General features: G+C 39.0%; 82 protein-coding genes. 47 read left to right on the top strand and 35 right to left on the bottom strand.

Going from position 1 to position 102,608, the window contains the following annotated elements:
- Positions 1-2,934, bottom strand: a 2,934-nt coding sequence (rne, locus tag AC0UA9_RS10300; protein WP_475659767.1) for a ribonuclease E, incomplete at its 3' end; no start/stop codon positions are given.
- Positions 2,935-3,722: 788 nt separating this feature from the next.
- Between rne and rluC the strand changes: the two genes are divergently transcribed.
- Together rluC and AC0UA9_RS10290 are read left to right on the top strand one after the other, a co-directional pair.
- Positions 3,723-4,676 (top strand): 23S rRNA pseudouridine(955/2504/2580) synthase RluC, encoded by a 954-nt coding sequence (gene rluC / locus AC0UA9_RS10295; RefSeq protein WP_475659890.1) that lies wholly within the window; start codon positions 3,723-3,725, stop codon positions 4,674-4,676.
- Between the two features lie 24 nt (positions 4,677-4,700).
- The gene (locus AC0UA9_RS10290; protein ID WP_475659765.1) at positions 4,701-5,348 is read left to right on the top strand and encodes an HAD-IA family hydrolase; all 648 of its coding nucleotides are present in this window, start codon (positions 4,701-4,703) and stop codon (positions 5,346-5,348) included.
- A 9-nt stretch (positions 5,349-5,357) separates the two neighbouring features.
- Here AC0UA9_RS10290 and AC0UA9_RS10285 read toward each other — a convergent pair whose 3' ends face one another.
- From AC0UA9_RS10285 to AC0UA9_RS10275, 3 genes are all read right to left on the bottom strand, one after another.
- Positions 5,358-5,810 carry a DUF1499 domain-containing protein gene (locus tag AC0UA9_RS10285; RefSeq protein ID WP_475659763.1) on the bottom strand — a complete coding sequence of 151 codons (453 nt, stop codon included), beginning with the start codon at positions 5,808-5,810 and terminating at the stop codon, positions 5,358-5,360.
- 39 nt (positions 5,811-5,849) lie between these two features.
- Positions 5,850-6,221 (bottom strand): hypothetical protein, encoded by a 372-nt coding sequence (locus tag AC0UA9_RS10280; RefSeq protein WP_475659760.1) that lies wholly within the window; start codon positions 6,219-6,221, stop codon positions 5,850-5,852.
- A 65-nt stretch (positions 6,222-6,286) separates the two neighbouring features.
- Positions 6,287-6,886: a Maf family protein gene (locus tag AC0UA9_RS10275; RefSeq protein WP_475659756.1), complete on the bottom strand. Its 600-nt coding sequence runs from the start codon at positions 6,884-6,886 to the stop codon at positions 6,287-6,289.
- Between the two features lie 156 nt (positions 6,887-7,042).
- Here AC0UA9_RS10275 and yceD point away from each other — a divergent pair, with 156 nt between their 5' ends.
- The 17 genes from yceD (at position 7,043) to AC0UA9_RS10190 (ending at position 20,644) form a co-directional block, all read left to right on the top strand.
- Positions 7,043-7,555 carry a 23S rRNA accumulation protein YceD gene (gene yceD / locus AC0UA9_RS10270; protein WP_475659755.1) on the top strand — a complete coding sequence of 171 codons (513 nt, stop codon included), beginning with the start codon at positions 7,043-7,045 and terminating at the stop codon, positions 7,553-7,555.
- A gap of 49 nt (positions 7,556-7,604) precedes the next feature.
- Positions 7,605-7,775: a 50S ribosomal protein L32 gene (gene rpmF / locus AC0UA9_RS10265; protein ID WP_475659753.1), complete on the top strand. Its 171-nt coding sequence runs from the start codon at positions 7,605-7,607 to the stop codon at positions 7,773-7,775.
- Positions 7,776-7,858: 83 nt separating this feature from the next.
- Complete coding sequence (gene plsX, locus AC0UA9_RS10260) at positions 7,859-8,869, top strand: phosphate acyltransferase PlsX (RefSeq protein WP_475659888.1); 1,011 nt, start codon at positions 7,859-7,861, stop codon at positions 8,867-8,869.
- A 50-nt stretch (positions 8,870-8,919) separates the two neighbouring features.
- Positions 8,920-9,888: an ACP S-malonyltransferase gene (gene fabD, locus AC0UA9_RS10255; RefSeq protein ID WP_475659751.1), complete on the top strand. Its 969-nt coding sequence runs from the start codon at positions 8,920-8,922 to the stop codon at positions 9,886-9,888.
- 78 nt (positions 9,889-9,966) lie between these two features.
- On the top strand, positions 9,967-10,701 hold the full coding sequence (fabG, locus tag AC0UA9_RS10250) for a 3-oxoacyl-ACP reductase FabG (RefSeq protein ID WP_475659749.1): 735 nt from the start codon (positions 9,967-9,969) through the stop codon (positions 10,699-10,701).
- Positions 10,702-10,864: 163 nt separating this feature from the next.
- Positions 10,865-11,098 (top strand): acyl carrier protein, encoded by a 234-nt coding sequence (gene acpP, locus AC0UA9_RS10245; RefSeq protein WP_159820781.1) that lies wholly within the window; start codon positions 10,865-10,867, stop codon positions 11,096-11,098.
- Positions 11,099-11,231: 133 nt separating this feature from the next.
- Positions 11,232-12,467, top strand: coding sequence for a beta-ketoacyl-ACP synthase II (gene fabF, locus AC0UA9_RS10240; protein WP_475659746.1), 1,236 nt, complete (start codon positions 11,232-11,234; stop codon positions 12,465-12,467).
- A 144-nt stretch (positions 12,468-12,611) separates the two neighbouring features.
- Complete coding sequence (gene pabC, locus AC0UA9_RS10235; RefSeq protein WP_475659744.1) at positions 12,612-13,406, top strand: aminodeoxychorismate lyase; 795 nt, start codon at positions 12,612-12,614, stop codon at positions 13,404-13,406.
- A 26-nt stretch (positions 13,407-13,432) separates the two neighbouring features.
- A complete protein-coding gene (mltG, locus tag AC0UA9_RS10230) occupies positions 13,433-14,437 on the top strand; it encodes an endolytic transglycosylase MltG (protein WP_475659743.1) in 1,005 nt (334 codons plus the stop codon).
- 115 nt (positions 14,438-14,552) lie between these two features.
- Positions 14,553-15,200, top strand: coding sequence for a dTMP kinase (gene tmk / locus AC0UA9_RS10225; RefSeq protein ID WP_475659742.1), 648 nt, complete (start codon positions 14,553-14,555; stop codon positions 15,198-15,200).
- 1 nt (position 15,201) lies between these two features.
- Complete coding sequence (locus AC0UA9_RS10220) at positions 15,202-16,191, top strand: DNA polymerase III subunit delta' (RefSeq protein ID WP_475659739.1); 990 nt, start codon at positions 15,202-15,204, stop codon at positions 16,189-16,191.
- Between the two features lie 10 nt (positions 16,192-16,201).
- The gene (locus AC0UA9_RS10215) at positions 16,202-16,528 is read left to right on the top strand and encodes a PilZ domain-containing protein (protein WP_475659738.1); all 327 of its coding nucleotides are present in this window, start codon (positions 16,202-16,204) and stop codon (positions 16,526-16,528) included.
- A 195-nt stretch (positions 16,529-16,723) separates the two neighbouring features.
- Entirely contained in the window at positions 16,724-17,491 is a 768-nt protein-coding gene (locus AC0UA9_RS10210; RefSeq protein WP_475659737.1) for a TatD family hydrolase, read from the top strand.
- A 258-nt stretch (positions 17,492-17,749) separates the two neighbouring features.
- Positions 17,750-18,265, top strand: a complete 516-nt coding sequence (locus AC0UA9_RS10205; protein WP_475659735.1) for a hypothetical protein — start codon at positions 17,750-17,752, stop codon at positions 18,263-18,265.
- Complete coding sequence (locus AC0UA9_RS10200; RefSeq protein WP_475659732.1) at positions 18,266-19,009, top strand: EAL domain-containing protein; 744 nt, start codon at positions 18,266-18,268, stop codon at positions 19,007-19,009.
- 10 nt (positions 19,010-19,019) lie between these two features.
- Positions 19,020-20,204, top strand: coding sequence for a methyl-accepting chemotaxis protein (locus tag AC0UA9_RS10195; protein WP_475659728.1), 1,185 nt, complete (start codon positions 19,020-19,022; stop codon positions 20,202-20,204).
- A gap of 11 nt (positions 20,205-20,215) precedes the next feature.
- Entirely contained in the window at positions 20,216-20,644 is a 429-nt protein-coding gene (locus tag AC0UA9_RS10190; protein ID WP_475659726.1) for an Rrf2 family transcriptional regulator, read from the top strand.
- A gap of 34 nt (positions 20,645-20,678) precedes the next feature.
- On the opposite strand, the gene AC0UA9_RS10185 is transcribed toward AC0UA9_RS10190, so the two are convergent.
- Entirely contained in the window at positions 20,679-22,523 is a 1,845-nt protein-coding gene (locus tag AC0UA9_RS10185) for a sensor histidine kinase (RefSeq protein WP_475659724.1), read from the bottom strand.
- Between the two features lie 353 nt (positions 22,524-22,876).
- On the opposite strand from AC0UA9_RS10185, the gene AC0UA9_RS10180 reads away from it, so the two are divergent.
- Positions 22,877-23,863, top strand: a complete 987-nt coding sequence (locus AC0UA9_RS10180) for a diaminopimelate dehydrogenase (protein ID WP_475659723.1) — start codon at positions 22,877-22,879, stop codon at positions 23,861-23,863.
- Between the two features lie 116 nt (positions 23,864-23,979).
- Here the strand turns inward: AC0UA9_RS10180 and ubiT are convergent, their stop codons facing one another.
- The gene (gene ubiT, locus AC0UA9_RS10175) at positions 23,980-24,561 is read right to left on the bottom strand and encodes a ubiquinone anaerobic biosynthesis accessory factor UbiT (protein ID WP_475659722.1); all 582 of its coding nucleotides are present in this window, start codon (positions 24,559-24,561) and stop codon (positions 23,980-23,982) included.
- 178 nt (positions 24,562-24,739) lie between these two features.
- Between ubiT and ubiU the strand changes: the two genes are divergently transcribed.
- From ubiU to AC0UA9_RS10150, 5 genes are all read left to right on the top strand, one after another.
- Positions 24,740-25,735, top strand: coding sequence for a ubiquinone anaerobic biosynthesis protein UbiU (gene ubiU / locus AC0UA9_RS10170; RefSeq protein ID WP_475659721.1), 996 nt, complete (start codon positions 24,740-24,742; stop codon positions 25,733-25,735).
- A 126-nt stretch (positions 25,736-25,861) separates the two neighbouring features.
- On the top strand, positions 25,862-26,743 hold the full coding sequence (locus tag AC0UA9_RS10165; RefSeq protein ID WP_475659720.1) for a U32 family peptidase: 882 nt from the start codon (positions 25,862-25,864) through the stop codon (positions 26,741-26,743).
- Positions 26,744-26,853: 110 nt separating this feature from the next.
- On the top strand, positions 26,854-28,002 hold the full coding sequence (locus AC0UA9_RS10160; RefSeq protein WP_475659718.1) for a ribosomal protein uL16 3-hydroxylase: 1,149 nt from the start codon (positions 26,854-26,856) through the stop codon (positions 28,000-28,002).
- 88 nt (positions 28,003-28,090) lie between these two features.
- Positions 28,091-28,882 (top strand): pseudouridine synthase, encoded by a 792-nt coding sequence (locus AC0UA9_RS10155; RefSeq protein WP_475659715.1) that lies wholly within the window; start codon positions 28,091-28,093, stop codon positions 28,880-28,882.
- A 428-nt stretch (positions 28,883-29,310) separates the two neighbouring features.
- Positions 29,311-31,551, top strand: a complete 2,241-nt coding sequence (locus AC0UA9_RS10150; RefSeq protein WP_475659713.1) for a heparinase II/III domain-containing protein — start codon at positions 29,311-29,313, stop codon at positions 31,549-31,551.
- Positions 31,552-31,707: 156 nt separating this feature from the next.
- Here AC0UA9_RS10150 and AC0UA9_RS10145 read toward each other — a convergent pair whose 3' ends face one another.
- The 4 genes from AC0UA9_RS10145 to mfd all read right to left on the bottom strand — a co-directional run bounded on the left by AC0UA9_RS10145 (position 31,708) and on the right by mfd (position 41,024).
- Complete coding sequence (locus AC0UA9_RS10145) at positions 31,708-35,322, bottom strand: bifunctional diguanylate cyclase/phosphodiesterase (protein ID WP_475659708.1); 3,615 nt, start codon at positions 35,320-35,322, stop codon at positions 31,708-31,710.
- A gap of 164 nt (positions 35,323-35,486) precedes the next feature.
- Positions 35,487-35,768, bottom strand: coding sequence for a DUF1244 domain-containing protein (locus AC0UA9_RS10140; RefSeq protein ID WP_475659705.1), 282 nt, complete (start codon positions 35,766-35,768; stop codon positions 35,487-35,489).
- Between the two features lie 67 nt (positions 35,769-35,835).
- A complete protein-coding gene (locus tag AC0UA9_RS10135) occupies positions 35,836-37,278 on the bottom strand; it encodes a CsiV family protein (RefSeq protein WP_475659703.1) in 1,443 nt (480 codons plus the stop codon).
- Between the two features lie 104 nt (positions 37,279-37,382).
- Positions 37,383-41,024, bottom strand: a complete 3,642-nt coding sequence (gene mfd / locus AC0UA9_RS10130) for a transcription-repair coupling factor (protein ID WP_475659700.1) — start codon at positions 41,022-41,024, stop codon at positions 37,383-37,385.
- Positions 41,025-41,195: 171 nt separating this feature from the next.
- Between mfd and AC0UA9_RS10125 the strand changes: the two genes are divergently transcribed.
- From AC0UA9_RS10125 to galE, 7 genes are all read left to right on the top strand, one after another.
- Positions 41,196-41,504 (top strand): ComEA family DNA-binding protein, encoded by a 309-nt coding sequence (locus tag AC0UA9_RS10125; protein WP_475659697.1) that lies wholly within the window; start codon positions 41,196-41,198, stop codon positions 41,502-41,504.
- A gap of 175 nt (positions 41,505-41,679) precedes the next feature.
- Positions 41,680-42,579, top strand: a complete 900-nt coding sequence (gene cysD, locus AC0UA9_RS10120) for a sulfate adenylyltransferase subunit CysD (protein WP_475659886.1) — start codon at positions 41,680-41,682, stop codon at positions 42,577-42,579.
- A gap of 59 nt (positions 42,580-42,638) precedes the next feature.
- Positions 42,639-44,039, top strand: coding sequence for a sulfate adenylyltransferase subunit CysN (gene cysN, locus AC0UA9_RS10115; protein ID WP_475659694.1), 1,401 nt, complete (start codon positions 42,639-42,641; stop codon positions 44,037-44,039).
- A 91-nt stretch (positions 44,040-44,130) separates the two neighbouring features.
- On the top strand, positions 44,131-45,858 hold the full coding sequence (locus AC0UA9_RS10110; protein ID WP_475659690.1) for an SLC13 family permease: 1,728 nt from the start codon (positions 44,131-44,133) through the stop codon (positions 45,856-45,858).
- 24 nt (positions 45,859-45,882) lie between these two features.
- Complete coding sequence (gene cysC / locus AC0UA9_RS10105; protein WP_475659686.1) at positions 45,883-46,515, top strand: adenylyl-sulfate kinase; 633 nt, start codon at positions 45,883-45,885, stop codon at positions 46,513-46,515.
- Between the two features lie 11 nt (positions 46,516-46,526).
- Positions 46,527-47,516 (top strand): DHH family phosphoesterase, encoded by a 990-nt coding sequence (locus AC0UA9_RS10100; protein WP_475659684.1) that lies wholly within the window; start codon positions 46,527-46,529, stop codon positions 47,514-47,516.
- Positions 47,517-47,560: 44 nt separating this feature from the next.
- Complete coding sequence (gene galE, locus AC0UA9_RS10095; RefSeq protein ID WP_475659683.1) at positions 47,561-48,583, top strand: UDP-glucose 4-epimerase GalE; 1,023 nt, start codon at positions 47,561-47,563, stop codon at positions 48,581-48,583.
- A gap of 158 nt (positions 48,584-48,741) precedes the next feature.
- Here galE and AC0UA9_RS10090 read toward each other — a convergent pair whose 3' ends face one another.
- Positions 48,742-49,962, bottom strand: coding sequence for an EAL and HDOD domain-containing protein (locus tag AC0UA9_RS10090; protein WP_475659681.1), 1,221 nt, complete (start codon positions 49,960-49,962; stop codon positions 48,742-48,744).
- Positions 49,963-50,186: 224 nt separating this feature from the next.
- Between AC0UA9_RS10090 and putP the strand changes: the two genes are divergently transcribed.
- Positions 50,187-51,674, top strand: a complete 1,488-nt coding sequence (gene putP / locus AC0UA9_RS10085; protein ID WP_475659680.1) for a sodium/proline symporter PutP — start codon at positions 50,187-50,189, stop codon at positions 51,672-51,674.
- Positions 51,675-51,886: 212 nt separating this feature from the next.
- Positions 51,887-53,554 carry a protein adenylyltransferase SelO gene (locus AC0UA9_RS10080; RefSeq protein ID WP_475659679.1) on the top strand — a complete coding sequence of 556 codons (1,668 nt, stop codon included), beginning with the start codon at positions 51,887-51,889 and terminating at the stop codon, positions 53,552-53,554.
- A 49-nt stretch (positions 53,555-53,603) separates the two neighbouring features.
- On the opposite strand, the gene AC0UA9_RS10075 is transcribed toward AC0UA9_RS10080, so the two are convergent.
- The 8 genes from AC0UA9_RS10075 to AC0UA9_RS10040 are packed head-to-tail and all read right to left on the bottom strand — an operon-like array spanning position 53,604 to position 62,348.
- Complete coding sequence (locus AC0UA9_RS10075) at positions 53,604-54,320, bottom strand: DUF3379 family protein (RefSeq protein ID WP_475659677.1); 717 nt, start codon at positions 54,318-54,320, stop codon at positions 53,604-53,606.
- A 19-nt stretch (positions 54,321-54,339) separates the two neighbouring features.
- A complete protein-coding gene (locus tag AC0UA9_RS10070; RefSeq protein ID WP_475659675.1) occupies positions 54,340-54,858 on the bottom strand; it encodes a sigma-70 family RNA polymerase sigma factor in 519 nt (172 codons plus the stop codon).
- Positions 54,859-54,915: 57 nt separating this feature from the next.
- Positions 54,916-56,655 carry a BatD family protein gene (locus tag AC0UA9_RS10065; protein ID WP_475659674.1) on the bottom strand — a complete coding sequence of 580 codons (1,740 nt, stop codon included), beginning with the start codon at positions 56,653-56,655 and terminating at the stop codon, positions 54,916-54,918.
- The gene (locus AC0UA9_RS10060; RefSeq protein WP_475659673.1) at positions 56,649-58,673 is read right to left on the bottom strand and encodes a vWA domain-containing protein; all 2,025 of its coding nucleotides are present in this window, start codon (positions 58,671-58,673) and stop codon (positions 56,649-56,651) included. Before AC0UA9_RS10060 ends, AC0UA9_RS10065 begins: the two co-directional genes overlap by 7 nt.
- A 33-nt stretch (positions 58,674-58,706) precedes the next feature.
- Positions 58,707-59,696, bottom strand: coding sequence for a vWA domain-containing protein (locus AC0UA9_RS10055; protein WP_475659672.1), 990 nt, complete (start codon positions 59,694-59,696; stop codon positions 58,707-58,709).
- Positions 59,693-60,274, bottom strand: a complete 582-nt coding sequence (locus AC0UA9_RS10050) for a DUF4381 domain-containing protein (protein WP_475659670.1) — start codon at positions 60,272-60,274, stop codon at positions 59,693-59,695. The genes AC0UA9_RS10055 and AC0UA9_RS10050 overlap by 4 nt, the downstream gene beginning before the upstream one ends.
- Positions 60,262-61,341, bottom strand: coding sequence for a DUF58 domain-containing protein (locus AC0UA9_RS10045; RefSeq protein WP_475659668.1), 1,080 nt, complete (start codon positions 61,339-61,341; stop codon positions 60,262-60,264). The genes AC0UA9_RS10050 and AC0UA9_RS10045 overlap by 13 nt, the downstream gene beginning before the upstream one ends.
- 41 nt (positions 61,342-61,382) lie before the next feature.
- Positions 61,383-62,348 carry an AAA family ATPase gene (locus tag AC0UA9_RS10040; RefSeq protein WP_475659667.1) on the bottom strand — a complete coding sequence of 322 codons (966 nt, stop codon included), beginning with the start codon at positions 62,346-62,348 and terminating at the stop codon, positions 61,383-61,385.
- Between the two features lie 414 nt (positions 62,349-62,762).
- Between AC0UA9_RS10040 and fadI the strand changes: the two genes are divergently transcribed.
- Together fadI and fadJ are read left to right on the top strand one after the other, a co-directional pair.
- Positions 62,763-64,067 carry an acetyl-CoA C-acyltransferase FadI gene (gene fadI / locus AC0UA9_RS10035; protein ID WP_475659666.1) on the top strand — a complete coding sequence of 435 codons (1,305 nt, stop codon included), beginning with the start codon at positions 62,763-62,765 and terminating at the stop codon, positions 64,065-64,067.
- Positions 64,067-66,286, top strand: a complete 2,220-nt coding sequence (gene fadJ / locus AC0UA9_RS10030) for a fatty acid oxidation complex subunit alpha FadJ (protein WP_475659664.1) — start codon at positions 64,067-64,069, stop codon at positions 66,284-66,286. The genes fadI and fadJ overlap by 1 nt, the downstream gene beginning before the upstream one ends.
- Before the next feature lie 154 nt (positions 66,287-66,440).
- On the opposite strand, the gene AC0UA9_RS10025 is transcribed toward fadJ, so the two are convergent.
- Positions 66,441-67,226 carry an AraC family transcriptional regulator gene (locus AC0UA9_RS10025; protein ID WP_475659663.1) on the bottom strand — a complete coding sequence of 262 codons (786 nt, stop codon included), beginning with the start codon at positions 67,224-67,226 and terminating at the stop codon, positions 66,441-66,443.
- Positions 67,227-67,358: 132 nt separating this feature from the next.
- Here AC0UA9_RS10025 and AC0UA9_RS10020 point away from each other — a divergent pair, with 132 nt between their 5' ends.
- Positions 67,359-68,552 carry an MFS transporter gene (locus AC0UA9_RS10020; protein WP_475659661.1) on the top strand — a complete coding sequence of 398 codons (1,194 nt, stop codon included), beginning with the start codon at positions 67,359-67,361 and terminating at the stop codon, positions 68,550-68,552.
- 109 nt (positions 68,553-68,661) lie between these two features.
- Complete coding sequence (locus tag AC0UA9_RS10015) at positions 68,662-69,696, top strand: hypothetical protein (protein WP_475659659.1); 1,035 nt, start codon at positions 68,662-68,664, stop codon at positions 69,694-69,696.
- A 584-nt stretch (positions 69,697-70,280) separates the two neighbouring features.
- Here the strand turns inward: AC0UA9_RS10015 and AC0UA9_RS10010 are convergent.
- Complete coding sequence (locus tag AC0UA9_RS10010) at positions 70,281-73,115, bottom strand: insulinase family protein (RefSeq protein WP_475659657.1); 2,835 nt, start codon at positions 73,113-73,115, stop codon at positions 70,281-70,283.
- A 152-nt stretch (positions 73,116-73,267) separates the two neighbouring features.
- On the opposite strand from AC0UA9_RS10010, the gene sixA reads away from it, so the two are divergent.
- Complete coding sequence (sixA, locus tag AC0UA9_RS10005) at positions 73,268-73,765, top strand: phosphohistidine phosphatase SixA (RefSeq protein ID WP_475659656.1); 498 nt, start codon at positions 73,268-73,270, stop codon at positions 73,763-73,765.
- 25 nt (positions 73,766-73,790) lie between these two features.
- On the opposite strand, the gene smrB is transcribed toward sixA, so the two are convergent.
- Positions 73,791-74,360 carry an endonuclease SmrB gene (gene smrB, locus AC0UA9_RS10000; protein ID WP_475659654.1) on the bottom strand — a complete coding sequence of 190 codons (570 nt, stop codon included), beginning with the start codon at positions 74,358-74,360 and terminating at the stop codon, positions 73,791-73,793.
- Between the two features lie 156 nt (positions 74,361-74,516).
- On the opposite strand from smrB, the gene prmB reads away from it, so the two are divergent.
- Entirely contained in the window at positions 74,517-75,446 is a 930-nt protein-coding gene (gene prmB, locus AC0UA9_RS09995) for a 50S ribosomal protein L3 N(5)-glutamine methyltransferase (RefSeq protein WP_475659653.1), read from the top strand.
- Positions 75,447-75,538: 92 nt separating this feature from the next.
- Positions 75,539-76,669, top strand: coding sequence for a chorismate synthase (aroC, locus tag AC0UA9_RS09990; protein ID WP_475659652.1), 1,131 nt, complete (start codon positions 75,539-75,541; stop codon positions 76,667-76,669).
- A 127-nt stretch (positions 76,670-76,796) separates the two neighbouring features.
- On the opposite strand, the gene AC0UA9_RS09985 is transcribed toward aroC, so the two are convergent.
- Both AC0UA9_RS09985 and tpx read right to left on the bottom strand, forming a co-directional pair.
- On the bottom strand, positions 76,797-77,258 hold the full coding sequence (locus AC0UA9_RS09985; RefSeq protein WP_475659651.1) for an Hsp20 family protein: 462 nt from the start codon (positions 77,256-77,258) through the stop codon (positions 76,797-76,799).
- 231 nt (positions 77,259-77,489) lie between these two features.
- Positions 77,490-78,155 carry a thiol peroxidase gene (tpx, locus tag AC0UA9_RS09980; RefSeq protein ID WP_475659649.1) on the bottom strand — a complete coding sequence of 222 codons (666 nt, stop codon included), beginning with the start codon at positions 78,153-78,155 and terminating at the stop codon, positions 77,490-77,492.
- A 236-nt stretch (positions 78,156-78,391) separates the two neighbouring features.
- On the opposite strand from tpx, the gene AC0UA9_RS09975 reads away from it, so the two are divergent.
- The gene (locus AC0UA9_RS09975) at positions 78,392-79,519 is read left to right on the top strand and encodes a response regulator (protein ID WP_475659646.1); all 1,128 of its coding nucleotides are present in this window, start codon (positions 78,392-78,394) and stop codon (positions 79,517-79,519) included.
- A 56-nt stretch (positions 79,520-79,575) separates the two neighbouring features.
- Positions 79,576-80,544, top strand: a complete 969-nt coding sequence (locus tag AC0UA9_RS09970; RefSeq protein ID WP_475659644.1) for a sensor domain-containing diguanylate cyclase — start codon at positions 79,576-79,578, stop codon at positions 80,542-80,544.
- 9 nt (positions 80,545-80,553) lie between these two features.
- Here the strand turns inward: AC0UA9_RS09970 and lnt are convergent, their stop codons facing one another.
- The 5 genes from lnt to miaB form a co-directional block, all read right to left on the bottom strand.
- Entirely contained in the window at positions 80,554-82,149 is a 1,596-nt protein-coding gene (lnt, locus tag AC0UA9_RS09965; protein ID WP_475659643.1) for an apolipoprotein N-acyltransferase, read from the bottom strand.
- Complete coding sequence (locus AC0UA9_RS09960; protein WP_475659641.1) at positions 82,142-83,035, bottom strand: HlyC/CorC family transporter; 894 nt, start codon at positions 83,033-83,035, stop codon at positions 82,142-82,144. Before AC0UA9_RS09960 ends, lnt begins: the two co-directional genes overlap by 8 nt.
- Positions 83,036-83,071: 36 nt before the next feature.
- Positions 83,072-83,527 carry an rRNA maturation RNase YbeY gene (gene ybeY / locus AC0UA9_RS09955; protein WP_475659639.1) on the bottom strand — a complete coding sequence of 152 codons (456 nt, stop codon included), beginning with the start codon at positions 83,525-83,527 and terminating at the stop codon, positions 83,072-83,074.
- The gene (locus AC0UA9_RS09950; RefSeq protein WP_475659885.1) at positions 83,527-84,519 is read right to left on the bottom strand and encodes a PhoH family protein; all 993 of its coding nucleotides are present in this window, start codon (positions 84,517-84,519) and stop codon (positions 83,527-83,529) included. The genes ybeY and AC0UA9_RS09950 overlap by 1 nt, the downstream gene beginning before the upstream one ends.
- 144 nt (positions 84,520-84,663) lie before the next feature.
- Positions 84,664-86,115: a tRNA (N6-isopentenyl adenosine(37)-C2)-methylthiotransferase MiaB gene (miaB, locus tag AC0UA9_RS09945; protein ID WP_475659638.1), complete on the bottom strand. Its 1,452-nt coding sequence runs from the start codon at positions 86,113-86,115 to the stop codon at positions 84,664-84,666.
- A 236-nt stretch (positions 86,116-86,351) separates the two neighbouring features.
- Between miaB and AC0UA9_RS09940 the strand changes: the two genes are divergently transcribed.
- The gene (locus AC0UA9_RS09940) at positions 86,352-87,575 is read left to right on the top strand and encodes an FAD-dependent monooxygenase (RefSeq protein WP_475659636.1); all 1,224 of its coding nucleotides are present in this window, start codon (positions 86,352-86,354) and stop codon (positions 87,573-87,575) included.
- A 226-nt stretch (positions 87,576-87,801) separates the two neighbouring features.
- On the opposite strand, the gene purB is transcribed toward AC0UA9_RS09940, so the two are convergent.
- From purB to AC0UA9_RS09920, 4 genes are all read right to left on the bottom strand, one after another.
- Entirely contained in the window at positions 87,802-89,172 is a 1,371-nt protein-coding gene (purB, locus tag AC0UA9_RS09935) for an adenylosuccinate lyase (protein WP_475659634.1), read from the bottom strand.
- A gap of 122 nt (positions 89,173-89,294) precedes the next feature.
- Positions 89,295-89,936, bottom strand: coding sequence for a high frequency lysogenization protein HflD (gene hflD / locus AC0UA9_RS09930; protein WP_475659633.1), 642 nt, complete (start codon positions 89,934-89,936; stop codon positions 89,295-89,297).
- Between the two features lie 59 nt (positions 89,937-89,995).
- Positions 89,996-91,087 (bottom strand): tRNA 2-thiouridine(34) synthase MnmA, encoded by a 1,092-nt coding sequence (gene mnmA / locus AC0UA9_RS09925; RefSeq protein ID WP_475659882.1) that lies wholly within the window; start codon positions 91,085-91,087, stop codon positions 89,996-89,998.
- Positions 91,088-91,307: 220 nt separating this feature from the next.
- Positions 91,308-91,928: a pseudouridine synthase gene (locus AC0UA9_RS09920; protein WP_475659632.1), complete on the bottom strand. Its 621-nt coding sequence runs from the start codon at positions 91,926-91,928 to the stop codon at positions 91,308-91,310.
- A 162-nt stretch (positions 91,929-92,090) separates the two neighbouring features.
- Here AC0UA9_RS09920 and AC0UA9_RS09915 point away from each other — a divergent pair, with 162 nt between their 5' ends.
- A complete protein-coding gene (locus tag AC0UA9_RS09915) occupies positions 92,091-94,322 on the top strand; it encodes an NADP-dependent isocitrate dehydrogenase (RefSeq protein ID WP_475659631.1) in 2,232 nt (743 codons plus the stop codon).
- 197 nt (positions 94,323-94,519) lie between these two features.
- Positions 94,520-95,821 carry a DEAD/DEAH box helicase gene (locus AC0UA9_RS09910; protein WP_475659630.1) on the top strand — a complete coding sequence of 434 codons (1,302 nt, stop codon included), beginning with the start codon at positions 94,520-94,522 and terminating at the stop codon, positions 95,819-95,821.
- Positions 95,822-95,899: 78 nt separating this feature from the next.
- On the opposite strand, the gene AC0UA9_RS09905 is transcribed toward AC0UA9_RS09910, so the two are convergent.
- On the bottom strand, positions 95,900-96,790 hold the full coding sequence (locus tag AC0UA9_RS09905) for a GGDEF domain-containing protein (RefSeq protein ID WP_475659629.1): 891 nt from the start codon (positions 96,788-96,790) through the stop codon (positions 95,900-95,902).
- 269 nt (positions 96,791-97,059) lie between these two features.
- Between AC0UA9_RS09905 and AC0UA9_RS09900 the strand changes: the two genes are divergently transcribed.
- Positions 97,060-99,033: a monovalent cation:proton antiporter family protein gene (locus tag AC0UA9_RS09900; protein ID WP_475659628.1), complete on the top strand. Its 1,974-nt coding sequence runs from the start codon at positions 97,060-97,062 to the stop codon at positions 99,031-99,033.
- A 1,233-nt stretch (positions 99,034-100,266) separates the two neighbouring features.
- Here the strand turns inward: AC0UA9_RS09900 and AC0UA9_RS09895 are convergent.
- Entirely contained in the window at positions 100,267-102,180 is a 1,914-nt protein-coding gene (locus AC0UA9_RS09895; protein WP_475659626.1) for a methyl-accepting chemotaxis protein, read from the bottom strand.
- Positions 102,181-102,608: the final 428 nt, after the last annotated feature.

Here is a 102,608-nt window from a genome sequence, read left to right as displayed (position 1 = left end):
TTCAGATGCAGCCTCATCTTGCGCGACAGCTTCTGTTGCTGATGCTTCAGATGCAGTCTCATCTTGCGCGACAGCTTCTGTTGCTGATGCTTCAGATGCAGTCTCATCTTGCGCGACAGCTTCTGTTACTGATGCTTCAGATGCAGTCTCATCTTGCGCGACAGCTTCTGTTGCTGATGCTTCAGCTGCAGTCTCATCTTGCGCGACAGCTTTAGTTGCAGGTGTTTTAGATGCAGTCTCACCTTGCGCGATAACTTCAGCTGCTGGTGCTTCAGCGGCAGTCTCATCTTGCACGACAGCTTCAGCTGCAATGGTTTCAGAAGTGGTTTCTTCTTGTGCTACTGTTTCAGGAGCAGTGTTTACTGGTGAAACGGTTTCAGACGATTGTGTATCATTTTCTTTTGCTTTAACCGTCTTGGCACTTGGCGTTTGCGTGGCGAGTGATTTTTCAGCCGCTTTCTCAATGGAATTTGGGGTAAGTGTTGAGTCCACTGTGCTTTCAGATTTAGGATAACGAGCTTCAATAGCCTCATTTGTTTTTTCATCTGCACTGTTAGCCTCTGCAGTTAAAGCAGCCGTTTGTGCTACATCAGTTTCTGGCTTTTTCTCACGACGCTTACGCTGACCATTAGAACGTAAATGTCTAGGAGAGCGTCTATTGCGTGAACGCTCTTCATTATTTGCCTTTTTCTCAGGTGCAACAGTTGCATTTTGTTCTGTGTTACTCACAACTTGCTCAGGCGAAGTATCGTTAGTACGAGCGGTATCTTTAATGGTTACCTTGGTATCTACAGTGCTTGTATTTGCTACTTCAGTTTTTGTGTTTTTAGCTGCATCTTGTGCGGCATCTACTTTGTTAACACGTACTTTTTTGCGGTTAGTTCTGCGTTGACGGCGCTCAGTAATAACCTCATCTTTTACAGGTTTATTTTTAGAGTGATCTGCTTTTTTACCTTGCCCTTTAGCTTTGCTCTTAGCAGAATTTGCCTTATTATTATCATCGCGTTCAGGGCGTGTATTACGGTTTTTATCAGTTGCTCTAACGGGCTTGTTTGGCTTGCTTTCGTTGCTGCTTTGTTCATCATTACGGTTATTACCACGGCCATTACGGGTATTACTACGACGTTGCCCTTGACGGCCGCGTTGCTGGTTTCTGTTCTCTTGAGGTTTAGGTGTGGTTTTTGGTTTATCCTCTTCTACGATGACTTCCTCACCGGCAAACAAACGTTTCAACCAAGCAAAAAAGCCGGTTGGTTTGGCATTTTTATCCGCTGACTTTTGTGATTGTAAGGCGTTATCTGCCTCAGTGTTAGCTGCCGTTTTAGGCGCTGACATCCCTTGCCCCATTGCTTGAATTACAGGTTCATCTGGTTTAGTAGCACCTTGGTTAAACTTAGGCATTTTGGCTTCTTCAAGCTCTGCTTGTTTAACTGAAATCTCATAACTTGCCTCAGAAATAGTTTCATCTTTCTTAACACGTAATACTTCGTATTGTGGTGTGTCCATATGAGGGTTAGGGATTATTAAGACACGAACGCTATGGTGTTTTTCTATATGCATTACCGAGCGACGTTTTTCATTCAATAAGTAAGTTGCTACAGGCACAGGTACTTGAGCCTGTACGTATTGCGTATTATCTTTAATTGCTTCTTCTTCCATTAAACGAAGAATAGACAAAGCTAAAGACTCCACGCCGCGGACTTGCCCAGTACCACTACAACGTGGACACACACCTTGGCTAGTTTCACCAATAGATGGGCGTAGTCGTTGGCGTGACATTTCTAATATACCAAAGCGAGAAATTCGACCTAATTGAATACGGGCTCTGTCTTGACGGACAGAATCACGCATACGGTTTTCTACTTCACGTTGATGTCTAACGGGGGTCATATCAATGAAGTCAATAACGACTAGACCGCCTAAATCACGTAAGCGTAATTGACGAGAAATTTCTTCTGCTGCTTCAAGGTTAGTGTTAAAAGCAGTTTCCTCTATATCACCGCCCTTAGTAGCTCGTGCAGAGTTTATATCAATAGAGGTCATCGCTTCTGTTGGATCAATAACAATTGAACCACCAGAGGGTAAACGTACTTCGCGCTGAAACGCTGTTTCAATTTGAGATTCAATTTGATAATGCGTAAATAAAGGTACATCACTGTTGTAAAGTTTTATTTTACTTAAGAAATCAGGACGAACGACTTCAATGTGTTTTTTTACACTTTCAAAGGTTTTAGGGCGGTCAATCAATACCTCGCCAATATCACGGCGTAAATAATCGCGAATAGCGCGTAAAATCAGGTTTGTTTCTTGATGGATTAAAAACGGGGCTTTACGGCTTTCTGCAGCATCGCTGATGGCTTTCCAGTGGTGTAATAATACACTTAAATCCCATTCTAGCTCTTCATAGGCTTTACCCACACCCGCGGTACGAACAATAAGCCCCATGCCTTTGGGTAAGTCAAGCTTGCTTAAAGAAGCTTTTAATTCAGTTCTTTCATCACCTTCAATGCGGCGTGAAATGCCACCTGCACGTGGATTGTTTGGCATTAATACTAAATAACTGCCAGCTAGGCTGATAAAAGTCGTTAATGCAGCGCCTTTTTGGCCTCGTTCTTCTTTATCTATTTGAACAATAACTTCTTGGCCTTCGTGCAATACATCTTTAATGCTAGGGCGACCTTGAAATGAATAACCTTTAGGGAAATACTCGCGCGCAATTTCCTTCATTGGTAAGAAACCATGGCGATCCGCACCATAGTCAACAAAGGCAGCCTCTAAGGAAGGCTCAATACGGGTAATTTTAGCTTTATAAATATTTGACTTTTTTTGCTCATGACCAGGACTTTCGATATCTAAATCGTAAAGTTTTTGTCCATCAACAAGTGCTACACGCAATTCTTCTGATTGGGTAGCGTTTATTAACATACGTTTCATAGTTTGTGTGACTCATTTTTAGTCACAGCACACTAGTGCTTAGTACACAAAGTAGTGCAATCTGTAGTGATGTAACAGCTTTTTGTCAACCTCACGGGTGTCAACGCTAGCGTGTCATTTAACCACGGTAGGCTGTTATAAATATTGATTGTTTCTAATTAGTTATGACCTGCCGTATGCAAAAATCATAACGTTATTGTTTCTTTATGTGCTCAGCAAATGTGCTGCGAGCACTTATTTTGCAATTAAATAATAAAAATTTTGCCTAGTGATGTTTTACACTTTCTTGTGGCGCATTTAACTATTAGATGGAGATTTTTTTGCAAAATAAGTTAATTTAAATAAATTGCTTTATGGAGCAGGGCTAGTATCGAGTATTGATAAAAACTGTTTATGTCGTTCCTAACAAGCTACACGCGTTAGTTGTACAATAGGCCGTACTATTAGTGTGTCAATTACCTACATCGGTTATGCATACTAATGTGGCCGCAGTTTGCCTCTTACGTCTCTCTTTAAAACTTCTACATTTTAATACTTCTTTATTGATTGTTACGCTTTAGCTTTTTACTAGAAGCTTAGTCCGCAAATAATTTTTATTAAGTATTAACGCTGCTATTATCCCTTATAAAATATGATAAGCCAATAAAAAAACAGATTAAATGTCAAAATGCACGAAATAAAGTATGGTAAACTGCTCACCATGTAGAATTTAGGTTAAATAAACGCACGCCATGTCACAAAAACCACCACTAAAAAAAACAGTAGATACCAACCCAAACGCTGAAAATATGTCAGCGGTTAATAAACCTCAAGTACGATTTATCACCATAGACAGTGAAGATGCGGGTCAGCGTATTGATAATTTTTTATTAAGAACACTTAAAGGCGTACCTAAGAGTCACTTATATCGGTTATTACGCAAAGGTGAAATACGGGTTAATAAAAAACGTATTAAACCCGTATATAAATTGGCACTTGACGATGTTTTGCGTATTGCACCTATACGTATCTCAGAAAAAACTGATACGGTATCCGCAGGCTTGCATATTGTGGCGAATCTTGAAAAGCAGATTTTATTTGAAGATGACAGGTTAATTGTGATTAATAAGCCGTCAGGTATGGCTGTGCATGGTGGCAGCGGTTTAAGCTTTGGTCTAATAGAGGCGCTTAGGTCACTGCGCCCTGACGCGCGTATGTTGGAATTGGTTCATCGGCTTGATAGAGATACTTCAGGTTGTTTAGTGGTTGCCAAAAAACGTTCAGCATTGCGCCATCTACATGAGCAATTGCGTAACAAAACGGTCCAAAAGTTTTACCATGCCTTAGTGAAAGGTCACTGGCCAACTAAATTAACACGTGTGACTGAGGGATTACGAAAGAATGATCTTAAATCAGGAGAACGAGTCGTTATAACTGACAATATTAACGGTAAAGAGTCTGAAACACGCTATAAAGTGTTAGAGCGTTATCGGGGGGCTACGTTAGTGCGCGCCTTTCCTGTGACAGGAAGAACACACCAAATACGCGTGCACTGTCAGGTAAGTGGTCATTCTATTGCAATGGATGCAAAGTATGGCCATGAAGAGTTTGATGCGCAAATGAAGAGCCAAGGGTTAAAGCGTTTGTTTTTACATGCTGCGAGCATTGAGTTTACCCACCCTAAAACACTAGAGCGCTTAACGATAGAAGCACCACTTGAACCAAGTTTAGAAAGGTTACTGACAACTTTAGTCAGAGAATAATGATTCAAAATTAAAAGGTTGATAATGAAAAATTATAAATTAGTTATTTTTGACTGGGATGGCACCTTAATGGATTCGGTCGATCGTATTGTCTCTTCAATGCAATCCGCAGCCAGGATTACGGGATTAGCAATACCAACAACAGCAGAAATAAAAAGTATTATTGGCTTAAGTTTGCCTATCGCCTTTAAACAACTATTTGTCGATATTACAACTGAACAAGCTGAAGCCATGAGGCTAGAATATAAATACCAATACATGGAAGGTGATGATACCCCCACGCCTTTATTTAATCATGCGTTGACATTACTTGATGCGCTAAAGCAACAAAATAAATTATTAGCAGTTGCTACCGGTAAGGGAAGAGATGGGCTGGACCGTGTTTTAGCCATGAGTAACACGGCTGATTTTTTCGTTACAACGCGTTGTGCAGATGAGATGCCATCGAAACCTGATCCCACCATGCTACAAAGTATTCTATCTGAATTAAATATTGAACCACATGAAGCAATCATGATTGGTGATACCAGCCATGATTTAAAAATGGCTCAGAATGCGGGTATTAGCAGTATAGGTGTTACCTTTGGTGTTCATGCTAGCGACACCTTGAGTCAATACCAACCGAAAGTTATCGTGGATTCTTTAATAGACCTGCAAGCATTACTCGTTTAATACCTGCTTTTATTTAAAATACAGTGCTTTAAACAACTCAGTGCGCGCTTTGTTTACACCTCTGTCGCTATACCCGACTCTAGATGCAGAGCGAATATGTATTCTTTTTTGATTGGGGTCTATTCTTATTTCAAAATCATCAATAAAGCTAAAAAATGATGAGGTAAAGGTTGCTGCGATGTAATTATTTTCTTTGGTGAGAATATGGCCTCCCATTTCTTGAATAATGACGGCAACTTTTTCTATGTTAGCTAGTGTACTAGGTACACTAGCTATGGAAGCAATATAGTGTTCGTTGTCATCAGGGTATTCACTACACACGCAGTTGGGTTTGTCAGCGCACGGTAGTAATTTCCCGTTAGTTAACCCAAGAGTAGGTGCTGTTTTTGATTTTTCGCCCAGTATAAAGAAAGCAATAATGATGGCGATACCCAGGATTGCGATGCCTAATGCTATTTTCATGTTTTGATACTCATTATGTTTGTAAGGTGCATAAGTACTTTACTTTTTTACCTGCTTATTGTGCCACAGCAGACAGGCCAATAAGGCTAACACCCCACTGAGGTAGGTGGCAATAATGGGAATAATGGTTAGTTGATATGCATGCACATGATCTTCTGGGTAATAAGAGTCACCGGATAAAAACCAAGCGGTAATAGCACCAACAATTAGCCAGATAAATGACGCTAGGCGCTTATGGCTGGGTGAGGTAATATAACCAGTGACCACTACACAGAAGGCGGCAACTGAACCAATAACTGGTTTTTTCCAAATACCGAGACTATCAGCCACTATGCCAGCGGCAAATGCAGCAATAACAAATAAAGTGATGACAATAATAATGGAGACAATAAAACCTGAAAAATGCTTCATGGAAATCCTGTGCTTCTTATCTGTTATTTACTGTTAATATTTAATGATAAACGTTATATATTCAGTTACTTTGCCGGTTTTTGTTCAGCTAAAGTGTCTACCCCGTGCTCTTTTAATAGCCCAACTAACTTAATTAATGGTAAACCTATTAGCGTGTTAGGATCATCACCTTCGAGTTTTTTAAATAAGCATATACCTAAACCTTCACTTTTAAAACTACCGGCACAATTGTATGGCTGTTCAGCGTTTAAATAATTCACTATGTCTGTTGGTGACAACTGATTAAAATGTACAATAAAAGGTTCAACTACTGATTTAACCGTATCATTAGCACTATTATAAACAGATAAACCAGTATAGAAGGTAACACACTTATTACTAAATTTTGTTAGTTGTTTTACACCGTTGTCAAAATTATGTGGCTTGCCTAAAATTTCACCGTCACAAACGGCTACCTGGTCAGAGCCGATGATGAGGGCGTCTGGGAATTGGTCGGCTACTGCTCTGGCTTTTGCAATAGCTAAACGTTCAACCAGTGCTTGCGGTGTTTCATTAGCTAAAGCAGTTTCATCAATATTTGGCTTAGCACAAGTAAAATGAAGGTTTAGTTTTTCTAAAATACTTTTACGAAAAGGGGAAGTAGAGCCTAAAACGAGCGTTTTCATGAAGATCCTTATAAATAGGTAAATATGTCATTTTGGTGAACAATTAAACAATAATTAGCATTTTTTTGTTATAATCAGCTCAATCTATCGTTTTTAAAAGAAATATGCTAATTTTCTTTTGACACTTGCCTTCAGGAGCTTTAATATGCGCGACTTATGCAGAATCTTAAGCTTCCGATTACAATTAGTCCATCCCGAAGTGCGCAGCGCAGGCTTGTGTGTGAAGGTGTTTTTAACGTCTCGGAAATGACTAGGCTGCTTGCCGTGAGTGAAATGCGCAGCGAGCATGCTCAAGTTAGTGTTAAGTTTTATGTGGATGAACGTGGTTTGACTGTTATGTCAGGCACTGCGTCGGCATTAGTTGCATTAACTTGTCAGCGCTGTAACGAACTGTTTGATACTGAATTAAAAATAGATTTCATTTTTAGTCCAGCAAAAAATGAAGAGGCAGCGCTAAATATTCCATCATATTATGATGTAGTAGAATTAAATGCAGAAGGTGAAGTAAACTTGCTAGAACTGGTGGAAGAAGAGTTGTTGCTCACGCTACCATTAATTCCAAGGCACAATATCGAAGATTGCTCAGCAGACGCTGACAGTGTTTGGGGAGAGTTGCCGGAAGAGCTTGAAAAACCTAATCCATTTGACGTATTAAAACAATTAAAGTAGTTAAAAAAGTACTTTTAACTTAACGAATAAACCTATTTAGGAGTAACTCATGGCAGTTCAAAAAAGCAAAAAGTCTCGTTCAAGACGTGGCATGCGTCGTTCACATGATGCTATAACAGCAGAGAACTTATCAGTAGATCCAGTATCAGGTGAAACGCATCGTCGTCACCATGTAACAGCTGATGGCTTTTACAAAGGCGTTAAAGTAATCGCTAACTAAGCGACTTTACTTTAGCACCCTATTTATAGCTAATTAATTTACGCTTGAATAGTCAAAATATTCTAACTTTAGCGTTAGATGTTATGGGGGGCGATAAAGGCCCCTCTGTAACAATTCCCTCAGCAATATTGGCAATTAATCATATGCCTAATTTGCACCTTATTCTTTGTGGTGATGAAAACATCATTATAAAAGAACTTGCACAGTTAAATATTTGTAGAAAAACACTAAACCAACATAAGCAACTCTCTATTTTTCCCACTTCTGAAGTTGTTGAAATGGACGAAAAGCCAGCATTTGCACTGCGAACTAAAAAAGACTCATCGATGCGTAAAGCACTCGACCTTGTAAGTGAAGGCAAGGCTCAAGCGTGTGTAAGTGCAGGCAATACAGGCGCTTTATTCTCTATGGCACATTTTGTTCTAAAAACATTATCAGGCGTTGAGCGCCCAGCGCTAATTTCATCATTACCTACGCACGATGATAATAAGCATGTTTTTATGCTTGATTTAGGAGCTAATGTTTTTTGTGACTCTCATGTACTTTATCAATTTGGCGTTATGGGATCTGTTATGGCGCAACAAGTGGATGGTATTAGTACCCCCCGTATTGCTTTACTTAATATGGGTGAAGAGTCAATGAAGGGGAGTGACCATATTAAACAGGCGGCACTCGAGCTATCAGAAAACAAAGCTATTAACTATATAGGTTTTATTGAAGGGAGTGATATTTTCTCTAATAAAGCTGACGTTATTGTCTGTGATGGTTTCGTGGGTAATGTGGCATTAAAAACGTGTGAAGGTGTCGCTCGTTTAGTGTTTGAAAAGTTAAAAATACTGTTTGAAAAAAATCGTTTAGTTAAAATGTTAACCTTTATTTTTAAACCGAGCTTGAAAAAGCTGTTTAAATCAATGAACCCCGACCAGTATAACGGCGCAAGTTTGATAGGATTGCGCGGTATCGTTGTAAAGAGCCATGGTAATGCCAATTCAGGCGCTTTTTACTCGGCTATTATGGAAGCGGTTAAAGAAGTTGAACGACAAGTACCTGAAAAAATTAAACGTTCTTTAGAGCAAGGTTTGTCAGCTCAATAATATTTCATTATATTGTCTTCATTGTTTATAAATATAAGAGTAATTAATAAATGCAAAATGTAACCCTTCAAGGTGAATTAGCCTTCGTATTTCCAGGCCAAGGCTCGCAGTCTGTTGCTATGTTAAGCGACTTTAGTGACAATAGTATTGTTCAAGATACTTTTAAAGAGGCCTCAACGGCGCTTGGCTATGATCTATGGCAATTAGTAGCACAAGGCCCTGCAGAGCAATTAAATCAAACTAATTTCACTCAGCCTGCATTATTAACCGCCAGCGTAGCATTGTGGCGTGTTTGGCAGGCAGAGTCTGCTGTTACACCAAGTATTTTAGCGGGTCACAGCCTAGGTGAATACTCTGCGCTTGTTTGTGCAGGTGTTATCTCGTTAACTGACGCTGTTAAGTTAGTAGAAAAACGTGGCGAATATATGCAAACATGTGTGCCTGCTGGGGTAGGAGCAATGGCTGCGGTTATTGGCTTAGACGATCAAGCTATTATTGATGCTTGCGCACAAGCACAACAGGATGAAGTCGTTGCGGCAGTTAACTTTAACTCCCCAGGTCAAGTTGTTATTGCAGGCCATAAAGCTGCAGTAGAACGTGCCGGTGAACTGTGTAAAAGCGCAGGAGCTAAACGCGTACTACCTCTGCCAGTCAGTGTCCCATCGCATTGTGCGCTGATGGAAGAAGCCGGTGTTAAATTAGCAGCTGATCTAGAAAATATTACCTTTAACCCCCCAGTCATTAATGTGATCAACAATGTTGATGTTGCCGTTGAAACAAGTAGTGAAGCTATTAAAACAGCATTAGTAAAGCAATTATATAGCCCAGTACGTTGGAGTGAAACTATTAGCCAAATGGGCGAGTTGGGTATTACACAAATGGTTGAGGTAGGCCCTGGTAAAGTATTACAAGGGTTAGCGAAACGTATTAACAAAACTATTCGTTGTGTTTCTTTTAACACAACAGATTCACTCGCTAACGCCAAAGAGTTAACGCACGCAGCCGAAGATAAAAGCTAACGGAAAAAAGCGAGTGTAAAAATTAGCAAAAAAATACACTTTATATAAGTAATAACAAGAAATAAACAGGAAAAATCTATGTTTTCATTAACCGGAAAAGTGGCCCTTGTTACAGGCGCTAGCCGTGGTATTGGTAAAGCAATAGCGACACAATTACAGAGCTTAGGTGCTACTGTCGTAGGCACTGCAACTTCAGAAAATGGCGCATTGAAAATAGCAGAGTACTTAGGTGAGGGCAATGGCCTTGTATTAAACGTGACCAGTGACGATTCTATTGCGCAATTGTTTTCAACGATTAAAGACGTACACGGTAGCGTTGATATTTTAGTAAATAATGCGGGTATAACGCGCGATAACCTATTTATGCGAATGAAAGATGACGAGTGGCAAGATATTCTTGATACGAATTTAACATCAATTTATAAGGTAAGCAAAGCCGCAATTCGCCCTATGATGAAAAAACGCAGTGGTCGCATTATTAATATAGGCTCTGTGGTTGGTTCAATGGGCAATGCAGGGCAAGTTAATTACGCGACTGCTAAAGCGGGCTTATTAGGCTTTACCAAGTCGCTAGCACGTGAAATCGCTTCACGGGGCATTACAGTGAATACTGTTGCTCCAGGTTTTATTGACACCGACATGACACAAACCTTGACTGAAGAGCAAAAAGAAGGGATATTCTCACAAGTTCCAGCGAACCGTTTAGGAAAACCAGAAGAAATTGCCAGCACTGTGGCCTTTTTAGCGTCAGATACTGCTGCATATATCACTGGAGAAACCATCCATGTTAACGGTGGTATGTACATGGTGTAACCCTTTAATATAAAGGGCTACATTGTTTTGTCTCATTTTTTTATTATAATAAACAGGTTAGACCACGTAAAAAAATGAAGTTATAGGCTTGCATGGCAAGCTTTTGGCGAATACACTACACGCAATTTGCAAAATTACACTTTCAGTAAGTAAAGGAAAAAAAATGAGTACTATCGAAGAACGCGTAAAAAAAATCACTATTGAGCAACTAGGTGTTAGTGAAGCAGAAGTTAAAACTGATTCATCTTTCGTTGATGACTTAGGTGCTGATTCATTAGATACAGTAGAATTAGTTATGGCGTTAGAAGAAGAATTTGATACTGAAATTCCTGACGAAGAAGCTGAGAAAATTACAACAGTTCAAGCAGCAATTGATTACGTTAACGCTAATCAGTAATTACTGACTAGTGAATACTAGTTATGTTGTAAAAATGTAATTGTAAAAAGGCGGTATACTTAACATTTAAGTGACCGCTTTTTTTGTATCTCCTGTTTAATAGTTAATGATAATAGTTAAGAGGTAGAACACAATGAGACGCGTTGTTGTTACCGGTCTTGGTATGCTTAGTCCATTAGGCAATACCCCTGAAAAAACGTGGGAAAACTTATTACTGGGTAAAAGCGGTATTCGTAATATCGAACATTTCGATACAACAGAATACTCCACCAAATTTGCCGGTTTAGTGAATGATTTTGATGCACAGAACTATATGGAACGAAAAGAAGCCAAAAAAATGGATCTTTTTATTCAGTATGGTGTCGCTGCAGGTGTGCAAGCAATTCAAGATGCGGGTATAGAAGTTAATGAAGATAATGCACCCCGTATTGGCGTTGCCATTGGTTCTGGCATAGGTGGCTTAGGCTTAATAGAACAAAACCATGAAAAAATGATTAAAATGGCGAGCCCTAAAAAGCTTTCACCATTTTTTGTGCCTTCAACAATCATTAACATGATTTCAGGGCATTTATCGATTATGTTTGGTTTGCAAGGCCCTAATATTTCAATCACTACCGCCTGTACAAGTGGTGTACATAACATTGGTCATGCTGCCCGTATCATTGCTTATGGCGACGCGGATGTAATGGTTGCTGGTGGTGCTGAAAAAGCATCTACTACCTTAGGTATGGGCGGCTTTGGTGCAGCACGTGCTTTGTCTAAACGCAATGATGACCCACAAGCCGCTTCTCGGCCTTGGGATAAAGACAGAGACGGTTTTGTTTTAGGTGATGGTGCTGGCGTTGTTGTGGTTGAAGAATACGAACACGCCAAAGCACGTGGCGCAAAAATTTATGCTGAATTAGTAGGTTTTGGTATGAGCGGTGATGCATACCATATGACATCGCCACCTGCTGATGGTGCTGGTGCAGCACGTGCAATGCAAAACGCCTTAAATGACGCTGGGATCAATGCTAACCAAATTGGTTATATTAATGCCCATGGTACTTCAACACCGGCTGGTGATATTGCTGAAACGAATGCGGTAAAATCAATTTTTGGTGCGGATGCTTACAATGTTTTAATGGGCTCAACTAAATCAATGACCGGGCATCTGTTAGGCGCAGCTGGTGCGGTTGAAAGTATATTTAGTATTCAAGCCATCGCAAATTCAGCAGTACCCCCGACAATTAATTTAGATAACCCTGACGAAGGTTGTGATTTAGACTATATTAGCGGCTCAGCTCGTGATATTAATTTAGACTATGTTTTATGTAATTCATTTGGTTTTGGTGGCACAAACGGGTCATTAATTTTCAAAAAAATATAAACTCATGCTAGCGCTTGAAATAACAACATTAAGCCTGAACACTTAACCATAAGAATCAGGCTTTTTTACAAGCTATTTTTATCACCTTTATAAAACTTAGTGGCTATAATATAGCCTAATTAAAAAAACTCTTGCGAACTGTTTATGAAGTTGTGTTTAGTCAATGGCGTACAGCAACCCCATATAGATATTGAAAACCGTGGTTTAGCTTACGGTGATGGGCTATTTACTACGGCAAAAATAATAAAGGGCAAGGTCGAGTACCTTACAGAGCACGTTGCACGTTTAACGTTTGGTTGTAGTAAGCTAGGTATAACGGCGCCTTGTCGTGATGAATTAACATTACAATTAGTTGCTATCGCACAAAGTTATGACTTAGCAGTGTTGAAAATAATTATTACAGCGAGCAGCGGCGGCAGAGGCTATGCTCGCTCGGCAAGCAATAAGCATGACTTGATTATAATGGTGTTTGATTACCCGATGCATTATCAGCAGCAAACGCGAACTGGTATCAGGTTAGGGTTGAGTAAGCAAAAAATTGGTATTAACCCCATGTTAGGGGGGTTAAAGCACTTAAATCGCCTTGAGCAAGTACTGCTAAGGCAAGAGTTATCTACAACTGATGTAGATGATTTACTGGTCACTAATATTCATGATGAGGTTATCGAGGCGACGAGTGCTAATCTGTTTTTTTTCATGAATGGGCAATTATATACCCCTGATGTTAGCCAAAGTGGTGTTAATGGCATTATGCGGCAAGCAATATTAGCGCACAAGCCCGACACTATTGTTAAAAGGATTTCTTTAGATGAAGTAGCGCAAGCACAAGCAATATTTATTTGTAATTGTGTTATGGGGATTATGCCTGTAGCACAATATAATGGTCGTGCATTATCGTTAACACAACCATTAGAGGTACAAGACGGTTTTATCTTGTAAACAATAAGCGATTAAATAGGCCGTTAATGAAAAAAGCACTTTATGTTTGTATCGTTAGCACAGTTGTCTTTGTGTTGGGTTTTCTGTTTTTATTAGAAAAAGAAATGAATCAAGCCTTACCGATAAAAGTGCCACAACTTATTAGCATTAAACAAGGCGCTTCTGTTGCCTCATTTGCAAAAAATATCGTCGATAAAGGTTGGCTAGAAAGCCACTTTTGGCTGCGTGTTTATTCTCGCTTATACCCTGAAAAAACCATTATAAAAGCAGGAACTTATCAAGTTTTACCGCATACTAGCTTACAAAGCTTACTTGCGCTTGTTACCAGCGCAAAAGAACACCAGTTTACGTTAACGATTATTGAAGGAACAACCTTTAAAGAGCTTCTTACGCTCCTAGCTAACCAACCTCAATTAACGCATACATTAAACGCTTTAACTGTAGAGCAAATATCAACACGTATTAATATTGCTCAAGATAACCCAGAAGGCTGGTTTTTTCCTGAAACTTATGCTTTTACGCAAGGCACAGAAGATGTGCAAATATTAAAACGTGCGCACCAAAAAATGCAAAGCACGTTAACATCACTTTGGCAGGAAAGAGCAGCAGGTTTGCCTTATGAAACACCTTATCAAGCATTAATTATGGCATCCATTATTGAAAAGGAAACTAGCCACCTACCTGAGCAACCGTTAATTGCCTCAGTGTTTATGAATCGCTTAGCAAAGAAAATGCGCTTGCAAACTGATCCAACCGTAATTTATGGTTTGGGCGAACGTTATAAAGGCGACATAACTCGTGCACATTTAAGGGAAAAAACAGCCTATAATACTTATAGAATAAATGGTTTACCCCCTAGCCCAATAGCAATGCCGGGGTTGTCTGCTATTAAAGCAGCGCTAAACCCAGCAACAAGTGATTATTATTATTTTGTTAGTAAAGGCAATGGCCAACATGTTTTTAGCCAAACATTAGCAGAGCATAACAGTGCTGTGAGAGATTACTTGAAAAAACTTAGAGAAAAAAAGTAACACCCTTATAACGGGTTAGTGTTTCGAACATGGTATGATTTAGGCAATAAACTTTCATCAAACTGTTGGCTGTTTAGCAAAAGAACGTGTGAAAATATAATGGTAAGAGAATGATATGAAAAAAGGGTTTATGGTGGTGTTTGATGGCAGCAATGGTGCTGGAAAAACAACGGTTATTAACAGCATTGAAAAATTCCTTGTAGCAAAAGGTGTGGATGTTTTGCTTACTAGAGAGCCAGGTGGAACGCCCATTGGCGAAAAAATTAGAGAAGTTATTTTAGATCCCACAACGCCTGAAATGTCTTTTATGACAGAATTAATGCTCTTTGGTGCAGCGCGTGCGCAACATATTCAAGAGAAAATTTTACCTGCATTATCCGCGGGTAAAGTGGTTATCTCTGATCGCTTTGATGCTGCAACTTTTAGTTTTCAACACTTTGCTAGAGGGATCGATATTAATACCATAAGCCAAATTAATGACTTAGCCTTAAATGGCTTTAGCCCGGACATGAACATTATTTTAGATTTAAACCCAGCTGAAGGTTTAAAAAGAGTGCAAAGCCGAGGCGAGGGGCTTGATCGTTTAGAAGATGAAAAAGCAGACTTTTTAGTGCGTGCTCGTAATGGTTATTTAACGCAAGCCGCACAAGCGCCTGAAAAGTTTGAAGTGATTGATGCTGCGCAATCAAAAGAAAAAGTATTAGCAGCAGTGATAAGTATTATTGATAATTTATTAGACCAGCACCAAGAAAAGCACCTTTAGTATGAAACCTTGGCTACTTTCACACCAGCAAATATTTAGTCATCAGTTTAGCTGTAATAGTTTACCGCATGCCATTTTAGTTAATGGTGTGACTGGTGCAGGTAAGCTTGAATTTGCCCAATGGTTATTATATTTATTAAGCTGCAAACAGCCACAGCAATCAGCGCACGGTGGTGATAGCCAAGCCCCCATACTAAGCAGTTGCGGCCAGTGTAAATCTTGTTTGTTATTAAAGAGTAACACCTACCCCGATCACCTTAACATAGTGGCAGAAAAAAATAGCTTAGGCGTAGATGAAATTCGTCACGCCAATAGCTTTTTACAAAAAACGGCACATTTAGGTAAATTTAAAACTGTGCTAATTGAACACGCACAAACCATGACACAAGCCGCAGCGAATGCATTATTAAAAACCCTAGAAGAGCCAAGCAATCATAGTGTTATTGTATTGTTAACTAATGACATTGAAATGCTACTGCCTACTCTTATTAGTCGGTGCAGAGTGCTTAATATTAGGCCAAAAGTAGGCCAAGCTTTATTGCAGAGTATTTCAACGCATGAACTGACAAGTGAAGTAGGTATTGAACCAAACGGTGAGCTAAACAATAATTTTGTTAACTTAACACAACTACCAGAGCTCACCAATGCCGAAACGAATACGGTATTTCAACAATTTAAAACCTGTTATACTCGTTACCTTTACGGTCAGCAGGTAGAAACGCAATTATTAACACTGTTGTCTAATAATGAACACAGCCTGCGTTGGTTAGCGCAAATAACAGTGAACTTGTACCGTGAACAGTGCATGGGGGTTGCAACACCTTCAAATAATTCAACCTTAGACCCTGAACTTTTACATAAGCTCTATAAAGTTATCATTAATGGGTGTAAAGTAATAAAATCATACACTCAAGCAAATAAGCAATTTGTTTATGAACAGCTTATTATGAAGATAAGCGATGTGCTTGAGCAAACAAAAGTGAATGACTAGGAGAGACACCTTGCTGCCAATTGAAATTGAATTTTGGTCAGATCATGACTTATATGTTGCTTATATGCCATTTTTAAAAGAAGGAGGCTTATTTGTTCGTACCGTAAGGTCTTATGAGTTAGGTAGCGAAGTTGAATTAAACGTTTTACTACCAGACTCACTAGAGCCAACATTAGTAACAGGAGAAGTCTGCTGGCTAACCCCTAGGGGAGCGCAAAATGGTACACCTGCAGGGATAGGCGTCAGTTTCACTAAAGATCCAGACAATATTCGTCATCAAATTGAAAAAGCTATCGCCCGCCAATTAAACTCGTCAGAGCCAACCTTAACTATGTAACCTTAACTCGATTTAAGCGGTTGTTAATGTTAATTATCATAAATAATGAATAACACTGCTTTGTCATCTGCTGAGTGTTAATATTTAAGTGCATTGACTACGGGGTGCGTTAAGTTATCAAGTTAATCACATTAATGAAGTTTTACCTAAGCCCTTTAGATTCTTTAGGGCTTTTTGTTTTTATTGGAGTTTCCGTTGTTTATAGATTCACATTGTCATTTAGACCGCCTAGATTTATCACTTCATGGGGGGAGTTTAGCAAACGTAGTTCAAGCTGCAAAAGATGTAAAAGTAGATAAACTTTTATGTGTGAGTATTTCTTTAAAAGACTTTCCGGCCATGGCTGAAAAAACGAAAGATTTTAACAATATAATGTTGTCATGTGGTATGCACCCACTTTACCAAGACGATGAAGTTAGTATCGATTTATTACGCACACTAGCTGACGACCCCAATGTTATTGCCATTGGTGAAACTGGACTCGACTATCACTACGCACCTGAAACAAAAGCATTACAGCGAGATTCATTTAGAAAACATATACAGGTGGCAAAAGAGTTGAAAAAGCCTTTGATCATTCATACCCGTGCTGCCCAAGATGATACATTAGCTATATTACGTGCTGAAGATGCCAGCGACGTAGGTGGAATACTACACTGTTTTACCGAGTCATGGGACATGGCAAAACAAGCGATAGCGTTAGGTTTTTATATTTCATTTTCAGGTATTGTCACCTTCAAAAGTGCAGCAGAGCTAAGGGAGGTCGCTAAACTGGTACCCGATGATAAATTCTTGATTGAAACTGATGCACCGTACCTTGCACCTGTGCCATACCGTGGTAAAGAAAATCAGCCGGCCTATGTGGTGGAAGTGGCCAAACACTTAGCTAGTATTCGTGGGCAATCGGTGGAAACGATTGCTAAATTATCAACAGATAATTTCAATCGCCTTTTTAAATTGTAGTTTAGGCTGTGCCGTATAAAACAGAGAGTGTTTTTATACGGCTTTATATTATTCCCATTAAGCCAAAGTATAGGTAGCTGAGTTCAATGGGGTAATTACTTCCCATCCCTTCATCGTTATCGATAGCAACAAGACATAAAAAAGTTAACGTAGCACCGTTAATAAGTATGACATAATACTTGTATTCAAAAGGCAACTTATATAATATGCATTTAAAATACATGTTATATAAAGTTGAATTGTTTAGGATTACTTATAGTGACCAATATTGCTCCCTTTTTACACAGAGAAGTTAGTCAAAGAACTGATTATTCTGCTCACCAGAATCAACAATATGAACAGACTAATGACGTTTTTTCTAAATGGTTAGCAACGTTAATGGCACAACACAATGCGCTAGATAGTGAAATAATGATGATTAACTCACTGTTAACCACTGAGCAGTGTAAATTAATTCAACTCGACATCAGGTTAAAAAAATTGACCAAAGCAGTTTTAACGCATTTAGCGCTCGAAGCACAATTCTTAGTACCTATTTTAATGACAAAAAAGTCACAGTCGCGACAAACTAATTACCTTAATGAAGGGTTTGACGCTTTATTTGATATCTGCAAAGCGACAACAGGTTATGTTCACTCACTCAAATTGTCATTGGGCAATGGTTTAGTAACAGAAGATCAAAGCACACGCATCCTATTTTTTCTTGATGAGATAAAAAATAGACTAGACAATGAAGATTTGATTTACACACAAATGACAGAAGAGGAAACCTAGATGGAGTTTATTTATCTTGGGCAAAAAGCTTATTTAACTTGGTATGCTCAAAACTTAATAACCACCTCACTTGATACAGTTTATGGCCGTGAAGTACTTTGTCGAGGTTTTTTATCATGTGACGACTCCGCTATTCCAATGGCTGTACTTATTCCGTTTCTCTATAAAAACCATGCTTTATTATTAGCAATGACATGCCGACAAATTAAACAAGTTGCTCAGCTTAATGTAAACAGCGGTGATCAAAACAGCACCTACTGGGTCAATATTGCTGGGCCTTTAATAGCAGATCAACATTTATTTACTCAGCTATGTCAAAATGCGTTAGCTCCTTTAACGTCAGAGCAACGAACTAGGTTAGTACTAGAAGTATGCGAGAATGATATTCAAAACGATATTGTGATAGACCGTGTGCGTAAACTTAAGCAAATGAACTTTTTTATTGCCATGGATGATTTTGGCTCTGGTTATTCAAATTTATCGCGCTTAAGTAAAACTCCCTTTGATATTATTAAATTAGACACCAAGCTAATAGCGCTTGTGCCTACAGATATTTGGGCGACTAGTTTTTATCGTGAAATTGTGAATTTATGCTCGTCTACCGGTTGTATTATTGTTGCTGAAGGTATTGAAACGTCAATACAGTCTGATTTTGTTCGTTGGTCTGGAGTTGATTTAATACAAGGGTTTTTGTATTCCTTACCCCAACCGCTATTACCTGTGCTTACCCCTAATACTATTTAAAGGACACCTTATGCGATCATTATTTTTAAGAATGAGATCTATTCATTGGTTAGGAGCAATTCTACTCTTTATTAGCGCATTTTATTTAACCGAACAACTTTATGCGCAGGTAATACAGTACGTGGTGCTAGTATTGTTAATTATTCATGATGTAGACGAAAAATATTGGGGGGTTGATTCACTTAATAAGATAACGCAGTATTTAACAACGTTTGAAAACAAAGACTTGTCTAAAGAATGTACTGTTAATAGCAATTTTAATAGTGAAATGACTAAGGTATTAGACGTTATCGACTCTTTTAGGCTCAATGTTAAAAATGCTTTACTTGATATTCAGTCTCAAGCCAACACCTCAGATGAAATAGCGACCACCTTAACGTCGAAAACGAACAATATTGCTGAGCGTATTCAGCAGCAAGACTTACGCGTAGATAATATAGCCTTACAATTTGAAATGCTTGACGAAAAGTCTTTTGCTTTACAAAATAAAGCTGAACAAACGCAAGTGCAAGTAGGAAAAACGAGGCAAGACCTACAACTGTCAAATGAAGCAATGAGCGGTATGGCTAACATCATAGCAACCTATGTAGACAGCAGTGCAAATTTGCGTCATAAATTTGAATTGTTATCAGAGCAAGCTGGCGCTATTGGTAATGTAGTTTCAGTGATTAATACCCTAGCAGATCAAACTAACTTGTTGGCCTTAAATGCTGCAATTGAAGCTGCAAGGGCAGGTGAGCATGGGAGGGGGTTTGCTGTTGTCGCTGATGAAGTAAGGCAGCTGGCAATGTCAACTCAAAACAGTTTAGAGAAAATAAACCAAATCATTGCGGGTATTTCTACTGCGGTTAAGCAAGCAGGCGACCAAATGGCGCTACAATCAAAAAATTTGAATAACCTGTCATTGCATTCAACCAAGAGCCAAGCAGAGATTAATAACGCGTGTGAAAATATTGACGAAATATTGAATTTAATTGGGCAAAACCAACAATCAAATGCGGACCACAACAATGACAGTGTCGACATTAGTCAAATTCATCAATTGGTTGTGGACGTTTCACAAGAAATACAAACATTAAAAAAACTGTCTAACTCGAATGCTAATGATTGCCATGAACTTGACAGACAAGGCAAGCGCCTTAATGCAGTGTCAGACAATATTGTTGAGCAATTAGCAGCATTTAAAACCCAATAAGGAAAGAGATAATGAGGTTAACAGCATTTACTGATATAGGCTTACGTACCCTGATGTACCTTTCTAGCTTACCACCCGAAGAGTTAAGTAGTGTTGCTCAAATATCGACAGTATATAATATTTCAAAAAACCATGTGGTCAAAATAGTGGTGCAGCTAAGTAAACATGGCTATATCACCACCATTAGAGGAAGAAATGGTGGAATTTGCTTAGCGATGGCAGAAGAGAAAATTAATATAGGCAGTGTTATTAGACATTTAGAGCATCATTTAGATGGGGTAGATTGCCAAACATCGGCTTGCAAGCTAGTTGGCTCTTGTGAATTAAAAAAAGCGTTATCAAAAGCAATAGCGGCTTTCTTAAACACAATGGACAATTATACTCTAGCCGATTTAGTTACCAACAAACAAGCCTTTAAAACCCTATTAACTTTAGAGTAGCCAACGGCAAAAACCAGTTGAACTACAGGCAAGGTTAAAGTTGTTCAGTGGTAGAACCACTAAGGTTATTTTGCTTAGGTGAAATCTCGCTTTCTAGTGGCAAGGTCAGGGTAAAAATACTCCCTTTATTAATTTCGCTGGTGACAGTAACACTGCCCTTATGTGCCAACGCAATGTGCTTAACAATAGATAACCCTAAGCCAGTACCACCTAGTTGCCTGCTACGGGCTTTATCAACACGGTAGAAACGTTCAAACAGGCGTGACAAGTGCTTTTCTGGTATACCACTCCCTTGGTCTTCAACTGATATTTTAATGTCGTCAACTTCTTTTTTGACTGTAATGTGCACTTCGCTATTGCCATTACTGTACTTTATCGCATTATTTAACAAGTTGATAATGGCCTGTTCTATTAACGACGAATTATGCTTAAAGACAATATCTTCGGCATTGTTTAAAATAATGCGTATATTTCTTTTTAATGCCTTGTCTTTACATAGAAAAATAGCATTACTAAGTGCTAATGTAACAGAGTCATTGACAAAGTCTATCTCGTCGACCTCCGTTTCTTTTTCAATTTTAGATAAGGTCAGTAAGTTTTCAATGATGCCTTCTAAACGAATAGAATGCGTGTGTATTACCTCGATAAAGTGTGATCTTTTTTCTTGAGCTAGATCTGGAAATTCAATTAAAGTTTCTGAAAGCCCTTGAATGGCGGTTAACGGTGTTCTGAGTTCGTGAGAAACATTGGCAACAAAACCTTTTCTTTGCAATTCAAACTCTTTTAGTTTGGTAATATCATTAAAAACAACCAAAGTGCCTGACTTTTGCTTGTTGGTATCCAGTAAAGGAACTGATTGAGCAAATAATACTTGTTCATATTCATCTTCACTTTCAATAATAATTTCTTGTCCGGCGGGTTGATCTTGTTGGGCAGCAGAAACAATAAGCTGGAGTAACTTAGCGTTTTTAATCACACTTTGGACTTGTAAGCCTTCTATATTTTCTTCGTTAATGTGTAAAATATTATAAGCTGCTTGATTAATGTTGATAATATTATCACTGCTGTCTACAGCGATAACACCTTCAGCCATACTCGAGAACATAGCTTCTTGTTCATTTTTTTGTTTTAGGATAATTTCTATACGTTTATTTAGCTCTATGGCTATATCGTTAAAAGCCTCGCCTAATTGTGCTGACTCCAGCGAATCATTTGCGCTTAACTGTACACGACTTGAAAAATCACCTTTCGCTAGCCTTTGCGCTTCTACTTTTATCATTTCAAGAGGTCTTACTAAAGATTTAGACATCCACCAACTTGCCAACACGGTAATAATAGTCAGAATAATAAAGCCTAAAGCGACTTGGTAATAAATTTCCCACAAAGCATGCTGTAGTGTATCAAGTGGTGTTGACGTTCTGATAAAGCCTATAATTTCACCTTGTGCGATAATAGGCATAGCAAAGTTCATGGCATCAGTTGTTATTGTATCGCTATACCTTATAGCTAAGCCCTTTCCTTTGGTTATTGCTTGCTGTATTTCTGGGCGGCTTATATGGTTGTCCATTATTTTTGGCGCTTCTTTGTTATCCCCCAATATTTTGCCAGAAGGCAAAGCTATAGTCAGTCGTGTTGAGGCATGGTCTCCCAGTGTTTGCGCTTTTTCTTGTATTTCTTGGTATTTTTTTGCTTGCAGTAGCCTTGAAAATTCAGGCGTTAAAATTTTCGCCCTAATTTCTAAATCATCGGCGCGCTCTTGGTAATAAAATGACTTAAACGACCATAGGGCGATCATGACAATGGTCAGTAATGAGATAAATGAAATAATTAAAAAAGAAGGGTACAACTTCCAAAAAAGTGTTCTGCGTTTAATTGTCATTGGTATTCGTCAGTATTAGTAAAAAATGTTATAGCGCTTACGTTCATGTGATAAAGCTAAACTCTCGCACTGGTATAACCGAGTGAAAAAATCGAATGCGACATGTTAGCATTTTCAGGTGGAGTGGGGATAGTGTTCCTGAAAAATTATAGTTGGCGGCTATTTGTTGTGCCATTAGCGCTCGGTTGATGTGTAAAAAATTAATTTTCTGAGTTAAAGGTATCGTACATTACAGCGTACGATCTTTACTACTGTGTATTAACTTTTTGTCTATTAAAATATATAAATTCACGCGTAAGTGTTTTATTATAACAATAGAAACTATTTTTTTTAACAGTTATAAGGAAGACCAAATGTCGAATCAAATCAGAGTGGCAATTGCCGGTTATGGTAATTTAGGGCGAGGCGTTGAGTTTTCATTAACACAAAACCCAGATATGCGTTTAGTTGGTGTATTTAGTCGCCGTGAGCCATCAAGTGTAACCTTATTGGACAAGAATGTCCCTGTCTATGCAATGGCTGATATTGAACAATACCAAGACGATGTGGATGTAATGATACTGTGCGGTGGTTCTAAATCTGACTTGCCAGAGCAAGGCCCGCATTTAGCAAAATTTTTTAACATTGTCGACAGTTTTGATACCCACGCTAAAATTCCTGAGTACTATGACGCACTAGATCAAGCTGCGCGTGAGTCAAATCGTGTTGCTTTGTTATCAGTTGGTTGGGATCCAGGTTTATTTTCATTGAATCGCTTATTTGGTGAGGCGCTTTTACCAGAAGGTGAAACCTATACTTTTTGGGGGAAAGGTTTAAGCCAAGGCCACTCAGATGCAGTACGCCGTATACCTGGTGTTAAGTCGGCGGTGCAGTATACGCTACCATCAGAAGATGCTATTGCAAGAGTGCGCAATGGTGAGTGTCCAGAGCTAACCACACGTGAAAAACATAAACGAGATTGTTATGTAGTGCTAAGTGACAATAACCAAGCAGATGCAGTGCGCGAAAGCATTGTTACCATGGTTGACTACTTTGCTGATTATGACACTAGCGTAAACTTTATTGATCAAGCGACCTTTGACAAAGAACATACCGCTATGCCTCATGGCGGCTTTGTTATTCGCAGCGGTAATACAGGTAAGGATAGTAAGCAAACAATTGAGTACTCATTGGCACTAGACAGTAATCCAGAATTCACATCCAGTGTAATGGTGGCTTATGCCCGAGCTGTTCATCGCCTTGCTAGTTTAGGGGATACAGGCGCAAAAACTGTTTTTGATATTGCCCCTGGTTTATTATCGCCTAAAAGCCCAGCACAATTGCGTAAAGAGTTACTGTAATTCAACTCATTAATCTATCCGCAGGTAGCTTAATAGTGCAACATTATTTCTAGTAAAAATATCATTGCCACGCCTTTTTTGTTAGCTAATGAGAGATAAAAAATAAGGTGTGGCAGTTACTTTTTACTAGCATGTAATTCATCGTGTGTTTGTTGTAAAACATTCGCACTAAAATCAACTAGTGAATGAATCGAAGTTGGGAGCTGGTCAATATCAATAGCGTCAATTAAGTTTTTTACCTCCAAACCTAGTTCAGTATCTCCTTCAATTTTTAAACGTCGCTGAAAAAACAAGGTGTCAGGATCTTGTTTACGCCCAGCAATTAATAGCAAGTCATCACCTGTTGCACTAAAGCTAACATCATCATTGGTGCTATTCGCTAACATTGCTTCTTTTGACGCCATAATGAGTTGATTGCCGTCAAAGCTTAACCACCAGTTTAACCCCAAGTCAGTAATGCCGATTTTTAGCCACTTGTTTTGTAAAAACAAAAAGTCACCCTCTGCGAGTGCTTCGCTAAAGACCGAAGATAAAGCAGGTAATAACAAGGCTTTTTGTGCTGAAAAAGGCAGTAACCGTAAACTTGGACGTAATATTTTGGGCATTACCGCTATGATATGAGCACGTAAGGCTAATGGCAGTTGTGGTAATGCCTTAGTGTTAACAGCGCGATGGGGTAGTGAGGATAAATTAAACACTTTGTTGGTTTGGCTCTAGTACTTATCAGGACTAAAAGTGTAACAGCCTACAAAGAAACTTAGCTGTACTAGATCAAGTTTTCTTTAATTCATATCAATATATCTAACGTAATAAAGCCATAGACTGTTGACCACGTTTTTACTTAACTTTTCTATATATATTTACTTGGAGTTTTTTGTGGAGCTACTATGTCCAGCAGGTAACTTTCCTGCAGTGAAAACCGCGATAGACAATGGCGCCGATGCCGTCTATATCGGTTTAAAAGATGATACCAATGCCCGGCATTTTGCTGGCCTTAACTTTACTGATAATAAACTAGCCAAAGCCGCAGACTATGTTCACCAACGGGGTAAAAAACTTCATGTAGCTATTAATACTTTTGCCCATGCTAATGGTGAGGCACGTTGGAAAAAAGCGGTAGATAATGCTGTTGCTATGGGAGCAGACGCATTAATTATTGCCGACCTAGGAGTGCTTGACTATGCAGCAAACAAGTATCCAAATATTGAGCGTCATGTTTCAGTGCAGGCCTCGACAACAAACTTGGAAGCCATAAAGTTTTTTAACAATAACTTTGCTGTTAATCGTGTTGTATTACCGCGTGTGTTATCGATTCAACAAGTGCGTCAATTAGCAAAAAACAGCCCTGTACCGCTTGAGGTTTTTGCTTTTGGCAGTTTATGCATTATGGCAGAAGGGCGCTGTTATTTATCATCTTATATGACGGGAGAGTCCCCGAATACGGTGGGTGCTTGCTCGCCTGCAAAATACGTACGCTGGCAAGAAACTGAGCAAGGACTCGAGTCCCGGCTAAACAATGTACTGATTGACCGATATCAAGAAAATGAAAATGCAGGTTATCCAACTTTGTGTAAGGGCCGTTTTGATGTTGACGGGGATGTTTATCATGCACTAGAAGAGCCAACCAGTTTAAATACCTTGGCGCTTATTCCTGATTTAATGGCGATGGGGATAGTATCAGTTAAAATTGAAGGGCGTCAGCGTAGCCCTGCTTATGTTGAGCAAGTGGCTAAAACTTGGCGTATGGCCATTGATAAATATCAGCAAAGCCCTGACAGCTTCCAAGTTGAAAATAACTGGATGCAAACACTGGCTAACCTTTCAGAAGGCTCGCAAACAACATTGGGCGCATATCACCGTAAATGGCAGTAATGCTTATTTAGTGATGTATTGCCCAACAACTTTACCACCAGCACTGAGGTATTTAGGACAAATAAGTTGCAAAACCAAAGGTGGCCTCAGGCTGTTGACTTAGTCGATTAACATTTAGGAAAAACTATGAAATTCTCTCTTGGCCCAGCACAATTTTTTTGGCCAAAAAGCGACGTTGAGCGCTTTTACCAGCAAGCAAAAACATCAAATGCAGATATTATTTATTTAGGTGAAACGGTATGCTCTAAGCGACGTGAGCTTAGAGCAAAAGACTGGCTGGGCTTAGGGCGCGAATTAGCGCAAGAAACAAATAAACAAATTGTGATCTCAACCATGACTTTGTTAGAATCACCGGCAGAAATTGTTACCTTAAAAAAACTGTGTGCAAACGGCGATTTATTGGTTGAAGCAAATGACTTAAGTGCTATACAGGTTATGCATGATTTAAATATGCCTTTTGTTGCCGGGCCTGCGATTAACTGTTACAACCTTTCAACCTTAAAAGTATTACTCAAGCAGGGCATGATCCGTTGGTTAATGCCGGTAGAGCTTTCGGGTGACTGGTTAAAAACAATGTTAATGCAAGCACATGATGAGAATATTCGCGATAACTTTGAATGTGAGGTGTTTTCATGGGGGTACTTACCTTTGGCCTATTCAGCTCGTTGTTTCACTGCACGTTCAGAAAATAGGCCCAAAGATGACTGTCAATACTGCTGCATTAAATACTCACAAGGGCGAAAAATGAACTCGCGTGAAGGGGAGCAAGTTTTTGTGCTTAATGGCATTCAAACAATGTCTGCTTACCAGTATAATCTGATCAATGAAGTCAGCCAGCTCAATGAAATTGGAGTCGATATTGCGCGTATAAGTAGTGATAACGAACAAGCGTTTACGCAAGTTGATAAATTTAAACAACAGTTATCAAACCCAGTAAAACATGTGTTGGACGAAACGAATGAATGTAATGGGTTTTGGCATAAAATTGCCGGAATGTCAGTTGCCTAAATCAGTTGGCTATATTATTAAGTTAAGTCCATTAACACAAAGCCAATAGCATTAGTTTGGTCGCCTTAATAACCAATTAAAACAAAGTTGTTAACACTTAAGAGAGAACTATGTACACCTTAGATTTAAATCAAATGAGCCACAATGAGTTTTTAACGACTTACTGGCAGAAAAAACCTGTGGTGATCCGTCAAGGCTTTAAAAACTTTGTTGATCCAATTATGCCAGATGAGTTTGCTGGCATAGCGATGGAAGAAAACGTACAGTCACGTTTAATTGCTAAAATAAATGGCCAATGGCAGGCAGAGTCGGGCCCATTTGAAAGCTATGAACATTTAGGTGAGCGAGATTGGTCTTTAGTCATTCAAGCACTTGATAACTTTTCAGAAGAGGCTGCAGAGCTCATTGAGCCGTTTCGGTTTATACCTCACTGGCGTTTAGACGACATTATGGCAAGTTTTGCAACAACAGGCGGTAGTGTTGGGCCACATATTGATAACTATGATACTTTTATTTGTCAGGGGTCAGGCCGCCGACATTGGCGCGTAGGTGATAGCGGGCAACATACTGAAGTTATTCCACACAAGGCTTTATTACACGTAGCACCTTTTGAGGCGATAATTGATGTAGAACTTGAAGCCGGCGACATACTCTATATTCCACCGGGGTTTCCGCATGAAGGTATAGCCTTAGAGCCGTCTATGAGTTTTTCTGTAGGTTTTCGCGCTAACTCCGCCATTAGTTTATTAAGTGGCTTTGCTGACTATATTATTGATCATGACTTAGGTGGTCAATTACTAGAAGACCCTAACAGAAAAGCAAGTAAGCACAGTGGTCAAATTTCTAATGACGATTACGCAAGTATTAAACAGCAATTACAAAACTTACTTGATAACGATAAGTTATTTAAAAGCTTTGCCGGTACATTTTTAACAAGCGCTAAGCATGAGCTTGACTTAATGCCCAGCGATGAACCTTTTGAACCAGATGAGGTAAGCGAACTGCTTGGTATTCACGGTATCAAGCGCTTAGGCGGTTTAAGAGCTTTTTATTTTGAAGATACTGTTGAGCATGGTGTTTGTTATATTAACGGAGAACAACTAGACTTCGCCCCTGAAATAGCGCCTGTGGTTAAACTGTTATGTGATCAAGTCACCATAATGCCTAATGCCTTAGCCCCGTGGCGTGAAAACGAACATTTTATTGACTTAATGGTAAGTTTACTTGACCAAGGTTATTGGTTTTGGACGCAAGCATAAGCCTTTAGCTATATGAACAACAAATAAGTTAACAGTAGTAAAGTGTTCACGTTATTACAACGAGAATAGCTTACACAACAGGAAAAAAATGCGTTTAGATAAGTTTATTTGTAAAAGTACCGAGCTAACCCGCAATGAAGCAAAAAAGCTACTTAAAAGTGGTGAAGTTCGCGTTAATGGTAAAGTAGAAAAAAGTGCGGCGTTGCAAGTGCATGAAAATAATACGATTACGTTAGATGGGCAACGCCTAACCGCCCGTACTTCGCGTTATTTTATGCTGCATAAAATGGCTGACTCCATTTGCTCTAATGTTGATGAAGTTTACCCGTCAGTATTAAATTTTATTGATGTTGATAAAGCGTTTGATTTACATATTGCTGGTCGGTTAGACGCCGATACCACGGGATTAGTACTCATTACAGATGATGGCAGGTGGTCTCATAATGTCATATCACCCAAAAAAGAATGTAAAAAAGTGTATCGAGTATGGCTTAGAGACGCGATTTTCGCGGATGAGGCCGCAGGCTTAATTATGCGCTTTAAGCAGGGGTTGCAATTACAAGGGGAATCAACCTTAACGCGCCCTGCTACTTTAGCCTTGGTGAGCAACAGTATTCATAAAAAGACCGATGAAAAAATTTGTGGTGAAACAAATAAATCCCCCGAAGAATCACTTTATTTAGACAGTGGCGAATCCACTAGTGAAGTATTACTCACCATTACCGAAGGAAAATATCATCAAGTTAAACGTATGTTTGCCGCGGTAGGTAATCGCGTTGTTGCCTTACATCGAGAACAAATTGGTAACCTTGTATTAGGTGATTTAGCGCCAGGTGACTGGCGTAAGTTAACCAATGAAGAAATTAACGGTTTTCTATAATTAACCACAAAACAACATGTTAGTTTTTCCAGTTGTTTTTTATCTCTTGTTTATGTTCAATAAAGTTTCATTTACGCAGTATTCAATATGATTAAAATGCTTGTGGTTGCAGCATAGCACCGTTCTGTTATCAACAAGCGCTACACTCAGGTTAACTGTCTATAAAAAAGCCGGGAGTTTAAGAGTAATCATACATTACTTGACTTAACACAGGTGTGCCTAAGTCATTTAGCCAACAAAGTTAGCATATCTTATATAATTTTGAACACTTTTAACCACAGAATAAAGTGTGTATTATCTTCGGGAGTTTTTTAACTTGTTTCGTCATTAAAATTTTGAATTTCAACCACCTATTAATGCTGGGGAGTTTTATTGGTGGTGAAGTTCAAAATAGCACCTAGTGCAATCAATATGTAAGGAAAATAATAATGTATATAAAAAAAATCACCACGTTAATGATGGTGATAGCTGCACTCTCAATCTCGTTCATAACAAAAGCACAAGAGCACCCTAATTTAATTTTAACTAAAGCGGGTGTGGAAAAGATTAGGGCTAACTTAGGTAAAACCCCCTTGTTTGATGCCACTTTGCAAAAAGTGAAAACCATGGTAGATAAAGAAATTGCTGCAGGTATAGATACGCCTATTCCAAAAGATTTCTCTGGTGGCTACACACATTACAGACACAAACAAAACTTTATTGTTGCGCAAAAAGCAGGTGTGCTGTATCAGATATTAGCTGATGATAAATATGCTATCTATGTACGTGATATGCTTCTTCAATATGAAGCCATGTATAAAAATCTTCCTCTTCACCCACAGGAAAGATCATACGCGCGGGGTAAACTTTTTTGGCAAAGTTTAAACGACAGTAACTGGTTAGTTTACATGAGCCAAGCGTACGATACCGTATATAACTTTTTGTCAAAAGAAGAGCGTACAAAGTTAGAAGATAACTTATTTCGCCCATTTGCTGACTTTATTTCATTAGAAAACCCTAAATTCTATAACCGTGTACATAATCATAGTACTTGGGGTAATGCTGCTGTTGGTATGATAGGTTTAGTCATGGGCGATGAAGAGCTTATTCAACGTGCATTGTACGGGATAGAAGACGACGGTTTACCTATCGGTGGCCTAGATAACGATGGGGGTATTATTAAGGTAGAAGGGCAGAAGAAGGGCTTTTTTGCTAACCTTGATGAGCCATTTTCACCTGATGGCTATTATACTGAAGGTCCATATTATCAACGTTATGCTATGTATCCGTTTTTAATTTTTGCCCTCGCCATGGAAAATGCACGACCCGACTTAAAAGTACTACAACATAAAGACAATGTCTTACTTAAAGGGGTTTATGCACTATTAAACCTTTCTGATGCTGACGGTGAGTTCTTCCCCTTAAATGATGGCCAAAAAGGCATGTCATACTATACGGCATCGCTAGTAACTGCGGTAAATATTGCCTACCATTACGGTGACCAAGATCCTCAATTACTGAGCGTGGCACAAAAGCAAAATGAAGTGTTATTAGATCAGGCTGGTTTAGATGTTGCGATGGCTATTCGTGATGGAAAAGCACAGCCTTTTACTAAAAAGTCAATCAACCTAAGTGACGGTATCCACGGTAAACAAGGTGGTGTTGGTGTGCTACGTTATGGCAATGAAGACTTAACTTTGGTATTTAAATATGCAGCCCAAGGCTTAAGTCATGGCCATTATGACAAGTTATCTTATTCACTTTATGAGAAAGGCGATGAAGTATTACAAGATTATGGGCTTTCTCGTTTTGTTAATATTGGACAAAAAGGGGGCGGTAATTATTTAAAAGAGAATAAAACGTGGGCGAAAACAACTATTGCTCATAACACGCTGTCGCAAAATGGTACCATGCACTTTGGTGGTGATTACCAAACAGCAAGTACGGAGCACTCTGAACTCTACTTTTTTGATGCGGCTAAAGACAAGGTGCAAGTAGTGAGCGCAACAGAAGTTAATGCTTACCCTGGCACGAAAATGCACCGTACGATGGCGTTGATTAAAGATGAGCACTTTGAAAAAGCTTTCATGTTAGACATTATGAAAGTAAAGTCTAACACTAAAAATGTTTACGACTTTCCATTCTATTACATGGGACAAGTAATTAATGGTAACTTCACGTGGGAATCGCCTACTCACTTGGTACCGTTAGGAGAAAAGAATGGTTATCAACATTTGTACCTAGAAGGGCAGGGTAAGCCAGCAAGCAATAATACAAAGTTTTCTTGGTTAGGTAACGGTAAGTTTTATACCTTAACTTCTGTTGCTGATAAAGCTGATGAGTTATTGTTAACACGCTTGGGTGCAAACGACCCTGAGTTTAATTTACGAAGAGATGCAGGGTTTATGATCCGCAGAAAAGACAGTGATAACACCACGTTTGTTTCTGTAATTGAAACACACGGAAGTTATAGCCCTGTTTCAGAAGCATCGTTAAATTCAAACAGTAGTATTGCTAACTTAGCTATAGCCCATGACGATGATAACTATACGGCGGTAACCATTACTGATGTAAAAGGTAACGAGCAATTATTCATATTGTCGAATAATAATGCGGCAAGCTCAGCCAAACACAGTTTATCAATTAATGGTGAGAAGTACCGTTGGACAGGTCCATATTACTATCACTAGTGAAGCCCAGTGCTCTTGTACGAGAATAAGAGCACTTTAACTATGGTTTGTATTTTATAAATAACTGTATTAAAGCAGGTTAGCGTTAAAAGAATAATAGCGTTTAAGGTTCACTTTAACGCTATTACAATAACCGCTTACATGAATTAGTATCTGTTAAGTTTGCCAGTTTTTATCAGGTTTCCAATGGCTTACCCATTGATGAACGTCACTAGCAGGCATAGGTTTTGCTATACCATACCCTTGGGCAAAATCACAACCTAATGCTAATAATGCTGTGCCGTGCTCAACAGTTTCTACGCCCTCAGCAATCACATCGCGCTTAAAAGATTTAGCTAAGGCTATTACGCCTTCAACAATAGCAAAGTCATCAGAATCTTGTAGCATGTCTTGTATAAAGCTTCGATCAATTTTAATGATATTAGCGGGCAAACGCCTAAGGTAAGTTAAGGAGGAGTAGCCTGTACCAAAGTCATCTAAGGCAAACTGTACCCCAAGTTTCATGCAAGCTTTCATTGTTGCTGATGTTTGTTGCACGTCATCTAAAGCGCTCGTTTCTAGTATTTCAAGCTCTAAATAGCGAGGATCAACCTCGGGGTGTGCTGATAAAAGCGTTGTTAATCGCTGGGTAAAATCAGGCTGTTGTAATTGTACTGCAGCAATATTGATACTAGTACTTAAGGGGATGTTTAATCCCCTTGCTTGCCATTGGCTAATTTGGATTAATGCGGTATTGATTACCCATTCGCCCAACTCTATCATCATAGGGTTGGTTTCAATGATAGGTAAAAAGTCGATCGGTTTTAATAAACCTCGCTCGGGGTGCTGCCAGCGAATAAGTGCCTCTACACCGGTAACTTTACCTGTTCTCATATTAACTTTGGGTTGGTAATAAAGTGTAAACTCTTGGTTATCTAATGCCCGGCGAATAGCCTCTAAGCTTTCACGCTGCACTTTCACTGCAACATCTTGCACTGTATCAAATAAATGGTATTGGTTCTTACCGGAGCCTTTCGCGATATACATGGCTTGGTCAGCATGGCGCATCAGCTGATCCGAGTTGACATTATCTTGCGGGTAAAGGGTATAACCGATACTAGCGGATATATTTATTACTGTATTGTTAATAGTAATAGGATCAGAAACGGCTAGTAACAGCCGCTTTAAAACTGGCACACAGTCCTTTTTTGCCGTTAAATTGGGAAGATCTGTTAATACCGCAATAAATTCATCGCCGCCAATACGCGCTAAACTATCACCGTCGCGCAAGGCATTTTGCATTCGGCTAGCAAGGGCAATAAGTAGCTCATCTCCCATATCATGCCCGTGGGTATCATTAACAGCCTTAAAACCGTCTAAATCGAGAAATACGACAGCAAGTGATTGTTCATTTCGGCTGCAATGTAACATAGCTTGAGATAATCGATCCGCTAATAAAACACGGTTCGGTAAATGCGTAAGAACATCATAATGGGCTATGTGTTCTAATTGCTTTTGGTGTGCTTTTATTGCAGTAATATCGTTGCCTAAGGCAACATAATGTGTTGTCACACCTTGCTCATTTTGAACGGCGCTAATCGTTTTCATTTCAATAAATGTTTCGCCACTTTTGCGTTTGTTCCACAGCTCACCGTGCCAATGTCCTTCTGCGCGTAGAGTTTGCCACATTTTAGTATAAAACTCTGCACTTTGTTTACCAGACTTCAGTATACGCGGGTTTTCGCCAATAACTTCGGCACGGCTATAACCTGTTGTAGTGGTAAATGCGTCATTTACGTCTAGGACTATGCCTTCAGGATCTGTGATCACAATACTTTCTCGGGCAAAGGTGAATACACTAGCGGCAAGCTTAATTTTTTCTTCTGCCAGTTTACGGCTTGTTATATCATTATGTATGCCACTCATGCGCAGTGGTTTGTTGTTACTGTCGCGCTGCATAACATTAGCTTGGTCATGAATCCACCTTATATCACCTGTTTTTGTTAACATACGATATTCAATGTTATGAGACTTTGACCGGCCTTCCATAACATCCTTAAGTGATTGCCAAGCCCTATCTCTATCATCAGGGTGAATAAAGTCTGTCCACTGGTTAGTGGTTTGTGCTATCTCTTGATAGGTATAACCAAGCATACTGGCCCAACGCTCATTTCTTTCAACTTTATTTGTCAGTATATTCCAATCCCAAAACCCTAACTCAGCACCGGCTAAAACATGCTGCATTTGTTTATCTCTTGCTTTTAAATCACTATTTGCTCTCGTTTTTTCTATGGCGATACTCGCTAAGCTAGCTGATTGTTCAATTAAGGCAATATCCGAAACGCTTGGTTGGTGAATATTGTTGTGATAGATAGCAAAAGTGCCTAACACATCGCCTTGCGTAGAACGTATTGGCTCTGACCAACATGCTGCTAGGTTTGCTTTTTTAGCCAGGTCTTTATAGGGTTGCCAATAAGGGTGGTTTTGAATATCAGCAACAATCACACGTTCATTGGTATAAGCGGCTGTACCACAAGAACCAGCTCCAATAGCGATTTCTACCCCATTGACAGTGTTATTATAAAAATCTGGAAAGCTGGGCGCAGCCCCTGTTAACAGGTGTTTTCCCGCTTCATCTACTAATAAAATACTGCACTGCATAGTAGGGTGTGCCTCTTCAACACCCAGTACAATCGCATTTAATAATTCAGGCAATGCTTTGTCAGTGGTAATTAGTTCTAATATATAAGCGTGATGTTTTTCACGTAATTCAATTTGCTTACGGTTAGTGATTTCATCATGTGTTCCACAGAGTCTAAGTGGCTCATTCGTGTGTTCGTCATATTTAACGACAGCGCCAGTGCCCTTGATCCAAACCCATCTACCGTTTGCATGTTTCATCCTAAATTCAACAGTGAAGGTTGTTTTAGCATTTATATGTTCTTGAACAATCGCTTGGATTACTCTTTTGTCATCAGGGTGAATAAGATTCTCCCAGTCACTAATATGGTTGTTAATATCCTTTCTTGATAGCCCAAGAATTGCGAGCCATTGATCATTAACAATATGTTCACTCGTTTTATAATTCCAATCCCAATACCCTAATTTCGCGCCATTAATCACGTTGATGATTTGGTTTTGAGATTTTTTCGCATTCTCACGACTTAATTTTAATGCATTAATATAAAGCCGCTGCTTTGTATTGTAGTGAAGGAGTATACTGGCAGTGATAACGCTTACTAAGATAATAAAGAAGATTAATAAAAGTTGTATATATTTGATTGTTTGTAGATCGTTAATAATAGCGTTTTGTATTAGGTTCTCGATACTGTTGGCCGATATCATCAGGGTTAAAAAAGCGTGGTTTACTTGTTGTGCTACATTGGGACGAGTTGTGGCGGTTGACGACCAGTATTTTTTGATGACTTGGCGAACATGATTAATGTTCGTGATTGTTTTATCAAGTTGAAACTGTAAGTTAGCGGGACTTGGTGTTGAAGATAAAACATCTTCGGTAGTACTTTTATCAAGTATTGCTTGCGCTTGCTGATGTAATTTATTTAGTGGAGGCCAAGGCGTTTTCTTGTCTATATTTTCTTGGCTGGTAATGATTTTTGTAAAGTGTAAGTGTGTTGAGCTGACTGCAAGCTTAAACTGTGTAGAGGCTGAAAATAAAGTATACTGATGTTTTAGGTTGTCGCGCTCGATGCAAAGTGCATAGTAAACACTAGCCAATATGGCTAGTGTTAAGGTAAAAATACAAAAAAGTACTTTATGAGAGTCTGCTTTCATTAACAATATCCATATTTAACAAAGAAAGAGCATTTTATTGATTAAAACTATTTCTTTTAAAACGTTTTGTTAAACTTTGTTTAACCGTAAAGCACCCAAGTCTATATGTTATACATTGTTTAATACTAACGTACCATAGTAAAAGCACAAGTAAACTGCAGCCTTTAATTACTGCTGTTAAATTTATCTAGTTGCGCTTGTGTGGCAGGTGTTTGATGTTTTTCTTTCCATTCACTGTAAGGCATACCGTATACTTGCTCACGTGCTTGGTCAATACTTATAGTCTCCCCGAGCTTTTGCGCTTCTTCGACAGTCCATTTACTAAAACAATTACGGCAAAAACCCGCTAAATTCATTAATTCAATATTTTGTACATCTTTTCTGTTGTCTAAATGGGCTAATAAACGGCGAAAAACAGCCGCTTGAATTTCAGTTTCTTTGTTCATGTTTTTCCTTAGGATACATTTATACGGTTTTAGTTACTTATGTTCGTTAACTGTTTAAAGTAACTTCTTATCTAATTGCTTGGCTGATCTGCTCGCCTTTGGGTTTGCTAGGATCAAAGCGCCTTATTTGCACTATCATACCAATATAAGGGTGGTCAAAATAATGGATTTCTCCGGTGATGACACGTCTGTTTTGTTTGAAATTAATTAACTTCACGTCAGCGTTATCACTCGGTTCAATAATTGCTTTAGCGTTGTTTTGATTAAACACGTTAAAGTCAGCTGTTATGTATAGGTAGTGATCTAAATGTACTTTAAAAAAACCATCTAGGAACCAAGGTTGTAACGGCGCTTTAGGTGGGCTTCCTCTGTTAGCTTGGGGCTGATTTGTTGTCGATTGTGAAGTAAATAAAATAGTGTCAAGACTTTGCTCACTCAACCTATCTACTATATTATTAATAGTGTTTTCATCTTGTGAGCTTTGCTCAAACGACTCGAGGCGAGCAAACAACTGGTTCAGTGCTTGCTGTTTATATACTACTTGATGGCTTAATTGTTTGTTTATTGTTCTCTCACCAAGCTGATGCTCACGCACGAGTTCGGTATCATTTTTTACCTTAGCAGGGGCACCTGCGGGTATTATCCCTTGAGTATAACCTGATTGTGTCAGTAAACTTTGCTCTTGTGATGGTGCAGCCTCAATAGCAAGCTGGTAATCATTGAATGCCTGCTGATATTCATACGCTAAGTGTTGTCCTGCAAATAATTTAAGTGGTATTGCCTTTGTTCTTGTTAGGCCCACTTGTCGCCAGCCAAAGTGTAGCAAAGGCCTAAACTCTCTGCTCCAGCGTAGCCGTTGACGAATATCACCTAATAAGAGTGAATCATCAGAAATTAAATAAGGGGTTGTTGGGTTATGTAAACCTGCAGCATTGAGTTTACTTGGCAGGGCGCCGACATTAATCGTATTAATGTTCATTTTAGCGCGTTGCTCTTTGTTGAATAACCTAGCTATTTCCTGTTGGGAGTCAACACATAAAGTACCGTTTGGGAAAAGTATTTGACTCATGTCTTCTGGTAAAGCCAATGCTGAGCTGTTTTTGGTGTTGTTAATATGAGACAGATTTAAGTCAGCTAGGCCTGTTATGTGTTGCAGTTGTTCATCGACGCTTGCATTAGTACTTTTGAGCGGCTGTAAAAATTTCGGTTGTACATCCTGTAGGTTTGTGTCACGACAAAGTGGCATAAACTGTTTTATCCTGGTTAAATCTGGTTGTATATAAGCGCCAAGTAAGTCAAAGTACTGTGGATAATTAGGCAAGTTAGATTGATTTACATCGTCTGCAAACTGTTCTTTAAAAGCCGCCTTATCGCCCAATTGCTCGAATAGTATCACTTCTATTTCAAACCATCGTTCAGCGTTATTTTGAGCCCAAACGTCAGTACTGACTACTAGCTGTGAAAAGCTAAAAGCAAAGAGTGAATAGATAAAAACTGATTTTACTTTCATTAATAGTCCGGTTAATTTAAATGGCATTAGGTTTAGTTAAGTCTATTTTAAGCAGTTTTACTAGCAATGTTAATTCAATCATTTTACTCACTGATATACCTGCTTTATTTTACTGCTGGCGTGGTTAAATCATTTAATAAATTACGCACTAAATTAAACCTTGCCTGCTCTCCTTCACTTTTTTGACTAAACTTGAGTTTGTTAGGAGGTATCATTTTATAGGTTGTTGGCTGTTTTTGCACGAGGGCAATAATCAACATGTGGTCAACCTTGGTATCGTCATTAAACTCAATCGAACCGCCCTGATCACTTACTTCAATACGTGAAATACCGATAGTCTGGGCTTTTAAGCGAATTTTGGCAATATGTATTAAATTTTTTGTTGCTTGGGGCAATAAGCCAAAACGATCAATTAATTCAACTTGAATATCATCGAGTTGGTTGTTATTTTTACAGCTAGCAATACGCTTATATAAGCTTAAGCGTAAACTGACATCAAAAATATAATCTTCGGGAATAAGGGCGGCTAAGCGTAGTTCTATTTCTGTTTGTTTGGCGGTGACTTGATTCAGTGATACCTGCTTACCCTCTTTTAGCGCGGCTACGGCGTGATCCAGCATTTCCATATACAAGCTAAAACCGACCTGACTCATTGACCCCGATTGATCTTCACCGAGTAATTCCCCTGCGCCACGTATTTCGAGGTCGTGGGTCGCTAGGGTAAAACCTGCGCCTAAATCTTCTAAAGAAGCAATCGCTTCAAGACGCTTTTTAGCGTCCTTGGTCATGCGTTTCTCATGCGGTGTTAACAGGTAAGCGTAAGCCTGATGATGCGAGCGGCCTACACGGCCACGTAACTGGTGTAATTGTGCTAAACCTAAATGATCGGCTCTGTCCATGATAATTGTATTAGCGCTCGGTATATCAATACCCGTTTCAATAATGGTAGTACAAACAATGACATTAAAGCGCTGGTGATAAAAATCACTCATTATACGCTCAAGCTCACGTTCAGGCATTTGTCCATGTGCGGTTACCACACGAGCTTCAGGTACAAGTGTTTGAATGTCGGCAGCAGTTTTTTCTATTGTATCGACATGGTTATGTAAGTAGTAAACCTGACCACCACGCAATGTTTCTCGTAAAATAGCTTCTCTAATAAGTGCTTGGTCATGTTGTCTGACAAAAGTTTTTACAGCCAGTCGTTTTGCTGGTGGTGTTGCGATAATAGATAAATCTCGCATGCCCCCCATCGCCATGTTTAATGTGCGCGGAATCGGCGTAGCTGTTAAGGTCAGTATGTCGACATTACTGCGTAATTGTTTAATTTTATCTTTTTGTTTTACGCCAAACCTATGTTCTTCATCAACAATAAGTAAACCAAGGTCCTTATATTGAATGCTATTTTGTAATAGTTTGTGGGTGCCAATTAAAATATCTATTTGTCCAGACTCAACGCTTTTGATCACTTCATTTTGCTGCTTAGCTGTTTTAAAACGTGATAGAACTTCTATTGACACGGGCCAGTTAGCGAAGCGATCTCGAAAATTTTCATAGTGTTGCTGGGCAAGTAAGGTAGTAGGTACCAGTATGGCAACCTGTTTATTATCGTTTACGGCAACAAAGGCAGCGCGCATGGCCACTTCGGTTTTACCAAAACCAACATCACCACAGATTAGCCTGTCCATTGTTTTGGGCGATAACATATCGCTAATAACCGCATTGATGGCCTGTTGTTGATCAAAGGTTTCTTCAAAACCAAAACTGTCACAAAAAGCAGAGTAATCAGCTTTATCACGCTTAAATACATGGCCTGTTTTACTTGCACGGTTAGCATAAATATCGAGCAACTCTGCTGCAACATCACGTACTTTCTCTGCAGCTTTTTGTTTAGCTTTGCTCCAAGCGTCTGTGCCTAGTTTGTGCAGTGGGGCATGCTCTGGATCAGCCCCTGAATAACGGCTAATTAGATGTAAAGAAGCTACGGGAACATAGAGTTTTGCGTCGTTAGCATAACTGAGCATGAGAAACTCTGTTGTTATGCCACCAGTTTCTAATGTTTGTAGCCCTAAATAACGGCCTATACCATGCTCTATGTGAACTACAGCTTGGCCAATGGTAAGCTCGGCTAAGTTTTTGAAAATGGCATCCGTTTCAACTTCTTGAGATTTATTACGTCGCCTCGACTGGCGAACATGGTCACCTAACAGCTCAGCTTCCGTAATGATTGCAATAGCGTTCTTCTTCGCGCTGCTATTATTTTGAAAGATAAACCCCTGATTAAGCGCATTAACACTTATGCCTAAAGGGTCATTTGACTCAAGAAAGTCTGCCATCGATTTAAAAACAATTGGCTTGATATTATCACGTGCAAGTAACTCTAAAACACTTTCTCGACGGCCTTGACTTTCAGCAACAAATAAAATTTTATTGGGTGTTTCTTTGTCCTTAATAAAGTTATTGATCAGTTCAAAAGGTTGTTTTAATTGATGATCAATAGTTAAATCAGGCAATGATTTTACATCGAAGTAAATAGCACTCGACTTATTTTTAGCGGCATCTTTGCGCTTGCTATCGGTTACATTTTCAGAGGCATTTACACTAAGGTCATTGCTCGTCTCTAAGCTTAGTTGTGTGTCTTGCTCACAAGGCTTTATTGTAATACGAGCAAAAGGTTTTAATGCAGAGTATAGGTCGTCTTTACTTAAAAATAGTTGTTCAGGGGGTAATAAAGGCCGAGTTGGGTCGTAACGTCTGTTTTCATAACGGTATTCAATGTCTTGCCAGTATTGCTGTAACGACTTTTCTATATCACCTGAAATAGCAATTAAGGTGTCTGGCGTTAAATAGTCACATAGCGTACTGGTACTGTTAACATCATCGATTAACGCTTCATTCGTTGATTTTTTGAAAAATAACGGTAGATAATATTCAATACCCGGCGGAAGAATACCGTTACTCACCTGGTGGTAAATAGATTCTTTATTAATAGAACTTTTAAATAAGTCTCGGTATTGGCTGCGAAATAAACTGATCGCTGCTTGATCGGTTGGAAATTCATGTGCCGGTAGCAAGTGAATATGGTCTACTTGTTCGCTTGAACGTTGATTTTCTGGGTCAAACAAGCGAATTTCGTCTATTTCATCATCAAAAAAATCTAACCTAAATGGGGTTTTACTGCCCATAGGGAAAAGATCTAAAATTGCGCCACGAGCTGAAAACTCACCATGTTCCATGACTTGCTCAACATACCGATAACCACTTGCCTCTAATTCTTGCCGAAGTAAATGTAAATCTTTTTTATCCCCTTTTTTTATCATTAAGCTATTCGCTGTCAAATATTGCTTTGGTGCTAATCTTTGCGCCAGCGTTGTTACCGGCACAACCACTATGCCTTTATTCATGCGCGATAATTGATAAAGCGTGGCTAGGCGCTGAGAAATAATATCTTGATGCGGAGAAAAGGTATCATAAGGTAAGGTTTCCCAGTCAGGAAATAAACAAAGTGATAAGGCATCTTTATCGTGCGATAAGCTTTGTAACTCTTGCATTATCTTAAGCGCTGACGGGGTATCGTGTGTTAATAGTAATATAGGTACATCACTTGCCAACGCACCATTGTATAAGGCGATGCTAGCACTTGAGCCTGGCAGGTTATGCCAAGTTTTTTTATCAACTTTGTTGGTTGTTGGGCTTGTTTTATTTTTAGCTAAAATTGGCGTCAGTAAGTAGCTTTTTTTGCTCATGGAGTGCTTTAAATGATAGTACGAAGTTATGATCACCTAGTTTAACGACTTTTGGAAAATTTTAAATGAATTTGACAAAAATTTATTTTAAGCCTAAACCTAAAGGTGAACATTTAATCAACACGATAAATGTTTCAATTTTTAACGGAATTATTTACAAGGAATTTTACTATGAAAAACTTAAAACTTAATGCACTTTTCTGTGCGCTACTCACGACCATTTTATTTTTACATACCAATTTAGCCACTGCTGCAGTCGCAGAAGTGAGCAAAGCTGAGACGGTACAACAGTTGGTACACTTAAATAAATCTACAATTGAGCAGCTAGTGACCTTAAAAGGAATTGGTCATAAAAAAGCGCAGGCAATAGTGCTACATCGTGAAAAAATAGGGGAGTTTAAATCGATCGATGATTTAGTCAATGTTAAAGGTATTGGCGACAAAATTATAAAAGATAACTTAGGGCGATTAACCTTATAATGTTACTTGTTTTTACTTAAAAACCAGCTGTTTGCTGGTTTTTTTATGTTTATATAATTAAATTAAAATGTTTTTCCATATTCTTTTTAGTTCTATAAAGCCTGTTTGATATATAGAAATGTCCGGTGAAATATGGCATTATAAGCCCATCAATTTATCAACTTTTGTATTGGCAATGAATTTAACTCATTTAAAAAAATTAGAAGCGGAATCTATTCATATTTTTCGTGAAGTCGCGGCGGAATTTGACAACCCAGTAATGTTGTATTCTGTAGGTAAAGATTCTGCAGTGTTATTACACCTTGCTCGTAAAGCTTTTGCTCCGGGCAAAATTCCTTTCCCACTATTACATGTTGATACGAATTGGAAGTTTAAAGAGATGATCGCTTTTCGTGACCAAATGGCGAAAGATTATGGCTTTGAACTATTGGTTCATCAAAATCCTGAAGGTCTTGCTATGGGCATAGGGCCTTTTACTCACGGTAGTGCGCAGCATACCGACGTAATGAAAACCCAAGGCTTAAAACAAGCGCTTAATAAATATGGCTTTGATGCGGCTTTTGGTGGTGCTCGCCGTGATGAAGAAAAGTCACGTGCCAAAGAGCGAGTGTACTCATTTCGTGATGAAAACCATCGCTGGGACCCAAAAAGCCAACGTCCAGAATTATGGAATATTTATAACGGCAAAGTAAATAAGGGCGAGAGCATCCGTGTTTTCCCATTATCTAATTGGACCGAGCTTGATATTTGGCAATATATCTATTTAGAAAGTATTCCAATTGTGCCACTGTACTTAGCTGAGAAACGTCCGGTAGTTGAACGTGATGGCACGTTAATTATGGTGGATGATGACCGTATGCCTATTAAGAGTGGTGAAGAAGTGCAAATGAAGAGTGTGCGCTTTAGAACATTAGGTTGTTACCCGTTAACAGGTGCGGTTGAATCTACGGCAAATACGTTACCTGAGATTATTCAAGAAATGTTGTTAACTAAAACCTCTGAGCGCCAAGGTCGTGTTATTGACCATGACAGTGCAGGGTCAATGGAGAAGAAAAAAATGGAAGGTTATTTTTAAGCCAACCTTTATTAACACTATTTTTTTAATGATAATTAACCCCTTGGGAAGTAACAATTATGAGTAATCAATCAGGCTTAATTGCAGACGACATTCAAGCTTATTTAAAACAACATGAAAACAAAGAGTTAGTACGTTTTTTAACCTGTGGTAGCGTAGATGATGGTAAAAGTACCTTAATTGGCCGCTTACTACATGACTCAAAAGTCATTTTTGAAGATCAACTAGCAGCAATAGAAAAAGACTCTAAAAAATCAGGGACAACAGGTGAAGCAGTCGACCTAGCTTTATTAGTTGATGGTTTACAATCTGAGCGCGAGCAGGGCATTACCATTGATGTAGCCTATCGTTATTTCTCTACGGATAAACGCAAGTTTATTATAGCAGACACCCCAGGACATGAAGAATACACACGTAATATGGCAACAGGTGCCTCTACTTGTGATATTGCGGTGATATTAATTGATGCCCGCTATGGTGTACAAACGCAAACACGTCGTCATTCTTTTATTTGTTCATTATTGGGTATCAAGCACATTGTTGTTGCGGTAAACAAAATGGACTTAGTTGGCTATTCACAAGAACGTTATCAAGAAATAAAAAAAGAATACCGTGAATTTACACAATCACTCACATTTTCTGATATCCGTTTTGTTCCGTTATCGGCACTTAATGGCGATAACGTTGTCGAAGAAAGTGAAAATATGCCTTGGTATCCGGGCGCTACATTAATGAAGTTACTCAATACGATTGATGTTAAAGCTCAGGATGATTTCACGCAGTTTCGTTTTCAAGTGCAATATGTTAACCGTCCTAACCTCGACTTTCGTGGTTTTGCTGGCACCATTGCTTCGGGTCATGTATTAATTGGCGATACCATAGTAGCTTTACCATCAGGCAAAGAAAGCGTGGTAAAAGACATTGTTACTTTTGACGGTAGCCTAGAGCGTGCAGATAAAGGCATGGCTGTTACTTTGACACTAGAAGATGAAATAGATATTAGCCGCGGCGAAATGATTGTTAAAAAAGATACTTTGCCGGTTTCTTCAAAAGAATTTAGTGCGACCGTGGTTTGGATGCATGAAAATGAACTTGAGCCAGGGCGTGAATATTATATTAAGCATGGTAGTAAAATGACCACAGGTCATGCACAAACTATTGTCAGCAAGTATGATGTAAACACTATGGAAAAGTCTGCTAGCACACAACTGGCGGTTAACGATATTGGTTTAGTGGACTTTGTTGTTGGCGAAACGCTACATTTTGATGCCTATTTAGACAACCCTAGCAGTGGTGCTTTTATTATAATTGACCGATTAAGTCATATTACTGTCGGTGCTGGCATGATCAATAATGCGCTTGATGAAAAAATTCATGAGTATTCAACCTTTGAGCTAGAATTAAATGCTTTAATTCGTAAACAGTACCCTCACTGGGGCGCACGCGATATTAGTAAATAAATTATTATTTTTGTCGCTTGAAGTCGGCGGTAATTGATTGTAATGCCTTACCGCCATGACTTAACTCACTTGCGCTAAATTTAGGATGGTCATGACAATACAGCAGTGGTTGATGATTGCGGTGTTTATCGCCACATTTGTCGGCCTTCTTAAATATCAAAAAGCACCAGAGCGCGTTTTTTCAGTGACTGTACTTGGTTGTTTAGCGCTTTCTTTTGTTAACGTTGATGATATCCTTAACAACGCGGTAAACCCAGGTTTAGTAACCTTAATTTTACTGGTGATTTGTTCATTTTCCTTTGAACGCACTAGTATTTTACGTCGGCTTAGCAATAGTGTTTTTAATGGCTCAAAAATAAGGTCGATGTTACGATTATTTATTGGCACCGCTTTAGCTTCTGCTTTAATGAGCAATACCGCGGTAGTGGCAACGCTCATTAACAGTGTTAAAAGTAATAAATTGATCAATGCCGGTAAATTACTATTACCTTTGTCATACGCTGCTATCTTAGGGGGAACCCTTACCCTCGTAGGCACTTCTACTAATCTTATTATTAATAGTTTAATGCTAGAGCATGGTGCTGATGGCTTTCACTTCTTTGACTTTACTGCCATAGGGATAGTTGCCCTGTCTTTTTGTTTATTCATTATTATTTTACGTGCGAGAACCTTGCCTGATATGGCTCAAGGTGACCTATCGACCCAAGATTACTTACTTGAAGCAGAGGTTTCTGTAGACTCTAAGTTAATTGGTAAAAGTATTGAAGAAAATGGTTTACGAAATTTAGATGCTTTGTTTCTTGTTGAAATTGTTCGCCACGGACGACTAATATCCCCAGTTACACCCGATGAAAGCCTGCAAGTGGGTGATAAACTGATTTTTAGTGGTGATATTTCGAAAGTATTAACCTTACAGCAATTTGATGGCTTAACTTTATTTGCCGAGCAAGATAATTTATTACGCGATAACTTAACTGAAGTACTGATTAAAAATGATTCAGCGATTGCCGGTAAAACCTTAAAAAAAGCCGGTTTTCGTGCTCGCTTTGATGCAGCTGTTGTTGCTATTCGCCGAGAAGGTAGTGCGTTGTCGGGTAAACTCGGGGATATTGTTTTACAATCAGGTGACTTTTTAGTATTAGCGGTTGGTCAAGATTTCGCTAGCAGAACAAACCTATCAAAAAACTTTTTTATTCTTTCTGGGCATCAGGCTGTTAATATGCTCAGTGGCTGGCGTGACCACGGCACTATTTGGGGCTTTATTGCGGCAATTGTTGTATCAGTATTTACACCGGTGTCGTTACTGAGCTGTTTATTTGTGTATGTCGCGGCACTGGTTTTTAGTGGCGCATTAACAGTCAATGAAATTAAACGTCGATTTCCTTTGGAAATTTGGATGATAGTGCTTGGTGCATTAACGCTCGCCAGTGCTGTTGAAAATACCGGCGTAGCAGCCGTAATTGCCACCAGCATAGAGCAACTACTTAATGGTAGTAGTCCTTATATTGCTTTTGTCGCGATATTTGTTTTAACGTTATTATTAACTGAGCTAATCACCAACAGTGCGGCGGCGGCCCTGGTTTTTCCTATTGCATATAATATTGCTTTAGGGTTAGGAGTTGACCCCATTCCTTTTGTTATGGCTGTTGCGTTTGCTGCCAGTGGTAGCTTTATAAGCCCTTATGGTTATCAAACTAATATTATGGTGTATAACGCGGGTAATTATCAATTAAGCGATTTTGTTAAATTTGGTTTACCCATATCAATTACATACAGCGCTACGGTATTACTGATGATCCCGTTGGTGTTTTCTTTTTAACCTTATTACATAAAAGAGTAGACAATGAAAACAGACAATACTGTTTGGCATGAACAACATATTTCCAAAGAGCAGCGAGCTAACTTAAAAAAACAAAAGCCTTGCCTACTTTGGTATACCGGCTTAAGTGGTTCAGGGAAATCAACGGTTGCCAATGCTGTTGACGCCTTATTGTTTAAGCTAGGTTGTCACAGCTATTTACTTGACGGTGATAATGTTCGCCATGGTTTAAATGGTGATTTAGGCTTTAGCGACGAAGACCGAATTGAAAATATTCGCCGTATTGGCGAAGTATCTAAGTTATTTTTAGACGCAGGATTAATTGTTTCTACCGCATTTATCTCACCATTTACCCAAGATAGAGCCAGTGCAAGAAGTAAGCTTGCTGCGAGTGAATTTATTGAAATTTTTATAGATACACCCATTAGTATCTGTGAACAGCGTGATCCAAAAGGGCTTTATAAAAAAGCCCGTGCCGGCGAAATTAAAGACTTTACTGGTATTGATTCAGCTTACGACATACCCCAAAATCCAGAAATACATGTAAAAACAGCGGAGCAATCAATACAACAATGTGCTGCGCAAATTATTCATTACTTAGTACAACAAGGTTTTATTACAGTAGACAAAACTTTATTAACAACTTTAACCAGCTAAAACGAGTGTAGATGATGCATTATGATGTTTTTAATGGTGATGCTGACGGCATTATCGCTTTATTACAATTGCGCTTGTCTGCGTATAAGCCACATCCTAAAGCGTCAGTTTTAGTGACAGGGGTAAAACGCGATATTAGCCTACTGACACAGGTTGATGTAAACAAAGCAACATCAGTTACCGTGCTCGATATATCGCTAGAAAAAAACACAGTCGCTTTAACGCGTTTACTTGAGAACCAAGTGCCTGTTTTTTATGTTGATCACCACAGAACAGGTGAGGTGCCACAATCGAACCTATTAACAACAATAATTGACACTAGCGCCAACACTTGTACTAGTTTATTGGTGAATAACTACCTTAACAATGAATTTGTACACTGGGCTATTGCAGCGGCTTATGGGGACAATATGTCAGCCTCAGCCCAAGCGCTTGCCCAAGAATATAAGGTTAGCATTGCACAACAAGCTTTATTAAAAGAGCTTGGTATATATATTAATTACAATGGTTATGGCCGTAGTGTTGACGACTTACACTTTCATCCAGCACAGTTATTAGAACAACTGTCGAATTATGCTGATCCATTTGATTTAATTAATGAAGAGGGTTCAGTTTTTCATCAATTAAAAAGCGCTTATTTAGCGGATATGGCACAAGCAGAGCAATCGATTGTGCTTGTTAATAATGAGCAACTTACTGCAGTACAATTAGCTGATGAGCCTTGGGCTAGACGGGTAAGTGGTGTGTTTGGTAATGCACTCGCCAATGCAGCCCCGAATAAAGCACATGTGGTTGTGACGTTAAACGACACTACCGCTGGTGCCCCTGCCACTTATACTATTAGCCTTAGGGCACCATTAAGTAATAAGCAAGGAGCTGGGGAATTATGTGCGAGTTTTCCAAGTGGTGGTGGTCGCGCTGGTGCTGCTGGCATTAATGCACTGCCGGTAGAAATGCTTGGTACTTTTTTTGATAGCGTGACAAAATACTATCATTCATAACTAGGTGTACTAAAAATAGCAGTTGACATAAAAGAGGGAAGATCATGAGCTTATTAATAACAGGTGGTACAGGTTATATTGGTAGCCATACCGTGGTTGAATTACAAACCTTAGCAGCGGCGAAAGGCGTTAATCAAGAGATCATCATTGTTGATAATTTATCAAACTCATCCACAGTGGTGCTTGAGAAACTTAAACAAATAACCAATAAAACCGTTACCTTTATTAAAGCCGATGTTTGTGACTATGAGGCAATGGATAACATTTTTAACCAGCACAATATTGATGCTGTGATCCACTTTGCTGGCTTAAAAGCGGTTGGCGAGTCTAACGAACAACCTTTAAGTTATTATCAAAATAATGTTTCAGGTACTGTTACTTTATTGCAAGTGATGGAGAAGCACCAAGTTAAAAAGCTGGTGTTTAGCTCTTCTGCAACCGTTTATGGTGATAATGTTTCACCGTTAAATGAAACTATGGCAACGTCGGCGACTAATCCCTACGGACAGACGAAGCTGATGGTTGAGAATATTTTGTTTGATCTGGCAAAAAGTGATAGTGATTGGTCGATTATCTGTTTGCGTTATTTTAACCCTATCGGTGCTCATAGTTCCGGTTTAATCGGAGAAAACCCTAACGGCGTGCCAAATAACTTATTGCCGTATGTTGCCCAAGTAGCGGTTGGTCGTTTAGCACAATTACAGGTGTTTGGTGATGATTATAATACAGCAGACGGCACAGGTGTCCGCGACTATATCCATGTGGTCGACTTAGCACAAGGGCATGTAAAAGCGTTGCAAAACTTAGCTAAAATATCAGGTTGCAAAGCAATTAACTTGGGCACAGGTAATGGTACTTCAGTACTTGAAATAGTGAATACCTTCAAAGAAATAAGTGGCCAAGCAATACCGTATAAAATAGTCCCCAGACGCGCAGGTGATTTAGCCACAGTTTATGCTAACGCTGATTTAGCCAAAGAGTTACTTGATTGGCAGGCAACGCGCGATTTACACACCATGATTGAAGATACTTGGCGCTGGCAGTCAGAAAACCCACAAGGTTTTTAATTGATACTTTTTAATACTTTTTAGCGGTAAACGCATATTATCAATAGCTTTGAGTGATGAGTTTACTGCTTGTGTTTTATACTATCGTTTAAGTTTGCTGCTTTGTGTCAGGGCAGCAAAAGCACAATAACTGTTTTATCTCAGTATATTGAACAGTTTTACCCCGCTAACTGAGCTTGTTCGTCAGCCCAAGATAATGCCTTATTATAGTTTCTTGCTGTCTTTTCTTTATTAAGTTTTAGCTTGGTCATAACAATGGTTGTTTTATCCCATTGTGCTTGTTCAATAAACTCTACTAATTTTATAATGGCAGCCATAGCGCCTTTACGGCTTATTAACGGGTCTTTTATGTCAGCACTTAATGGAAGCTTGGCTAAAACACTCGCGAGCTCTTCATCTAAAATCGCATCAATCATAGATAGTAGGCCGGTTAAAAAAGCAATTGAAACATCTATATTAGCGTTTAAATCATGAGCAACAAGCTCACAAAACTTGGCACGTACCATGGCCGTTTTTATTAATTCAGTCGGTTTATCTGGGTTGGCCGTTACTGCAAACATTAACCCTAGAAAACGCTTTAGCTCGCCTGAGCCAAGTATTACGAGTGCTTGCTTAATGGTTGAAACCTCACTTACTCGTTTAAATATGGCTGAGTTTGCGTACCGAAGCAATTTATATGATAAAGACACATCTCGCTCAAAAACACGTGTTATACCTGTTAGGTCTAGTTCGGGTTTTGAGGTTTCATAAAGTAGCTCTGCCATAGCAAGTTGTGAAGGCGACAAGCTTTTAGTTTTTACCATTTCAGGTTTGGCAAAAAAATACCCTTGAAAGTATTTAAAACCAAGCTTTTCTGCAGCTTCATATTCTTGGTAGGTTTCTACTTTTTCTGCGAGTAAGTCAATATGCGGGTGATCTTTGATCGCTTCAATTATGTCATTGATTTGAGCAAAGCTTGTTGCTTGCATATCTACTTTTATAATTTTAATAAAAGGATAAAAATGCTGCCAAACTTTTTGGTGCTCGTAATCATCTAATGCCAGGATATAACCTTTGCTATGTAAATCCTTACATAGACTGAGTAGTTTTTTTCCAGGCTTAATGGTTTCTAAAATTTCAACAACCACCTCTTCATTGGTTAACATTTGAGGATAACCTTGCACTAAGGTCTCTAAAGTAAAGTTAATAAATGCGGGCTTAGCATTCGTAAATTCACTAATCTCCATATTAAACTTACTTGCCTCAATCATTTTACTGGTTGCTTCGTCACCATCTATATCGGGGAAGACATTATTGATACTATCGCGAAAAAGTAATTCATAAGCATAGAGCTCTTTATTTACATCTAAAATTGGCTGTCTTGCGGCGTAAAAGTACATAAAGTATGTAAGGTCTTTTGAGTAAAATCGATTGTTATTAATATACCTATTCTAATACAAGAAGCAAGATTGCTAATGTTTTGTTGTTGCTAATCAAGACATTTGGGCGTGTTGTTTTCTCATTGATTCAGGTATCAACAGGGATTTAAGGTTTATTTTTACTTGTTTTCTTGTTAGCGTAGTAAGATGTTTTATAAAATAAAAAGTAAGTTAAGGGGTTAAACTTGGAATTTGGCACATTAGTTTCGCTAGCACTCTATTTTATCGTTATGTTAGGTATTGGCATTTATGCTTTTAAAACCTCCACTGATGATGTTTCTGGTTTTATGTTAGGTGGTCGAAACTTAAGCCCGAGTGTTGCTGCCTTATCAGCAGGTGCATCGGATATGAGTGGGTGGATGTTAATGGGGTTACCCGGTGCTATGTATGTATCGGGTATGAGTAGTTTATGGATAGCTTTTGGTTTGGTTATCGGTGCTTTTTGCAATTATTTAATTGTCGCGCCGCGCCTTAGAACTTATACCGAAGTGGCAAATGACTCTATTACCTTACCTGATTTTTTTGAAAACCGCTTTAAAGATAAATCTCGTCTACTGAGAATTGTTTCTTCGGTTGTTATTGTTGTTTTCTTTACTCTTTATACCTCAAGTGGCATTGTTGCCGGTGGTAAATTATTTGAAAGCTCCTTTGGCTTAAATTATGAAATTGGTTTATATGTTACTGCAGGTGTCGTGGTAGCTTATACTTTTTTCGGTGGCTTTTTAGCCGTCAGCTTAACAGATTTTGTTCAAGGCTGTATTATGTTTGTGGCCCTTGTATTGGTGCCTGTTGTTGCCATTAATGAATTGGGCGGCTTAAGCGATGTACAAACAACAGTGAGTAATATTAACCCAGACTTATTAAACCTATTTAATGGTATGGGCACTATTAGCATTATATCTGCCATGGCATGGGGCTTAGGTTACTTTGGTCAGCCACATATTATTGTTCGGTTTATGGCAATACGCAGCGTTAAAGACATGCCAGCTGCACGTCGAATAGGCATGAGCTGGATGATAGTTGCTATTGTTGGTGCTATGGTCACGGGTTTAGTAGGTATTGCGTATGTCGCTAAAACGGAAACAACGCTTGTGGATGCTGAAACAATTTTCATTGTATTATCACAAGTTTTATTTAACCCATTAATTGCTGGGTTCTTATTAGCCGCTATTTTGGCAGCAATCATGAGTACAATTTCGTCGCAACTGTTGGTAACATCGAGTTCACTTACTGAAGACTTTTATAAAACCTTTTTACATAAAGAAGCTTCCGACAAACAACAAGTATTGGTTGGACGGTTATCGGTTGTGTTAGTTGCACTTGTTTCTATTTATTTAGCTTATGATCGTAACAGTACTATTTTAACGTTAGTAAGTAATGCTTGGGCGGGCTTTGGTGCTGCTTTTGGTCCTGTTATTATCGGCAGTTTGTATTGGCATAAAATGACCAGAAATGCTGCCTTAGCGGGAATGATTACAGGCGCTGTTACCGTATTACTTTGGATTTACTTACCAGTGACTATTAATGGTCAACCGTTAAGTTCAATCATGTATGAAATAGTCCCTGGCTTTATCTTATGTTCCTTGGTTATTTACTTTGTCAGTATTTTGTCTCCTCAACAAGACAGCGTCATATTAGCTAAGCATAATGAAATGTTGACCCATCACAGTTAGCTTATGGTTAACTTACGGCTAAGATCCGTAAGTGATAACTAAGCGATGCTTAAGGCATAACTTAGTTACGAGCAAGCAGTTTAAAGCAACGCGTTTGAAAATCGCTTATGTGGTTTCGGCTCGTTGCTTTATTATTTCTAACAGGTACTTTCCAACCCTTATTTTCTAATCGAAATAAAGGTTGCTAATAATTACGTAAATTGGATCAAATTTTGAAATTTTATAATAGTTATATTGCCCTAGGTAAACAATTTTATCAGCGCGGATTACCACAAAAAGTCCCCTCGCCAGTGCTTTTATTATGGAATAAGCCATTAGCCGATGATTTACTATTAACACATACACTGCAAAATGATCATCAATTATTAGCCCAATACGGCTCAGGCAATGAGTTACCACAAGGAGTAACTTCAATTGCGTTAGCTTATTCGGGGCATCAATTTGGTCATTTTAATCCTCATTTAGGTGATGGCCGAGCCCACTTATTGGGCGAGCTGTTAGATAACAAGGGCGTACGCCGTGACGTGCAATTAAAAGGTTCAGGACAAACCGTGTTTTCTAGGCGAGGTGATGGAAAATGTGCGTTAACACCCGCCCTACGAGAATACATAATGAGCGAGGCTCTTTACGCTCTTAAGGTTCCAACATCGCGCTGTTTAGCAGTAGTGGCAACAGGCGAGCTTATACACCGTGGCTTAGCTAAACCTGGCGCAGTGGTAACCCGTGTTGCGGCAAGTCATCTTCGTGTTGGCAGTTTTCAATACTTTGCAGCCCGTGGCGATGTAGAATCATTACAAACCCTACTCGATTATTCAATTGAGCGCCACTTTCCTGAAATAGATAAACAAGAACAAGATCCTATTAAAATAACCTCTACAGAGGATGATGACATAGCCACAAAACCACGTGCTCACAATGATTATAAGCAACAACGTATTTTGCAGTTTTTATCGTGTGCTATTGATAAGCAAATTATACTGGTCACACAATGGTTACGTATTGGTTTTATTCATGGCGTAATGAATACCGATAACACTGCTATTTCTGGTGAAACTATCGACTTTGGTCCTTGTGCAATGCTGGGTACTTATGATGAAGCAGCTGTGTTTAGCTCAATAGATGAATATGGTCGGTATGCATTTGGGAAGCAAGGAAAAATTGCTCAGTGGAATATGGCTAGGTTAGCTGATTGTTTACTCTTGTTACTAAAGCAGAATATTGATGTTAAGTACCGCGATGCTGAGAATATTGATGATGATCTAATTGAACAAGAAAAAGAGCAAGCATTAAAGTTAATTGAAGCGGTTATTCAGCAATATACAGCTAAATTTGAACGTGCTTATTACACTATGTTGGCAAATAAACTAGGGATGCATGAGGTTAATCAGACTAACACCGCGTTAATTGATGACTTATTAATAATAATGCAAACAAAAAAGCTAGATTACACACAAACGTTCCACTTTTTAACTAGGTCTTTGCGAGCAGCACCAAACGGACAAAAGCGAAAGGAAGAAGAGACAACTGCTGAAACACAAGGAGAAAGCAAATTGATGGCTCACTTGGCTGATTGGCTTAACACATGGGAGAAAACACTTGAACAGCAAAGGGTGAGTAAGTCACAGGCCGAAAAACTTATGTCAGAAAACAACCCGATTGTTATTCCTAGAAACCACCATATTGAAGCAGTATTAGATCAGTGTGAGCAACGCGTTATGGCAAAAATGGATTCAAATACAATAGGCAGTGAAGTTTGCGATATTGTAGACGAATTTCTTCAAGTAATTCGCTCACCTTATCATGCACTGCCCACTACTAGGTTTTATCAAGACGCTGGAGAAGATCATGACCAATATTACCAAACATTTTGTGGTACCTAGTATTGATAATCACTCAACAGATAAATAAAACGCGTCGTGTTAAGCTCGTTTATATAGACCACTTTATGTTGTTGTGAATAATACGTTGCCACTGGCTCAACGATTCATTTTTATTTGCAACAACCAAAACATTCGCTTGCTTAAAACTTAGTGATTCACCTTGCAAATTATTGTCACTAAACTTGTCAATAAAGGAGAGGTGCTCTATTTTTGGGATGATAAAAACAGCTACTGTATCAGTTAGCCCCTTAAACACTAAGTGCAGGCTTTTTATACCGCCAAACCGGCAGTAATTCGCTGAAATTAATTCACCTATTGATTCATTGAAACTACCATTAAACAAGGTCATTTTATTATTTAAGTCAGCTAAACTTATTGTGCTTTGGTCTGCGTTAGAAAAATTATCTTGCTCGTGGTAAACATGGGCTAGTGCATAATTACCTATATTATCGGTGTTGCTAGGCGAAATTTGTAAATAATTAATAATAATACCTATAACAACAGCAACCGAGGCTGCAATAGCTAAATGTATTCTGGCTTTACGCTTATGTTGCTGATGGCTTTTCAGTGTTTGGCGCAAAAGTAATTTATGCGATAAATCATCAGGAACATTAACTTGCATTGCTGCTTTAAGCTTTTCATCGAACTGGCAAAGATCTTGAGCGAGCGCTTTTTTATTCGGATCTACTTTTTGTGCTGCCAGTATATCTTCATCAATACTGGCAGGATCTGCATATATACTACGTCTATATTTTATGTCATCCATTATGCTATCACTCGTATAACTATTTTTTTTGGGTAAAGCTAACTGGCATTGGCGCTTGGTCTAAAGCATCTTTCAACTGTTTACGGGCTCTGAACAAACGAGTCATCACAGTATTCTTTTTTAAATTCAAAAGTTTGGCTATATCTTCGCCACTATAGCCGCCAAGTACCTGTAGCACTAAAGGCTCAGAATATTCAGGCGGTAACTGTGCTATTTTTTTTCTTAGCCAGTCGTTTTCGATTGTTTGCTCAGTGCTAAGAGAGTCTGTATCTATAATAGTTTCTTCTTCGTATTCGTTCATTTCAAAACGTTTACGTTCAAAACGCCTAGCATTTTCACGCCTTAAAATGGTAATAAGCCATGCCTTTGCTGCTTTTTCATCTTTTAATGAATCGAGTGCGCGCCACGCTCTTAAAAAAGTCTCTTGCACTAAGTCTTCGGCAACTTGTTTGTCATAAGTTAGCCAGTATGCATATCGGTATAGCTCGCTGTGAAGAGCCTTTACTAATGCTTCGTACCTCGATTGTTTACTGGCCATAAAAATACCTTTAAAGACTTGTTATAACAGACCCGTCTTAACTGAAATTTATTTCAATTAAGACGGGTTTAATGTGAAATTAGCCTTATTGGCATCTTTTATTCCATCAGCATTCACTTGTTGTACTAGTTTTAGTAGTGTTGCACCTTGCCAAAGGCTAGTGTTCGTTTCTTTGGCATACAAGTGTTGCTGTAGTTCATTAATAGCGGCGGAAAATTCACGCTTATTTATCTGCTTTAATGCTTTTGACAATGTTGTTATTTCACTACCACCTTGTGATAAAGAAAGTGCATTTAACCAAGGAACAAGCAAACTTAGGGCTTGTTCAGCTTGGTTTTGTTTACAAGCAGCCATCAGGGCAAGATAATGGTTGCTATCTATTTTAGGGGGTGTATGCGGAGTTTTTGCCACATTAGCGCGCTTTAAATACCTTACATGTAAAAGCCAGGCCAAGCAGGTCAGTAACCACAAAGCTAAAAACAGCCAGTGTAAATAATGGGTTTTCTCAATAGCCATAGGGACTACTGTTGTGGGTTGTGGCGTAGTGATGTCTTGCTCAGCTTGTAATAATGGTGCAGCTGCTGCGTGCTGAGTTACCGGTTGAGGTGCATCTGGGTTTGGCTGCACAATAATTGTTTGCTCGGGTAAGGTCGCTCTTTGCATTTTATTTGTGACTGTGTTCCACCAAGCTATACTAATTTCTGGCAAAATATATTCCCCAGGTTGGCTCGCAACAATAGCAAAGTTTTGCACTTTTTGGCTTATTAAACGTTTTTTTGTCAGGTTTGAGTGTAAATCAGCTTGATCAGGGTATATTTTTAAATTGGCAGGCGCTGTCATGCGTATTTTTGGTAGTTGTGCTTTGCCAAGGCCTGCGGCAGTTAAGGTAATCGTTCGGGTGATAGGCTCACCTACTTTAAACTCATTCAGGTTAGGCTGCCACTCTTGGTGTAACGAAAGTAGTTCACTGGGTAACCAAGTGTTGTTTGCACTGAGCGGAAAGCTATCGGGAATTGGGCGCACATTTAGCGCTAACTTATTGCCTAAAACGTTAATTGGCTTAGTTTCACCGAATGTTAAAAAACCAGACTGGCGTTTTGACTGCACCATAATGTCACCAGCAAACATGGGAGTTTCTAATGTTAACTCACCACTTTGTTCTGGGGTGATAGCGTATGAGCGTTCAATTATTCTATAACGTTTACCATTAATTATTTCATCAGTTTCTTGATCTTTACCTATTTGCTCAATCGTAGCGCCTGGTAATTTAGGCTCGGTTAATCTACCGCGTTGCAGTTGCGCACCTACGTGTAATCTTACGGTGAGGGTCACTAATTGCTGTACATAAACATCTTGCGAAGATAAGTCGGTTGAGATAAATACATCTTGTTGCTGCTTTGTGCCACCGGCATTGCTTTGCTCGATTACTTGCACATCAATCGCTTGTGTTTGATGACCATCAACTGTTAAGGCAGGTATAGTTAAGTTGCCTGTCGTTCTTGGAATTAATACTATTTTCCATTGAGTCGTTCTGCTCATGCTAAAATTAACGACACTGGTTTGCGAACTCATCTCGGTGCGCGCGACAATAAAATTGGTTAACAAAGGCGATGTATCTAGGGCGTCACGGTCAACACTGTCGTCAGCAATTACGGTTAACACAATAGAGTCGTTACTCATCACCGGGTTTGTGTCTATGCTGGCAGTTACTTTTGTTAAGGCAAGGGCTGTCGGGCTTATCGTTAATGCTGTTGTTAAGGCTAATAAGATAAATAATTTTAAAATAATTTTTACCACTGTTTGTTAACTCCTCGGGTAGTGCCATCTTGCTTACGTTTTTGGTATTCTTGTTGCATTTTATTGCGCAGTAATAAATACGGGTCGTCTGTTACCTTGTTTAATAACTGCTGATGTTTTTGTTCCATTTCTTGCGCTTGTTGTTCTGCCGCTATTTGAGCGGCAGTTTTATTTTGCGCTTGTTCAGCGGTTTCCTCAGCATTTTGTTCCTCTGCATTATGTTGCTCTGCTTGTCCTTCTTTAGCCTGTTCATCTTGCGCTGACTCACCCTGTTGGTTATTGTCAGGTTCGTCTTGGCTCTGTTGTTCTTGAGACTGCTCATTGTTTGTTTGATCACGGTTTGAAGAATTGTCTGCTTGATCATTGCTAGAGTCAGATTGCTGATCCTGCCCTTGCGCTTGGCTATCTTGAGAGTCACCGCCTTGCGAATCACCGTCGCTAGTGTCGTCTTGTGAGTCACCGTCTTCTGACTGTTCGCCGTTTTGTTGCTCTTGCTGTTTTTGTTGTTGTTGTTTTATTTTTTCTATATTGTCTTTAGCATCTTGTAAGTCGGGGTTTTTCTCTAGTGCTTTTTCATAGCTTTCTATGGCTTGTTCGTATTTTTGCAGTTGTGCTAAAGCATTACCCTGGTTATATAAAGACTGTGCACTGTTGGCAGCGTCTCCCTGTTTAAAGGCGTCTAATGCGGCTTGATAATTACCCGCTTTATAATGTGCGCTGCCTTGCCATTGGGGATCTTCAAACTGTTCAGCTGCGCTTTGGTAGTTTTTTTGATTATAATTGTCTTGCGCTTGCTGATCATTTGTCTGCCATAAGTTATTCCAAAAGCTTTTTGAACTATGCGCTAAAGTAGGTACGCCTGTTGGGGTAGGTTCAACTTGCGCGTCTGCGCTTGTACTAGTTGTAGCAGCAACACTAGTCGGAGTAACTAAAGTGAACGACAGTAAAAAAAGCAAAGGTAAGCAAGACAATGGTACCATTAGCAGGGCGCTTCCTCGGCGAAAATAGCTGAGCACTAAGGGGAGCACAAATATTAATAGCCAAGCGCCATGCTCTTGCCACTGGTCTCCTGATTGCTGACTCTCTTGCTTTTCGTTTTTATGCTTTGCTGACATTTTGTCTGTTGATAGTAAATTGTTTATATCGCTGTCGTCATTTTGTATACTTTGATAATTACCTTGCCCTCGTGATGCTAACGCCTGTAGTTTTTGGCTCGGTAGTCGTGGCACAACAATAGCCCCTCGGTTATCTTTTAATAACTCACCACTTGGTAAAGTGATCGGTGCGCCATTTTCAGTGCCAATACCTAAAATATTTAATTGGTGGCCAAATTGATTCGACCAATCATAAATGTCTGCTATTTCACTATTATCAACATCATCGGTGAACCAATAAATATCCCCTTTGAGGTGTCCAGCATTAATCAGCATATTGTGTGCCATTGTTAATGCTGCTAGCGGGTTTGCGCCGAGTACAGGCATAATCTCAGGTGACAGCGAGGGCAACAACAATTCAATGTTTTTAATATCTTGTGTTAAAGGGCTAATAATAAAGGCATCACCTGCATAGGCGATTAACCCAGTATCACCTTCATTAATTTTATTGAGTAAATCTATGGCTTTAAAACGCGCTCTTGTTAACCTATTAGGTTTAATGTCTGTAGCATACATGGAGTAAGACATATCCATTATCAGTACTGAACCTCGCTCTGTTTGATAGACAGGTTGGGGCAGTTTTTGCCAAACAGGACCAGCTAATGCAATGATAGTTAACAAGCCGATAATAAACGGTTTTAACAAAAAGGTTTGGACGCCAATATTGTGCTGCTGCGCTTTAGTTGTTGAATTGCCTTCCACTAATACCTGACTTAAGTGGCTTGGTAAAAATTGCTGCCAAGGGGATTGGTAAAAACGGTGTTTTTTTAATAACCAAAGCACTAAGAACAAAACGAACAGCGCTAAAAACCAGTATGGTCTGACAAAATGAAAATTGTTGATAAATAAAGTTAATGAAGTCATTGTTATAGTAAAACTCTAGGTTTCTTAGCCTGGCTATTGACGGCCAAAGCTGAATAAATTAATGGCTAAAAAATAAAGTGTACTGATTATAAAGGCTAATGCTAATGGTAAATAAAACAAGGCGGTAAGTGGCCTCATTTGTTGCTGTTCTTGCTCTATTGGTTCGAGTTGGTCAAGTAATTGATATATTTCATTCATGCTTTGGCTGTCTCTTGCACGAAAATATTTACCCCCTGTTTCCTCAGCCAGTTTTGTTAGGGTAGCTTCATCTAACTCACTTGACGGATTTACCCGGCGGGTACCAAAAAGTGTTTTTTGTAACATTACATCAGCGCCGACACCAATAGAATAAATAGTAACCCCTTTAGCAACTGCTAACTCTAGCGCCTGCTCGGGGGTTATTTTACCTGAGGTGTTTTCGCCATCGGTTAATAGCACTAACACTTTATTAGAATTTGGCTTAGCGTCAAAACGTTTAACCGCAAGGGCAATTGCATCACCTATAGCCGTTTTTTGCCCTACCAAACCTAGGTAGCTTTCATGGAGCATTTGTTTTACAGTTTTTCGGTCAAAAGTCATGGGTGTTTGCATGTAGGCGTCATCAGCAAAGAGTATTAGGCCTAGTCTGTCGCCAACGCGTCGTTCAATGAATTCGCCTAAGACTACTTTGAGCATGTCAAGGCGATTCACTGGTCGGCTGTTGAGGCTCATGTCTTCGACTTGCATACTGCCTGACAAATCAACGGCAATCATCATTTCTCGGCCTTGCGTAGGAATATCAACCGCATCACCTAACCATTGTGGTTGGCTTAACGCTAAAACAGCTAAAAACCAGCAAACAGATAGAACAACAAGGGGGACTTTCTTATTCGTCGCGCGAGTGACATGACTAGTATTACTTTCAATTAATTGCGGCATTATTAAGGCGGCGCTAGTTCGGTTACTTGGCTTTTTGGGTAACCAATAAATGAATAAAGGCAGCGGCAATATCAATAATAACCAAGGGTAAGCAAAAGAGATCATGCCTTAGCCTCCAAGCTTGCTTTGGTGGTACTTGAACCTGTGTTGAGTGATTTTGGCGGTATTGCGTGTTTTAACCAAAGCGTTGCCGCTTGGTTAAAACTGAGATCGGTTGCTGAGATAGCGGTGTTATCATCATGAGCTTTATATTGGTTTACAAAGACCTGCTCACTTAAACTGTTGAATTTCTCTTGGTGCTTGCGCGGTAATTTTGCGCTTAAAAACGCCTGTAGTGAATGGCCAAAGAGTTTTGCCAGCTCAGCGCGAGAAAAATAATGCATTGCTGCCCACTTTAGTAAAACCATAGTGTCGTTTACAGCAAGGTTAGGATTATTATTTAATTGCTTTAATGCTTGTTTTTTTATTTGATTACGCTGCGCGTGTTTTCTTATTTTAATAATGCTGATCGCGGTAAGTACAACCAGTAATGCAGCTAATAGCCACCAACCATAAGCAATAGGGAATTGAGTGATTGGCTCTGGTAGGTGAATGTCTTTTAAATCGAGAGTATTCGTTTGCATGACCGTCTGAGTTGGATCCTGAGTTAAACCTTGTGTTGGTAGCGTCTCTATTGTTTGCAAAATATAGCCCCATCTTTTAGCTGTTGCTCTAATGTTTTTGCAGCACTGAAGTTAAGTACGCGAGCACCTGCTTTGGCCAATAGCTGTGTACACTGCTCATTGATATTTTGTGCTTTTGCTTGATACGCGGTTGCACTATCATGCTCACCTAACGTAAATTGTTGGCGGTTTTTACCATCTGTTAGCGTGACATTCATTTTTATTGGGCTTGCGGGCAGTGCGCGCTCTAACGGGTCGTCAATTAAACATACCACTAATTCACAATGCTGGCTTATCTGCGTTAAATGGCGCAGCGCATCGTGTTGATCGCTATTGGCGGCTTGTTTAAATAGTTGACCATCAGTAATTAAATAAACTAAAGCGCCGGGTTTGGCAACATGCCTAATACGAGCACAGTTATCACTAAAGTAGTTACCGTTAACCGGCGTGCTATCCGCTGTTGTCGTTGTGTTAGTAGTCTCAGCTTTATTTACATTACCGTATTGTGCGTTGTGTTGCGCTAGGTGAAGTGTAGTGAGCGAATGTAAATAGTGCAATACACCCTCTTTACGGCTGCGAGGTTTAAGTTCTACATGTTGGTGTTGATTAAAAATAACGCCACCTAAGCGGTCACCACGTTTTTTTGCATGCCAGGCCACTAGAGCAGCTAAATGCGCTGCTTGTACAGACTTAAATAGTAGTTGACTGCCAAAGTGCATACTGGCACTTAAATCAGTTGCAATAAGCACAGGACGCTCTAGTTCCTCACGAAATAATTTTGTATGCGTTTTACCTGTTCTAGCGGTAACGCGCCAATCAATTGCACGAATGTCATCGCCAGTTTGGTAATGTCGCACCTCGTCAAATTCCATCCCGCGGCCCTTGCTACGAGACAGGTAATTTCCTGACATTTGCCCCTGCACATTTTTACGCGCAGACAAGTCAATAAGCACCGTTTTATTTTGATAATTTAATAGTTCAGTCATACCAAGCATTACGCCATTACTCTTAAGGCTGGCAAGTTGACTTTGACACTTATTTTTTGACAATGCCTGTTTATTACGCGTTAACTTTTGTTTAAACCACATAGTTATCAATGACCGTGTTACTTAATAGCACATAATAGCAACTAACCCACAGCAACTAAGCTTAGTAGGTGATCTATTAACTGGTTTGCAGTAATACCTTCTGCTTCTGCTTGGTAGCTAAGCATTATTCTGTGTCTGAGGACATTATGTAAAACGGCTTGAATATCTTCAGGACTAACAAAATCACGATTATGAAGCCATGCACGAGCACGCGCACATCGATCAAGTGAAATGGTTGCACGAGGGCTTGCGCCAAATGCTAGCCATGTTTTTAATTTGTCATCATAGTTTTCTGGTTGTCGTGTAGCCATGACCAAATCAACCATATACGTTTCAAGTGCTGGCGCCATGTGTATATTTAAAACGGCTTTACGGGCGCTAAATATTTCTGCTTGGCTTAATACCCTAAGTTGTGTTTTCTGTTGTGTAGAGCCAATAAGTGCTTCGCCGCGGTTAAGCTTAAGTATGGCTAATTCACTGGCGGCATCAGGGTAGTCAATCTCTAAGTGCATTAAAAATCGGTCTAGTTGTGCTTCAGGTAATGGGTAAGTGCCTTCTTGTTCAATAGGGTTTTGAGTTGCCATGACTAAAAATAACTCAGGCAATTGATAAGTTTTTCGACCAACCGTTACTTGGCCTTCGGCCATCGCCTCTAATAATGCCGATTGTACTTTTGCCGGCGCACGGTTAATTTCATCGGCGAGTACTAAGTTTTGAAATAAAGGGCCAGCCTGAAAAACAAAACTACCATCTTCTGGTCGATAAATATCTGTACCGGTTAAATCAGCAGGTAATAGATCTGGGGTAAATTGTATACGGTGAAAATCAGCTTCAAGGCCTTCAGCTAATGCATTTACAGCCCGCGTTTTTGCTAACCCAGGAGGGCCTTCTACAATTAAATGACCATTGGCTAATAACGCAATAAGTAAGTTTTCCACAAAGGCAGGTTGGCCAATAATTTGCTGTGATAAATGCTCTTTTAATGCTGAAAAGTGTTCAATTGCCATAATTATTTTGTCTTTCTATTGGGTTGTATAAGAGGTTGCCGTTTATTCTACTATTTTTACATATCGAGGTTTACGTTTGAATATTGAAACGCCCGAATATTGAAGTGGACTGAGTATATATAAGGCTGTTATTAAAGAAAACAAGCATAGCGTAACTTAGTTGTAACAAATATTTTCTTATAAAACTTGCTTAATGCACTATGCTGTATTAATGAAAAAGCATTTAAGTAAGTACTTGAGCAAGCAATGCAGAAGAAAACAGTGATTGATCTTTTTGTATAGTGAGTTATTATCAGTACAATACCTTAGAGGTCTGACCTCTTGCAGGGCTATAATTTTAGGTTTTTAAAATACGATGGGCGTTAAAAATAGGTTTTTAAATGCAATAACGCTATTTAACCGGAGAATCAGTACATGACAATAAAAATGACCACATCCACAGGTGAGCGTATCGCTGTAGTGGCCGGGCTTAGAACTCCTTTTGCTAAGCAAGCTACTGCTTTTCATGGGGTTCCTGCCGTAGACTTAGGCAAACTAGTAGTAAACGAATTACTACACAAACACGATATTGACCCAAATATTATTGACCAATGTGTGTTTGGCCAAGTAGTACAAATGCCGGAAGCACCCAATATTGCGCGTGAAATTGTATTGGGCACAGGGATGAATGTACATACAGATGCTTATAGTGTTTCTCGTGCTTGTGCAACCAGTTTTCAGTCAACGGTGAATGTGGCTGAATCCATTATGGCTGGCTTTGTTGAGGTAGGTATTGCGGGGGGGGCTGATTCATCTTCGGTGGCGCCTATTGGTGTGTCAAAAAAATTCGCTCGTACGTTACTTGATTTAAGTAAAACAAAAACCTTAGGACAAAAAATAGCGTTAATTAGAAAATTGAGCCTTAAAGATATTTTACCTGTTGCGCCGGCGGTTGCTGAATACTCAACCGGCATTTCTATGGGGCAAACAGCAGAACAAATGGCTAAAACCTATAATATTGCTCGTGAAGATCAAGATGCCCTAGCGCACAGGTCACACACATTAGCGACACAAAGCTGGGCAGAAGGTAAGCTTGATGGTGAAGTAATGGCAACGCACAGTGAACCTTATAACGCGTTTATCGATAAAGACAACTGTATTCGAGAAAACTCTGTTTTAGCAGGTTATGCAAAACTACGTCCTTGCTTTGACAAAAAACATGGCACAGTAACTGCCGCGACCAGCACAGCATTAACCGACGGTGGTGCCGCTATTTTATTAATGCGTGAAGGTAGAGCAAAAGAGCTAGGTTATAAACCGTTAGGGTATATCCGCAGTTATGGTTTTGCTGCCATCGATGTCTGGCAGGATATGTTAATGGGGCCTAGTTATGCTACGCCCATTGCCTTAAAAAGAGCGGGTTTAGCATTAGCGGATTTAGATTTAATAGAGATGCACGAAGCCTTTGCAGCCCAAGCATTAGCAAATATGAAAATGTTTGCCAGTAATAAATTTGCCCGAGAGCATTTAGGTAGAGATAAAGCGATTGGTGAAATAGACATGAGCAAGTTTAATGTCATGGGGGGCTCGTTAGCGTATGGTCATCCTTTTGCCGCAACAGGCGCTCGTTTAATTACGCAAACGTTGAATGAATTAAATCGCCGTGGTGGCGGTATAGGGTTAACCACAGCTTGCGCAGCAGGTGGTTTAGGTGCAGCTATGGTAGTGGAGACAGACTAATGACAGATATTAAAGAAGACATAACTAGCGAAGAAATGCCCGTAACCAATGCTAGCGAGCAAAAAAGTACTAACAGCGCTTTTAGCTTAGTAAAACAAGATAATGGTATTGCCCATTTAGTGATGGACGTGGTTGGTGAAACCATGAATACACTTAAGGCTGAATTTGCTGAGCAAGTGGCCGATGTTTTAGCCCAAATTAAATCAGATAAGACAATCACAGGCATTGTGCTTTGCAGCGGTAAAGAAGATTCTTTTGTGGCAGGTGCTGATATTAATATGATCAATGACTGTAAAACAAAAGAAGAAGTAATATCACTTTCTCGCCAAGGACAAATGATTTTTGCCCAACTTGAGCAATTAGATATACCTGTGGTTGCAGCAATAAATGGTGCCTGTTTAGGTGGTGGTTTAGAGCTTGCTATGGCATGTCATGCACGGGTTTGTAGTGATAATATAAAAACCGCTTTAGGTTTACCTGAAGTGCAGTTAGGCTTACTCCCTGGCAGTGGCGGTACACAAAGGCTCCCTAAACTTGTTGGTGTACAAAAAGCCTTAGACATGATGTTAACGGGCAAACAGCTTCGCGCTAAACAAGCGTTAAAAGCGGGTTTAGTTGATGATGTCGTACCGAATAGCATTTTAATTGAAACAGCGGAAAAAATGGCGCTTGTTGGCAAGTTTAAACGCGTAGAAAAATTTAAATCCTCGTTGGTCAATAAGTTTCTTGAAGGAACATCAGTAGGGCGCGGTATTGTTTATAACCAAGCTGAAAAATCAGTGTTGTCTAAAACAAAAGGTAATTACCCTGCACCAGTTAAGATAATAAATTGTGTAAAAATGGGCATGGAACAATCACCCGCTAAAGGTTACCAACTTGAAGCAAACTGTTTTTCAGACCTTGCAATGAGCCCAGAGTCTGCGCAATTACGTAATATTTTCTTTGCGACCACTGCAATGAAAAAAGAGCAAGGTGTTGCTGATGTTGCGCCTGAAAAAATAGTAAAAGCCGGCATACTTGGTGGAGGACTAATGGGCGGGGGGATTGCTTACGTTACAGCAACTAAAGCTGGTATTCCTGCCCGAATAAAAGATATTAATCATCAAGGAATAAGCCATGCGTTAAAATACAGTTTTGACTTGTTAAATAAAAAAGTGAAACGTCGCTTTATGCGCAATAGCGAAATGCAAAAGCAAATGTCGATGATCACAGGGGCTATTGATTACTCGGGCTTCAAAGATACTGATATAGTCGTAGAGGCAGTATTTGAAAACTTAGAGTTAAAACAAAATATGGTTGTTGAAGTAGAGCAAAACACCAAGGAAACTACTATTTTTGCCAGTAACACTTCTAGTTTACCCATAGGTAATATTGCAGCGAAAGCAGCACGGCCTGAAAATGTGATTGGTTTACATTATTTTTCACCGGTAGATAAAATGCCTTTGGTAGAAATTATTCCTCATGAATTAAGTGCGGGTAAAACGTCTGATCAAACCATTTCAACCACAGTGGCATTTGCTAAAAAACAAGGGAAAACGCCGATTGTTGTTAAAGATAAAGCAGGCTTTTACGTTAACCGTATATTAGCACCTTATATGAATGAAGCTGCTATTTTACTCTTGGCCGGCGAACCCATAGAAAAACTTGATAAAGCCTTGGTGAATTTTGGTTTCCCTGTTGGTCCTATGCAGTTACTGGATGAAGTAGGCATTGATGTTGGTGCGAAAATAGGGCCTATTCTCCAAGCTGATTTAGGTGAACGATTTGCAGCACCTTCTGCTTTTTCTAAGCTACTTGATGATGGACGTTTAGGTAAAAAAGCTAATAAAGGTTTCTATTTATATGGTAAACAGGCGAGTAAAGGCTTTAAGAAAAAAGGCAAGCAAGTTGATGAGAGTATTTATTCCTTATTAAAGGTAACACCAGCAGGCAGCTTATCAAGTGAGGCAATAGTTAAGCGCTGTGTTTATATGATGTTAAATGAAGCAGCGCGTTGTGTTGACGAAGGTATAGTTCGTAATGCCCGAGATGGCGACATAGGGGCTATTTTTGGTATAGGTTTCCCACCCTTTTTGGGCGGACCATTACGCTATATTGATACTATTGGTGCACAATCATTAGTTGCCCAATTAACGCAATGGTCTAAAGAGCACGGTGAACGCTATGAGCCCTGTGCCGCCTTAATTGCAATGGCTGAAAATGGTAGTAGTTACTATTAAACAGCGTGTACCATTAGCATAAAGGGTATCTTTTATACGCGAGTCCTATTATTAAGGCTCGCGTTTTTTATATTATCTACGGTGTTATCTTTACCGTAATGAAGGGACTGATAAAACTATTTCGCTAGGTAAGCAGCTAAATTATGTATTTAAATTATGTGTTTAAATCGCTCATGTATTTCATGGGTGATTTTTTCATGACTTTTTTAAACATAGTGATAAAAGCACTTACCGATTCATATCCTAGTAATTCTGATACTTGCTGGACACTTTGGTGATTAGATAATGCCTGCAGTGCAATTATAATATGCAGCTGTGTGCGCCATTTACCAAATGTCATACCGGTTTCTTTCTTTATTAATCGTGCCAAGGTACGCTCTGTTAAGGCAAACTGCTGCGCCCACTGAGGCAAGGTTTTTCTATTGTTTGGCTGAGCGAACAGCTGCTTACTCATGGTGTTAATTACGTTATTTTTTGACAGCACAAAATCTAGTGGTTGGATTATCATTTCAATGAGTTGATCAAACAATACTTGCGCAAGGCGTGCAGTTTTACCGTGTAAACTATAGTGTTGGTCGCATTCTGCTAAACGATACATTAACTCTTTTATTAATGGACTAATAGCTAACGTGCATGTTTTTTCTGGCATCCCCTGCATTTCTGGGGCAATTAACAAATGGCATAATTGTGCGTTTTCCGACGCTCTATTGCTATGCGATACTTGTGCTGGAATCCAAATAGCACTATGCGTTGGTACCATCCATATTTTTGCAGCAGCTTCGCAAGTGACATAACCATGTTGAACAAAAATCAACTGCCCTTTAGGGTGTGTATGTAAAGGAATCTCATGGCTCGCATGAGCGTATTCTACTTTAGCAATAACAGGCTGGGGCATGGTTTCAAAGTCTATAATTTCATCCCAGTTTGTTGGTTTAAACATAGTTATCGTCAGTTTTTAGTTATTTAATGTCATAATCTCTAAATTATAGCGGCAGAGAAAGCTATATACTAGCCTGCTTCTTTAGCGGCTTAAGTTTATTCGCATACAACGCACATTTTTAAGGTTTCTATTTTGTTAACTCAGCAGTCACAATCACGCTTGTCTAATGTATTATTAGTCTTAGGTATTTTATTTGTTGCGGCCAATTTACGTGCCCCTGTGACAGGGTTAGCGCCTGTGTTAGATCAAATAATAGTTACGTTTGATCTTAGTGCTTCACAAGCGGGCATGTTAACAACTTTACCACTGATAGCCTTTGCTTTAGCTAGTCCTGTTGCAGCAAGTTTAGCTAAAAAAAAGGGCTTAGAAGTTTCACTGTTTATATCGTTATTGCTTATTGGTTTTGGGCTAGCCTCACGGTTGGTTAATTCAGTGGCAGTGTTGTATGTAGGTACCGCAATCATTGGTGTGGGTATTGCTTTTGGCAATGTGTTACTACCTAGTTTAATTAAACGTGACTTTCCACATAAAGTCGCCATGATAACGTCAGCTTACGTACTTGCTATGGGGGTTTTTGGCGGGAGCTATTCGGCGCTTATTATCCCTTTGGCACAATATAAGCAATTGGGTTGGCAACTAGCTTTAGCTTGTTATGGGTTATTAACACTGTTGAGTTTACTTATTTGGTTACCTCAATTAAAGCGACAGACTAAACCCAGTAAAGATTTAGTTGAAAATGTCAGTAATATAAAAGTATGGCGGCAAGGACTTGCCTGGCAAATTACCTTATTATTAGGTTTTAATTCATTTTTTACTTATATTATTGTGGGCTGGTTACCCAGTATTTTAATTGAAGGTGGTCACAGCCCGCAGTATGCAGGTGCATTGCAAGGTGCTTTTCAAGTGGCCTCTGCCGCTCCGGGTATTATTCTTATTCCGTTAATGGCCAAGTTAAAAGACCAGCGCGTGCTCACCTTTGCGTTAAGTGCACTGGCCAGTTTATGCTCATTAGGGCTGCTATATTTGCCTGAATATGCGTCTGTGTGGTCGGTTACTATGGGGTTTTGCTCTGGCGCTTGTTTTATTTTAGGCTTGTCATTTATCAGTTTACGTACTCATGACTCCCATCAAGCAACGGCATTGTCGGGTATGGCGCAATGTATTGGTTATTTACTTGCCGCTTTTGGTCCAATTGTTGCTGGGGCTTTACACAGCCACTTTGGCAATTGGTCTAGTACACTCTGGTTGTGTGCTCTTGCTAGTGCTCTTTGTGCTATATTTGGTTATTTAGGTGGACGTAATATTACAATGCAAAAACATGTATAAGCCTTTATAGGGATATTCATTAAGACAAAAGATACCCAAGCAAGATAGCATTGTTATGTTATATTTGAACAAAAAATTAACTAAAGAAAGTTAACATCTGCGAGAGCGAATGCCTAAGAAAACGAGCTATTTATTAATTGCCATCATTGTTACTTTTCTCTTGGTTCTATGGAAAGGTTACCTTGACTCAATGCTTAACTTTGCCGACTTTAACGCTAAAACGCAAAAGGTGGCAGCGCCATTGAGTCAGTCTCAAAGTGTACAAGTCTACGAGAAAAAACCGTCAGTTGAGCAAAATGTGAAGCAATCCCTTAACAGTAATCCTGCTGATAAACCTCAGTCACAAGGCGTACAATATAAACAAACGTTAGCGTGTGTCAGACCAGAAAGTCTCGCATTGGGGGATCAATATTTTCAGCTGCACACTAACCTTAATAATACCGCCAATCAGTTCACGCGGGCTTTACGAAAAAAGTTGGATGTCACTTTTAAAGACATTGAACATTCACTAAACATCCCATTAAATAAAACAGTGCTATTAAATATCTTGTTTGAAAGTTCACGAACTGCGTATGAAGAGCAAGTAAGAAAATATAGGCGTAACCCTGAAGGTAACCAGGGCATGTACATTGGTTACTACAATATTGCGCTGGTTGAGGTAAAAAATTATCACCAAGGTATTCGTGTAGCGGTTCATGAAGCGATACATGCGTTAAATTATGCATACTTTGGTTATACACTACGCTTTATTAATGAAGGTATGGCAGAATATTACGAGGCAATATCAGACAATGGTGACATTCCTTTGTTTGATTTCACCTGGTTGAAACACCGACAATACCCAGAGCAAATATCGACCTTATTGTTTTCTAATACCGACTGGCATGGCGAAAAAACACACGAGTTATACCAACAAAGTAAAGCCTTATTTTATTTTTTAATGAGTAATGAGCATGGCAGGCAACTTCTTTGGGCTATATTAGCGAAAGAAAGCGTAGAGCCTTGCTCAGTGTTATCTGAAGAAGTTATTGAACAATTGCTTTTTGAGCACTACCCTAATCATCAACAAGAGTTTGATTATTGGTTTGAAGAAGGCCTACAACATTTTTTAAGTGCAAAAGATAATACCGACAGTAAAAGTTAATTTTTTACGTGCACGCGATTAATATAATACTGGCGTGACTAACCAACTTTAGTGAATAAGTGGATAGTGAGCTAGGGGATATGATTATCGCAATTGTTTGGCTGCTGTTGTGTTTATGAGCCGATTACGCCAGTAGGTAAATTAACTATTCAATGTAAAAATAATATAATATTTTTACATTGAATAGTTATTATAAACCTAATTTACTTGATGCTTAGCGGTAAGTTAATTATATTAACGCCAATTGTATAGTGCTTTTATTTTACTGTAGCGTTTTGTTGTATTAACAGCAGTTAATGACTGCGTTTTAGGTTAACTTTTATGTTATTTTTAATATGCTTAGCGGTAGCTTCTAGTTTATGTTGCGGGCTGTTTTTTTATTGTCAGGCACTTGTTAGTGGCTTAGGCTGCAAGCGATGGACTGTGGCAGGATTAGTTTTTGGTCCACTAATATGGCCTATGTTTGTCATGAAAAAGCGGATGAAATTAAATCGACTTTTTGGTTTCGAACAACTTATTTTTAAGGCTTAGTTTTAGTCTTAACCTTCACTTCTAACAATGTCGGCGTGTAATAACCGGCGCTCTTAGTATTTTCTTCTATTATTACGCTGAAAATCCTCTGCATTAGTAATGTTTGCCTGAACAAAGTGACGTTGTATTTTTTGTGTTGAATACGTATCTTCTGTTGGCACTGACAGTAGCACAACTCTATCCGGGGTGCTTAGAGACAGTAGTTTTTCTTTAATAAAAGCAATAACTTCAGTAAGTGTTAAGGTTAAAATAGCTCTTATTACTTGCTCTTTTTGGTTAAAAGCTTGGTCTTTGTGACAAATAGCGGCCCAAAAACGCTGACTTTTAATTCGTAAGTTATTATCTTTTTCTTGCAACTGTCCAGCTAGCCCATGAATCATAGTTAACCAGCTATCATTATCCAGTTTGTTAATGGTTAGCAAACTATCCTTGATGAAGCTATCTATTGCGTTAGACAAGGTAATAGCGTCAGTATGGGGTGACTGAATATAAAAAGCGATACCAGGGTACTGATTGATAGGAATATAACCAACACCAACTAAGTAGCCGTATTGCTTTTCTGTACGCATTTCTTGAAAAAACAAAGGCGATAACAAATGGCTTGTGACCATAGTTAAGGCCACGAATTTGCTGTTTTTTGCCGGTAAAGGAGTATAAAGCACTGTGGCGTGATCATGATCCGGGATGCTTAAGGTGAGCACTTGCGTTTGTTTATTGGTTATATCGATAACAGGGCATTGCACTGAGTATTCGTTACTGTAATTGTGGTCAAAGGCTTGTTTTATATCATTCACTATTTTATTTGCATGTTTAGTTAGCCAATTACCGTGAATAAAAGCTTCTAACGTTATTTTTTCAAAAAATTTGGCACGAAAAGCTTGGTAATCTGAATAATTTATGTGATTCAGAGCGCTAGCCAGGCTTTTTGCGCTTGGGTTATTAGGTTGCATCACTGAGCTTAAGGTAGAAAATAATTGTGAAATTGACTTGCTTTTCTCGCCATTTTGCCAATGAACCATTAATTGATGTTTAAACACTTTAAAATCTTGCTGACAAATAGCATGGTTTTTTAATCGATATAACAGTTTTTTTAGTAAGGTAGGTTGTTTTTCACTTAAACCAGACGTTTGTAAAGTGATGCCGCCCTGATGGGCGTATAAATGATAATGGATAGAAGCGAGTTCGGCATCGTAATTTTCTTCAATAACAGCATTGGTGAATAAGTCGACAAACAACCGTGTCATGGCAATGTTTTGCGTGCTTGCCACTGAGTAGGGTGAATCAATACCAACATAAATATAACCTTTAGGCACTTTAAAGGTAATATCTTGCTTGTACCACACCACACAACCATTTGAGTCTTCAATTTTTTGGGGGAGAGCAGTGTTGCTATTACTATTAAAGACTTCGGGGTTAGCCGTGATATACGGATTTTTTGGGGGCAGGGACAGGGCACTATTTGCCGTAAAGTTTGTATCGTTTGGCGTAGACAATGCACGCCAGCTGGTTAAAGTATGCGCAGGTATTGCCTTGACGTGATAAGGCACTTGATACCAACAACTTGTTTTAGAAAAGTGTTTGTTGTGACTAATATGAATAATGCGAACATTATCAGCAGTTAAATAATTAAGTAAATGATTCACGTTTTTGTGACTCATCCCTGCCATCATGTAGTCACCAAAAATGTAGTCTTCACAGGGGTAATACTGCATATTAATTACCAACTGGCTGACATTATCTAACGGGCTAGTTTTTTCATGGTATATAAAGGATAAGTTGGCAATGACTTGTTTTTCTTGGTAGTAGTATTCAGGAAGTTTTGCCGATTTTAATAAACCAATGTAAGAAAAAACAAGGTCAATGACTTCATGAAGATGTGCTTCACCTGATTTGGTTAAACTAATGCTGATATTAAAGTCTTTAAAGTTTGAACCATTAATCCCTGACCCTGCAGTTAAGCTCACCGCCCACTGCGCTTTTTTTAACTGGGCTAAAATACTGCCTTTCCCTTCATGACCAATCAAATAAGCGAGTACAGACTCGGGTTTGTCTTGATAATATTTGTCAATACTTTCCATTGCAAAACTAATAATTAATTGGTTTTCATTCTTTACTGGCTGCACATCTATCTGTATTCCTTGGTGTTCAGCAAGGTATAACGGTTCGGTAATAAGGGCTAACGGCTTTTCATTACTTTGAATGTCACTAAACAAGTTGGTGGCTAGTTGCGCTAATTGTGCCAAAGGTTGGGGGCCTTCAAGTGCAAGTGTCATACAATTAGCCTGGTAATAACAATTAAAAAATTCCCGGATTTCTTGACTGATACTGGCGCCATTTCTGTCAGCAAGTGTTTCTGTATTACCAACAGAAAACTTGGCAAAAGGATGGTTTTGGTTGACCGTTTCCTTATGAACATCATATAAACGGCGAATATCATCTTTGAGCTTTAACGTGAACTCAGCCTCAATATTTATCCGCTCTTTGGTGACAAAGTCATCGGTGAGTAAAGGGGTAATAAAAAATTGGCTGAAACGATCTAACGCTTCACCAAAGTATTGATGATGAATATCAAAATAAAAACAAGTGTGTTCAGTGGCTGTCCAAGCGTTGTTGCTTCCACCATGCTGGCTGATAAATTTTTGATACTCACTACCGTTGGGGTATTTCTCTGTGCCAAGAAACAGCATATGCTCTAGAAAGTGAGCTAACCCCTGCCTGGTTTTGGGATCGTTAAAGTGCCCTGCGTTCACTGCTAGGGCAGCCGCACTTTTATCTGTTTCCTTATTATAAATTAATAATACACGTAAGCCATTTTTTAAGGTTAGCGATTGGTATTGTTTTGCATCATTTGGGCTTTTTTTCACCTTTTTGCCGCTTAATTTAGCCATATTCTCCTTAAAAAGTACTCTGTTAATAGGGCGTTGTCTAGTTTAAGAATAACGAGAGGTTATTTTATTCTTAACTGTTAGACTATATTCAATTACTATAGTCAAAATAAAGCAAACGGTGACGTTTATCTACTCGATAAACTGGAGATTATATGCACATTTTCATCATGCGCCATGGAGAGGCTGCTAATACCAATGGCCAAGACTCGCTGAGGCCATTAACTAAAAGAGGGATTAGCGAAACAGAAAAAATGGGAGAATGGCTAGCTCGTCGCAAACTATCCCAAATACAGGTTTTTGTCAGCCCTTACCTAAGGGCTCAACAAAGCTGTCAACATGTGATCGCTGCCTTTGGTACAATTCCTGCCGCTATTTCACAAACGTTGAACTTTATCACACCCTCAGGAAACTCTCAGCAAACACATGACTTTATAGATGGTTTATCTCAAAGCCATGACAACCCTACTCAGGGTGAGGTGAGCGCAGAGCAAAACATATTACTCGTATCGCACATGCCGTTTGTCAGTTATTTAGTTGGGCAATTAACTAACTCATCCAATATGCCCATTTTCTCAACTGGGGCTATTGCCGTTATTGATTATGACACGGATAAAATGCAAGGGCGGTTAATTGAAATGGTTTCTCCTTAGGTGTATAAGAAGCAGGTAATCAAGTTTAGGTTTTATTGAATTTATCTTTTAGCTCGATTAATACTAATAAAGCGCCATTGCCACCCCATTCTAATGGTGCTTGATGAAACGCCATAACGTCTGGATGTTGCACTAACCAATGCGGCACTTTATTTTTTAATACCATTGAACCCAGGCCATGCACAATACAAATGCATTGTGCGTGTTCTTTTTGACAGGCATAAAGTAATGCCGCAACCTCTTGCTTAGCATGTTGTTGATCTAAGCCATGAAGATCTAAAATTAAATCAGGGCTATAAACGCCCCGGCGTAAATTTTTTGCTTCAAAGCTGTCAACATCAAAGCGGACGTACTTCATTGGTCCTTGAGTCGTTAAATTAGGCTCGAACTCATCAGAGAAATGAAACTGCGCATGCGCTTTAGCGTGCAATTTTGCTGCTTTTGTTAGACTATTAGTGTTTTTGGGCTTGCTGACTTTTTTAGCAAAGTGTATTGTATCCCCTTTTAAAGGCTTTACCTTACCAACCGCTTGTTGAAAAAGACTTTCTTCAGGAGTTTCTTTTATTTTTGGCAGTGTTTTTTTAATTTTTATCATGGTGTTTGGGTACAATTTAAAAAATATTAGTTAATTTTCATAAGAAATGAATACGAAGATTTATAATCAGTTATAATCAGACCACCGTCATTGACCATACTCGCATCCTAATAAATAGAGAGTATACAGAAAACCAAAAGGTTTTAGGAATTTAAAATGAGTCACTTAACCGCTGTAACAAGCCAATTACATACCGTAGCTGATTATTGCCGTTATGGAACAACCTTGTTTAATCAAGCCGAGTTATTTTATGGCCATGGTAGTGACAATGCTTTTACAGATGCTTACTTATTAGTGATGTATGCCTTGTCTTTACCCAAAGATATTGACGACAGTATGATGGCATGTCGTTTGATTGAGTCAGAAAAAATTAGTATTTTAGACTTGTTCGCTCGCCGTATTGAAGAAAAAATTCCCGTGGCTTACATCACCAATATTGCTTACTTTGCCCAATTACCTTTTTATGTTGATGAACGCGTACTTATACCGCGTTCACCAATTGGCGAACTCATTGAAAATCATTTTTTTCCTTACATTGACCCAACTAAACCACCTGAACGTATTTTAGATTTATGCACTGGCAGTGGTTGTATAGCAATTGCTTGTGCGCGTTATTTTGCGCAAAGTGAAGTTGATGCGGTTGACCTATCAATAGACGCGCTTAATGTTGCACAATTGAATATTGAAAACCATGACCTATGTGAACAAGTTATTCCAATTCAGTCTGATGTTTTTTCTGGGGTTGAAGGTCAATGTTATGATTTAATTGTCAGTAACCCACCTTATGTTGACCAGCAAGATATCGACAGCTTACCACAAGAATACTTGCATGAGCCTGAAATGGGCTTAGGTTGTGGTGAAGATGGCCTAGACATTGTGCGAGTGATTTTAGCTCAAAGTGCGCAATACCTTACTGACAACGGCTTATTATTTTGTGAGGTGGGTAATTCACAAGTACATGTAGAAGCGGTATATCCCAATGTTCCCTTTACTTGGCTTGAGTTTGAGCGAGGTGGGCATGGAGTGTTTATGCTAACCAAAGCGCAGCTAGTTGAATTTGCCCCTGTGTTTAGCGCTGCTTTATAATATAAAGGTGTGAATCAAGGATCACCATGAATGTAAGTGACTATTAACTTACGATACAACAATTAAATTAAGAAATAGACGTTGGAGCTAAAATGTCAGGCAACACCTTTGGAAAACTATTTACGGTCACTTCGTTTGGCGAAAGCCATGGTTTAGGGCTAGGCGCAATTATTGACGGTTGTCCTCCAGGCATAGCGCTTTGCGAAGATGACTTACAACTTGACCTTGACAGACGCCGACCAGGACAATCGCGCTTTACTACAGCACGAAATGAAGCTGATAAAGTTAAAATAATGTCAGGTGTCTTTGAAGGCAAAACAACAGGTACACCCATAGGTTTAATCATTGAAAACACTGATCAGCGCTCTAAAGATTACGGTAACATTGCGCAAAGTTTCCGTCCTGGTCATGCAGATTACACCTATACACAAAAATATGGTTTACGTGATTACCGTGGTGGTGGTCGTTCATCTGCCCGAGAAACTGCTATGCGTGTTGCGGCAGGTGCTATAGCTAAAAAATATTTGCTAGAAAAGTTTGGGCTGAAAATTCAAGCTTGTGTTACACAAATAGGTGCTATTCGTGCAACATCGGCACAGGGGCAACCACTTGACTGGGACAATATCGACTGGGCTGAAGTTGAGCAAAACCAATTCTTTTTCCCAGACAGCAGCAAACTTGACCAGTTAGATCAATATTTGCGTGATGTGATGCGCGCTAAAGACTCTATTGGCGCGAGGCTTAGTGTTGTTGCAAGCAATGTACCTGTAGGGCTTGGAGAACCAATATTTGATCGCCTTGACGCTGAAATTGCGCACGGTTTAATGAGTATCAATGCCGTTAAAGGGGTAGAAATTGGTGATGGTTTTAATGTTGTAAACCAAAAAGGCTCTGAGCACAGAGATGAATTAACACCAACAGGTTTTAGCAGTAATCATGCTGGTGGTGTTTTAGGTGGGATTTCTTCAGGGCAGAGTATTATTGCGCATCTAGCCTTAAAACCAACGTCTAGTATTGGCGTTAGTGGTAAAACGGTTGATGCGAATGGTGATGCTGCAGACATAATCACCAGAGGCCGACATGATCCTTGTGTTGGTATTCGTGCCGTGCCTATTGCTGAAGCAATGTTAGCACTTACCTTAATGGATCATTATTTAAGGCATCGCGCACAAAATGCGGATGTAGATTGCAGTACCCCCGTTATTACAAAGCCTAGTCTGTAGAGCCCAGTAATAAGAGCTTAACCCTTGTCACTAATATCTACTCAGGTTAACGAAAACTTTATGTAAAAAAAAGCCCAGTCGAATGACTGGGCAAAACAATTAAGTGGGGAAAATATAAGGGGACTAATTAGCCATTGTCGAGCAAGCTTTTACCATTAATGGCTATTTTTCTCGGTTTTAAAGCTTCTGGTATTTCTCTTTGTAAGTCAATATTCAACAAGCCATCTTTCATAAAGGCACCAATCACTTTAACATGCTCACCGAGCTGAAACTTTCTTTCAAAGTTTCTTTGGGCAATACCTTGGTGTAAAAATTTACGGGGGGCATGTTTGTCTTTATCGTTGTCGTCTACGGCTTTAGTGCCAACAATAATTAAACTATTATCTTTTGACTCTATATCAATATCTTGTTCACTAAAACCGGCAACAGCCATTGTAATTCTATATTTATCTTCGGCGAGTAACTCCACATTATAGGGAGGGTATGAAGATTGTTTTTCAGCTTGTGAGGCTTTGTCAATTAAACCAGCTAAGCGGTCAAAACCAATAAATGAGCGGTAAAGTGGACTGAAATCTGTTGATGTACGCATAATAATATATCCTAATAATTAGCAATAATAATGTTGCCTTTCTTACCTATGGTAGGTATTAATGAACAGGCGTTGTTTAACTAAAATAAATTAAAAAGTTAATTTATTTTTTATTGTGTAGCCCCTTACGGCGACTACACTAATATAGATGGGGTTAAGCAGGAATATTTCAAGGGTAAAATAAAATTACTTTTCAGGTTTTTGATTATATTGGCTTTATTTATCTTATTTTTAGTTTTCGCTGGTATCCGTGCCACCTTCATTTTGTTGGTTTTCAATAACGATAACTGGGGCGATGTCTTTGACTGCCTTTAAGGCGCTTTTATAGTCAGGGTGTTGTGAAATATCTGCAACTAACTCTTTATACTTTAGCGTTCCTTGCTCATCAATAATGAAAATAGCACGGGTTAACAAGCCCATGTCTTTAATAATTAAACCATATTTCTCACCAAAATCTCGCCAAACAGAGTCAGACAGTACTTTTATTCGGTCAACACCTTCCACTTTGCAAAAACGCTTTTGTGCAAAGGGTAAATCATTACTAATGGTCAGTAGTGTAATATTACTAGGTAAATTGGCAGCTTCATCATTAAAACGTTTGGTTTGAATAGAGCAAATACCAGTGTCTAAACTGGGTACCACAGAAATGAGTAAGGTTGTTTTAGCAAAGTCAGAAAGCTGTACAGGTAAAAAATTTTTATCGACAACTTTAAAATTGGGGGCTTGTTCATTTATGGTTACTTGGTTACCAAGTAAGGTGACGTATTTATTATTCGCTTTGACAAGGTTATAGGTTTCAGGTAATTGCTTTTGCGCAAAGGCTTGTGTATTAAAAGTTAAAACAGAGCTTAACGAAAGTAAGACAATTAAAAGATTGTTTAGGCTAGAATTTTTCATTAGTAGTAGCGGTAATTAAGTTGTATTATTATTTTAACGTTTTTACCATTATATTTCTGCACTATTTTAAATAATAGCTGTAAACTAGTGGAATAATAATTTATGTTTAAGGCTAAGCCGTAAGAGCCTAGAGCTTATTAAGCATGTTAATGCGTATTAAAAGCATTTACATAGGTTAGCAAATTTATGGCAATATTTATATTCTAATATTTACTTTTTAAAAGGCGGTGCTTTATATGCCAACTAAGCTACTCATTTGTGATGACTCAAATATGGCTCGTAAGCAACTGGCGCGTTCGCTTCCTGACGGCTGGGATGTAGAAGTTAGCTTTGCAACAAATGGTGCAGAAGGGATAGAAGCAATAAAAGCGGGTAAAGGAGATATTCTATTACTTGACTTAAATATGCCTGTTATGGATGGTTATCAAGTACTTGAAGCTATTTTAGCACAAGACTTACCCACACTAACCATTGTGGTATCGGGTGATATTCAACCCCAAGCACATAAGCGAGTCACTGGTTTAGGCGCTTTAGACTTTATTAAGAAGCCCGTTAACAAAGATAAATTAACAGAAGTGTTAACAGCGTATGGTGTGTTTACAAAAGATGAACAAAACAAACAAGTTACTGCTATAAGCGCATCTGACGCTCCTGTTAAAACAGCGTTAGAGGCTAGTGTTAAAGAAAAAGCGAAAATTGCATTAAAATCCGCTGAGTTAAAAGTGACGTCAGTTGATACCACTACTTTTGAAAACCCTCAAACCTTGACCTTATCTCCTGAATTACGTGATTGTTACCAAGAAATTGCCAATGTTGCTATGGGAAGAGCAGGAGATTTGTTAGCCAGACTACTAGACGTTTTTGTAGAACTACCAATACCGAATGTTAATTTTATTGAAGTTAGCGAATTGAGAATGGCGCTAAAAGATGTTGAAGCTAATGAAAGTACGTCCGGTGTTTGTCAAGGTTTTATCAGTGCTGGTATTTCAGGGGAAGCATTACTTATTTTAAATGACTCAAGCTTTAAAGATGTTGCCTCCTTAATGAATTACCAATATGACGAGGATGAAGGAACAGAGCTAGAGCTGTTAATGGATTTAGCGAATGTATTAATTGGTGCGTGCTTAAAAGGCATTGCTGAACAATTAGATATTAACTTTAGCCAGGGTCACCCTGTTGTTTTAGGCCAACATAGAAAAATATCAGAGTTGATCGCTAACAATGTTAATAAATGGAAGAAAACGTTGGCAATAGAAATAAGTTATAGTATTGAAAACTATCCGATTAAATGTGATTTGCTGCTATTGTACACTGAAAAATCAATGGAAACGTTGAACAATAAACTTGCTTATTTAACAGAGTAACTGGCAAGTTATTAAGATAATTATTTTAATTAAGCCGCTAAAGAGTGGGATTGAATATGTCGTTAGAAACGTCACAATTGAAAGAACTACACTGGTTGATGGAAATGTTGCATAACATCGACGTTGGTTTGGTGGTTTTAGATAAAGAGTATAAAGTTCAGGTATTTAATGGCTTCATGGAGAACCATAGTGGCTATAAACCAAGAGAAGTTAAAGGAAAGGTATTATTTGAGCTTTTTGACGAGATACCCAGAGATTGGTTTGAACGTAAGGCAGAATCAGTTTGTTTATTAAAAAATAAAGCTTTTACTATCTGGGAGCAAAGGCCCTACTTGTTTAAGTTTGACAGTTACCGGCCTGTAACCGGCAGTGCTGATTTTATGTATCAAAACACAACTTTTATCCCACTACTTTCCTCGGGAGGTGAAGTGAGTCATTTGTGTTTACTTGTATACGATGTAACTGACAATGCCATACATAAAATGAGCTTAGAGCAGGCGAATAATGAACTGGCTATTTTAAGTCAAACTGATGGTTTAACAGGGCTTTACAACCGAATGCACTGGGAAAGGTGTTTACAAGCAGAGTATAAACGCTGGATACGTAGTCAGCACGCTAGTTCACTAGTGATATTAGATATAGACCATTTTAAAAACGTAAATGATACTTATGGTCATTTAGTTGGCGATGAGGTAATTCGTCATATTTCAGCGTTAATTTTAAAACAAGTACGAGAAACTGATGTTTCAGGGCGATATGGTGGTGAAGAGTTTACGGTTATATTAGCCGACACGCCATTAAAAAGTGCTTATATTTTTGCTGAGCGCTTACGAAAGGCAGTAGAAGCTTCGGTTGTTAAATATAATGATATTGAGATTAAGTATACGATCAGTGTTGGTGTTGCGGAAGTAGACGAAAGCATTAAAACTTCTGAAGCGTGGATTGAATGTGCAGATGCTGCGCTTTATAACGCGAAAGAGAGTGGCCGAAATAAAGTATGTTTACACCCAAAACAAAGCCAGTAAATTAGCGCGTTACCCACCTTGTGTATGCCTTTTTATTTGGGTGCTAAGCCCGAGTATTAAGAGCACTAAAATCATCACTAACAATGTTAACCTTGGCCATTGGCTATAAGGGGTTTGTCCTACCACTAGTGGTACGTCAGCTTTTAATACCGCTTCTTCAAACTGTGGGATGCGTGCAATAAAACCTCCTTGGTGATCTACAATGGCTGTAATACCGTTATTGGTTGCACGTAACAGCGGCTTACCAAATTCTAATGCGCGCATGCGGGCAATTTCCATATGTTGGTGTGGCCCATGAGAGCGGCCAAACCAAGCGTCATTACTCACGGTTAGCAACAAATCCGTTTCTTGGGTTAGGTTGGCTGCTAACTGATGCGGGAAGGCTATTTCAAAGCAAATTAATGGCAGTAAGTCTATGCTATTAGCTTTTAGGTTTTCTTGAATGTAATCACCTCGGCTAAAAGACGACATAGGTAGATTGAATAAAGGGGCTAACGGTCGCAGTATTGTTTGAAAAGGAACAAACTCACCAATAGGTAATAAATGATGTTTTGAATAGCGATTGCTATGATTGTAGAAATACCCTTGCTCATCTTCCTCTTTACCTGCTGTGTTTTGCTGACCTAAAGTAATTAAACTATTAAAGTATGCGCCATTGATAAAGTTATAATTAAGAATACCGGTAATAATAACACTGTGATTTAACAAAGCGGATTTGTTCACAGTTGTTAAGTAATCTTGGACAGTAGGCTCCATTGCGGGAATAGCAGATTCAGGCCAAATAATGATGTCAGCGTCATAATTTACACGTGTAAGATCTAAATATTTAAGCATTGTGGGCCATTCTTGCTCGGGTGCCCATTTTATAGTTTGCGCTATATTACCTTGTATTAAGGCTACTTTTGTTGTTTCGCCTGTCGCTTTAACCCACACGAATGATGATAAAATAATATTGGCTATACCCACCAAACAAATAACACCAAGTGGTAATACAGCTCTGGTATAGTGGCGTAGTCTTATTGTACTGACTATGTTTACCAAAGCGATATTAATTAAAATAATCAATGCGGTAATACCCACCTCACCAATAACAGGGGCAAAGCTAGCGAGTGGGCTGTCTATTTGGCTATACCCGAGCGAGAGCCAAGGAAAACCAGTGAGTAAAACACTGCGTAAATACTCACCAATAAGCCAAAAAGAGGGGAGTAGCCATAAGTTAAGCTGCTGCTGGTGAGAAAACCGCGCCGTTAAATAAGCAGCAAGGGCAGGAAATAGCGCTAAATACAGGCAAAGTAGCACCATTAATAGCAATGACACAAATAACGGTAAACCGCCAAATTGGTCAATGCTAACATGTACCCAACTAATGCCGCTGGCAAACCAACCAAGGCCAAACACTCCCATGAGTTTAGCGGCTTTTTTAGGTGGCTTTCTTTGTAAGGTATTAAAAGCAAACGCAGGTATAACTAAGGTTAAATACCACTGTGAAAAAGGGGCATAAGCAAAAACCAAGCTTAAACCTGCAAAAAAGCAAAGCCAATATTCTTTATTATATAACAGGTGAATGACTCGTAAAAAGGCTGAATTAAAGCTCACTTTAGTCACATATTTTACCATTAATTTTATGATTTTTATTAACGGTTACTTGTAACATTTGCATACAGCGAGTGTCAGCAGAAACGACTTTAAAAGCAAAGTCACCGATAGTTACTTGCTCGTCTTTTTGTGGCATGTGGTGTAGCTCTTGTAAAACTACCCCCGAAATAGTGTCGGCTGATTTTTCGTCAAAATCACTATTAAAGTATTGATTAAAATCTTCGAGTTCAGTTAGTGCGTTCACTAAATAAACGTTCCCAGCCAGAAGTTTTATGTTGGTTTGGTTATCATCGTCAGTTTCATCTTCTATCTCACCAACAATTTGCTCTAAGATGTCTTCGATGGTCACCACGCCAGAAATTCCACCGTACTCATCAGCAACAAGTGCCATATGATAGCGGTTCGATCTAAATTCATTTAGTAGTGGCTCGATTTTTTTGCTTTCAGGTACAATGATTGCAGGGCGAATTATGTCGTTTAAGTTAAATTCATTCTTGTTTGAATCTAAGTTAGCATCATTAAAGCCAAAAGCGAGGAGATCTTTGGCTAATAAAATACCATCAACGTGATCAATATCTTCATTCACCACAGGAAATCGAGAGTGACCTGACTCTAAAATAATCGGTAAAAACTCTTGCAAACTTTGGTTTCTGTCAATGGTGACCATTTGTGCGCGAGGGATCATAATATCGCGCACACGCATTTCTGCTACACCTAGTACGCTTTCAATCATCAGTTTAGTTTCTGAGTTGATCAGTTCACGGTTTTGCGCATCAGCTAATACATCAACGAGGTCATTTTTATTTTTCGGCTCAAGGCGAAATGTTTGAAGAACTTTCTTCACAAATGATTTCTTTTTTGAGCCGGGGCTAGAGTGGGGGTTGTCATCGCTCATAGAGCCTAGGTATTTCCTATGTTTATTTATGTATGTTTATATTTTATATGGATTATCAATAGAAAAACCCATTAAAATTTGCGTTTCTAATGCTTCCATTTCTTCAGCATCAGTGTCGTTTATATGATCATATCCTAATAAATGCAAGCATCCGTGTACGACCATATGCGCCCAGTGAGCAAATAATTCCTTTTTTTGTGCCTGTGCTTCTTGCTCTACAATTTGAGCACAAATAACTAAATCACCTAATAAATTTAGTTCAACCCCTTCAGGTACTTCAAAAGGAAAGGACAAGACGTTAGTTGGCTTGTCTTTTTGCCGGTATTGTTTATTAAGCTGTTGGCTTTCTTCAATACTAACGAGGCGAATAGTTAGTTCAAACACCTGTGATGTTGCACTATTTAACGTGGCGTTAACCCACTGTTGAAACAGCTCAACACTGGGTAAGACTTTGGCATCACAAGCATTTTGTAAATCCACAATATGTTTCATTACTTGGCACTGCTTAATTGTTGTTCTTTTAGTTTTTTTTCTCTGTTTAACTTTTGCTCATGTGACTCATAAGCTTCTACCACTTTAGCCACAACAGGGTGGCGTACTACATCTTTTGCTTGGAAAAAGTTAAAACTAATACCGTCAATTGTTTGCAGTACATTGATGGCATCACGCAAGCCTGACGCTTGATGACGGGGTAAGTCAATTTGTGTTATGTCACCGGTGATCACGGCCCTTGAGTTAAACCCTATACGGGTTAAAAACATTTTCATTTGCTCTACGGTGGTGTTTTGGCTTTCATCTAAAATAATAAAAGCATCATTTAATGTTCTACCGCGCATATAAGCTAAGGGCGCTATTTCAATTACATTGCGCTCAATCAGCTTCTCGACACGCTCAAAACCGAGCATTTCAAATAAAGCGTCGTAAAGTGGTCTTAGGTATGGGTCAACTTTTTGTGATAAATCACCCGGCAAGAAACCTAGCTTTTCACCGGCTTCAACAGCAGGGCGAGTTAATAATATTCTCCGTACTTCTTGTCGCTCTAGTGCATCTACAGCACAGGCAACCGCAAGGTAGGTTTTACCCGTTCCTGCAACACCTACACCAAAACTAATGTCATTCGTGAGTATGTTTTGTACATAAGATTGTTGGTTACTATTACGTGGTTTAACGATGCCACGTTTTGTTTTAATGGTAACCATTTTTTCATAATTAGCACCCAGTTCAGAGGCTTCTTTACTACTTGCAGAGGCACTGTGATCATCATCTTGTTCTAATACTTTGGCTTCAATAATAGCAAGGTGAACCATTTCACCGGTAATTTCCTTGCTTTTTCCTTTCACCATTGCTGTCTCTAAATACAGGTTTTTTAAAATATTTATAGCAGCCAGGCAATGGTTATTTTTGCCCAATACTTTGAACTGATTACCACGGTAGCTAATTTTAACGCCTAAACGACGCTCAATTGATTTTAGGTGATCATCCATTGGACCACATAAATTTGCCTGACGTTCGTTATCAACAGGGGCTAACAGAAATTCGTGGTTATCTTTATTGTTTACTTGTTTATTCGGGTGCTCTTTTGATTGTACGGTCAAAATATCTTCCATTAATGTTAATCGTTTATAATATTAAGGTGTGTAAGTAGCAACACCTAAATCATCAGTATTATGTGTTATGGTTTGTGATGTTTTATGATGGTTATTGGCTAATATATCAGCTGGAGAGTGGGCAATGCGAAGCCCCATTTCGCTTTCTTGACGAATTAACTCGCCACGTAATGAATTCGCATACACATCTGTGATTTTTACATCAACAAATTGTCCTATGACTGAGTGTGGCGCAACAAAGTTAACGGTGCGATTGTTTTCAGTTTTTCCGCGTAACTCCATTGGGTTTTTCTTTGAAGGCCCTTCAACTAAAATACGTTGTTCAGTGTTCAGCATTTGTCTGGCAATGCGCAATGCTTGGTGCGTTATTTTATCTTGTAATAAAGCTAAACGTTGTTTTTTGGTTTCATCGCTAATGTCGTCAGGTAAGTCAGCAGCGGGTGTACCAGGACGTGCGCTGTAAATAAAACTAAAGCTTAAGTCAAAATTAACCGCTTCAATTAAGTTCATAGTATCCATAAAATCATCATCAGTTTCACCTGGGAAGCCGATAATAAAGTCTGATGACATGCAAAGATCAGGACGAACCTTTTTTAATTTACGAATTTGTGATTTGTACTCAATGGCCGTATGGCCACGTTTCATTTGCGTTAAAATTCTGTCGCAGCCACTTTGTACAGGCAGGTGTAAATGGTTCACTAACTCTGGCACATCAGCATAAGCGTCTATAATATCATCGGTAAATTCAACTGGATGTGAGGTGGTGTAGCGAATACGGTCAATACCGTCAATAGTAGCCACTAAACGCACTAAATCGGCAAAACGGCAAATACTGCCGTCGTGCATTTCACCACGGTAAGCATTGACATTTTGGCCAAGTAAGTTTACTTCTCTTACATTTTGCTCAGCCAGTTGTGCTATTTCGTATAATACGTCATCAAGTGGCCGGCTTACCTCTTCACCACGTGTATAAGGTACTACACAAAAAGAACAGTATTTACTGCAACCTTCCATTATTGAGACAAAAGCAGTGGGACCATCAGCTTTGGGCTCTGGTAAACGGTCAAATTTTTCAATTTCAGGAAAGCTAACGTCAACAATGGGGTTGCTACTACGTTGTAACTGGTTGAACATTTCAGGTAAACGGTGCAAGGTTTGTGGGCCAAAAACCATATCAACAAAGGGCGCGCGTCGACGAATCGCATCACCTTCTTGTGAGGCTACGCAGCCACCAACGCCAATCACTAAATCGGGTTTGTGATCTTTTAGCTTTTTCCAACGGCCAAGTTGGTGAAAAACTTTTTCTTGTGCTTTTTCACGAATAGAGCAGGTATTGAGTAAAATAACATCAGCATCTTCAGCTTCTTGCGCTAGCTCAAAACCATGAGTTGAGTCTAGTAGTTCAGCCATTTTTTGCGAGTCATACTCGTTCATTTGACAGCCCCAAGTTTTGATATATAGCTTTTTACTCATTTATTTTACTCTTACTTATTCGCTTAATGATTATAATCGACACCGCTATTAACCAGTTTACGTTGAATACTTATTAATATATCGATAAAGGAGGCGCATTTTACCTTAAATAAAGTAAACATTCGAGCAAACTCCGTACTGTTTAGATAAATTAATTTCTCAGCAATATTGCTAGGTTTAACTAAGCTGCTTCGATACAATAACTTGTATTGGCTTTTAAGAGAAATTGGTGGTGCATGAAAAATTTTGATTGTGTAGTTATTGGTGGTGGCATGGTGGGCGGAGCAAGTGCGCTAGCACTAGCACAGCTTGGTTTAACCGTTGCCTTGGTTGAACAGTATGAGCCTAAGGAATTCACCCCAGAACAGCAGTTTGATTTACGTGTTTCTGCCATATCGTTAGCGTCTCAATATTTATTAGAGCAATTAGGCGCTTGGTCACAAGTAACACAATGGCGAGCTTGCCCCTATAAGCGACTCGGTGTTTGGGAGCAAGCATATGCTTATACAGAGTTTAATGCTAAAGACATACAGCAAAACCATTTAGGGCATATTGTTGAAAATCGATTATTACAGTTAGCTTTATGGCAACAAATAAAACAACAGGGAAATATTAATATATTTTGCCCTGAAAAACTGGTGTCCTTGTCACAAAACCAAGAACAAGCGACGCTAGTTTTAGAAAACACCACTGTCACGGCTAAGCTAGTAATCGCGGCAGATGGTGCTAACTCTCAGGTGCGTGATTTAGTAAATATAGGGGTAACTTCATGGGACTATCAGCAGTCAGCCATGCTCATTAATGTTAAAACAGCATTACCGCAACAAAATATTACCTGGCAACAATACCTACCAACAGGGCCGGTTGCTTTTTTACCCTTGCTAAAAAACACAGCCAATGATAAAAACCCTTCAACGCAAGGGGCGTCTGGCGGTTATGCCTCATTAGTTTGGTACCACCAACGAGATGAAATTAAACGTTTGTCAGCCTTATCAAATAAGCAGTTACAACAAGCGGTATTGTCAACATTTCCAAAAAGGTTAGGGCCGGTAGAGGTGCTAGCAAAAGGGGCTTTTCCGCTCACCCGACGCCATGCTAATACCTATCAAAAAAACCGTGTATTATTGCTCGGTGATGCGGCACACACTATCAACCCAATGGCAGGTCAGGGAGTGAATTTAGGTTTTAAAGATGTTCAAGCACTACAAACTATTATTGCTAATGCTATTGCTGAAGGTGAATGTTGGCATAATAATGCAGTGTTAGCTCGCTATGAAAAAACAAGGCGCAATGATAATTTGTTAATGCAGTCTACAATGGATGTTTTATACCATGCTTTTAGCCATCCATCCCCCTTGGTGCACACGTTAAGGAATGTTAGTTTATTGGCGATAAACAAGCTACCAGTGCTAAATAGTGTTATAAAGAATAAAGCCTTGGCTTATGCCTGTGGTGTGTAAGACAAAGTCCATTAAGTTTAGTGCTAGCTTTGCGCTTCATAAGCGCGCTTAACACAAGCGAAATTGATTAAACATAGCCACTCTATATTACTTCCATTGCTGTTTGAATATAGTTAGGTGCAGTAATAAAAAAGAAGACCTAAGTCTTCTTTTTTATTAACCGTGATAATTTTAACGCTTGTATTAATAAATTAAGCTGGTTAACTATTAACCAGCTAGGTATCTTTTATGATAACTCATCAATAAATGATACAGCACGGCCGATATAACTTGCGGGTGTTAATAAACACAACTCTGCTTTAACTGGGTCAGGTAAGTCAAGACCGTTGATAAACTCACGCATTGAGTCGCCATTAACGCGCTTACCACGAGTTAATTCTTTGAGTTTTTCGTAAGGTTTTTCAATGCCATAACGGCGCATAACGGTTTGTACTGGCTCAGCGAGCACTTCCCAGTTACCATCAAGTTCACTGGCAAGGCTTTCCTCATTGACTTCTAACTTACTAATACCTTTAAGGGTCGACTGATAAGCAATAATAGCATGGCCAAAGCCAACCCCGAGGTTACGTAAAACTGTTGAGTCAGTTAAGTCACGTTGCCAGCGAGAAATAGGCAGTTTTTGCGCGAGGTGGCCAAATATTGCGTTAGCAATGCCTAAGTTACCTTCAGAGTTTTCAAAATCAATAGGGTTAACTTTATGTGGCATGGTGGACGAGCCAATTTCGCCAGCGATGGTTTTTTGTTTAAAGTGGCCTAAGGCAATATATCCCCAAATATCACGGTCAAAGTCAATTAAAATGGTATTGAAGCGCGCAACAGCGTCAAATAGTTCAGCAATATAGTCATGTGGTTCAATTTGTGTGGTAAATGCGTTCCATGTTAACCCTAATGAAGTAACAAACTCTTGGGCAAATTGATGCCAGTCCACTTCAGGGTAAGCACTTAAATGTGCATTGTAATTACCAACAGCACCATTTATTTTACCCAGTATTTCTACGTCGGCAATTTGCTTACGTTGACGTTGTAAACGCACATAAACATTGGCCATTTCCTTACCTAATGTACTTGGTGATGCTGGTTGTCCATGCGTACGACACATCATAGGAATTGCTTTATATGCTACGGCCAGTGCTTTAATTTCGGCAAGAATTTCATCCATGGCAGGTAGTAATACCTGTTCATTACATTCTTTTAGCATTAAACCATGAGAAAGGTTATTAATATCTTCAGAAGTACAAGCAAAGTGAATAAATTCAGTAACGGCATTTAACTCAGCATTGTCGGCAATTTTTTCTTTTAAGAAATACTCAACGGCTTTAACATCGTGATTTGTTGTTGCTTCAATGTTTTTAATGCGTAACGCGTCTTCTTCGTTAAAGTTTGAGACAATGTTATTTAGCACAGTATTGGCTGCTTCACTAAAAACAGGGACTTCTGCAATCGCTTTAGTGGCACTGAGTTTTTGTAGCCAACGCACTTCAACAGTGACACGGTATTTGGTTAAACCAAACTCACTAAAAATAGGGCGTAAGTCACTTGTTTTGCTGCCGTATCGACCGTCTACTGGTGATATTGCTGTTAACGCTGAAAGTTCCATGATGTTTTCCTAGGTTAAAATTTATATTGCAAAGCTTATCTAGCACTTGTGTTTTCAAGTATTAGTTACACTTAGTTTAAAATATGTGATGAACATGTAGTCAAGGTACTGCTATTAATAGCTCACAGGGTATTTAAATATTGTTGGGCTATTTTTACTATTTTACTTCGATTAAAAAATATATTTCTGCGCTTACCGCCCACTTGGCGCCACAATACTGTGGCGCGTATACCAGCAAGGAGTAATGCTCTAATTTTGTGCTGGTTAGCGGTTTGTTTTAATATGCTTGGCTCACCCGTTACTTGAATAGGGGCACCTAAAGGGCTGATAATATCACTGTAAATACTGGCAAAGCTTGCAATTAGGGTGTCACTGGTAATACTGTAATGTTCTATTTGCCTTTTGCTGTCTTCAATACGTGCACCTAAACTGGCCAAGTTTTTGGGCTTTTTGGCAAGTTTTCGTTCAAGGTTAATTAAACTAAGAATATAGCGCGTTAGCTCAGGATCTTTGCTTTTATTACCTTCTCGGCTGCTATGAGTGTTGTTTGTATCACCTAAGTGACTAACTAATAGCTGTAACCCTTTTTTTACATTTGTTAATTCACCGCCAAATACGTCTAAGGTATTGTTGGGTGAGGTTACGGTAATAGTATGCATTGTTAAAGCAAGTTCATTTTCGTCTATTTGCCCCTTACGAGACACTTGCTGGACAAAATAAGCGGCCTGAAAAATAGCGGCTAAGGTTATTGTTTGGTCATTCATTTATGTTCTAATTACAGTAGTAAGTTATGAGTATTGGGTTGCTAGTGTTTAGCCAAATATTAGCGAATAAGTGTGTTGATAATACCACCACCAAGGCAAACATCACCTTGATAAAACACGACGGACTGACCCGGTGTAACTGAACTTTGCGGCTCGTTGAAGTCAACTTTATATTGTAAACTGTTATCATCTGAGCTTTCAGTGTTGGGCGCTAATGCCGTAACTGTGCAGGCGACATCATCTTGCCTATAACGGGTTTTTACTGTACATGAAAGGGGACCCGTTAATGGTTGACGGTTTACCCAGTGTAATTGATTGGCAATTAACCCTTTTGAGAAGAGACGGGGGTGGTTATGTCCCTGTCCAACAACCAATACATTGCGTAGTAAATCTTTCTCTACTACATACCAAGGCTCTTCGCCTGCGTTAGCTAAACCACCTATACGTAAACCTTTACGTTGCCCTAAGGTATGGTACATTAAGCCGTCATGATGACCGATAGCCTCACCTTCGGCAGACTCAATGATGCCAGGTTGTGCGGGCAAGTATTGCCCTAAAAAGTCTTTAAACTTGCGCTCACCAATAAAGCAAATACCAGTGCTGTCTTTTTTATTGTGGGTCACTAACCCAGCTTTTTCAGCAATAGCACGTACTTGCGGCTTTTCAATAGCCCCAACTGGAAACAAAGTGTGCGACAGCTGCTTTTCATCTAAGGTATATAAGAAGTAACTTTGATCCTTATTATTGTCTAAACCGCGAACCATGGTCCAATGGCCATTGGTTAGCCGGCGTTGTACATAATGACCTGTAGCAATATAATCAGCACCTAAATCTTCACACGCAAACTCTAAGAAGGCTTTGAATTTTATTTCTTTGTTACACATGATGTCAGGGTTTGGTGTTCTACCGGCTTTATATTCTGCTAAAAAATATTCAAATACGTTATCCCAATATTCAGTGGCAAAATTAATGGTGTGTAATTTAATTTGTAATTTGTCACAAATTGCTTGTGCATCTTCTAAATCTTGTGCCGCAGCGCAGTATTCATCAGTGTCATCTTCTTCCCAGTTTTTCATGAACAAGCCTTCCACTTGATAACCTTGTTCTAATAATAAATAGGCAGATACAGAAGAGTCGACACCACCAGACATACCAACAATCACTTTGATGTCTTGTGGTGAGGTGTGTTCAGGTGTACTGTTTTTTGGAACTTGAAGCTCGTTGGCCATGGAAAAAACTCTTACCTTGAAAAATAATAATAGATATAACCTTGAAAAAGACGTCTTAACAAAGGTTTAAAAAATGCGCAGTATTATAACACGCTCATTATCGTGATTAAATAGGTAGTTTAATCACGAACACTTAATCGCATTAATCAATAACCTTATATGCGCCATTATCAATATTACTTATTGTCCATTGGCCAATAGAGAAACGTATTAAGCGCAGCGTCGGAAAGCCTATGTTAGCTGTCATTCGCCTTACTTGGCGATTACGTCCCTCTGTAATTGTTATTTCAAGCCAGGTAGTAGGAATGTTAGCGCGCTCTCTGATGGGAGGATTACGCTGCCATAGGTTAGGAGGTTCCATTAACTTTACTTTCGCCGGTAAAGTTTTACCGTCTTTAAGCATTACACCACTACGCAGTTTAGCTAAGTCGCTGTGTGTAGGGCTGCCTTCTACTTGAACCCAATAGGTTTTGGCTGTTTTATTTTTTGGGTTGGTTATTTTGTGCTGTAACTTTCCGTCATTTGTTAGTACTAATAAACCTTCGCTATCCCTATCTAAACGGCCTGCGGCATAGACATTGTTGATAGGAATATAGTCTTTTAATGTTTTTCGTTGCTGTTGGCCTTGGTGCTTTTCATCGGTAAATTGACATAAAACATCAAAAGGCTTGTTAAATAGCACAACCTTACGCTTATTTTTCTCTGGTCGTACCTCTTTGCGTCGTTTTACTCTATAGCCTGTAGGGCCGTTGTTGTTGCTCATTTTGACCTTGTTTCAGTGGTGGTAACGAAATAGCAGCAGGTGCTTAGCTATATTAATACGTTGTGAATTATTATATTATATCGCGCGATAAATACATGTTAAATATTAACGATTAGCCTTTGAATTAGCTAATCGACTCAAGTTAAATAAAGTAGGAAACTCATGAGCACTGATAACTCAAAAATTATTTATACTATTACCGATGAGGCACCAGCCTTAGCAACTTATTCATTATTACCTATTATTCAAGCCTATACCGCCTCTTCTGGTATTAATGTTGAAACGCGCGATATTTCTTTAGCTGGTCGTGTGCTAGCTAGTTTTCCAAAATACTTAACAAAAGAGCAGCGCATTAATGATGCTTTAGCTGAATTAGGGGAAATGGTAAGTGACCCTAGCGCTAACATTATTAAGTTACCAAATATAAGTGCTTCAGTTCCACAATTACAAGCAGTAATTAAAGAACTACAAGCAAAAGGGTATGCAGTACCAAACTACCCAGAAGAAGCACAAAACGAAGCAGAGAAATCCATCAAGTATACCTATGACAAAATTAAAGGTAGTGCGGTAAACCCAGTGCTTCGTGAAGGTAACTCAGATCGACGTGCGCCAGCTTCAGTAAAACAATATGCGCGCAAAAACCCGCATTCAATGGGCGCTTGGTCAAGTGAATCGGCTTCACATGTAGCGAGCATGACAAGTGGTGACTTTTACGACTCTGAGCAATCTACCACAATTAATTATGCAACCAATGCCAAGATTGAATTTGTTGCCCCAGACGGCAGTGTGAAAGTTTTAAAAGATAACTTAGCTTTATTAACGGGTGAAATTATTGATTCATCAGTTTTAAGTAAGTCAGCATTAGTTGAGTTTTATCAACAAGCTATTGAAGATGCTAAAAAAGAAGATGTGTTATTGTCTTTGCACTTAAAAGCAACCATGATGAAAGTATCAGACCCGGTTATTTTTGGCCATGCTGTTAAAGTATTTTATGCAGATGTATTTGAAAAACATGCAGAAATATTTGAGCAATTAGGTGTTGATGCCAACAATGGTATTGGTGATGTTTATGGTAAAATTTCGCGTTTACCTGAAGCGCAAAAAGCTGAAATTGAAGCTGACTTAGCAGCAGTTTTTGCTAATCGTCCAGCGCTTGCTATGGTTGATTCAGACAAAGGCATTACTAACTTACATGTACCTAGCGATGTTATTATTGACGCTTCTATGCCTGCAACATTGCGCTCTTCTGGTCAAATGTGGGGGCCTGATGGTCAGTTAAAAGATACAAAAGCAATGATTCCTGATCGTTGTTATGCGGGTGTTTTTCAAGCTGTTTTTGATTTTTGTAAAAAACATGGTGCTTTCGATCCCACCACAATGGGCACAGTGCCGAATGTTGGCTTAATGGCACAAAAAGCAGAAGAATATGGTTCACACGATAAAACCTTTGTGATGGACGAAAAAGGTACAGTACGTGTGGTTGATGCGCTTGGCACAACGTTATTATCGCATGAAGTTGAAGCCGGTGATTTATGGCGTATGTGTCAAGCGAAAGATTTACCTATTCAAGACTGGGTAAAATTAGCGATAACACGTGCGAAAGCATCAGGTATGCCAGCTGTTTTCTGGTTAGACGAAAACCGTGCCCATGACAGAGAAATGATCAAAAAGGTTAATGCTTACTTAGCTAACTACGACACTACCGGCTTAGATATTAGAATCCTTAACCCAATTGATGCGTGTAACTTTACATTAGAGCGTCTTTTAAAAGGTGAAGACACAATTTCGGTAACAGGTAACGTTTTACGTGACTATTTAACGGATTTATTCCCAATTTTAGAGTTAGGCACGAGTGCAAAAATGCTGTCTATTGTACCTCTAATGAATGGTGGTGGTTTATTTGAAACGGGTGCCGGTGGTAGTGCTCCGAAACATGTGCAACAGTTTGAAAAAGAAAACCACTTACGTTGGGACTCATTAGGTGAGTTTTTAGCATTAGCAGCTTCTTTAGAGCACCTAAGCGTAACAACGGGCAATGCGAAAGCACAGGTTTTAGCCGACACCTTAGATAAAGCAACCGGTGAGTTTTTAGATAGCAACAAATCACCATCACGTAAAGTAGGTGAATTAGACAACCGTGGTAGTCATTTTTACCTTGCTATGTACTGGGCAAAAGCTTTAGCCGAGCAAACAAGTGACGGCGAGCTAAAAACAGCCTTTACTGGTGTTGCTCAAGCTTTAGTTAAGCAAGAAGAAAAAATCGTTGGCGAATTAAATGGTGCACAAGGTCCAGCCATGGATATTGGCGGCTACTACTTTGCTGACCCAGCGAAAGCTGAAAAAGCAATGCGCTCTAGCGATACTTTAAATAATATTTTGTCGGCGCTTTTATAAAGCTCGACTTTTGCAGTGTAATTATTAGCTTTTACCGCTAGTAATTAATGTAATACAACCCTAACAATGCATAATTGTTAGGGTTTTTTTTGATTATTTTATAATGGTGTGGATATTTACAAACTGTATTATGCGTTAGCACAGTATCAGTATATAATTCGCAACCTTATTTTGTGTTTAGTTTTGTTAGGTGATGTATGAGTGTTGATGCTATTGGTTTATCGGCCAATTTATTAAAAGCGGTTAAAGAATGTGGTTATAAAAACTTAACGCCCATTCAACAACAGGCGATCCCTATTATTCGCTCAGGTAGTGATTTATTAGCAAGCGCACAAACCGGAACCGGAAAAACTGCCGCTTTTAGTTTACCGATATTAGACGCGCTAGCAAAAAACGCATCAACCCTTGATAATTACACGGGACGAAACATACAAGCATTAGTGCTAACGCCCACGCGAGAATTAGCAGCACAAGTAGCTGAGAATATGACGGCGTATAGCCAGTTTTTACCGTTAAAAGTTGGGGTAATTTATGGTGGCGGTAAAATGGCATCACAAACTAACTTGTTAAAACAAGGGGTAGATGTTTTGGTGGCAACACCTGGACGATTATTAGAGCACTTGAATTTACGTCATGTAAATTTATCGCAAGTACAGTACCTTGTGCTTGATGAAGCAGATCGCATGTTAGATATGGGCTTTCTAGCAGATATTGAAAAACTAAGCTTAGCAGTGAAACAAAAGCATCAAACCTTGATGTTTTCAGCAACCTACTCAAACAAAGTTAAATCACTTGCTAAATCATTACTCACAACACCAAAAACGTTAGGAGTTGCCAAGCAAAACTCCACATCAGGAAAAGTAAAACAGTCTGTTTATTGGGTAAGTGAAGCAAGGAAACGTGAATTATTGTCAGAGTTAATCGGGGTTAATAATTGGCAGCAAGTGCTTGTTTTTGCTGGTACCAAAGACAGCGCTAATACGCTTGCAAAAGAGTTAAAACTGGATGGCATAAAAGCAGCGCTGTGCCATGGTGATAAAACGCAAGGAGCACGAAATAAAGCCCTTAGTGACTTTAGTGAAGGTAAGGTGAGGGTGCTTGTTGCAACCGACGTTGCAGCACGTGGATTAGACATTGAAAATTTAGCTTATGTGGTTAATTTCCATTTACCGTTTTTGGCTGAAGACTATGTACATCGTGTTGGCCGAACAGGCCGTGCGGGTAAGTCGGGCACTGCTATTTCATTAGTAAGCCCTAAAGATGAACGTTTTCTAGAAAATATAGAAGCACTGATTGAGCGTCGCTTTGAACGAATTATTGTGCCCGGTTATGAACTAAAGCAAGACGAAACACTAGCCCATCAGCAAAAAAATATAAAACGGGCGAGCAAAAATCGATACCGAGCAAATCAGGATAAAAATCAAGCGCTTAAAAAGAAAAAGCAAATGCCTCGCACAGCGAATAAAAAGTACAATACAAAAATAAAAAAGAAACGATAAAGTTACGCTAAAAAGCTTTATGTAAAAGTATATAAAGCTTTTTTATTCATTAATGAAGTCAAACTAAACTCAATTAATTTACACTATACTCAAACATTTTTGGCTGCTTATTTTATCACGATATAGCGCTTGATCAGCGCGTTCAAAAAAGCTACGTTCGCTGTCAGCTCTGTTCATAAAGGCCGTTCCTAAGCTACAGTTCACTTCATATTTAGACAAAACAATATTGCTTTTTAAATAATCGTTAATTCTTTGTTGTATAATATCTAAAGCGTTATCACTCGCGTTTTCCACAATAATGGCAAATTCATCCCCGCCAAAGCGAAAAATGCTATCAGAGTCACGAACACAAGAACGTAAAATAGTGGCAAACTGAATCAATACCTCATCGCCCGTATTATGGCCATAAGTGTCGTTAATCGCCTTAAATTTATTTAAATCACCTAATACTAAACCAACCTGAACATGGTGGCGGTTAGCATTGTGCATTGCCCGCTTAAGTTGTTCATCAAAATATCTCCGGTTACCGAGTTCCGTTAAAGGGTCTTGGCGAGCAAGTTGTATTGCTTGATGGTATTGCAAGGCGTTGTTCAGGGGGTAGAGTAGTACTTTATGAATGCGTTGTAAGTCTTTGTAGTGCTGCATACTTGTTGGCTGCTCAATACTGTAGCTTAGCGTACCAAGAAATACATCATTCAACTTAAGTTCAAACAGACGTTCATTCTTTGCTTTACGACTACCGCGCAATGTTTTACTAACCGTTTTGCTTTTAAAGTATAAACCTGAAAATTTTATGTAACGAGCGGCTTCCATAGCAAAAATCTCAAGTAACTTGTCTAATGAAAGTGTTGTTTGAAGTTGCTCTAATAAACTTGATTTATTATTAGTGGTCATCTTATTGTTGCCCGTTAATACATTCAGTGTATTAAAGGTAGGAACACTACTTTCAAGTATATTCAATGTTTGCATACTTCCGCCTCTTAAAGTGTAAGTAGATGAATTTATTATTACTTGCTTTAGTTAAGCAAGAATCACTCCAAAGTAAGAGTATCTTCTTCAACTCCATTAATTAAGTCTTTATTTTTCATCTAAGCTATTGATATAGCTGGATATAAAATTAATGGTAGATAATTTTTATTGAGTGTTTAGCAATCGTTCGTGTATTATAAAGCCATACCTGTCAGTAAGTTGGCGGCAAAAAATTGTCATGTGGCAATAGGTTAATTATTTTTTAAGGAATGCATGTGAGCGGTTATTTTGAAATATTAGCCATATTATTTAGCGCAGTGCTTATTGTTTGGTTATTTCGTCGTTTAAATTTACCGGCAATTCTGGCTTATTTAGTGGCTGGAATGCTAGTAGGTGAACATGGTTTAAGCCTAGCTCACGGGCAATTAGACTATGACCATTTTGCTGAACTTGGTATTGTATTTTTACTATTCACTTTAGGTTTAGAGTTTTCACTTCCGCGTTTAATGGCGATGCGGCATCTGGTTTTAGCTGTTGGTAGTTTACAAGTGACCATATCTCTGCTGGTGTTTATGGCCGCAAGCATGTTGTTAGGGCTTAGTTTTGCGTCGGCGTTTGTTGTGGGCAGTATTCTTACTTTGTCATCTACTGCCATTGTTATTCGGCAGTTAAGCGAAACAGGCGCAATGAAGCGAAAATCTGGGCAATTGTCTGTTGCTATTCTGTTATTCCAAGATGTTGCAGTTGTGCCATTTTTAATTATTATTCCCATGCTGGCAGTTGAAGGTGACACATCAATGGCATTAACGCTTGTTATTGCTATGCTAAAAGGCGTTGTAGTAGTTAGCCTGCTATTGTTTGTTGGTAAATGGTTGTTACCTAAAATATTTACCACAATTGCTAGTGTACGTTCCGATGAGCTTTTTGTTTTAACCACATTGTTAGTTACCTTGTTAGCTTCAGCTTTAACGCAATGGTTTGGCTTATCTATGGCATTAGGCGCATTTTTAGCGGGAATGATGCTAGGAGAAAGCCAGTACAAGCACCAGTTAGAAGCCGCCATTAGGCCGTACCGAGATATTTTATTAGGACTGTTTTTTATTACCGTTGGTATGAAGCTAGATATGGGGTTGTTATTGTCTTCCCCTTTAAGCCTACTTGCGATAATGATCGCCTTTATGTTAACTAAAATTATTATTATTAAGGTGTTAGCACGTCGGGCAGGGATGTTGTCTAAAGATGCCTGGGCCTCAGGGCTAATGCTTGCACAAATGGGCGAGTTTGGTTTTGTGCTTATTGCCCTAGCCAACCAAGTGCAGCTATTACCAAGCAATGTTTCATCTATGCTTTTAGGTGCAGGCGTATTGAGTATGGCTATTACGCCATATATGGTTGATAACGCCCGCACTTGGTCTATTTTTTTGAGTCAAGAAAAAACAGACCAAACTCATGACCTAGAACAGTTGGCTGATAATAAAAGCTTAAAAGACCATGTTATTATTTGTGGGTTTGGCCGAATAGGACAAACTGTAAGCCGGTTTTTAAAACAAGAGTCAATTGACTTTATCGCCATTGATATTGACCCATTACGTACACGTAATGCACGTGAAGCAGGTGAAAATGTGTTATTTGGCTCTTCAAGAAAAACTGAGCTGTTAAACGCTGCTTACCTATCACAAGCAAAGCTTGTGGTTATTTCATTTGGCGAAGATAAACAGTCAATAGAGGTTATTGAAAAAGTACGATCTTTATCGCCGAATGTCCCTATTTTAGTACGCACACGCAACAATGATCATTTAGAAATGTTACAAAAAGCCGGTGCTAATGAAGTGATACCGGAAAGTTTAGAAGGCAGTTTAATGTTAGTTTCTCATGTCTTGTCATTGACGGGAGTTCCTTTTGCTAAAATTGTACGCAGAGTACAAAAAGAACGTAAAAACCAATACAACCATTTATATGGCATTTTTCAGGGAGAAGACACAGACATGAGCTCTGAAGGTGTTGAGAAAGTTGAATTTGTTCATGCTATTTTTATTGACGCCAACTCATTCAGTTGCGGAAAAAGTATCGGGTCCTTACATTTAGAAGAGCAGCATGTAGCTGTAATCTCTTTAAAACGCGGCGACAATGAAACAGAAGCCCCCGACGATAGTACCTTGTTACATGCACAAGACACGTTGGTTGTACGTGGTAAGCCCAAACATGTTGAAGGAGCTGAGCGCTTTGTACAAGAAGGAACTTAGGGAATAACGCTGTTGAGCTATTTTCATGGGGGGATAACAAAGGTGGGACATCCTTAACAAAGGTGGGACATCCTTACTTTGTTGAAAAAAACAAACACTCCTATGTTGATATAACCGACAAAGATGGGACATCCATACTTTGTTGAAAAAACAAACACTCCTATGTTGATATAACAACACCGTAAGGAGTTTTCTGATGACCCAATCACGCCGCCAGCAAGTATCATTACAAGGTACCCGTTATTATCATCTAATCTCTCGTTGTGTTCCCCGTGCTTATTTTATGGTAAAGATGCTTACTCTTAGCAGCAAAAAAGTTTTAAACACTGTCGTCAATGGATGGAGGATAGAATTCGTTTCCTAACCATTATCACCTTGTGGTTAGGTTGATGAAGAAACGGCTTTAGGTTGGAGCGATGAAGAGGTGTACCAGCATTGGTTGGCGCTTTATCATAATCACCCGCTTGTTGAGTGGTGTCAACAAGGCAAGAGCAGTGGCGAGGCTGAAATAAAAGTAGCTTTAATCCTAATTGCTAAGTGGCGGCAGCGTCTGTGAAATTTATTTTAGTTAAACCATTTGCTCATAAACCGCTGCTTGGTTTTATTGGCAATGAAGTAAAGCAATGCACAAAAGGGATAGCTTTCTCCTTGTTACCTTACCTTGGTGCAAGAAACGGGTGAAACAATGAGGGCAGATAAAGCAGGTCACTTGGCAGTACAAGCTTTGCCAATACTGAACCAATTAGGCTTGTCTAGCGCGCAATGGTTAACGTGAGCACAACGGTTTGGTAAGCAATATCGTCAAGCGATTGGTACGGTTGATGAACTCAACACTTTTGCCATGCATACCAATACAAAATGGATAAGTGGACAGCGACAGCAAACCAGTGTGTTTGGTTAACATTAACTCACGTCAATTCCAGCTGAAAAACTTCTGTAAATCTAATTGCTACCTTGACTACAGCTAGCCTTGTCTGAAATTCAGCAAAAATGGCTGAACAAGTTGTAACTTGAGTAAATAAACTGAAAGTTAGTATTTTATTATGTTTTCTGTGTAATCAACAAAAATCTGTTTAGGTAAATCAATACTTGGAAAACTTGGGTGTCCCAAACTTTTCACTCCAAACTTTTCAGTTTCTAATTGTTTTCTTGGTAATCATCTAAAAAATTAAAGCTCCGATAACAGGTTATTTGTTAGCAGAGCTTTTGTTTATTAATATATGATTAAATTGATTATTTCAGTTTAAATCGACTAATAATTTGAGTGAGCTCGTTATTAACATTAGAGATTGAATCGGTTTCTCTTGCTATATCTTGACCAGAAGCGGTTAGCTCTTCAACAATAGTATGAATGTTACTAACTGATTCACTAATACCGTCAATTACACGACTTTGTTCGTTGGCAGATAATGAAATTTCACTACTGATCTGGTCAACTTGGTTAACTTCTTGAATTAAATTACTAGTACTTTCAGATATCTTATGGACGTCTGAGGCGGTATTTTGACTGGTATCCTTTGTTCTATTTATTGAGGTAACAACAGTATCAGCACCGGCTCTTAGCTTGCCAAGAGAGCTTTCAATTTCGCTTGTGCTTTCTTGGGTACGAGCAGCAAGGGCACGTACTTCATCAGCAACTACGGCAAAACCTCGACCTTGCTCACCGGCTCTTGCTGCTTCAATGGCAGCATTTAATGCAAGTAGGTTAGTTTGCTCGGCAATGCTTCCAATCACTGACAATACAGAGTTGATGTCTTTCGTTTCTTGGTTCATGTTTTCAACATTTTGTGCTGCACCATCAATTTCGCTTACTAATGTACTAATACTGTTTTGAGCACCATTGATGATAGTACGCGATGTTTCACCACGTTGGTTGGCACTGTTAACTAAGTTAGCCGCTTCAGTTGAGCTTGCAGCAACTTGTTGTGCTGAACAACTTAATTCTTGCATTGAAACAGCAACGGCATTGGTTTGATTAACATGCTCAGATAATACGTCGCGTGTTTTGTCTGTTTGTTGTTGTAACTCAACAACGCCAGTAGAAATACCATCAGTTAACGCTTCAATACGTAGCATGTTGTCTTGAAGACCCTCAATAAAGGTATTGATACCTTGCGCTATTTCACCTAAATCATCGTTAGAGTCAACGGCTAAGCGTTGGGTTAAATCTCGCTCACCACTAGCAAGGTTATTAATTACGTCTCGTAACTCTATTACTGGCTTGTATAGATAATTTAAAAACAGCACTAATATGATGCTCGATATGAATAGGATTAATAACATAGTGGTCATTAATGTAGACGTTTGTTTATTCACAGAAGCAAATGCGGTTTTACTGTCTAGCCCTATTACTAAGAACATTTTTGAATCGCCAATTAAATCGATGCGATTAGAAAATAATAAGGTTTCTTTACCGTCAATTTTTGTTTCACTCATGCTCTTTGCTTGTGAAAGAATATCTGAGGCAAAGCCAGAAAAAGCAGGAGTTTGTGATAGGTTACTTTTTACTGTGGCGTATTCAGATGTTGACGCTAAGATCATGCCGTTTTCATCAACAATAACACCAACAGCACCATCCATAATATCGACGCCTTCAAGTACTTCTTGTAATTGACCTAAACGAATGTCAGCAAAAACTAAACCGCCGTTAATAGGGAAAGTCGCACCAAACATTGGTACATTTTCTTTAGTAAAGAATATATCGCTAAGCACTAATCCAGAGCCAGCCATACCTTTTTTGTACCAAGCACGAGTTCTTGGGTCATATTTAGACTTAATACCAATACCGCCAGGGAAAGTCGCTGACGAAGGTTTAGATACAAAAGAGCTGCCATCTTCAAAGGCAATAGTCACTTTAGTAACGCCACTACTAATAGCGGCTATTTCAGCTACTTTTTCATGACCTGTTTGGTAATCATATTTTTTATAAAGCTCCGCAATCGCTTTTGCTGGCTCAGAGTTTTTCATGATGTATGAGTTAATGACATCAGACTCAGCTGAAATGGCGCCTTCAACACGTTTGATTAAATCATCTACAGCATTTTGTTTTAGTAAGCTGTAAGAAAAAAGACTAGTTATTAATAATGCAATAACGAGTAAGCAGGTAATAACTAAAATTAATGATTTTTTAAACCCCAAATACTTCATAGGTTACCTTCATGTGGTTATGGTTTTTTGAATAAAATCTAGGTTGTTTTGTTAAGAACAAAACCGATTTATAATACATATTGTGAATATAGCTAAGGCTATTTACAAGTTATATCTTGCATGTAGCTTGGTATGAAAAGCTAAGACATCAACATGCCATAAAAGAAAGTTACTAACCTTGTAGTTATCTTTATATACCTTAATCGGCATAATTGTTTTTATCTTTAATAAATTGTTATATATAAGTGTGTTGGGTGAATTATTTGATCATTAATTTACAATGAAACAAAATTGGACATCTATGTTTTGTTGAAAAAATAAACACTCTAGACTATGTTGATATAACAGCAATGTAAGGAGTTTTATGATGACCCAATCACGCCGCCAGCAAGTATCATTACAAGATACCCGTTATTATCACCTAATCT

The sequence above is a fragment of the Colwellia sp. F1 genome (assembly GCF_056238625.1).
The sequence above is the reverse complement of the archived record's forward strand: the minus strand, read 5'-3'. Positions and strand labels throughout refer to the sequence as shown.

Excerpts from the sequence above, each read along its gene's own strand:
- rluC (WP_475659890.1), top strand. The coding sequence starts at position 3,723 with ATGTCAGCGGTTAATAAACCTCAAGTACGATTTATCACCATAGACAGT.
- AC0UA9_RS10290 (WP_475659765.1), top strand. The coding sequence starts at position 4,701 with ATGAAAAATTATAAATTAGTTATTTTTGACTGGGATGGCACCTTAATG.
- AC0UA9_RS10285 (WP_475659763.1), bottom strand. The coding sequence starts at position 5,810 with ATGAAAATAGCATTAGGCATCGCAATCCTGGGTATCGCCATCATTATT.
- AC0UA9_RS10280 (WP_475659760.1), bottom strand. The coding sequence starts at position 6,221 with ATGAAGCATTTTTCAGGTTTTATTGTCTCCATTATTATTGTCATCACT.
- AC0UA9_RS10275 (WP_475659756.1), bottom strand. The coding sequence starts at position 6,886 with ATGAAAACGCTCGTTTTAGGCTCTACTTCCCCTTTTCGTAAAAGTATT.
- yceD (WP_475659755.1), top strand. The coding sequence starts at position 7,043 with ATGCAGAATCTTAAGCTTCCGATTACAATTAGTCCATCCCGAAGTGCG.
- rpmF (WP_475659753.1), top strand. The coding sequence starts at position 7,605 with ATGGCAGTTCAAAAAAGCAAAAAGTCTCGTTCAAGACGTGGCATGCGT.
- plsX (WP_475659888.1), top strand. The coding sequence starts at position 7,859 with ATGGGGGGCGATAAAGGCCCCTCTGTAACAATTCCCTCAGCAATATTG.
- fabD (WP_475659751.1), top strand. The coding sequence starts at position 8,920 with ATGCAAAATGTAACCCTTCAAGGTGAATTAGCCTTCGTATTTCCAGGC.
- fabG (WP_475659749.1), top strand. The coding sequence starts at position 9,967 with ATGTTTTCATTAACCGGAAAAGTGGCCCTTGTTACAGGCGCTAGCCGT.
- acpP (WP_159820781.1), top strand. The coding sequence starts at position 10,865 with ATGAGTACTATCGAAGAACGCGTAAAAAAAATCACTATTGAGCAACTA.
- fabF (WP_475659746.1), top strand. The coding sequence starts at position 11,232 with ATGAGACGCGTTGTTGTTACCGGTCTTGGTATGCTTAGTCCATTAGGC.
- pabC (WP_475659744.1), top strand. The coding sequence starts at position 12,612 with ATGAAGTTGTGTTTAGTCAATGGCGTACAGCAACCCCATATAGATATT.
- mltG (WP_475659743.1), top strand. The coding sequence starts at position 13,433 with ATGAAAAAAGCACTTTATGTTTGTATCGTTAGCACAGTTGTCTTTGTG.
- tmk (WP_475659742.1), top strand. The coding sequence starts at position 14,553 with ATGAAAAAAGGGTTTATGGTGGTGTTTGATGGCAGCAATGGTGCTGGA.
- AC0UA9_RS10220 (WP_475659739.1), top strand. The coding sequence starts at position 15,202 with ATGAAACCTTGGCTACTTTCACACCAGCAAATATTTAGTCATCAGTTT.
- AC0UA9_RS10200 (WP_475659732.1), top strand. The coding sequence starts at position 18,266 with ATGGAGTTTATTTATCTTGGGCAAAAAGCTTATTTAACTTGGTATGCT.
- AC0UA9_RS10195 (WP_475659728.1), top strand. The coding sequence starts at position 19,020 with ATGCGATCATTATTTTTAAGAATGAGATCTATTCATTGGTTAGGAGCA.
- AC0UA9_RS10190 (WP_475659726.1), top strand. The coding sequence starts at position 20,216 with ATGAGGTTAACAGCATTTACTGATATAGGCTTACGTACCCTGATGTAC.
- AC0UA9_RS10185 (WP_475659724.1), bottom strand. The coding sequence starts at position 22,523 with ATGACAATTAAACGCAGAACACTTTTTTGGAAGTTGTACCCTTCTTTT.
- AC0UA9_RS10180 (WP_475659723.1), top strand. The coding sequence starts at position 22,877 with ATGTCGAATCAAATCAGAGTGGCAATTGCCGGTTATGGTAATTTAGGG.
- AC0UA9_RS10165 (WP_475659720.1), top strand. The coding sequence starts at position 25,862 with ATGAAATTCTCTCTTGGCCCAGCACAATTTTTTTGGCCAAAAAGCGAC.
- AC0UA9_RS10160 (WP_475659718.1), top strand. The coding sequence starts at position 26,854 with ATGTACACCTTAGATTTAAATCAAATGAGCCACAATGAGTTTTTAACG.
- AC0UA9_RS10155 (WP_475659715.1), top strand. The coding sequence starts at position 28,091 with ATGCGTTTAGATAAGTTTATTTGTAAAAGTACCGAGCTAACCCGCAAT.
- AC0UA9_RS10150 (WP_475659713.1), top strand. The coding sequence starts at position 29,311 with ATGTATATAAAAAAAATCACCACGTTAATGATGGTGATAGCTGCACTC.
- AC0UA9_RS10145 (WP_475659708.1), bottom strand. The coding sequence starts at position 35,322 with ATGAAAGCAGACTCTCATAAAGTACTTTTTTGTATTTTTACCTTAACA.
- AC0UA9_RS10140 (WP_475659705.1), bottom strand. The coding sequence starts at position 35,768 with ATGAACAAAGAAACTGAAATTCAAGCGGCTGTTTTTCGCCGTTTATTA.
- AC0UA9_RS10135 (WP_475659703.1), bottom strand. The coding sequence starts at position 37,278 with ATGAAAGTAAAATCAGTTTTTATCTATTCACTCTTTGCTTTTAGCTTT.
- mfd (WP_475659700.1), bottom strand. The coding sequence starts at position 41,024 with ATGAGCAAAAAAAGCTACTTACTGACGCCAATTTTAGCTAAAAATAAA.
- AC0UA9_RS10125 (WP_475659697.1), top strand. The coding sequence starts at position 41,196 with ATGAAAAACTTAAAACTTAATGCACTTTTCTGTGCGCTACTCACGACC.
- cysD (WP_475659886.1), top strand. The coding sequence starts at position 41,680 with ATGAATTTAACTCATTTAAAAAAATTAGAAGCGGAATCTATTCATATT.
- cysN (WP_475659694.1), top strand. The coding sequence starts at position 42,639 with ATGAGTAATCAATCAGGCTTAATTGCAGACGACATTCAAGCTTATTTA.
- AC0UA9_RS10110 (WP_475659690.1), top strand. The coding sequence starts at position 44,131 with ATGACAATACAGCAGTGGTTGATGATTGCGGTGTTTATCGCCACATTT.
- cysC (WP_475659686.1), top strand. The coding sequence starts at position 45,883 with ATGAAAACAGACAATACTGTTTGGCATGAACAACATATTTCCAAAGAG.
- AC0UA9_RS10100 (WP_475659684.1), top strand. The coding sequence starts at position 46,527 with ATGATGCATTATGATGTTTTTAATGGTGATGCTGACGGCATTATCGCT.
- galE (WP_475659683.1), top strand. The coding sequence starts at position 47,561 with ATGAGCTTATTAATAACAGGTGGTACAGGTTATATTGGTAGCCATACC.
- AC0UA9_RS10090 (WP_475659681.1), bottom strand. The coding sequence starts at position 49,962 with ATGTACTTTTACGCCGCAAGACAGCCAATTTTAGATGTAAATAAAGAG.
- AC0UA9_RS10075 (WP_475659677.1), bottom strand. The coding sequence starts at position 54,320 with ATGGATGACATAAAATATAGACGTAGTATATATGCAGATCCTGCCAGT.
- AC0UA9_RS10070 (WP_475659675.1), bottom strand. The coding sequence starts at position 54,858 with ATGGCCAGTAAACAATCGAGGTACGAAGCATTAGTAAAGGCTCTTCAC.
- AC0UA9_RS10060 (WP_475659673.1), bottom strand. The coding sequence starts at position 58,673 with ATGACTTCATTAACTTTATTTATCAACAATTTTCATTTTGTCAGACCA.
- AC0UA9_RS10055 (WP_475659672.1), bottom strand. The coding sequence starts at position 59,696 with ATGATCTCTTTTGCTTACCCTTGGTTATTATTGATATTGCCGCTGCCT.
- AC0UA9_RS10045 (WP_475659668.1), bottom strand. The coding sequence starts at position 61,341 with ATGTGGTTTAAACAAAAGTTAACGCGTAATAAACAGGCATTGTCAAAA.
- AC0UA9_RS10040 (WP_475659667.1), bottom strand. The coding sequence starts at position 62,348 with ATGGCAATTGAACACTTTTCAGCATTAAAAGAGCATTTATCACAGCAA.
- fadI (WP_475659666.1), top strand. The coding sequence starts at position 62,763 with ATGACAATAAAAATGACCACATCCACAGGTGAGCGTATCGCTGTAGTG.
- fadJ (WP_475659664.1), top strand. The coding sequence starts at position 64,067 with ATGACAGATATTAAAGAAGACATAACTAGCGAAGAAATGCCCGTAACC.
- AC0UA9_RS10025 (WP_475659663.1), bottom strand. The coding sequence starts at position 67,226 with ATGTTTAAACCAACAAACTGGGATGAAATTATAGACTTTGAAACCATG.
- AC0UA9_RS10015 (WP_475659659.1), top strand. The coding sequence starts at position 68,662 with ATGCCTAAGAAAACGAGCTATTTATTAATTGCCATCATTGTTACTTTT.
- AC0UA9_RS10010 (WP_475659657.1), bottom strand. The coding sequence starts at position 73,115 with ATGGCTAAATTAAGCGGCAAAAAGGTGAAAAAAAGCCCAAATGATGCA.
- sixA (WP_475659656.1), top strand. The coding sequence starts at position 73,268 with ATGCACATTTTCATCATGCGCCATGGAGAGGCTGCTAATACCAATGGC.
- smrB (WP_475659654.1), bottom strand. The coding sequence starts at position 74,360 with ATGATAAAAATTAAAAAAACACTGCCAAAAATAAAAGAAACTCCTGAA.
- prmB (WP_475659653.1), top strand. The coding sequence starts at position 74,517 with ATGAGTCACTTAACCGCTGTAACAAGCCAATTACATACCGTAGCTGAT.
- aroC (WP_475659652.1), top strand. The coding sequence starts at position 75,539 with ATGTCAGGCAACACCTTTGGAAAACTATTTACGGTCACTTCGTTTGGC.
- AC0UA9_RS09985 (WP_475659651.1), bottom strand. The coding sequence starts at position 77,258 with ATGCGTACATCAACAGATTTCAGTCCACTTTACCGCTCATTTATTGGT.
- tpx (WP_475659649.1), bottom strand. The coding sequence starts at position 78,155 with ATGAAAAATTCTAGCCTAAACAATCTTTTAATTGTCTTACTTTCGTTA.
- AC0UA9_RS09975 (WP_475659646.1), top strand. The coding sequence starts at position 78,392 with ATGCCAACTAAGCTACTCATTTGTGATGACTCAAATATGGCTCGTAAG.
- AC0UA9_RS09970 (WP_475659644.1), top strand. The coding sequence starts at position 79,576 with ATGTCGTTAGAAACGTCACAATTGAAAGAACTACACTGGTTGATGGAA.
- AC0UA9_RS09960 (WP_475659641.1), bottom strand. The coding sequence starts at position 83,035 with ATGAGCGATGACAACCCCCACTCTAGCCCCGGCTCAAAAAAGAAATCA.
- ybeY (WP_475659639.1), bottom strand. The coding sequence starts at position 83,527 with ATGAAACATATTGTGGATTTACAAAATGCTTGTGATGCCAAAGTCTTA.
- AC0UA9_RS09950 (WP_475659885.1), bottom strand. The coding sequence starts at position 84,519 with ATGGATGATCACCTAAAATCAATTGAGCGTCGTTTAGGCGTTAAAATT.
- miaB (WP_475659638.1), bottom strand. The coding sequence starts at position 86,115 with ATGAGTAAAAAGCTATATATCAAAACTTGGGGCTGTCAAATGAACGAG.
- AC0UA9_RS09940 (WP_475659636.1), top strand. The coding sequence starts at position 86,352 with ATGAAAAATTTTGATTGTGTAGTTATTGGTGGTGGCATGGTGGGCGGA.
- purB (WP_475659634.1), bottom strand. The coding sequence starts at position 89,172 with ATGGAACTTTCAGCGTTAACAGCAATATCACCAGTAGACGGTCGATAC.
- hflD (WP_475659633.1), bottom strand. The coding sequence starts at position 89,936 with ATGAATGACCAAACAATAACCTTAGCCGCTATTTTTCAGGCCGCTTAT.
- mnmA (WP_475659882.1), bottom strand. The coding sequence starts at position 91,087 with ATGTCTGGTGGTGTCGACTCTTCTGTATCTGCCTATTTATTATTAGAA.
- AC0UA9_RS09920 (WP_475659632.1), bottom strand. The coding sequence starts at position 91,928 with ATGAGCAACAACAACGGCCCTACAGGCTATAGAGTAAAACGACGCAAA.
- AC0UA9_RS09915 (WP_475659631.1), top strand. The coding sequence starts at position 92,091 with ATGAGCACTGATAACTCAAAAATTATTTATACTATTACCGATGAGGCA.
- AC0UA9_RS09910 (WP_475659630.1), top strand. The coding sequence starts at position 94,520 with ATGAGTGTTGATGCTATTGGTTTATCGGCCAATTTATTAAAAGCGGTT.
- AC0UA9_RS09905 (WP_475659629.1), bottom strand. The coding sequence starts at position 96,790 with ATGCAAACATTGAATATACTTGAAAGTAGTGTTCCTACCTTTAATACA.
- AC0UA9_RS09900 (WP_475659628.1), top strand. The coding sequence starts at position 97,060 with ATGCATGTGAGCGGTTATTTTGAAATATTAGCCATATTATTTAGCGCA.
- AC0UA9_RS09895 (WP_475659626.1), bottom strand. The coding sequence starts at position 102,180 with ATGAAGTATTTGGGGTTTAAAAAATCATTAATTTTAGTTATTACCTGC.